The sequence below is a fragment of the Mesorhizobium sp. LHD-90 genome, assembly GCF_030929505.1.
Classification (GTDB): domain Bacteria; phylum Pseudomonadota; class Alphaproteobacteria; order Rhizobiales; family Rhizobiaceae; genus Kumtagia.
In genome coordinates this window covers 56279-171621 of the sequence record NZ_JAVFVV010000003.1, presented here as the reverse complement: position 1 = coordinate 171621, position 115343 = coordinate 56279, and the positions used below count along the sequence as shown (strand labels likewise).

Annotated in this window: 104 protein-coding genes and 1 pseudogene (2 of these 105 running past the window's edge); 51 read left to right on the top strand and 54 right to left on the bottom strand. The window is 64.9% G+C overall.

Annotated elements, in window-relative coordinates:
* Positions 1-471: the beginning of an ABC transporter substrate-binding protein gene (locus RB623_RS04865; protein WP_308055638.1), read on the bottom strand. It extends 1182 nt beyond the left edge of the window; 471 of the gene's 1653 nt are visible here — the first part of the coding sequence; the start codon lies at positions 469-471; the stop codon falls past the left edge of the window.
* Positions 472-855: 384 nt separating this feature from the next.
* Between RB623_RS04865 and RB623_RS04860 the strand changes: the two genes are divergently transcribed.
* Positions 856-1344: a hypothetical protein gene (locus RB623_RS04860; RefSeq protein ID WP_308055637.1), complete on the top strand. Its 489-nt coding sequence runs from the start codon at positions 856-858 to the stop codon at positions 1342-1344.
* 78 nt (positions 1345-1422) lie between these two features.
* Here RB623_RS04860 and RB623_RS04855 read toward each other — a convergent pair whose 3' ends face one another.
* The 3 genes from RB623_RS04855 to RB623_RS04845 form a co-directional block, all read right to left on the bottom strand.
* Positions 1423-2382: a hypothetical protein gene (locus tag RB623_RS04855; protein WP_308055636.1), complete on the bottom strand. Its 960-nt coding sequence runs from the start codon at positions 2380-2382 to the stop codon at positions 1423-1425.
* A gap of 133 nt (positions 2383-2515) precedes the next feature.
* Positions 2516-8287: a translocation/assembly module TamB domain-containing protein gene (locus RB623_RS04850; protein ID WP_308055635.1), complete on the bottom strand. Its 5772-nt coding sequence runs from the start codon at positions 8285-8287 to the stop codon at positions 2516-2518.
* Between the two features lie 9 nt (positions 8288-8296).
* Positions 8297-10222 (bottom strand): autotransporter assembly complex family protein, encoded by a 1926-nt coding sequence (locus RB623_RS04845; RefSeq protein ID WP_308055634.1) that lies wholly within the window; start codon positions 10220-10222, stop codon positions 8297-8299.
* Positions 10223-10474: 252 nt separating this feature from the next.
* Here RB623_RS04845 and RB623_RS04840 point away from each other — a divergent pair, with 252 nt between their 5' ends.
* Positions 10475-15940 carry an alpha-2-macroglobulin family protein gene (locus RB623_RS04840; protein ID WP_374121638.1) on the top strand — a complete coding sequence of 1822 codons (5466 nt, stop codon included), beginning with the start codon at positions 10475-10477 and terminating at the stop codon, positions 15938-15940.
* Between the two features lie 173 nt (positions 15941-16113).
* On the opposite strand, the gene RB623_RS04835 is transcribed toward RB623_RS04840, so the two are convergent.
* Together RB623_RS04835 and RB623_RS04830 are read right to left on the bottom strand one after the other, a co-directional pair.
* Positions 16114-16500 carry a helix-turn-helix transcriptional regulator gene (locus RB623_RS04835; protein ID WP_308055632.1) on the bottom strand — a complete coding sequence of 129 codons (387 nt, stop codon included), beginning with the start codon at positions 16498-16500 and terminating at the stop codon, positions 16114-16116.
* A gap of 12 nt (positions 16501-16512) precedes the next feature.
* Positions 16513-16764, bottom strand: a complete 252-nt coding sequence (locus RB623_RS04830; protein WP_308055631.1) for a plasmid stabilization protein — start codon at positions 16762-16764, stop codon at positions 16513-16515.
* A 119-nt stretch (positions 16765-16883) separates the two neighbouring features.
* Between RB623_RS04830 and pbpC the strand changes: the two genes are divergently transcribed.
* Positions 16884-18998, top strand: coding sequence for a penicillin-binding protein 1C (gene pbpC, locus RB623_RS04825; protein WP_308055630.1), 2115 nt, complete (start codon positions 16884-16886; stop codon positions 18996-18998).
* 423 nt (positions 18999-19421) lie between these two features.
* Here the strand turns inward: pbpC and RB623_RS04820 are convergent, their stop codons facing one another.
* Complete coding sequence (locus tag RB623_RS04820; RefSeq protein WP_308055629.1) at positions 19422-20453, bottom strand: histone deacetylase family protein; 1032 nt, start codon at positions 20451-20453, stop codon at positions 19422-19424.
* A gap of 146 nt (positions 20454-20599) precedes the next feature.
* On the opposite strand from RB623_RS04820, the gene RB623_RS04815 reads away from it, so the two are divergent.
* The 7 genes from RB623_RS04815 to RB623_RS04785 all read left to right on the top strand — a co-directional run bounded on the left by RB623_RS04815 (position 20600) and on the right by RB623_RS04785 (position 28773).
* Positions 20600-22264 (top strand): amidohydrolase, encoded by a 1665-nt coding sequence (locus RB623_RS04815; protein ID WP_308055628.1) that lies wholly within the window; start codon positions 20600-20602, stop codon positions 22262-22264.
* Between the two features lie 154 nt (positions 22265-22418).
* Complete coding sequence (locus tag RB623_RS04810; RefSeq protein WP_308055627.1) at positions 22419-23516, top strand: ABC transporter ATP-binding protein; 1098 nt, start codon at positions 22419-22421, stop codon at positions 23514-23516.
* 1 nt (position 23517) lies between these two features.
* Positions 23518-24441, top strand: coding sequence for an ABC transporter permease (locus tag RB623_RS04805; RefSeq protein WP_308055626.1), 924 nt, complete (start codon positions 23518-23520; stop codon positions 24439-24441).
* Entirely contained in the window at positions 24434-25240 is an 807-nt protein-coding gene (locus tag RB623_RS04800) for an ABC transporter permease (RefSeq protein WP_308055625.1), read from the top strand. Before RB623_RS04805 ends, RB623_RS04800 begins: the two co-directional genes overlap by 8 nt.
* A 31-nt stretch (positions 25241-25271) precedes the next feature.
* A complete protein-coding gene (locus RB623_RS04795) occupies positions 25272-26306 on the top strand; it encodes an extracellular solute-binding protein (RefSeq protein ID WP_308055624.1) in 1035 nt (344 codons plus the stop codon).
* A gap of 51 nt (positions 26307-26357) precedes the next feature.
* The gene (locus RB623_RS04790) at positions 26358-27560 is read left to right on the top strand and encodes a serine hydrolase (protein WP_308055623.1); all 1203 of its coding nucleotides are present in this window, start codon (positions 26358-26360) and stop codon (positions 27558-27560) included.
* Positions 27561-27585: 25 nt separating this feature from the next.
* Positions 27586-28773, top strand: coding sequence for a serine hydrolase (locus RB623_RS04785; RefSeq protein WP_308055622.1), 1188 nt, complete (start codon positions 27586-27588; stop codon positions 28771-28773).
* A 7-nt stretch (positions 28774-28780) separates the two neighbouring features.
* On the opposite strand, the gene RB623_RS04780 is transcribed toward RB623_RS04785, so the two are convergent.
* Both RB623_RS04780 and RB623_RS04775 read right to left on the bottom strand, forming a co-directional pair.
* Positions 28781-29998, bottom strand: a complete 1218-nt coding sequence (locus RB623_RS04780; RefSeq protein WP_308055621.1) for an MFS transporter — start codon at positions 29996-29998, stop codon at positions 28781-28783.
* A gap of 152 nt (positions 29999-30150) precedes the next feature.
* Positions 30151-30462: a hypothetical protein gene (locus RB623_RS04775; RefSeq protein WP_308055620.1), complete on the bottom strand. Its 312-nt coding sequence runs from the start codon at positions 30460-30462 to the stop codon at positions 30151-30153.
* Positions 30463-30632: 170 nt separating this feature from the next.
* Here RB623_RS04775 and RB623_RS04770 point away from each other — a divergent pair, with 170 nt between their 5' ends.
* Positions 30633-31127: a MarR family transcriptional regulator gene (locus RB623_RS04770; protein ID WP_308055619.1), complete on the top strand. Its 495-nt coding sequence runs from the start codon at positions 30633-30635 to the stop codon at positions 31125-31127.
* Positions 31124-31813, top strand: coding sequence for a GNAT family N-acetyltransferase (locus RB623_RS04765; protein ID WP_308055618.1), 690 nt, complete (start codon positions 31124-31126; stop codon positions 31811-31813). Before RB623_RS04770 ends, RB623_RS04765 begins: the two co-directional genes overlap by 4 nt.
* Before the next feature lie 3 nt (positions 31814-31816).
* On the opposite strand, the gene RB623_RS04760 is transcribed toward RB623_RS04765, so the two are convergent.
* Positions 31817-33637: a hypothetical protein gene (locus RB623_RS04760; RefSeq protein WP_308055617.1), complete on the bottom strand. Its 1821-nt coding sequence runs from the start codon at positions 33635-33637 to the stop codon at positions 31817-31819.
* A 221-nt stretch (positions 33638-33858) separates the two neighbouring features.
* Between RB623_RS04760 and RB623_RS04755 the strand changes: the two genes are divergently transcribed.
* Complete coding sequence (locus RB623_RS04755) at positions 33859-35700, top strand: hypothetical protein (RefSeq protein ID WP_308055616.1); 1842 nt, start codon at positions 33859-33861, stop codon at positions 35698-35700.
* A gap of 158 nt (positions 35701-35858) precedes the next feature.
* On the opposite strand, the gene ilvD is transcribed toward RB623_RS04755, so the two are convergent.
* The 10 genes from ilvD to RB623_RS04705 all read right to left on the bottom strand — a co-directional run bounded on the left by ilvD (position 35859) and on the right by RB623_RS04705 (position 51021).
* The gene (gene ilvD, locus RB623_RS04750) at positions 35859-37697 is read right to left on the bottom strand and encodes a dihydroxy-acid dehydratase (RefSeq protein WP_308055615.1); all 1839 of its coding nucleotides are present in this window, start codon (positions 37695-37697) and stop codon (positions 35859-35861) included.
* Between the two features lie 293 nt (positions 37698-37990).
* Entirely contained in the window at positions 37991-38890 is a 900-nt protein-coding gene (locus RB623_RS04745; RefSeq protein WP_308055614.1) for a transglutaminase family protein, read from the bottom strand.
* 332 nt (positions 38891-39222) lie between these two features.
* Positions 39223-41622: a circularly permuted type 2 ATP-grasp protein gene (locus RB623_RS04740; protein WP_308055613.1), complete on the bottom strand. Its 2400-nt coding sequence runs from the start codon at positions 41620-41622 to the stop codon at positions 39223-39225.
* 254 nt (positions 41623-41876) lie between these two features.
* A complete protein-coding gene (locus tag RB623_RS04735; RefSeq protein ID WP_308055612.1) occupies positions 41877-45233 on the bottom strand; it encodes a transglutaminase family protein in 3357 nt (1118 codons plus the stop codon).
* A gap of 212 nt (positions 45234-45445) precedes the next feature.
* Positions 45446-45994: a glutathione peroxidase gene (locus tag RB623_RS04730; protein ID WP_308055611.1), complete on the bottom strand. Its 549-nt coding sequence runs from the start codon at positions 45992-45994 to the stop codon at positions 45446-45448.
* Between the two features lie 118 nt (positions 45995-46112).
* Complete coding sequence (locus RB623_RS04725; RefSeq protein WP_308055610.1) at positions 46113-46454, bottom strand: winged helix-turn-helix domain-containing protein; 342 nt, start codon at positions 46452-46454, stop codon at positions 46113-46115.
* A gap of 9 nt (positions 46455-46463) precedes the next feature.
* On the bottom strand, positions 46464-47237 hold the full coding sequence (locus RB623_RS04720; protein ID WP_374121637.1) for an SDR family oxidoreductase: 774 nt from the start codon (positions 47235-47237) through the stop codon (positions 46464-46466).
* A gap of 94 nt (positions 47238-47331) precedes the next feature.
* Positions 47332-48357, bottom strand: a complete 1026-nt coding sequence (locus tag RB623_RS04715) for a Gfo/Idh/MocA family oxidoreductase (RefSeq protein ID WP_308055609.1) — start codon at positions 48355-48357, stop codon at positions 47332-47334.
* On the bottom strand, positions 48354-49547 hold the full coding sequence (gene uxuA / locus RB623_RS04710; protein ID WP_308055608.1) for a mannonate dehydratase: 1194 nt from the start codon (positions 49545-49547) through the stop codon (positions 48354-48356). The genes RB623_RS04715 and uxuA overlap by 4 nt, the downstream gene beginning before the upstream one ends.
* Position 49548: 1 nt before the next feature.
* Complete coding sequence (locus RB623_RS04705; RefSeq protein WP_308055607.1) at positions 49549-51021, bottom strand: mannitol dehydrogenase family protein; 1473 nt, start codon at positions 51019-51021, stop codon at positions 49549-49551.
* Between the two features lie 217 nt (positions 51022-51238).
* On the opposite strand from RB623_RS04705, the gene uxaC reads away from it, so the two are divergent.
* The 8 genes from uxaC (at position 51239) to RB623_RS04665 (ending at position 58469) form a co-directional block, all read left to right on the top strand.
* The gene (gene uxaC / locus RB623_RS04700) at positions 51239-52648 is read left to right on the top strand and encodes a glucuronate isomerase (RefSeq protein WP_308055606.1); all 1410 of its coding nucleotides are present in this window, start codon (positions 51239-51241) and stop codon (positions 52646-52648) included.
* A gap of 31 nt (positions 52649-52679) precedes the next feature.
* Positions 52680-53657: a TRAP transporter substrate-binding protein gene (locus tag RB623_RS04695; RefSeq protein ID WP_308055605.1), complete on the top strand. Its 978-nt coding sequence runs from the start codon at positions 52680-52682 to the stop codon at positions 53655-53657.
* A gap of 159 nt (positions 53658-53816) precedes the next feature.
* Complete coding sequence (locus tag RB623_RS04690; protein ID WP_308055604.1) at positions 53817-54407, top strand: TRAP transporter small permease; 591 nt, start codon at positions 53817-53819, stop codon at positions 54405-54407.
* A 2-nt stretch (positions 54408-54409) separates the two neighbouring features.
* Entirely contained in the window at positions 54410-55690 is a 1281-nt protein-coding gene (locus tag RB623_RS04685) for a TRAP transporter large permease (RefSeq protein ID WP_308055603.1), read from the top strand.
* 9 nt (positions 55691-55699) lie between these two features.
* Positions 55700-56467: a FadR/GntR family transcriptional regulator gene (locus tag RB623_RS04680; RefSeq protein WP_308055602.1), complete on the top strand. Its 768-nt coding sequence runs from the start codon at positions 55700-55702 to the stop codon at positions 56465-56467.
* A 35-nt stretch (positions 56468-56502) separates the two neighbouring features.
* Positions 56503-57345, top strand: coding sequence for a 5-dehydro-4-deoxy-D-glucuronate isomerase (kduI, locus tag RB623_RS04675; RefSeq protein ID WP_308055601.1), 843 nt, complete (start codon positions 56503-56505; stop codon positions 57343-57345).
* The gene (gene kduD, locus RB623_RS04670; protein ID WP_308055600.1) at positions 57342-58106 is read left to right on the top strand and encodes a 2-dehydro-3-deoxy-D-gluconate 5-dehydrogenase KduD; all 765 of its coding nucleotides are present in this window, start codon (positions 57342-57344) and stop codon (positions 58104-58106) included. The genes kduI and kduD overlap by 4 nt, the downstream gene beginning before the upstream one ends.
* A 24-nt stretch (positions 58107-58130) precedes the next feature.
* Positions 58131-58469, top strand: coding sequence for a cupin domain-containing protein (locus RB623_RS04665; RefSeq protein WP_308055599.1), 339 nt, complete (start codon positions 58131-58133; stop codon positions 58467-58469).
* A gap of 242 nt (positions 58470-58711) precedes the next feature.
* Here RB623_RS04665 and RB623_RS04660 read toward each other — a convergent pair whose 3' ends face one another.
* Positions 58712-59029 (bottom strand): hypothetical protein, encoded by a 318-nt coding sequence (locus RB623_RS04660; protein WP_308055598.1) that lies wholly within the window; start codon positions 59027-59029, stop codon positions 58712-58714.
* A gap of 136 nt (positions 59030-59165) precedes the next feature.
* Here RB623_RS04660 and RB623_RS04655 point away from each other — a divergent pair.
* From RB623_RS04655 to RB623_RS04645, 3 genes and pseudogenes are all read left to right on the top strand, one after another.
* Positions 59166-59306 (top strand): annotated as a pseudogene (locus RB623_RS04655) (rubrerythrin family protein); the annotation flags it as partial.
* A gap of 113 nt (positions 59307-59419) precedes the next feature.
* Entirely contained in the window at positions 59420-60100 is a 681-nt protein-coding gene (locus RB623_RS04650) for a winged helix-turn-helix domain-containing protein (protein WP_308055597.1), read from the top strand.
* A 383-nt stretch (positions 60101-60483) separates the two neighbouring features.
* Positions 60484-60642, top strand: coding sequence for a hypothetical protein (locus RB623_RS04645; protein WP_308055596.1), 159 nt, complete (start codon positions 60484-60486; stop codon positions 60640-60642).
* 74 nt (positions 60643-60716) lie between these two features.
* Here RB623_RS04645 and RB623_RS04640 read toward each other — a convergent pair whose 3' ends face one another.
* A complete protein-coding gene (locus tag RB623_RS04640) occupies positions 60717-61118 on the bottom strand; it encodes a DUF1801 domain-containing protein (protein ID WP_308055595.1) in 402 nt (133 codons plus the stop codon).
* Positions 61119-61260: 142 nt separating this feature from the next.
* Between RB623_RS04640 and RB623_RS04635 the strand changes: the two genes are divergently transcribed.
* A complete protein-coding gene (locus RB623_RS04635; protein ID WP_308055594.1) occupies positions 61261-61719 on the top strand; it encodes a DCC1-like thiol-disulfide oxidoreductase family protein in 459 nt (152 codons plus the stop codon).
* A gap of 77 nt (positions 61720-61796) precedes the next feature.
* Here RB623_RS04635 and RB623_RS04630 read toward each other — a convergent pair whose 3' ends face one another.
* From RB623_RS04630 to RB623_RS04620, 3 genes are all read right to left on the bottom strand, one after another.
* Positions 61797-62174 carry a DUF1850 domain-containing protein gene (locus RB623_RS04630; RefSeq protein WP_308055835.1) on the bottom strand — a complete coding sequence of 126 codons (378 nt, stop codon included), beginning with the start codon at positions 62172-62174 and terminating at the stop codon, positions 61797-61799.
* 53 nt (positions 62175-62227) lie between these two features.
* A complete protein-coding gene (locus RB623_RS04625; protein WP_308055593.1) occupies positions 62228-64312 on the bottom strand; it encodes a TRAP transporter permease in 2085 nt (694 codons plus the stop codon).
* A 308-nt stretch (positions 64313-64620) separates the two neighbouring features.
* Positions 64621-65580, bottom strand: a complete 960-nt coding sequence (locus RB623_RS04620) for a TAXI family TRAP transporter solute-binding subunit (protein ID WP_308055592.1) — start codon at positions 65578-65580, stop codon at positions 64621-64623.
* A gap of 246 nt (positions 65581-65826) precedes the next feature.
* Between RB623_RS04620 and RB623_RS04615 the strand changes: the two genes are divergently transcribed.
* Positions 65827-66183, top strand: coding sequence for a YciI family protein (locus RB623_RS04615; protein WP_308055591.1), 357 nt, complete (start codon positions 65827-65829; stop codon positions 66181-66183).
* On the top strand, positions 66180-67448 hold the full coding sequence (locus RB623_RS04610) for a DUF6596 domain-containing protein (protein ID WP_308055590.1): 1269 nt from the start codon (positions 66180-66182) through the stop codon (positions 67446-67448). The genes RB623_RS04615 and RB623_RS04610 overlap by 4 nt, the downstream gene beginning before the upstream one ends.
* Before the next feature lie 5 nt (positions 67449-67453).
* Here the strand turns inward: RB623_RS04610 and RB623_RS04605 are convergent, their stop codons facing one another.
* The 3 genes from RB623_RS04605 to cysK form a co-directional block, all read right to left on the bottom strand.
* Entirely contained in the window at positions 67454-68275 is an 822-nt protein-coding gene (locus RB623_RS04605; RefSeq protein WP_308055589.1) for a hydratase, read from the bottom strand.
* A gap of 78 nt (positions 68276-68353) precedes the next feature.
* Positions 68354-68971 carry a glutathione S-transferase family protein gene (locus tag RB623_RS04600; RefSeq protein ID WP_308055588.1) on the bottom strand — a complete coding sequence of 206 codons (618 nt, stop codon included), beginning with the start codon at positions 68969-68971 and terminating at the stop codon, positions 68354-68356.
* Positions 68972-69097: 126 nt separating this feature from the next.
* Positions 69098-70078 carry a cysteine synthase A gene (cysK, locus tag RB623_RS04595; protein WP_308055587.1) on the bottom strand — a complete coding sequence of 327 codons (981 nt, stop codon included), beginning with the start codon at positions 70076-70078 and terminating at the stop codon, positions 69098-69100.
* Positions 70079-70217: 139 nt separating this feature from the next.
* Here cysK and RB623_RS04590 point away from each other — a divergent pair, with 139 nt between their 5' ends.
* A complete protein-coding gene (locus RB623_RS04590) occupies positions 70218-70514 on the top strand; it encodes a DUF3303 family protein (protein ID WP_308055586.1) in 297 nt (98 codons plus the stop codon).
* 6 nt (positions 70515-70520) lie between these two features.
* On the opposite strand, the gene RB623_RS04585 is transcribed toward RB623_RS04590, so the two are convergent.
* Positions 70521-71138, bottom strand: coding sequence for a LysE family translocator (locus tag RB623_RS04585; protein ID WP_308055585.1), 618 nt, complete (start codon positions 71136-71138; stop codon positions 70521-70523).
* A gap of 247 nt (positions 71139-71385) precedes the next feature.
* On the opposite strand from RB623_RS04585, the gene RB623_RS04580 reads away from it, so the two are divergent.
* Positions 71386-71988 (top strand): cytochrome b, encoded by a 603-nt coding sequence (locus RB623_RS04580; protein ID WP_308055584.1) that lies wholly within the window; start codon positions 71386-71388, stop codon positions 71986-71988.
* On the top strand, positions 71981-72583 hold the full coding sequence (locus RB623_RS04575; protein WP_308055583.1) for a YceI family protein: 603 nt from the start codon (positions 71981-71983) through the stop codon (positions 72581-72583). The genes RB623_RS04580 and RB623_RS04575 overlap by 8 nt, the downstream gene beginning before the upstream one ends.
* Positions 72584-72622: 39 nt before the next feature.
* Here the strand turns inward: RB623_RS04575 and RB623_RS04570 are convergent, their stop codons facing one another.
* On the bottom strand, positions 72623-72808 hold the full coding sequence (locus RB623_RS04570) for a hypothetical protein (RefSeq protein WP_308055582.1): 186 nt from the start codon (positions 72806-72808) through the stop codon (positions 72623-72625).
* Positions 72809-72897: 89 nt separating this feature from the next.
* Entirely contained in the window at positions 72898-73968 is a 1071-nt protein-coding gene (gene hrcA, locus RB623_RS04565; protein ID WP_308055581.1) for a heat-inducible transcriptional repressor HrcA, read from the bottom strand.
* A gap of 140 nt (positions 73969-74108) precedes the next feature.
* Between hrcA and rph the strand changes: the two genes are divergently transcribed.
* The 7 genes from rph to RB623_RS04530 all read left to right on the top strand — a co-directional run bounded on the left by rph (position 74109) and on the right by RB623_RS04530 (position 78672).
* The gene (rph, locus tag RB623_RS04560; RefSeq protein ID WP_308055580.1) at positions 74109-74825 is read left to right on the top strand and encodes a ribonuclease PH; all 717 of its coding nucleotides are present in this window, start codon (positions 74109-74111) and stop codon (positions 74823-74825) included.
* Positions 74826-75071: 246 nt separating this feature from the next.
* Positions 75072-75482: a VOC family protein gene (locus RB623_RS04555; protein ID WP_308055579.1), complete on the top strand. Its 411-nt coding sequence runs from the start codon at positions 75072-75074 to the stop codon at positions 75480-75482.
* Entirely contained in the window at positions 75482-76129 is a 648-nt protein-coding gene (rdgB, locus tag RB623_RS04550; RefSeq protein ID WP_308055578.1) for an RdgB/HAM1 family non-canonical purine NTP pyrophosphatase, read from the top strand. Before RB623_RS04555 ends, rdgB begins: the two co-directional genes overlap by 1 nt.
* A gap of 4 nt (positions 76130-76133) precedes the next feature.
* The gene (hemW, locus tag RB623_RS04545) at positions 76134-77291 is read left to right on the top strand and encodes a radical SAM family heme chaperone HemW (RefSeq protein ID WP_308055577.1); all 1158 of its coding nucleotides are present in this window, start codon (positions 76134-76136) and stop codon (positions 77289-77291) included.
* Positions 77292-77358: 67 nt separating this feature from the next.
* Entirely contained in the window at positions 77359-77778 is a 420-nt protein-coding gene (locus RB623_RS04540; protein WP_308055576.1) for a hypothetical protein, read from the top strand.
* Positions 77757-78224, top strand: coding sequence for a hypothetical protein (locus tag RB623_RS04535; RefSeq protein ID WP_308055575.1), 468 nt, complete (start codon positions 77757-77759; stop codon positions 78222-78224). Before RB623_RS04540 ends, RB623_RS04535 begins: the two co-directional genes overlap by 22 nt.
* Positions 78225-78243: 19 nt before the next feature.
* Positions 78244-78672, top strand: coding sequence for an EamA family transporter (locus RB623_RS04530; protein ID WP_308055834.1), 429 nt, complete (start codon positions 78244-78246; stop codon positions 78670-78672).
* A 59-nt stretch (positions 78673-78731) separates the two neighbouring features.
* On the opposite strand, the gene RB623_RS04525 is transcribed toward RB623_RS04530, so the two are convergent.
* Complete coding sequence (locus RB623_RS04525) at positions 78732-78926, bottom strand: hypothetical protein (RefSeq protein ID WP_308055574.1); 195 nt, start codon at positions 78924-78926, stop codon at positions 78732-78734.
* Between the two features lie 141 nt (positions 78927-79067).
* Here RB623_RS04525 and rsmI point away from each other — a divergent pair, with 141 nt between their 5' ends.
* Both rsmI and RB623_RS04515 read left to right on the top strand, forming a co-directional pair.
* Positions 79068-79970, top strand: coding sequence for a 16S rRNA (cytidine(1402)-2'-O)-methyltransferase (rsmI, locus tag RB623_RS04520; protein ID WP_308055573.1), 903 nt, complete (start codon positions 79068-79070; stop codon positions 79968-79970).
* Positions 79957-80334, top strand: coding sequence for a YraN family protein (locus tag RB623_RS04515; RefSeq protein WP_308055572.1), 378 nt, complete (start codon positions 79957-79959; stop codon positions 80332-80334). Before rsmI ends, RB623_RS04515 begins: the two co-directional genes overlap by 14 nt.
* Positions 80335-80341: 7 nt before the next feature.
* Here the strand turns inward: RB623_RS04515 and RB623_RS04510 are convergent, their stop codons facing one another.
* The 4 genes from RB623_RS04510 to RB623_RS04495 all read right to left on the bottom strand — a co-directional run bounded on the left by RB623_RS04510 (position 80342) and on the right by RB623_RS04495 (position 83187).
* Positions 80342-81109: an RES family NAD+ phosphorylase gene (locus RB623_RS04510; RefSeq protein ID WP_308055571.1), complete on the bottom strand. Its 768-nt coding sequence runs from the start codon at positions 81107-81109 to the stop codon at positions 80342-80344.
* Positions 81069-81443, bottom strand: coding sequence for an MbcA/ParS/Xre antitoxin family protein (locus RB623_RS04505; RefSeq protein WP_308055570.1), 375 nt, complete (start codon positions 81441-81443; stop codon positions 81069-81071). Before RB623_RS04505 ends, RB623_RS04510 begins: the two co-directional genes overlap by 41 nt.
* Before the next feature lie 58 nt (positions 81444-81501).
* Positions 81502-82872, bottom strand: coding sequence for a cytochrome P450 (locus RB623_RS04500; RefSeq protein ID WP_308055569.1), 1371 nt, complete (start codon positions 82870-82872; stop codon positions 81502-81504).
* Positions 82873-82980: 108 nt separating this feature from the next.
* Positions 82981-83187 (bottom strand): hypothetical protein, encoded by a 207-nt coding sequence (locus RB623_RS04495; RefSeq protein ID WP_308055568.1) that lies wholly within the window; start codon positions 83185-83187, stop codon positions 82981-82983.
* 641 nt (positions 83188-83828) lie between these two features.
* On the opposite strand from RB623_RS04495, the gene gyrB reads away from it, so the two are divergent.
* Positions 83829-86303 carry a DNA topoisomerase (ATP-hydrolyzing) subunit B gene (gene gyrB / locus RB623_RS04490; protein WP_308055567.1) on the top strand — a complete coding sequence of 825 codons (2475 nt, stop codon included), beginning with the start codon at positions 83829-83831 and terminating at the stop codon, positions 86301-86303.
* Between the two features lie 277 nt (positions 86304-86580).
* The gene (locus RB623_RS04485; protein WP_308055566.1) at positions 86581-87582 is read left to right on the top strand and encodes a hypothetical protein; all 1002 of its coding nucleotides are present in this window, start codon (positions 86581-86583) and stop codon (positions 87580-87582) included.
* Positions 87583-87607: 25 nt separating this feature from the next.
* Here the strand turns inward: RB623_RS04485 and RB623_RS04480 are convergent, their stop codons facing one another.
* The gene (locus tag RB623_RS04480) at positions 87608-88678 is read right to left on the bottom strand and encodes an ornithine cyclodeaminase (RefSeq protein WP_308055832.1); all 1071 of its coding nucleotides are present in this window, start codon (positions 88676-88678) and stop codon (positions 87608-87610) included.
* Positions 88678-89598 (bottom strand): arginase, encoded by a 921-nt coding sequence (gene rocF / locus RB623_RS04475; RefSeq protein WP_308055565.1) that lies wholly within the window; start codon positions 89596-89598, stop codon positions 88678-88680. The genes RB623_RS04480 and rocF overlap by 1 nt, the downstream gene beginning before the upstream one ends.
* Before the next feature lie 136 nt (positions 89599-89734).
* On the opposite strand from rocF, the gene RB623_RS04470 reads away from it, so the two are divergent.
* The 4 genes from RB623_RS04470 (at position 89735) to RB623_RS04455 (ending at position 92132) form a co-directional block, all read left to right on the top strand.
* Positions 89735-90172: an Lrp/AsnC family transcriptional regulator gene (locus RB623_RS04470; protein ID WP_308055831.1), complete on the top strand. Its 438-nt coding sequence runs from the start codon at positions 89735-89737 to the stop codon at positions 90170-90172.
* 106 nt (positions 90173-90278) lie between these two features.
* Positions 90279-90665: a hypothetical protein gene (locus RB623_RS04465; RefSeq protein ID WP_308055564.1), complete on the top strand. Its 387-nt coding sequence runs from the start codon at positions 90279-90281 to the stop codon at positions 90663-90665.
* A gap of 98 nt (positions 90666-90763) precedes the next feature.
* A complete protein-coding gene (locus RB623_RS04460) occupies positions 90764-91318 on the top strand; it encodes a copper chaperone PCu(A)C (protein ID WP_308055563.1) in 555 nt (184 codons plus the stop codon).
* A gap of 79 nt (positions 91319-91397) precedes the next feature.
* On the top strand, positions 91398-92132 hold the full coding sequence (locus RB623_RS04455) for an MBL fold metallo-hydrolase (RefSeq protein ID WP_308055562.1): 735 nt from the start codon (positions 91398-91400) through the stop codon (positions 92130-92132).
* Positions 92133-92306: 174 nt separating this feature from the next.
* On the opposite strand, the gene RB623_RS04450 is transcribed toward RB623_RS04455, so the two are convergent.
* A complete protein-coding gene (locus RB623_RS04450; RefSeq protein ID WP_308055561.1) occupies positions 92307-93080 on the bottom strand; it encodes an IclR family transcriptional regulator C-terminal domain-containing protein in 774 nt (257 codons plus the stop codon).
* A gap of 125 nt (positions 93081-93205) precedes the next feature.
* On the opposite strand from RB623_RS04450, the gene RB623_RS04445 reads away from it, so the two are divergent.
* From RB623_RS04445 to pcaF, 3 genes are all read left to right on the top strand, one after another.
* Entirely contained in the window at positions 93206-94063 is an 858-nt protein-coding gene (locus RB623_RS04445) for a CoA-transferase (protein ID WP_308055560.1), read from the top strand.
* Complete coding sequence (locus RB623_RS04440) at positions 94060-94845, top strand: CoA-transferase subunit beta (RefSeq protein WP_308055559.1); 786 nt, start codon at positions 94060-94062, stop codon at positions 94843-94845. The genes RB623_RS04445 and RB623_RS04440 overlap by 4 nt, the downstream gene beginning before the upstream one ends.
* A 174-nt stretch (positions 94846-95019) precedes the next feature.
* Positions 95020-96225 (top strand): 3-oxoadipyl-CoA thiolase, encoded by a 1206-nt coding sequence (pcaF, locus tag RB623_RS04435; protein WP_308055558.1) that lies wholly within the window; start codon positions 95020-95022, stop codon positions 96223-96225.
* 303 nt (positions 96226-96528) lie between these two features.
* Here pcaF and RB623_RS04430 read toward each other — a convergent pair whose 3' ends face one another.
* The 12 genes from RB623_RS04430 to RB623_RS04375 all read right to left on the bottom strand — a co-directional run bounded on the left by RB623_RS04430 (position 96529) and on the right by RB623_RS04375 (position 108936).
* Positions 96529-96879 (bottom strand): VOC family protein, encoded by a 351-nt coding sequence (locus RB623_RS04430; RefSeq protein WP_308055557.1) that lies wholly within the window; start codon positions 96877-96879, stop codon positions 96529-96531.
* Between the two features lie 356 nt (positions 96880-97235).
* A complete protein-coding gene (locus RB623_RS04425) occupies positions 97236-98123 on the bottom strand; it encodes an intradiol ring-cleavage dioxygenase (RefSeq protein WP_308055556.1) in 888 nt (295 codons plus the stop codon).
* Positions 98124-98132: 9 nt separating this feature from the next.
* A complete protein-coding gene (locus RB623_RS04420) occupies positions 98133-99887 on the bottom strand; it encodes an FAD-dependent monooxygenase (protein WP_308055555.1) in 1755 nt (584 codons plus the stop codon).
* Complete coding sequence (locus tag RB623_RS04415) at positions 99880-100965, bottom strand: branched-chain amino acid ABC transporter permease (protein WP_308055554.1); 1086 nt, start codon at positions 100963-100965, stop codon at positions 99880-99882. Before RB623_RS04415 ends, RB623_RS04420 begins: the two co-directional genes overlap by 8 nt.
* A 257-nt stretch (positions 100966-101222) precedes the next feature.
* Positions 101223-102086, bottom strand: coding sequence for a branched-chain amino acid ABC transporter permease (locus tag RB623_RS04410; RefSeq protein WP_308055553.1), 864 nt, complete (start codon positions 102084-102086; stop codon positions 101223-101225).
* A 187-nt stretch (positions 102087-102273) separates the two neighbouring features.
* Positions 102274-102981 (bottom strand): ABC transporter ATP-binding protein, encoded by a 708-nt coding sequence (locus RB623_RS04405; RefSeq protein ID WP_308055552.1) that lies wholly within the window; start codon positions 102979-102981, stop codon positions 102274-102276.
* Entirely contained in the window at positions 102981-103700 is a 720-nt protein-coding gene (locus RB623_RS04400; RefSeq protein WP_308055551.1) for an ABC transporter ATP-binding protein, read from the bottom strand. Before RB623_RS04400 ends, RB623_RS04405 begins: the two co-directional genes overlap by 1 nt.
* Before the next feature lie 185 nt (positions 103701-103885).
* Positions 103886-105181: an ABC transporter substrate-binding protein gene (locus tag RB623_RS04395; protein WP_308055550.1), complete on the bottom strand. Its 1296-nt coding sequence runs from the start codon at positions 105179-105181 to the stop codon at positions 103886-103888.
* A 25-nt stretch (positions 105182-105206) separates the two neighbouring features.
* On the bottom strand, positions 105207-106274 hold the full coding sequence (locus tag RB623_RS04390; protein WP_308055549.1) for a maleylacetate reductase: 1068 nt from the start codon (positions 106272-106274) through the stop codon (positions 105207-105209).
* On the bottom strand, positions 106271-106969 hold the full coding sequence (locus RB623_RS04385; protein WP_308055548.1) for a dienelactone hydrolase family protein: 699 nt from the start codon (positions 106967-106969) through the stop codon (positions 106271-106273). The genes RB623_RS04390 and RB623_RS04385 overlap by 4 nt, the downstream gene beginning before the upstream one ends.
* Complete coding sequence (locus RB623_RS04380; protein ID WP_308055547.1) at positions 106963-107910, bottom strand: VOC family protein; 948 nt, start codon at positions 107908-107910, stop codon at positions 106963-106965. The genes RB623_RS04385 and RB623_RS04380 overlap by 7 nt, the downstream gene beginning before the upstream one ends.
* A gap of 144 nt (positions 107911-108054) precedes the next feature.
* Positions 108055-108936: a dioxygenase gene (locus tag RB623_RS04375; protein WP_308055546.1), complete on the bottom strand. Its 882-nt coding sequence runs from the start codon at positions 108934-108936 to the stop codon at positions 108055-108057.
* Between the two features lie 94 nt (positions 108937-109030).
* Between RB623_RS04375 and RB623_RS04370 the strand changes: the two genes are divergently transcribed.
* Positions 109031-109981, top strand: a complete 951-nt coding sequence (locus RB623_RS04370) for a LysR family transcriptional regulator (RefSeq protein ID WP_308055545.1) — start codon at positions 109031-109033, stop codon at positions 109979-109981.
* A 14-nt stretch (positions 109982-109995) separates the two neighbouring features.
* On the opposite strand, the gene modC is transcribed toward RB623_RS04370, so the two are convergent.
* From modC to modA, 3 genes are all read right to left on the bottom strand, one after another.
* Complete coding sequence (modC, locus tag RB623_RS04365; protein ID WP_308055544.1) at positions 109996-111105, bottom strand: molybdenum ABC transporter ATP-binding protein; 1110 nt, start codon at positions 111103-111105, stop codon at positions 109996-109998.
* Positions 111102-111803 carry a molybdate ABC transporter permease subunit gene (gene modB, locus RB623_RS04360; RefSeq protein WP_308055543.1) on the bottom strand — a complete coding sequence of 234 codons (702 nt, stop codon included), beginning with the start codon at positions 111801-111803 and terminating at the stop codon, positions 111102-111104. Before modB ends, modC begins: the two co-directional genes overlap by 4 nt.
* Positions 111804-111965: 162 nt before the next feature.
* Positions 111966-112757, bottom strand: a complete 792-nt coding sequence (gene modA / locus RB623_RS04355; protein WP_308055542.1) for a molybdate ABC transporter substrate-binding protein — start codon at positions 112755-112757, stop codon at positions 111966-111968.
* Positions 112758-113704: 947 nt separating this feature from the next.
* Here modA and ugpB point away from each other — a divergent pair.
* Both ugpB and ugpA read left to right on the top strand, forming a co-directional pair.
* A complete protein-coding gene (gene ugpB, locus RB623_RS04350) occupies positions 113705-114997 on the top strand; it encodes a sn-glycerol-3-phosphate ABC transporter substrate-binding protein UgpB (protein ID WP_308055541.1) in 1293 nt (430 codons plus the stop codon).
* A 157-nt stretch (positions 114998-115154) separates the two neighbouring features.
* Positions 115155-115343 carry the 5' end (the start) of a sn-glycerol-3-phosphate ABC transporter permease UgpA gene (ugpA, locus tag RB623_RS04345; RefSeq protein ID WP_308055540.1) on the top strand. The gene runs 696 nt beyond the window's last position, so the window shows 189 of its 885 coding nt (coding positions 1-189); its start codon is at positions 115155-115157; its stop codon lies off the right edge, out of view.

The window sequence follows — 115343 nt, the reverse complement described above, 5'->3', positions numbered from 1 at the left end:
CTTGTCGGCCCAGCGGGTGAAGTTGAAGATGACGTCTTCCGCCGTGAAGGTGTCGCCATTGTTCCAGGTCACACCCGGGCGCAGCTTCAGCGTGTATTCGGTGGCATCGTCGTTGATGTCCCAGCCTTCCAGCAGATAGGGTTCAAACGTGTAGTCCCTTGTGTACTTCACGAGCGGCTCGAGCGCCTGGCGCTCCGCGTTGGAAATCTCCGACCAGTCGGCGAGGCGCGGATCCTTGGGGTCCTTGACCCACATGGCCACCTTCAGCACGCCGCCCTTCTTGGGCTCCTGCGCCATCGCCGGGGTCGGCGCGGCCAGTCCGATCATGCCGTAGGCCATCGCGGTCGAGGCGCCGAAAACGCTGGCCATCGCCAGGAACTCGCGGCGATCCACCTTCCCTGCCTTCACGCTCTCGGCCATCTTTTCGATGTGCCCGGGAACGCGATCCCCATTGCTTTTGTAGAATGTCATTGCAAACTCCCGCTCTTTTTTGGCTTTTCGCCGTTAGCATTCCGCATCCGGTCCGCAATGTCAAAGCGAACGGGCGGCTGTTCCCCGAGGGAATGTGCAACTTTGCGGGAGGAGCGGTACGCGCGAATACGACACGAATGACGCAAATTCGCAAATTTGCGACTGTGCGATCCGATTCTTGATTTTCCGAAATGATATGAGACATCGCCCAACGGGATAAGGACCACAACCAGCAGCCGGTCGTGCCAACGGCTCCCGCAGAGCCGCCTGCCGTAACCGATTCGTCGGCTCAGCGGCATCGTACGGATACGCCGCCGCGAGAGCGTGTGCGGGGGCTTGGGACCAAGGCTGCCGCAGACGCGGCGGCTCCTTACGAGGCTCGACATGGTAACCGCAGCACCCGCATGCAGAAAGGCGTTGTCGGATGCGACGCTTCGCTGGCCGAAACGCAACCGCGCCAGCGACGGCATCATTGGCGACGCCGCGCATCAGGCCCGCAAGAGCGACCACAATGACGGCAACGCCTTCGACCTGACGCATGACCCGGCCAATGGCGTCGACTGCGAGCAACTGGCGAAGGAAGTCATCTGGGACAACCGCGTCACCTATGTGATCTGGAATCGGCAGATCTGCTCGACGGATCAGGTCCATCGCCGGCAGGCGGACGAGAGTTGCACCTATCCGCGCTACCAGGGCCCGGAGAAGCACAGGCGGTGGGAACCCTATGTCGGAACCAATCCCCACACGAGCCATATGCACGTTTCGATCAGGGTCGATGCCCGCGACGATCTTTCGCCCTGGTACTGGTCCCCCGACGAGAAGCCGCCGTCCGACAACCGCATGGGCGGGCCGAGAGTTTCGCTCGGCGCGTAGTGACTATGGCGGTTCCGGGAAACCGCCGGAAATCGCTCGGGGCGCAGCGAAGTCGCGGTTTGAGTCGAAGCGGCCGCCCTAGAATCCGTCACCGAGATACTGCCGGCGCAGGTCGGCAAGCGGCCGGCCGGCCCAGGCCCAGAAATCCCAGTCCGGCCCGAAGATGTCGATCTTCATCGCTTCGCCCCGCGCCCAGGCGCGCCAGAATTCCGAGGGGTCCATCGCACCCTCGGCTGATTTCGCGACGTCGTTGATCTTGATGCCGAGATGCCAGGAGAAGATCACCGGCAGCACATGGCCGGAGATCGGATGCACGGGATGCATCGCGGCGGTGAAGGTCGAAACCAGCAGTTCGCCGCGCGGGCTCGTATCGTAGCCGGCAAAGACATGACTGGAATCGTGTGGCAGCGAAAACACCAGGTTGAGCGCGTCCGGTTCGCCAGGCAGCGCGTAGCCGTTCCTGTCGAAATGATCGAGGAAAGCGCGTCCGAAGCTTCCGTCGGGCAAGGCGGAAAGGGCTCGAAAACGCGCGGCCAGGGCCGCATCGGCCTTGCCGTCACGGTAGGGCAGCAGGAAAGCCAGCGCCTCCGCATCGAGATTCGGACCGTCCGCCCAGGGCTTGCCGGTGATCGATTCCAGATTGTCGCGCACCATGTGCCCGAGCGCCCAGTGGAGATTGCCTTTCGCGGCCTCGGTGATCTCGTCGATGTAGTCGCCTTCGACGCCGACGGCCGGCGCATAGGCAAGCACGCGCCCGATCCTGGCCGGATCGAGGCTGCCGTCGACGAAGGCCGAGACGGCGATGAAGCGGATCGCCTCCTCCCTCAGCGCGGGCGTCGTTACCGTCGCGGCCAGCGCGGCCGGATCGCTTTGGGGGAGCCGCTCCGGGTCGATCGGATCTGCAATCCCGAATATCCAATGACCGGCCGCGACCAGGCTGGCCCGGTCCGCCTCGGTGAGCGCGCGGCCCATCCCGGAAACGTCCAGCATGGCGGCAAGTATGGCGAGCGCTTCTTGCCTGTTGGTTTCGATCTTCAAGCAGAGCCTCCAATGCACGCGGCAACGGCGATGATAGGCCCGGCTTTGCCGATTGCAATCGTGCCGCGACCATCTGACGGAGCAATGGTTCGGAAGAGACTCCGCCGCGACAAGCAAGCTGTCGCTAGCGCCGTCAGTACTCCCGCTCGAAGAAGATGCCGCCCTTGGCCTCGCCGTCGTCGCGGGCTTCGCCGCGCAGCTTGACGCCGCGCCCGACGTCGAGGTCGATCGCCGCCCTGCCCGATCCGGCCTTGTCGCCCTGCTCGATGGTCACATAGGTCCGTTCGTTCAGATGTTTGCCGACCGAGACCGCGGTGCTGCCGTCCTCGTTGGTCTTGACGTCGAGATCGTCGACGCCGAGTTTTTCGCGCAGCGAACTCAACAGTCCTGTGGTGCCGCCGGCCCCCGCCAGTTCCGCCGCCGCCTCCGCCAGCCGCGCGATCTGCAGCGGCGACAGGTTCCCCATCGCCTGTCCGAAGATCAGCCGCGCCAGCACCTCGTCCTCAGGCAGTGCCGGCACCGAGGTGAAGCTGAATTTCGGGTTGTTGGCCGGGCCGCTGACCGCGACGGTGATGGTCGCGTCCCTGGTGCTGGTCTCGGCTGCCATGTCGAGCGTCGGCACCAGCGAGCCGGTGAAGCCCAGCGTGCCGCGCGTGAACGTCAGCCGCCGGCCGAGTAGCATCAGCCGGCCGCGGCGCATGGTGAACTCGCCGTTTGCCCGCGGCGCCGCCGCCGGGCCAACCAGCTTCAGCGAGCCGCCGAGTTCGGCATCGAGCCCCCGGCCTTGCACGAAGATGCGCTGCGGCGCGTTGACGGTAAGGTCGAGCACCAGCCCGCCCGACGATTGTCCGCCGCTCGGCTGCGCCGGCCTCATCGCCTGGTCCTGCCTCTTGACCGCCGCGGTCGCGTTCTTGTGCCTGACGTCGAGCGCCGTCAGCGAGCTGGGCAGCCGCGCCGGAATGGCGATCACCGTGCGCGACAGGTTGACCGTGCCGCCGATCTTCGGCGCCGAGGCCAGCGGCCCGGTGACAGTGAGGTCGCCAGACATGGTCGTCGTCACGATCTCGCCGTCGGTGTAGCGCGCATCCGTGAGCTTCACCTTGATGTCGCCCGGAAAGCCGCTCGCCGGGTCGATGCCGACCGAACCCGACGCCGACACCGAACCGCCGGTCGACAGGTTGGCGCTGGCGCGCGAGATCGTGGCGCGGCCGCCGCCCAGTGCGATGTCGGCGGCGATGTCGTTGAGCGCGATGCCGGTGCCGGCATCGACCAGCCGCGCGCCGGAGGTGCGTATGTTGCCGCCGATCACCGGCGCGGTCGCCGCGCCCGTCACCGTGACATTGACGTTGGCCGAGCCGGTCAGCGCCAGCCCCTGCGCCGCCAGTTGCCGCCGCACCAGCGCGAACGGCACGCCGCCGTCGAATTTCAGGTCGAGCCGCGGCGGCCCGCCGAGCGTCACCGTGCCGCCGCCCCGCAGCGCAAGGCCCGAGCCTTCGCTCATATTGGCCTGGAAGGTGAGCCTGTTCGACGCGAAATCGCCGGTCGAGCGGATCGCCAGCGCGCCGACGCCGGCGCCGCGCGTCTGCGAGGTCTGCGCGCCGCTCCACTCCATCGTGTAGGCGATAGCCGGGTTGGCCGCCGCGCCCGTCGCCTTGACCGTGCCGGAGATGGTTCCGCCGGCATCCAGTCCCGGCGCAAAGGCGTTGACCACCGAGGCCGGTATCCGCGCCAGCGTTGCGTTCACATTGAGGGACGATCCCGCCGTGCCCGACACCGTCACCGAGCCGCCGCCGACATTCAGCGCCACATTGTCCAGCCTCGTCTGGCCGCCGGCGATGCTCACCGTCGAGGCCCGCGCCAGTGCCGCCTTGATGCCGCGCATGGTCGCTTCGGCGCTAGCCAGCTCGACGGTCGTGGTGCCGTTCTCGACTTTTACCCGCCCCGCCGCCTTCAGTGGGATGTCGTTGACCGACGCGCCGCCGGAAAACCGCGTCCAGACGTCCTCGCGCGAAAGCTTCAAGTCGATGCCGCGCACCGCCGTCGTGCCGGCCCGCACCTCCTGCGCCTTCACCGTTCCGGCGACACCCGGCGAGACCATGTAGTTGCTGATCTGCGCGTCGACCGCCACCGACCGCACCACGATGTCGCCGCGCGTGATCGAGTCGGACTGCAGCGACACCGTCGCCTGCGCCGCCTGCCCCTGCCGCGAAAAGCTTGCCTTGCCCCTGACGCTGCCTTCCACCGTCTCCAGTGCAAGCGCGGCCAGCGGGCCGATATCCGGCAGGTCGAAATCGATCGAGCCCTCCGGCACGAAATCCTGGTCGAGCGTCAGCGCGCCGACGATACGGTTCTTGCCGAGCGACAGGTTGAGGTCGCCGACCTCGCTGCGCCCATCTGTCGACTTCAACACCGCCCTGCCGTCCAGCGTCTCGCCGGCAACCCGTCCTGTGAGCGTCACATTGGCCTGCGGATTGGCCAGGTCGGCTTTCGCCGAAGCGTTCAGCGCAAGGTTCTCGATGTCGCGATCCGCCACCGTCATCCTATCGCTGGTCACCGCCAGCGTCACGTCGGGCGTTGCCAGCGCGCCCTTGGCCGTCGCCGCAAAGGCGATGGCGCCGCTCGCCTGCTGCGCCAGCGGCGAGATGTCGGCCAGCGCGCCCTTCACATCGGCATCGATCTGCCCGCCGGAGAGCCGGATGACGCCGCTGCCGGTCAAGCCGCCCGACTGCAGCGCCAGCGAATTGGCCGACACATTGCCTTCGGTATCGCGCTCCAGATCGGTCGACAGTGTCAGTTTCGGTCCGAGCACCGGCCGGACAGGCGCCGGCAGCGCCGCCGACACGACATCGGCTTTCAGCTTCAGCGTGATCGATCCGTCCTTGAGTGACACCTTTCCGCCGAATGCTCCATCGATCGCGTCGCTGCGCAATATGCCGTTGGTCACGGTCAGTGCGTCGGTTTCCAGCAGCCCGTCGAGCTGCGCCCGCACCTCACCGGCCACCAGCGGCGCCACGGTCGGGTTGTCGATCACCAGCCGTTCCGCCGTCGCCGAACCGGTCACCGCCCCCAACCGCGAGGCAATGTTGAACTTGTCGGAGCGCAGCGTGATTCCGAGGTCGATCAACTGCACGTCGTTGGTCGCGACTTTCGAAAGGTTCGCGCCGATGTCGAGCTTCGGCTCCGCGATCGGTCCGGAGATGCGCGCCGTGCCCGAACCCACCGTGATGTCGATCGGCGCCTCGTCGGTGCCGAAGGACAGCGGCAGGCCACTCTGGCCGGCGCCGAGCTGCACGGAGATGTCGACCGCGCCCGCCGGGTCGTAGCTGCCGGAAGCCTTGGCCGTCAGCGCGCCGTTGGAAACCTCGGCGCGCTCGATCGTGATCGGCCCGCCCTTCGCCAGCAGTGCCGCGACGTCGTAATTTGTCTTGCCGCCAAGGATTTTCCGGGCCGCTTCCGGAATGAAGCGCGCGAAGTCGCCGTCGCCCCTGGCCTCCACTTGGCTGCCCGCGTCGGTCATCCGGTGCGCAACAGTGAAATTGGTTACCGCCTCGCCGCCCATCGACAGCGTTCCCTGACCGCTGATGGCTGCAATCGTACCGTCGACCGAAAGCCGCAGGTCGGCTGGCGGCTGGTCCGGCGCCAAGCCGGCCAGCGTCGCGCCGACCGTGCCGGCGATCGCCGGCGTCTTCAGATAGTCGCTAACCGTCGCGTCGACGGCGATATTGCTGACGGTCAGTGCCTCGCGCGTGATCGAGTTCGACGTGAGCGCGATCTTCACCTGCGGCACGCCGCCCGCCTCGGCGAAGGTGGCGCTGCCCTTGGCCGCCCCCTCCACCGTCTGCCCGGCAAGCGCGGCCAAGCGCGACAACTCCGGCAGGTCGAAGGTCACCGTGCCGGCCGGCGTGAACTTATCGTCGAGCGAAAGCTGGCCGGAGATGCGGTTAGGGCCAAGCGAGAAGTCGAGGTCGCGGAGTTCGCGCTTGCCATCGGTTGTGGCGACCACCGCCTTGCCGCCTATCGCTTCGCCCTGGAACGAACCCTTCAGCGTCACCGACGCCTGCGGCGCGGCGAGGTCCACCGTTCCCGAGGCGCGAAGATCGAGATCGTCGATGGCGCGATCGCCGAACCCCAGCCTTTCGCTGGTGACGTTGGCCTCGATTTCGGGCGCCGCCAGCGGGCCTTTTGCCGTCGCGGAAACAGCGACGGCGCCGGAGGCCTGCGGCGCCAACGGCGAAATATCGGCCAAAGTGCCCTTTAGGTCGGCGTCGATTGTTCCCTCGCTCAGCTTCGCCGAGCCGCTCGCGGTCAGTCCCCCCGATTCCACCGAAAGCGCGTTGGCCGAGACGTTGCCGGAATGGTCGCGCTCCAAGTCGGCCGATAGCGCAAGCCTGTCGCCGAGCAGAGGCCTTGCGCCGGGCGGCAGCGCCGCCGACACCACCTCGGCGCCGAGCTTGAGTGTGATTGACCCGTCGGCCAGCGAAACGTCGCCGGAGAAAGTCCCGTCCACCGCATCGCTGCGTAGCGTGCCCTTGGTGATCTTCAGCGCGTCGGTAGCGAGCGTACCTTCCAATCCCGCTCTTATCTCGCCGGCGACAAGTGGCGCCACGGTCGGATTGTCGATTGCAAGGCTGGAGGCAGTCGCCGCGCCGGTCACCGGCCCCGAGCGCGCCGCCACGTCGAACTCGTCGGAATGCAGCGTGATCCCGAGATCGGAGAGTTTTACATCCCTGGTTGAGACCGACGGCAGTTTTGCGGAAATGTCGAGCCCGGGGTGCCGTCCGTCGCCGAGCGCACGCACGCTGGCCGAACCGATGACGATGTCGATCGGGCTCTCGTCGGTCCCGAACGACAGCGGCACGCCGTTGTTCTTGGCCGCGAGTTCCAGCGCGATGTCGGTCAGCCCCTGCGGATCGTAGGAGCCGGTGCCGGTCACGCCCAGCGCGCCGCTGTCGATTTTTGCGCGGGCGATCTCGATGCCGCCGGCCTTGGTCAGCGTGCCCGCCAGGTCGAAATCCGCCTTGCCCGCCAGCAGCGGCCGAAACCGCTCCGGCAGGAAGCGGTCGAACACCCCATCGCCCTTGGCTTCGACCACATTGCCGGCGTCGGTCTGCCGGTGCGTCGCCGAAACGCTGGTGACGAGATTGCCGTCCACCGCGAATGTGCCGTTGCCCGTCCAGTTGGCCAGCGGCCCGGAGCCGGTGACAATGATGTCGACCGCCGGTTTTCCGGGCAGGCCGAGCAGGTTGGCGAGAATGCCGCCGGATGGCTCGGAGGCCTTGAGGTCGATGTCGAGCTTATTGTCTTGTGGCGCGAAATCGATTGCCGCCAGCACCTCGCCCGCCGTGCCGTCGGTGCGCGATACCGTCAGGTCCGCGTTGACCGTCAGTGGCGAGGCCTGCGCCATCGCCTTGCCCTTCGCCGCGATGCTGGCGACTTGCCCGCCGGTCACGGACTGGCCGAGCGCGATGTCGGGAAAATCCAGCGCGCCGATCGACACGTCGACAGGCAACGAGCCGGAGCCGCTTTTGGTCGGCGCCGGCTCGGCCGAGGGTTTCGGCAGCCGCGCGAACTCGACGCGCTCGGCGGCGATGCGGTCGGCGTCGAACCTGAGCCACAACAGCGAGGTTGGCGACCAGTCTACCTCTACACCGCGCACCGCCAGCCAGGGGCCTTCCGAATCCTCCAGCACGAGCTGGTCGAGCGAGAAATTGCCAGACCAGATGCCGTTGATGCCCGAGATCCGCACCTGCCGGTCGGGCGTGGACGCGAAATCCGAGATCAGGCCGGCGAGATTCTCGCGACCCTTGGGAGTCAGCGTCAGCACCGCCAGCGCGCCGACCGCGAAGGCCAGCGCGATCAGCACCGTGTATTTGAGAATCCTGAAAAACCTGCGGAGCCAGATCATGCCGCCGCCTCAGAAACTCTGGCCGATGCCGGCGTAGATGCCGAAGCTCGGATCGTGGGAATCCGGGTTCAGCGGCACGGCGGCGTCGACGCGCAGCGGCCCGAACGGCGTCATGTAGCGTATGCCGATGCCGGCGCCGACCTTCACGTCGGAAAAGTCCGGAGTGGAGTCCAATGATACCGTGCCGGCATCGACGAAAGGCACGATGCCGAACGTGTCGTTGATCGCGTAGCGCAATTCCACCGAACCTTCGGCCACGGAGAGGCCGCCCGTCGGCTCATCGTCCTTCCTCGGGCCAATGCCCTGATAGGCGTAGCCGCGCACCGAGCCGCCGCCGCCCGCATAGAAGCGGCGGTTGGCCGGCACTTCCTCGACGCTGGCCCCGACGATCGAACCGAAGAGTGCCCTGCCCGCAATCACCACCTTGCCGCTGGAATCGAGCGCCATATAGGCCGAGCCCTCGCCTTTCAGCTTCACGAAGGCGACGCTGTTCAGCATGTCGTAGGCCGGCTCGACATAACCCACCGCGCGAAATCCCTTGGTCGGGTTCAGCTTGTTGTCGCGGTTGTCGAAAGCGTATTGCAGCGGCGTCGAGACGATCAGATAGTCGTGGTCCTCGACGAAGGCGTCGGTGATGCGCGCGAACTCGACGTCGAGTTCCGCCGACACGCTTTGCGTCTTGCTGAGCTGATAGGCCAGGCCTGCGCTGCCTTCGACCGACAGTCGGTCGTAGGCATCCGGGTGCTCGAAAACGGTTTTCAGGCTGGTGAAGAACTTCGAGGCCGGACCGATCACGCCCGGCTTCTCGAACATGATGCCGGCATTGTAGTTCAACGCCGTGAACTCGTTGCTGCCGATGCCGCTGATCGAGCCCTCGACGCGCAGCTTCTCGGCATGGCCGAACAGATTGCGGTGACCCCAGTAGCCCTCCAGCCCGATACCCTCGGTGTTGGAATAGGTGGCGCCGACGCCGTAATAACGCAGCTTGCGCTCCGTCACCGTGACGTTGATCGGGATGTTGCCGTTGCCGTCGAGCGCGTCGGCTTCCATCACCGCAACGCTGTTGAACACGCCGAGTCCGGTCAGCCGCTCGCGCGCCTCGTCCATCTCCGCCGGCGAATACTGTCTTCCCGGCTCCAGCCCCGCCATGTAGCCGGTGAAGCTGCTGTCCATCGATTCCGTGCCCGACACATTGGTAGGGCCGTAGCCGGCGACCGGCCCGGCCGCCACGGCAACAGAGACGTCGACCGTTCCGGTCCTGTGGTCGGCGATCACTTCGCGGCCGGTGACCTTGGCAAGCGGCCGGCCCTCGGCCTTCAGCCTTCTCACCACCTCCGATTCGGCCCTGAGTATCCGGGTGGAACCGGCGTCGCCGCCGGGTGTCAGGCCGAACTCCGCCGGCGACAGGCCGGCGGCGTCGCCCTTCAGTTGCACGTCGCCAAGGACAAAAGTCTGGCCCGGCTCGACACTGATCGTCACCGGCACCGGCCCGGCGCCGAATTCGGCGTCCGGCGGCAGCGTGTCGATCGACTTGCCGGCGATCAATATGTCGACCACACCGTCATAGCGCGCCGCCTCGTAGAGCGCCGCCACCAGCCTTTTGCGGTCGCCGCGCGCCTTGGTGAGCAGCCCGAGCGACCCGGAGACCGGACGGTCCTCGTCGGCGACCAGGGCGGAGGCGTCGCTGATCTTGTCGTTGAGATCGCTGTCGCCCCCCGCCACCTCGACCGTCACCTTGTAGTGCAGCGGGTCGGCGATGTCGGCGTCTTCCTCGTTCTCCCTCTCGAAGAACTTGAAGCCGAACAGCTCGAAGGCGGCGGCCCGCTGTGGCAGCGCGACGAGAGCGGTCGTGCACAGCAGTCCGGAAAGGGCGACGCGCGCGATCCTGACGGTCGCGGTCTCGCCCCTCCAACGCTGCGGTCGCCGCTTCATCATTAACGCGAACTTACTCCGGCTCGTAATTTTGAACGGTCGAAATGAACCGTTCGTAAAGGGGCCACAATCGCGCTGTCAGAAATCATTGGGCAATTCATGACGATACGTGTTCAACTGCCCCCTTCGGGTGCCGTAACACGTATGAGGACGACGGCCAACCGTTGTGGTCAAATGGCCGCCGTGGAATTGGTGAGGATGTGCCTTGGGGTGGCATAAATGCCTCTCGGCGATGATTTATCAGGGGGAGTTGCTATGCGAGTCATTCGCATTCTGTCGGCCATGATCCTGCTCATGACCGCCTGGTCGCTGCCGGCCTTGGCCGCCGAGGCCCGGGCGATCGTCACGACCGACAATGGCGACTATTTCGGCTTCGACCTGCGCTCCGAGCAGAACGTCTCGCTCGACCAGTGCAAGACCACCTGCCTCGGCGACACGCAATGCCGCGCCTTCACCTACAACACCAAGGCGAAATGGTGCTTCCTCAAGTCGGATTTCGCGACGCTGAAGATCTTCAACGGCGCGGTCGCCGGCAAGGTCGTCACCATCGACGGCGAGCCCGACATCGGCGCGCCGCCGCAGATGTCGTTTTTCCCGTCCTGGATGGCCGACGAGGCCTGGCAATACCGCGCCACCCTGACCGCCACGCCGCCCGCCGCCGACACGGGCCTTGTCGGCCTCGTCGAAGGCGCCGAGCAGGCGCTGCTCACCGGCGACGCGCGCGGCGCGATGAACAAGTACATCTCGGCGATCCGCGTCGCTCCCGACGACGGAAAACTCTGGCTCGGCCTGACCCGTGCCCTGCTCACCACCCAGGGCGCAAACAGCTCGGAAACCGCGACGCTCAACCGCGACGCCACCTCCGCCGCCTGGAACGCCTACCAACTCCTGCGCACCGCGCCGGCCCGCGCCGGCGTGCTGGCCGCAATCGCCGCCGGCCTCGACCGCCGCGACATGTTCCGCCCTTCGCTGCAGGCCTATGAGGCCAGCCTCGCGCTGGCCAATTCGGCCTCCATCCGCGCCGAATACGAGGATCTCAAGGCCCGAAAGGGTTTTCGCGTCGTCGAACACACGATCGACGCCGACACGCCGTCGCCGCGCCTCTGCGTCCAGTTCTCGGAAGAACTGGTCAAGACCGGCGTCGACTACGCCCCCTTCGTCACCGTCGACGGGGCCGCTCCCAAGGCCGTCGAAGCCAAGGACAAGCAACTCTGCGTCGAGGGCCTTGAGCACGGCAGGCAGTACAACGTCACCATCCGCTCCGGCCTGCCCGCCGCCCTCGGCGAGGTCACCGCCGTCCCGGTCACGCTGTCGATCTACATTCAGGACCGCGGCGCCTCCGTGCGCTTCACCGGCGACAGTTTCGTGCTGCCCGCCACCGCGCGGCGCGGCATCCCGGTCGTCAGCGTCAACATGGCCGCCGCCGACATGAAACTCTTCCGCATCGGCGACCGCTCGCTGGCCCAGCTCCTGTCGGGCTACCAGTTCCTGAAACAGCTCGATTCCTACGACATCGGCAATATCGCCGACCAGATGGGCGCGCCCGTCTGGGAGGGCAAGCTCGATATCGCCAACGAGATCAACAAGGAGATCACCACCTCCTTCCCGGTCGACGAGGCCCTGCCCGAGCGCAAGCCCGGCGTCTATGTGCTCACCGCCCAGCCGGAGAACGACAACAGCGATTCCTGGTCGTCACGCGCCACGCAGTGGTTCGTCGTCTCCGACATCGGCCTGTCGACCTATACCGGCCAGGACGGTCTCAGCGTCTTCGCCCGCTCGCTCGGCTCGGCAAAACCGATGGCCAATGTCGAGCTGACCCTGCTCGCCCGCAACAACGAGGTCCTCGGCACGGCCAAGACCGATGCCGAAGGCCGCGCCACCTTCAATCCCGGCCTGGTGCGCGGCGCCGGCGGCATGGTTCCCGCCGTCCTGACCGCCGATGCCGGCGGCAGGGATTTTGTCTTTCTCGACATGACCCGCGCCGGCTTCGACCTCTCAGACCGCGGCGTCACCGGCCGCGCAGCGCCCGGCGCGCTCGATGTCTATGCCTGGACCGAGCGCGGCATCTACCGCGTCGGCGAGACCGTGCACGTCGCCGCACTCGCCCGCGACGACGCAGCGCGCGCCGTGGAAAAACTGCCGCTCACCTTCGTCTTCTCGCGCCCCGACGGCGTCGAGGACCGGCGCATCGTCAGCGACGGCGCGTCCGCCGGCGGCCATGCCGTCGACCTCGCGCTGTCGCCCAACGCCATGCGCGGCACCTGGTCGCTGTCGATCTACACCGATCCCAAGCAGACCGCCGTCGCCAGCCAGAATTTCCTGGTCGAGGATTTCGTGCCCGACCGCATCGAATTCGCCATGACCAGCGACAGGAAGGAGATCGCCGTCGGCGAATCCGCCAACGTCACCGTCGACGGCCGCTTCCTCTATGGCGCGCCGGCCGCCGGCCTGGCGCTGGAAGGCGAAACGATCGTCGGCGCCACCCGCGAATGGGAAGCCTTCCCCAACTTCCAGTTCGGCCTCGCCGACGAGCAGGAAGGCGACGCCACCCGCATCCCGCTGACGGACCTGCCGCTGGTCGGCGACGACGGCAAGGCGACCTTCCCGGTCCAGGTCGACGCCCTGCCCTCCACCACCCGCCTGCTGACGGCGGACGTCACCGTGCGCATGCGCGAGAGCGGCGGCCGCGCCGTGGAAGAAACGCTCGGCCTCGGCATCAAGAGCCAGGCCGAAATCATCGGCATCCGTCCGGATTTTTCGGGCGGCGCAGTGCCTGAAGGCGGCACGGCGAAATTCACCGTCATCGCCGTCGATCCTGACGGCAAGCACAAGCCGATGCCGGGCGCGTTGTGGTCGCTGGTCAAGGTCGAGCGTGACTACCAGTGGTACAGCAGTGGCAGTTCCTGGAACTACGAACCCGTCACCCAGACGCGCGCCGTCTCCAACGGCACGCTCGACATCGCCGCCGACGGCACGGCCTCGATCTCCATGCCGGTCGACTGGGGCCGCTACCGCCTCGAGATCGAGACGCCAGACCCCGAAGGCCCGGCCACCAGCGTCGAGTTCGACGCCGGCTGGTACGTCGCTTCCACCTCGACCGAGACGCCCGACGGGCTGGAGATCGCACTCGACAAGGAGCACTACGCCCCGGGCGAGGTCGCGAAGCTGAAGATTTCGCCGCGCTTCGCCGGCGAGCTTCTCGTCGCCGTCGGCTCCGACCGGCTGCTCTCCACCCAAACGGCGACGGTTCCGGCCGGCGGCACAACCGTCGACATCCCGGTCTCCGCCGATTGGGGCGCCGGCGCCTATGTGACGGCGACGCTGTTCCGTCCCGGCGACGGCCAGGAATCGCGCATGCCCGGCCGCGCCATCGGCCTGAAGTGGCTGGCCGTCGATCCCGGCGCGCGAAAACTCGCCGTGTCGCTGTCGCCGGTCCAGAAAACCGAGCCGCGCCAGCCGCTGACCATCCCCGTCCAGGTCACTGGCCTGCCGGCCGCCACCGACGCCTATGTCACCATCGCCGCCGTCGACGTCGGCATCCTCAATTTGACCGACTACAAGGCGCCCGATCCGGTGACCTGGTATTACGGCCAGCGCCGTCTCGGCCTCGAACTGCGCGACCTCTATGGCCGCCTGATCGACGGGTCGCTCGGCGCCACCGGCAAGCTGCGCACCGGTGGTGACGGCGCGGCACTGACAGCCCAGGGCAACCCGCCCAAAGAGAAGCTCGTCGCCTTCTTCTCCGGCGTGGTGAAGCTGGACGCCGACGGCAAGGCGACGGTCGACTTCGACATCCCGCAGTTCAACGGCACCGTCCGCGTCATGGCAGTCGCCTGGACGAAGGATGCCGTCGGCCACGCCCAGACCGACGTCATCGTGCGCGACCCGGTGGTCATCACCGCCGGCCTGCCGCGCTTCATGGCGCCGGGCGATGCCGCCGTCATGCGGCTGGACATCGCCAATACCGACGGGCCGGACGGCGACTACCGCTTCGCCGTCGAAACCACCGGTGATCTCTCCACCGGCAGCGCCGCGCTGCCGGAAAAGGTCACGCTGACATCAGGCAAGCGCCAGTCGATCACCGTGCCGCTAATCGCGGGAGACGCCGGCGACGCCAGCCTCACCATCCACCTCGCCCACGAGAACGGCCCTGCGGTCGAGCAGACGCTGTACATTCCGGTCCGCCCCGCCGTCCTGCCGGTCACAAACCGTCTGGTCGTCGACCTCGGCCCGAACGGCAAGAGTGTTCGGGTCGACCGCGAGTTGCTGGCCGACAGCTTGCTGCCCGGCGCCTATGTCAGCGTCGGCGTCTCGCCGTCCGCCGCCTTCGACGTGCCGTCGCTGCTCTTGGCGCTCGACCGCTACCCCTATGGCTGCGCCGAGCAGACCACCAGTCGGGCGCTCCCGCTGCTTTATGTCAGCGAGCTGTCGGCCGGCGCAGGCATGCAGGACGAGCCGGAACTGCGCGGCCGCGTCCAGGACGCGATCTACCGCGTGCTCAACAACCAGTCCTCGTCCGGCAGCTTTGGCCTGTGGGGTCCCGGCTCCGGCGACCTGTGGCTGGATGCCTATGTTTCCGACTTCCTGACCCGGGCCCGCGAGCTCAACTACGAGGTGCCGCGCCAGGCCATGCTGCAGGCCCTCAACAACCTGCAGAATTCGCTCTCCTACGACCTCGACATCGAGGATCGCGGCAGCGAGATCGCCTATGCGCTCTATGTTCTCTCCCGCAACAAGAAGGCCTCCGTCGGCGACCTGCGCTATTACGCCGACACCAAGCTGGAAGCCTTTTCCAGCCCGATGGCGGTCGCGCAACTGGCCGCCAGCCTGGCGCTCTATGGCGACGCCCAGCGCTCGCAAGCCACCTTCCAGGCCGCGCTGCAGCTCGCCAAGCTGAACCCCGAGCACAACTGGTATCGCTCGGACTATGGCTCGCGCCTGCGCGACGGCGCCGCGATGCTGGCGCTCGCCGCGGAAAGCAAGCCGATGCCGTCGGTCGTTCCGGAACTGATCAAGCTGGTCGGCGCCGAACGCCGCGCCGCCCGCTGGACCAGCACGCAGGACGACGCCTGGATGCTGCTCGCCGCCCGCGCGCTGCGCTCCAATGCCGCCGACATGAAGCTGATGGTGAACGGCGCCCAGCACACCGGGCTCTATTCCCAACGCTTCGACGGCAGCGCTCTTGTCGACAGCCCGGTAACGATCGCCAACGCGGGCTCCAGCACCGTGCAGGCGGTGGTCACCGCGGTCGCTGCCCCGTCGCAGCCGCTGCCGGCAGGCGGCGACGGCTTTGCCATCGAGCGCACCTATTACACGCTCGACGGCAACGAGGCCAACGTCACCGAGGTCACCCAGAACCAGCGTTTTGTTGTGGTGCTCAAGGTCACCGAGCAGAACTCCTGGCCGTCGCGCGTGCTGGTCAGCGACCTGTTGCCGGCCGGTTTCGAGATCGACAATCCCGGCCTCGTCAACAGCGCCAGCCTGTCCAGCTTCCCCTGGCTGGAGCAGACGCAGGCCGCGCATCTCGAATTCCGCAACGACCGCTTTGTCGCCGCCTTCGACCGCAACGGCGATAGCGGACGGCAGGTCACGCTGGCCTATGTCGTACGCGCCGTCACCCCCGGCGTCTACGCCCACCCTGCGGCAAGCGTCGAGGACATGTACCGTCCGCAATTCTCGGCCCGCACGGCGACGGGGATGATGGAGGTCAAGGCGCCGTGAAGAAGGCTGCGCCCTTTCCCTCCCCCTTGAGGGGAGGGTGCCGCCGAAGGCGGCGGGAGGGGTCGTCGCGGCAGCACTCCATCCTGACGCAACCCTACTCCGCCTCGTCGGCTTCGCTTAGCTACGCTGTCTCTTCAACCCTCTCCTTAAGCGGGAAGATAAGCCGGCGCTTTTCACGCTACCCATTCAACCGGCACGTCCAACGCCTGCGCCAGTGCGCCGATGGTTTCGGCGGAGCCGGATTTTCGGCCATGTTCAAGATCGGAGAGATAACCCTGCGCGATGCCTGCGTCGGCGGCCAGCTTGATTTGCGCGATGCCTCGCCATTTGCGCAAAGCCTGCAGCCTACTATGACCGCGCAGAAGCATGGCACTCACCTCCGGAGGCAAGATCGAGTTCGGATCGTTGGCAAGTTCGGCTTTGCGGGCGTCGTACATGGCGATATCGGCCGCGTCTTCGTCGATATCGGCGGCGGCTGCGACAAGGGCCTCGTATTCGGCGCGAGGCAGCACGACGAGTTCGTCGCCGCTCGGGCTGTGGATGATCTGGATGTCGGCCATCGGTCGTTTCCTTCACCGTTTACGGTAGGTTGTCGTTTCTCGCCTGCCGATATAGATGGCAAGCACGGTGGTTCGATCCTCATCGAACAGAACGCGATAGTCGCCTACGCGCATCCTAAGGCCGTCCCGTCCTTGCAGGCGCTTCACGTCCCCTTCGCCGGACACCGCGTAGCGAATAAGGGCAGTCTCAACCGCCGCGCGCGGCCGCGACGGCAGCCCATCAAGATCCCTTGCTGCGGCATGGGTGAAAATGATCGTTTTCACGGCGATAATATCTCTCAATATCGCCCCTCACGTCAAGAGATCACGGCGATAACTTCGCTTCAGTTACGCACGAATCCTGTAGCTGAATCAGTCAAGGCCGGGACTTGAGGGAGACGGCGATGTCGATCCTCAAGAGTGTTCCCGGACGAAAACTCCTCCGCCGAGCGGCCATCGCCCTCGCCGGCTGCGCGGCCCTCGCCGCACTCTCCATCGCAGCGCTCTTCTCATTGGACCGCGCCTTCCCGCCGCCCCTGCCGGAAAAGATCGTCACCTCGAAGGAAGTGGTCGACCGCGACGGCGCGCTGTTGCGCGCCTACGCCACATCAGACGGTTTTTGGCGGTTCGAGACGGGCCTCGACGAGGTCGACCCCGAATTCATAAAAATGCTGGTCGCCTATGAGGACAAGCGTTTCTGGGAGCATTCCGGCGTCGATCCGTTCGCCCTCATGCGCGCCGCCGGCCAGCTTGCCGGCCATGGCCGCATCATCTCCGGCGGCTCGACGCTGTCCATGCAGCTTGCCCGCCTGATCGAGCCGCGCGAAAGCCGCAGCATCGCCTCCAAACTCACCCAGATCTTCCGCGCCTGGCAGATCGAGCGCCGCCTTTCCAAGCGCGACATTCTTGAGCGTTACCTGACGCTCGCCCCCTATGGCGGCAATCTCGAAGGCGTGCGCGCCGCCACCCTCGCATATTTCGGCAAGGAGCCGAAGCGCCTGACCGTCTCGGAAGCCGCCCTGCTGGTCGCCCTGCCGCAACTGCCCGAGCGCCGCCGGCCCGACCGTTTTCGCGATAATGCCCAGACCGCGCGCGATCGCGTGCTGGCGCGCATGGTCGAGGCAAAGGTGCTCGCCGAGCGGGAAGCGGCCCGCGCCGCCATCGACGAGGTTTTCGCGGCGCGTTTCCCGATGCCTTCGCTCGCCGCCCATCTCGCCGACGATGCGCTGCGCGCCGCGCCAACGCAGACCCGCCTCGAACTGACAATCCAGAAATCCGTGCAGGCCGGACTGGAAGCCGTCGCAAAAGAAGCCGCCCGCCGGCTGGGCGAGCGCGTGTCAGTGGCGATGGTTCTGGCCGATGCCCGCACCGGCGACATTCTGGGCTCTGTCGGCTCCGCCGATTATTTCGACCCCCGCCGCTTCGGCTGGATCGACATGACCAGCGCCAGCCGCTCCCCCGGCTCGACCTTAAAACCGTTCATCTACGGGCTCGCCTTCGAGCAGGGTTTTGTCGCCCAGGAAACGCTGATCGAGGACCGGCCGGCCGACTTCGCCGGCTACCGTCCGAAAAATTTCGACATGAGCTACCAGGGCGACGTCAGCGTCCGCCAGGCCCTGCAACTGTCGCTCAACGTGCCGGCGATCCGCCTGCTCGACGCCGTCGGCCCCGCCCGCCTCACCGCGCGTTTCCGCAAGGCGGGCGTCACCCCGACTCTGCCGCCCGGCGAGGCGCCGGGTCTTGCCATCGGTCTCGGCGGCGTCGGCGTCACGCTGCGCGACCTCGTCCAGCTCTACACCGGCCTTGCCAATGGCGGCCGCGCCAAAAAACTGCGCGACGGCACCGAGGCGGATTTCCAGCCGCTGGCCGACGGCATGATCCTGGAGCCCGCCGCCAACTGGCAGGTCACCGACATCCTTTCCGGCATCCGCGCGCCCGAGGGCGCCACGCAACGCGGCATCGCCTACAAGACCGGCACTTCCTACGGCTACCGCGACGCCTGGTCGGTTGGCTATGATGGTCGTTATGTCCTTGGCGCATGGGTCGGCCGGGCCGATTCCGGTTCCGTGCCCGGCCTTGCCGGCTACGTCTCCGCCGCGCCCATCCTGTTCGAGGGTTTTGCAAGATCAGGCCTTCCCGCCGTGCAGCAGCAGCGGCCGCCCGCCGGCGCCTTCCATGCCGCGCCGCAAGACCTCCCGGTCACCCAGCGCCGTTTCGAGTCCGGCCAGGACACCCTGCCCGCCACGGCCGGTTCCGCCTCGGTCGTCGAGCCGGCGCCAAGGATCGTCTTTCCGCCGGACGGCGCCCATGTCGAACTCACGGCCTCGACGGCCAGCCCGCTGGTCCTGAAACTCCAGGGCGGCCGCGCACCGTTCCGTTGGCTCGCCAACGGAAAACCGCTCACTGAAATCGTGCGCCGCCGCACCGCCACCTGGCAGCCGGACGGCGCCGGCTATTCGACGCTGACCGTCATCGACGCCGCCGGCCGCGCGGCAAGCGTGAAAGTGTTTGTGGAGTAGCGGCGCGCCCGCGGCCGTCGTCTCTCTCCCCGTCCTTCACGGGGAGAGAGACGACGGCCGGACAGTGAGGGGCAGCGCCGACGGTCAAAAAATAACCCAGGTATAAGGGGCATCTCGGCTGTTCCGGCGATTGCGTCCACGTCGTCACCACAGAACAACGTGAAACGCCCTTTCGCGAAGCCAAATACCCGATCCGCGAAGGGAATCGGCCCCAAAACGAGGGTGGAATCAAGCGAGTTGCAACGGTTTCCCTGTGCTGTCCGGACAAACCCTTGATATCCCTCGATCTTCCGGACTTCACGCGAGTCCCGTGAGTAACGGCTTCGACGGCGGACGCACCCCTCCTCATCCCGAGATACGCGCCCGCAAGGCATTGAAATCATATCCAAAACCGTCACCGGCGAACATCGAGGGACGAGAATCTCACCCCAGCTCGAACCCGGTCAGCACGCCGACCGCGTTGACGCCGATTTCCTCGACGGCATAGCCGCCTTCCATGACGAAAAGTGTCGGCAGGCCGAGTTTTGCGATGCGTTTTCCGATCTTCGGATAGTCCTCGGTCTTCAGCTTGAACTGGCTGATCGGGTCCTTCTCGAACGTGTCGACGCCGAGCGAAACCACAACGATATCAGGACGATAGGCTGCCAATTTGGCGCAGGCGTCCTCCAGCGAGGCGCTCCATTCGGCCCAGGCGGTGCCGAACGGCATCGGATAGTTTAAATTGAACCCTTCGCCCTCGCCAATTCCCTTCTCATCGGCATGACCTAGGAAAAATGGATACTCCGTCATCGGATCGCCATGCAGATTGAGCACCTGAACATCGGAACGCGAATAAAAAATCTCCTGTGTACCGTTGCCGTGGTGGTAATCTACATCGAGTATCGAAACTTTTTTTGCACCATTATCCAGGAAATACTGCGCAGCGACCGCCGCATTGTTGATGAAACAATATCCGCCCATGAATGCCGCGCCCGCATGGTGCCCCGGCGGGCGGCAGAGCGCGAACGCCGCGCGCTCGCCGCCTTTCACCAGTCCCGCCGCGGTCAGCGCCACATCATGGGAAGACTTGATCGCCTCCCATGTTCCTTTCACGAAACTCGCCCCCGCATCGAAAGAATAGAAACCGAGCAATGCGTCTATGGTCTTCGGCCGCACGTCGCCGCGCAGCCCGCGGGTCGGCCAGGTGAAGCCCATCGCCGAGCCGGAGCGGCCAGATTTTTCCCATTCCGGCCAGACGGTTGGCAGGAAATCGATATAATCCGGATCATGCACCCGCTTAGCCGCAGCAAGGTCGAAAATATCCGGCGGCAGGATCGGTCCGAGCTTCTCGGATTCGACCCGCGCGCGGATGAATTCGGCCCGCGACGGCTTTTCGAAACCCGGCACGATCGCCCCCGCGATCAGTTCCATCTGCCCGGAATGGCCGGCATGCAACGGCGAAAAAATCGTCTTCATGAACCCCTCTTGAAATGACCGCCGCACCCTAGCCGCAGCCGCCCGCTCCCGACAAGCGCCCTGCTGTAGGCCAGCCGCACGCCCTTTGATCTGGCCTCCGAGGCGTCGAAGGTGCTAGAGCTAAAGCGTTCAACCGGAAAGATTTTATGAGCCGCAACGCCGAGCTGATCATCGTCAATGGCCGCATCAGGACCATGGACGAGGACCAGCCACGGGCGGAAGCGCTGGCGGTCAGCGGCGGCGAGATCGTCGCCGTCGGCGACCGCACGGCGATCGAAGCGTTGCGCGGCGCGGCCACGCGGGTGATCGACGCCGGCATGAATTCGGTCGTGCCGGGCTTCATCGAAGGCCACATGCATCTGTTTTCCGGCGCGGCCGAACTGGCGCATCTGCAGCTTTCCGGCGTTCATGGCGCCATCGCCCTGCATGCCGCCATCCAGGATTACGCCCGTTCGCGCCCCGACGCGCCGATGTTGCTCGGCCAAGGCGTCGACTACCTCGTGCTCGGCGAGCGCCCGGTGACCCGCCACGACCTCGACCGCATCATTTCCGACCGCCCTTTCGCCATGGCCGCCCCGGACCATCATACGGTCTGGGCGAACACGAAAGCGCTGGAAATGGCCGGCGTGCTCACCGGAAAAAAGCTGCGGCCCGGCAACGAGATCGTCATGGGCGAGGACGGCTTTGCCACCGGCGAGTTGCGCGAGAACGAGGCGTTCAATCCGGTAATCGCGCTGGCCGGCGAGGAGCGCGCCCGGCTCGGCCTTTCCACGGGCGGCGAGCCCGACCCGGTTCCCTCGCAGAAGGAACGCGAGGTCGACCGCGACACCATGCAGCGTGGGCTCGACTGGTGCGCCCGCCACGGCATCACGTCGATCCACAACATGGACGGCAATTTTTATCAGCTCGAACTGCTGTCGGAGATCGAGGACCTCGCGGGCCTGCATTGCCGGGTGAAAATCCCGTTCCATTTCAAGAACTTCATGAAGATCGAGATGTTGGAGAAGGCAAGCCTGATGGCCGAGCGTTACCGTTCGGAATGGATATCCTCCGGCCTGGTGAAAATCTTCTACGACGGCGTCATCGAATCCTGGACCGGTGTGCTGGTCGATCCCTATTCCGACCGGCCGGAGTGGCGCGGCGAGCCACTGTTCACTCCGGAACGCTTCGCCGAAATCGCCACCGAGGCCGACCGCCGCGGCTTGCAGATCGCCGTACATTCGATCGGCGACGGCGCGGTGCGCGCCGTGCTCGACGGCTACGAAAAGGCGCGGCGCACCAACGGCGTTCGCGACAGCCGCCACCGCGTCGAGCATATCGAGTTGATTTCGCAGGCGGAAATTCCGCGCTTCGCCGAACTGGGCGCCATAGCCTCGATGCAGCCGATCCATGCACCGGGCGTGCATGGCGTGCCGCTGGAGCCGACCGTCTCGCGTATCGGCCGCGGTCGCTGGCCCTATGCTTTTCCCGTCCGCAGCCTGCTTTCCGCCGGCGCACCGCTGGTCTTCGCCTCCGACTGGCCGGTGGCGCCGATCGACCCCATCCTCGGCATGCAGGCGGCGATGCTGCGCAAACCCTGGGGCGACGGCGATCCGGACCAGAGTCTTACGCTCGACGAGGCGCTTGCCGCCTATACGATTGGCGGCGCCTACGTCGAATTCATGGAGCACCGCAAAGGTCGCCTCAAGCCGGGCTATCTGGCCGACATCGTCGTGCTCTCGGGCGATCTCGACGCCAGGCCCGCGGAGGACCTGACCAAAATCCGTCCAGTAACCACCATCTGCGGCGGACGCGTCACCTTTCGCGATTGAGCCAGCCCATGCTGGCGCGTTGGCTGTTCCCGTGCACCGCACAATCACTGCTGAATCCCCGTTCAAGCCGGTTGCCAAGTGCAGCCGCATATGCTGACAATCGGCACAAGGGGAACCAATGGCCCGGCGAAGCCGGCTAGAACTGGGGCGCTGAGTGCCGGAAAAGCCGGATAGGAACGCGATCGAAGTTCGCAACGTCAGCAAAATCTTCGGCAGCGGCGACGCCCGATTCGCGGCGCTCGACCGTGTTTCGGTGAACATTCGCGAGAACGAGTTCTTCACCCTGCTCGGCCCGTCCGGATGCGGCAAGACGACGTTGCTGCGCCTCATCGCCGGTTTCGATTTCCCCAGCGAGGGCGAGATTTTTCTCTACGGCGACGACATCGCGCCGCTGCCGCCGTTCAGGCGGCCGGTAAACACCGTGTTCCAGAGCTACGCGCTGTTCCCGCACATGACCGTCGCCCAGAACATCGGCTTCGGGCTGGAAATGCTCGGCAAGCCGAAGGCCGAGGTCGAGGCGCGCGTCACCCAGATGTTGAAACTGGTGCGCATGGAGCAACTGGCCGGTCGCCGCACCAGCCAGATTTCAGGCGGCCAGCAGCAGCGCGTCGCGCTGGCCAGGGCGCTGGCGCCGCAGCCAAAAGTGCTGCTGCTCGACGAACCACTGTCCGCGCTCGACTACAAGCTGCGTAAGGACATGCAGATCGAGTTGAAGACACTCCAGCACGAGACCGGAATTACCTTCATCTTCGTCACCCACGACCAGGAAGAAGCGCTCACCATGTCGGACCGCATCGCGGTGATGTCGGCCGGCAAGATTTTGCAGGTCGGCAGCCCGCGCGACATCTACGACCGGCCGGCCGAGCGTTTCGTCGCCGACTTCATCGGCGAGAGCAATTTCCTGCCGGCGGCAATCGTCTCGACAGCCGGCAATCTCGCCACCGTGCGGCTGGCCTCCGGCGCCGAGATCCCCGCCTCGCTGCCGGACGGTTTTGCGCCGAAGGGCGACGTCTCGATCGTCGTCCGTCCCGAGCATGCGCAGCTTGCGAAACCGGAAGGCGCGGCGTTGGCCGGTACGGTGGAGACGGTGGTCTATCTCGGCACCGACACGCATTTCCACCTGAAGCTGGATTCCGGCGAGCCCTTCATCGTGCGCCGGCAGAACGCGCGCGGCCATACCGACCGTTTCGTCGCGGGCAACCGGGTGGGGCTGCTCATTCCGGCCGATTCCGCCCAGGTGCTGAAGGACTGACATGGCAAGCGCCGCCGAGACCGCCAGACAGGCCGAGCGCGCCGATGTCCGTTCGCGCTGGCTGCTTTCGACGCCGGCGCTGCTGATCATCCTCGTCGCGGCGATCGGGCCGCTCTTCGTCATGCTCGCCTACTCCTTCATGGTGAAGGGCGACTACGGCGACGTGAAGTTCGGGCAATTCTCGCTCGACGGCTGGTTCTCGGTGTTCTTCTCGCGCGACATCTTCGACGACACCGTCGGCCTTGCCGATGCGCACCTTTCGATTTTCTGGCGGTCAGTGAAACTGTCGCTCATCACCACCCTGCTGACACTGGGGCTGGGGTTCCCCACGGCCTACTTCATCGCCACGCGCCCGGCCAGTACCCGTGAAGTCTGGGTGTTCCTCATTACCATACCGTTCTGGACGAACCTGCTCATCCGCACCTTCGCCATGCAGGAAGTGATCCGCAACGAGGGGATTCTGAACACCCTGATGATGTGGCTGGGGCTGATCGACCGGCCAGTGCAGCTAATGTACACGGACGTCGCGATCCTGTTCGGCATGGTCTACGTCTACCTGCCGCTAATGGTCCTGCCGCTCTACGCCAGCATGGAAAAGCTGGATTTCCGCCTCGTCGAGGCCGGCTACGACCTTTACGCCACGCGTCTGCGGGTGCTCTGGCGCATCATCATTCCGCTGGTGCGCCCGGGCATCGTCGCCGGCTCCATCCTGGTCTTCATCCCGTCGCTCGGCGCCTACGTCACGCCGCGCGTGCTGGGCGGCGGCAAGAACATGATGCTCGGCAACCTGATCGAGTTGCAGTTCGGCGCCGGCCGCAACTGGCCGTTGGGAGCGGCGCTGTCGATCACGCTGATGGCCATCGTGATGCTGGCGCTGCTCGTCTATGTGCGCAATGCCGCGCGCTCGGGAGCGCAGCATGTCTAGGCCGCGAACCTTCGATCTGCGCGCGCAGCCGGGTTTCGCGTTCATCGCGCTGTTCACCTTTTTCATGCTCTACCTGCCGATCGCGGCGCTCGTCGTCTACGCCTTCAACGCCGGCGATTCGATGGCGATTTGGGAGGGCGTGTCGCTGCGCTGGTTCCAGGCGGCGGCCAGCAACGAACGCGTCCAGGAGGCGGCACTGCGGTCCGCCATCATTGCCATATGCGCGGCCTCGATCGCTACTACCGCGGCGACCATGGCGGCCATCGCCACCACGCGCACGAAACCCTACCGGGGCCTCACCTTCAAATACGCCTTCATCAACCAGCCGCTGATGGTCCCGGAAATCGTCACGGCCGTGGCTCTCCTGATCGTCTTCTCGCGCATCAAAGTGTGGACCGGCTATTCCGGCCTGGGCTATCTCGTCGCCGCGCACGCGGCTTTCTGCATCCCCTTCGCCTATCTGCCGATCCGGGCCCGCCTCGAAAGCATGGACCTGACGCTCGAGCGCGCGGCGGCGGATCTTTATGCCACCCCATGGAAAACCTTCCGCTATGTGACGCTGCCGCTGCTGAGGCCAGGCATCATAGCCGGTTTCATGCTGGCCTTCGTCATCTCGCTGGACGACGTGGTAATCACCGAATTCGTGAAATCGGGGGGCCAGGACACCTTGCCGACCTATATGCTCGGCCAGCTTCGGCGCGAGACGACACCGGAGGTCAATGCGATCGCAACGGTCTTCCTGCTCGTGTCGCTTATTCTCGTTACCGCCTTCTTTTTCATCAACCGCCGCAAGGCATGACGCGGCCAAACAGACCAGAGGAGAAGACCAAATGAGAGGAATATTGCTGACCGGGACAGCGGCCATCGCGCTGCTCGGCTTTGCCGGCCTGGCGCACGCGGAGGGGGAGCTCAACATCTACAATTGGGGCGACTACACCAGCGCCGACATGATCAAGAAGTTCGAGCAGGCCCACAACGTCAAGGTGACCATCACCGACTACGATTCCAACGACACGGCGCTGGCCAAGGTGCGCGCCGGCGGCCACGGCTTCGACATTGTCGTGCCGTCGGCCAACTACGTGCCGATCTGGGTCAAGGAAGGGCTGCTGCTCGAGGCGCGCCCCGACCAGATGGAGAATTTCAAGAACGTCGATCCGCGCTGGGTGGACGTGCCGTGGGATCCGGGCCGCCACTATAGCGTGCCGTGGCAGTGGGGCGTCACCGGCATCGGCGTCAACAGCAAGGTCTACGGCGGTGACATCAACACCGCCGCGATCTTCCTCGATCCGCCCGCCGAACTCGTGGGCAAGATCAACGTGGCGCCTGAAATGAACGACGTGCTCTTCGCCACGATCAAATATTTCGGCGGCAACTGGTGCACCGACGACAAGGAACTGCTCAAGAAGGTGCGCGACAAGCTGGTCGAGGCGAAGGCCAAATGGCTGGCGATGGACTACAGCGTCACCGAGAAGCTGCCGGCGGGAGACTATTCCGCGGTATATTACTGGAACGGCGCGATCATGCGCTCGCGGCTGACCAACGCGGACATCAAGTTCGGCTATCCCAAGGAAGGGTATCCGATCTTCATGGACAGCGTCGCCATCCTCAAGGACGCCAAGAACGTCGAAAATGCAAAACTGTTCATGAACTTCATCATGGATCCGGAAAACGCCGCGATGATCTCGGCCTTCGCCAAATATGCGAACGGCATCAAGGGATCGGAGCAGTTCATGCCGGAGGAGATGAAGACCGCGCCGGAACTGGTCGTGCCGGCGGAATACGAAAAGGCTGGCCAGTTCCTGGAGTCCTGTTCGCCCGAGATCGTCGACCTCTACTCGCGCATTTGGACGGATGTGCAGAAGTAAGCCCGCAACGCCTTCTCCCCGCCCGCGGGGAGAAGGCCCCGGTTCGAAGGCATGACGTCCTACAAGAACAGCGATCCGCGCCCGCCGATCATGCAGGGCTCGCCGCCGGCATTGATCGTGCCGCGGCAGGACTGGGACCGGCCGCCGTGGAACCGCTGGTCGTTCCAGCATATCCGTGAACTGCTGGCCACCGCCGAGGTGTGGCGCGGCAATGGTCATCGCAAAAGATTTCCGCGCGCCGAGGCCGATCTCGATGCGCTCGAATTCGACACCGAGCGCGGCCGCACGACGCTCGAAAAACATCTCGACGACACTTACACCGACGGCTTTCTCGTCCTGAAGGACGGCGCGGTCGCCTTCGAGCGCTATTTCAACGGAATGGACGAACGCACGCTGCACCTGTCGCAGTCCGTGGCCAAATCGGTGACCGGCATGGTGTTCGGCATCGTCGCGAGTCGGGGCCTCGTCGATCCCGCGGCGCTCGTGACCGACTATCTGCCGGAGCTTGCCGCCACCGGCTGGCGCGGCGCCACGCTTCGGCAGGTGCTCGACATGACCACCGGCGTGCGCTTCGACGAGACCTACGACAACCCCTATTCCAACATCGGCCAGGTCGACGTCGCGGGTGGCTGGAAACCGCCGCCGCCCGGCAGCGATCCGGATTTTTCCTGGCCGGCGCATATGTGGGAACTGATCCTGCGCCTGACCGAGACGGTGCGGCCGCACGGGGCGATGTTCGAGTACCGCTCGATCGAGACCGATGTGCTGGCCTTCGTGCTGGAGCGCGTCACCGGCAAGCGCCTGCCGCAACTGGTCTCGGACGAACTGTGGCAGAAGATGGGCGCGGAGGAGAGCGCATGCTACACCGTCGACAGCGCCGGCTATGCGATCGCCGACGGCGGCTTCAACGCGACGCTGCGCGACTACGGCCGCTTCGGCCAGTTGATCCTCGACGGCGGCGGCGGCGTCATTCCGCCCGACTGGATCGAGGCGACGCGCAGCGGCTTCCACGGTCCGGCTTTCAACGACGCCTTTCCGGAGGGATCCTACAAAAACCAGTTCTGGATCGAGGATCCGCGCTCGCGCACGCTGATGTGCCGCGGCGTGTTCGGCCAGTTGATCTGGATCAGTTTCGACCACCGCATGGTGGCGGTGAAACTCTCGACCTATCCGGACTTCAGCAATACGGCCTTCGCCAGGGCAACGCTGGCGGCCCTGCATGCCATCGTCACCGCGCTCGCCAGCCGGACTTAATTCATCTTCCAATCGAGTTTCCGATTTGAGCCTTCCTGTTTCCGCTTTCGCCCAAAAATTCGGCTTCGCGCGCACCGATGTCAGCCTCGGCAACTGGCGCACCCGGCCCTATTCGGCCTGGTCGTTCCAGAACGTGGCGGAGATGACACCGACGGCTGAGATCTCGACCAGCGCGACGATCGAGGATGAGACGCTGGAGCCGCTCGGCGCATTGCTCCAGCGCACGGTCGATGTCGGAGGCGGCAGCGAGACCCTGCAAACCTTCCTGGCCCGCTCGAACACCGATACGCTGGTGGTGATGAAGGGCGGCGTCTTCGTTGGCGAGTTCTGCGCGCCGGCCGCCGATCCGTCGGCGCCGCATCTGGTGTTTTCCATCAGCAAGTCGCTGACCGCCGTTCTAGCCGGTGCGCTGCAGGACGAGGGCCTGCTCGACCCGTCGCAACCGGTGTCGCGCTACATGCCGGAGGCGGTGGGCACGGTCTACGGTGACGCAACGGTGCAGCAGGTGTTGGACATGCGCGTCGGCCTAGGCTTTGAGGAAGCCTATCTTGACCCGGAGAGCGACTTCGCCCGCTACCGCCGCGCCATGCTGTGGAACCCGATGCGGCCGGGCGACCGAGTGGAGACCTTGCGCCAGGTGATCCTGTCGCTGCCGCGCGGCGGGCCACATGGCGGGCCGTTACGCTATTATTCGCCGCTTTCGGACCTGCTCGGGCTGATCGTCGAACGCTCTTCGGGCCAGCGCTACGCCGGCCTTTTTCGCGAAAAACTGTGGCGGCCGCTGCGGGCGCGAGGCAGATGCAACGTTACGGTCGACTCCGAAGGTACAGCGCGGGCTGCTGGCGGCGTGTCGATGACGGCACGCGACCTTGCCCGTGTCGGCGAGATGATGCGTTGCGGCGGCATGGCCGGCAGCCGCGCCGTCGTCTCGGAGCGCTGGGTGCGCGACACAATCTCGGCCGGCGACAAGGCTGCCTGGGAGGCCGGCGACTTCGCGCATCTGCTCAGGGACGGCAGCTACCGCAACAAATGGTACCAGTCCGGCTACGCCAACGGCGCCTTCCTCGCCGCCGGCATCCACGGCCAGTGGCTCTATGTCGACCCGGTCAGCGAGGTGGTGATCGCGCGGCTGTCGTCGCAGCACGAGCCTGTCGACGACGCGCTCGATCAGCAGACGCTGCGTTTCTTCCAGGCGGTCTCGGAGTTCGTGTAACGAGCGGCTACGCCGCCTTGGCCCGCAACACCCTCTCGGACGGAAGGAAGATCGTTAGCAGGCCGAGCAGCGGCATGAACGAGCACACCCAATAGACATATTCGATGCCCTTGGCGTCGGCGAGCACACCGAGCACCGCGGCGGCGATGCCGCCCATGCCGAAGGCGAAGCCGAAGAAGATGCCGGCGACCATGCCGACACGGCCCGGCAGCAGTTCCTGCGCGAACACGACGATGGCCGGGAAGGCGGAGGCCAGGATCAGGCCTATGACGCCGGACAGCACGATCGTCCAGGTGAGGTCCACATAGGGCAGCGCCAGCGTGAAGGGCAATACACCGAGGATCGAGAACCAGATTACGAATTTCGCGCCGAACCGGTCGCCGATCGGCCCGCCGAGCACGGTGCCCAGCGCGGTGGCGCCGAGGAAGACGAACAGCAGGTACTGCGACATCTGCACGTCCACGCCGAACCGCTCGATGACGTAGAAAGTGTAGTAGCTGGAGATGCTTGCCGTATAAATGTTCTTGCTGAAGGTGAGCAGCGCCAGCACCACCAGCGCCAGCACGACCGTCTTGCGCGGCAAGTTCACCGACACCGGTCCCGCCGACCGTTTTGACGTTGCGCGCAGATGGCTGCCATACCAGTTGCCAACCCGCCAGAGGATGACCATGCCGAGCATGGCAGCGACCGAGAAATAGCCGACGCTGCCCTGCCCCATCGGCACGACGATGAAGGCGGCGAGCAGCGGACCGAGCGCCTGGCCGAAATTGCCGCCCACCTGGAACAGCGACTGCGCCAGGCCGAAACGGCCGCCGGAGGCGAGCCGCGCCACGCGTGAGGATTCGGGATGGAAGATCGACGAACCGACGCCGATGAAGCAGGCGCCGACCACCAGCATCCAGTAGGTGTGCGCGGTGGCGAGTAGGAACAGGCCGATCATCGACGAGCCCATGCCCAGCGTCAGCGAATAGGGCATCGGCCGCTTGTCGGTGTAGATGCCGACCAGCGGCTGCAGCAGCGACGCGGTCACCTGGAAGGCGAGCGTCAGCAAACCGATCTGCCAGAAAGACAGGCCGAAGTCGCTTTTCAGCATCGGATAGATGGCCGCAAGCAACGACTGCATGATGTCGTTGAGCATGTGGCAGAAAGATACCGCCAAAATGATCGCGAAGACCGTGTTGCTCTGGGCCGAGACCTTTCCGGCCGGCGCGGTAACGTCCGTCATCGTCATCGTCCTTACCGGGAAGCCGGTCATGGGTCGCGGGCGCGAAAGACCGCGCACAAGTGCTTGGGAGCAGGCAAGCCCTTAGTCCCAATCGTCCAGTAGGGATTGTGGCAGTGAGCGCCGCCGGTTGGGTCAGACGACGCAGGGTCCGGTCAGATCCCGGACCCGAAAAGCTCCTCCGCATCTTCCCCCTGCCAGGGCGCCGGCATGCCGGACACCTCGCCGCCGGTATTGGCTTTTGGCAGCGGCATCCAGCATTTCAGTTCCGGATCGGCATAACCGACGATGTTGCCGGGGTGAGAGTCGGCGGCCCGCCAGCCTTCCATGCCGAACTGGTCGGCTCGCGCCCAATAGGCCACGTCGACCTCCGCCGCGCCCTGTTCCGACGACCGCACGGTCACCAGGATGCGGCTGCCGTCCTTCGGCGCGTTTTTCATATGGCGCCAGCCAGTGGGTTCGTCCATCGCGTGCCTCCTGCTTTGTGTTTCCAGCATAGTCGGGACGGTGCCCGGCGGGCAATGATTCTCGATACCTTTGACCGACCTCGACCTCCCTCTATCGGTCCGGCGGCAACCCACTGGACAAGTTTTATGCGAAGTTATATAACCTGATATATAATTCAAGGGACACGGCCATGGTGGAAGACATCGTCCGCAGTTTTGGCTTCCTGACGCTCGGCACCCGCATGAAACGCATCGGCGAGCGGCTGCAGGCCGACACGCAGCGTATCATCGACGAGGCCGGCTTGCCGATCCAGGCGGCGCAATACCCGTATCTGGCGGCGATCGACCGGCAAGGGCCGCTGACCATCGGCGAACTGACCATGGCCGTCGGCATCAGTCAGCCGGGCGTGACCCGCACCGTCGCGCAACTCGCCGCGCAAGGACTTCTGGAGGTCCGCCAGGCCCCCGGAGACCAGAGACGCCGGACCGTCGCCCTGACGCCGGACGGCCGACAACTGGTCGAATTTTCGAAACAGCATATCTGGCCGCGCATCGAGGCGGCGGTGAAGGATCTTTGCAAGGACCTGTCGGGTCCGCTGCTCCCCCAGTTGGCGGCGATCGAGCAGGGTCTTGCCGCCACGCCACTCGACCGCCGCGCCACGAAGATCGAGGAGAAGGTAGCGTGAGCGTCCATAGTCTCGACCGGCCCATCTGGGGCGCCCTGACATCCCGGCAATCGGCTTTTTCCGAAGGCGGCGCGCTAGCCCGGCGCTACCAGCGCGGCATCATCCCGTTCGCGGCGACCGGCAGCGACGACCCAGACAGCTTGAGGGCGCTCTCAGCCCTGTTGCTGGACGACGAGAGCCTGATGGTGGCGCAGGCAAGCCAGATCACCCTCCCGCCGGCGACGGTAGCGACGTTGACGGCGCGCGTCGTGCAGATGATCGCGGAAAAACCGCTGCCTGATGCGGGGGGCGACGAAATCGAAAGGCTGAGCAAGACCGATGCACAGGAAATGCTCGATCTCGCGACGCTGACCAAGCCAGGTCCTTTCTCGTTGCGCGCCGGCGAACTCGGCGAGTTCTGGGGCGTGAAGCGCGACGGAAGGCTGGTCGCCATGGCCGGCGAGCGCATGAAACAGGACGGTTTTTCGGAACTCAGCGGCGTCTGCTCGCATCCGGACGTCCGCGGCCAGGGACTGGGACGACGGCTGTCGGTATTCGTCGCACGGCGCATCGCGGCACGCGGCGACGTTCCGTTCCTCCATGCCTGGGAGACCAACCACGCCGCGATCGGCCTCTACGAGTCGATCGGCTTCCGGCTGCGGACGACGCTCAATCTGGCGGTGATCAAGCGGTCATCGCGCACTTGACGCTCATTGCCGCCGAACGCCCTGCATCGGTTCGACAGCCTCGTTCCGGAGGGCGCCGCGAACCAGCATTTCCAGATTGAGGATGTGACGTCCGCGAGACTGGCTGAACAGCCGCACGTCGGGATCGTCGGGGCGCGCGGTCTTGGCGACATCTCGATATATGTATTCAATGTGGCTGCGCGCTACCTTGTCCTTGATACGCGGAACGACAAAGGATTTCTTGACGTCGAGCTTGTCCATGTTGTGCATCAGCAGGGCGTCGCCGTCGTATTTGTTCATCTTGCGCATGTTGAACTGGCGCTGAGTTGGCGTCGCCAATTGATGGTAAGGCATGCCGGCCAGTTTCTCCGCATAAGCATAGACCTCGCCCTTGGGCATTGCGGCATCGGACAACTGCAAGTTCCTTCCGATGAAATAGCTGAGAATCGGCCCGGACATCGCCACCAGGACCGTCTTGCTCCCATCCGGAGTTGCGAAGGTGGCGAGGCGTTTGTTGGAAATCTGCGCATAGGTGTAGTAGCGGATCAGTTTGGCGCCGAGGCTCGGGTCCAGGTCGGGAATGCCGATGAACCGTTCAAAAATGTCGACCTCGGCATCCAGATACGGCACCTGATCCAGCGGGTAGTCCGGCTTGCTCAGGATATTCGGTATCTGGCTTGAGATCATGCCACGGAAGATGCCGCGGCCTCCTGGTTGCGGGTCCGCCACTTCCCCATGCATCCGCGAAAAGAATGCCGAGGTCTGCTTCTGGAACACGGGATCGCTCAGGTAAGCATTCGTGAACTGGAGATTCCCGAGGAAGCTTTCATATTGCCTGAGCTTTTCGTCGTCGGACTTGATCTCCCGCATCTTGGCGCGAGAAAGATACGCCCGATCCAGATTGGCCTGCAGGACGGTCATGTTGACTTTCGATATGGCATCCATGTTTTGGCCGTGAAGGATCAGCGCGCCGTCCAGATTCTTCTCCAGCAGCGCAACGCTCGGGCCTCTGGTGATGACGATGTCCTGCTCCATCTGACTCTCGAGGATGGAGTTGGCTACCGGCGACGAGGAATAGGTGTCCTCTACGTGATCGATCTCGATGCCGAGCTTGTCCGCGACAGCGAAGGCCCGGTCGGGGCCGTTGGCGCGGTTGTGGTCCACCGTAATGAGATGGATATCCTCGGGCCTCATCTTCTCCCGCAGACCGAGGTATATGGCGAGGCTGTCGACGCCGCCCGAAAACATCACCACGGGCTTCTTTCCGTTCGCCTTGAAATGCCGCGCGACCGCCGACGACACCTCCGCCATTGCCGCCGCGAAGGATCTTGGCGGGTTCAGTTCCTTGCCTTTCACGAGATAGCTTTCGTAACGCGTCCGTGTTCCGGCCTCGAACTCGATGACGGCGGCTGGCGGCAGCCTGAACACGCCCTCGAACATGGTGCTGAATGGCATCATGCCATTGGCGCTGTTCGGAGCGTAGCTCAGGTAGAACGAGAGCCCGAACGGGTTCATTTGCATACCGCCACCGATCGCCCGCAGTACCGGCGACAGCGTGGTTGCGGCAAACGCACCCCGATCCGACACGCAACCATAACCGCCGCAATAGCCGGGCGACGTTATGATCCGGCAGGATGTCGGCGTCTCATCGACCAGGATGTAGTTGCCGATTCCATAACGCGCCTCCTCGGCCAGGAATTGATCGAGAGGCATGGCGCCGTAAAGCTTCGAGATTTCACTCGGCTTTCGATGCAACGGATCGCCATATATTCGCACATTCCTTGAAAATTTTCTCGGAGTCCCAGGACATTGCTCAAATAAGAAAGTTTCGATTGGAAATTTCATGATGACCCAGGCCCTAAAACTTAACGAACCGCCGACTCTCGTCCGACGACGGCTATATTAGAGAAATGTTATTTTCATGCTACTTGCCTGCCCCACCCCGTATATGTATGGGGAGTGGTTACCTCAATGCCCTTGAAAAAGGAAGACCCGTGCATACCGACGCCATTTATATTCTAATTATGTGCGCCGCCACAACCGCGGTTCTGGCTTGCTTCTTTTTCGTGATCAAGCGTCAAATCCTGATCGATGCCAGAACGCGGAAGATTTCCGCAAGTCTCAACGACCTGAAGAAGGCGCATGCCGGGGGCATAAAAACGACTGTCGCGGCGACACAGAAATCAACCGAAAAGGTCGCCGCCACGGTGACGAAGCTGTCGGGTGACATCAAAGGCGCAACGACATCGGCGCAAGCTTCACAGAAAGCGGCCAGTTCCGCCAGCAAGTTCGCAAAGATCGTCGCCGAGCGGGCGGGCTGGTTCACTCCCCAGACTGTCGGCGGTTTCACGGCCGACGAGATCAGGGAAGTCGACGCGCGGGCGGTTTCCACGTCGGCGGAACTCCTTGCCAGGCCCGTGGAAGCGGTTGCTCCCTTGGCCTCCGGCGCGAGGGTCGTACTCGGCATCGGCGAATCTTTCATGGCCGGCAGCGGCAATTCGGCCAAGCTGACCATGGTGCCCGACCAACTTCTCGGGGAGGCTGAATATCGCGCCAAGATGATCGGCTTTTCCGAGCGGTCTGCGGCGGACGAAGGCGAATTCGAGCCGTATGGACGTGCCGCCCTCACTCCCCTGACCGAGACGCTGGTGTGGCGCGGCACGGTCTATTCGGAACAGGCGAGGCTGGCGGGCGAGTTTCATCCGGCCGCGCGGGGCGCGACGCCTCTGATGGCCGCCTCGCTCATCTTCGAGCGGCTGGTGGACGACCATCGCAAGACTGCCGGGAACGGCGAAGTCAAACCGGAAGATTTCGACATCGCCGTGAATGTCGCGAAAGCCGCCGCTGACATTTCGCGCGTTTCAAGCTCGCCCTATGTCGACCAGGCAAGGAGCGCGCTCGGAAAGGCTCATGAACTTGAACGCCCCCGTTCGCGCAGAAAGGCTCGCACACATCATGCCGTCACGCTCGAACGGCACGGCCAGAGCGACGAAGCGAACAACACCCAGGATCCCGCCTACCTGGCCGATCACCGGGCCTTCCGTGCCGTCATCGGCGCGGCCGCGAAGGAACTGACTGGAGCCGAACGCCCCGCGCCGTGGATCGCGACGCAGGTTTCAGGCGCCTTCGCCTCGCCGAAGCGACTGACGGCCCAGGCTCAGCTTTCGATGGCGCTCGACGATCCGGACTATTTCATGGCGACTCCGGACTATCCTTTTCCGCATTTCGGCAAGGCCAAGGCTCCACACCCCCGGGCGGGCGACAGCAATCCAACGGCCAATGCGGTTCTCATGTCGGCCGTGTACATGGCCCACGCCCGCTACAATGTTCAGGTTTTGAGGCGCAACTGGTTTCCGACCCATATGAGCGAGGCGTTTTTCCGAGGTCACTACATCCTCGTAAGCTTCAACGCGATGGTGCCGCCCCTGCGCATTTCCAGGGTTTGCGTCTCCACGACACTGACCATGATCGAGGCGCTGGGATTCGATGTCGAGGATAACGGCGTCCCGATCAGGATTGTGGGCATGCCGGAACTCGTCGGCGAACTCACCTTCCGCATCCAGTGCGCCAAGGAACTGACAGACCCGGTCGTGGGCCTTGGCAAAGGTTCGTTCGGCCTGGCCGAGGTTGGCGCCACCGGCAGCGGCGCGACCAACATCGTCGACAGCCAGCGGCTGGAACCCTTCTTCCGGCCAGGCTTCAAGGAAGGCTACACGGATCGGTTCGCGCGCGACATGACCGACGAAGACGCTCTTGAGGATAGCGAGGACTTCTACAAATCCTACGAGTTCGGCAACTGGGCCGCCGCCCAGAGACGCCGCTGCCGGCCTATGCCGATCATCGAAAGAGGCGCTCCGACCTCGAACGCGACTGACAATGCGGAAGAGGATCGAGCGGAACAGAATTAATACAAACGGCCCCGGATATTAAGCCTGTCGCGCTCGACCGGGATCATTCCGCCGACAGTCCGATCCGGCGCGAAAGCAATGCAAGACCGACGACAGGAAAGCCGGCGTCAATGCGTTTCACGCCGGCTTTTTTAGCGGGCGGCGCGTTTCACGGCCGCCTATTCCTCCGGCACTTCCCTGACCGCGCCTCTGTCGGCGCTCAGCGCGAATGCTGCATAGGCACGCAGCGCCGTGGTCACCTTGCGCTTGCGCTTTTCCACCGGCTTCCAGCCAAGCACATCCTGCTCTGCACGGCGCGCCGCAAACTCCTCGTCGGAAATGCGCAAATTGACGGTGCGGTTGGGAATGTCGATCTCGATGATGTCGCCCTGACGCACCAGCCCGATGGCACCGCCTGTGGCCGCCTCCGGCGAGGCGTGGCCGATCGACAGGCCCGACGTCCCGCCGGAAAACCGGCCGTCGGTCAGCAGCGCGCAGGCTTTGCCCAGCCCCTTCGACTTCAGATAGCTGGTCGGATAGAGCATTTCCTGCATGCCCGGGCCGCCTTTCGGGCCTTCATAGCGGATGACGACGACGTCGCCGGCCACAACCTCGTTGCCCAGGATGCCCTTCACGGCGGCGTCCTGGCTCTCGAACACCTTTGCCGGCCCGGTGAACTTCAGGATCGACTCGTCGACGCCGGCGGTCTTTACCACGCAGCCGTTGAGCGCGATGTTGCCCTTCAGCACGGCGAGCCCGCCGTCCTTGGAGAACGGGTTTTCGGGCGAGCGGATGGCGCCCGCCTTGCGGTCGAGATCCAGTTCGGTCCAACGGTTCGACTGCGAAAACGCCTGCGTCGTGCGCACGCCGCCGGGGGCGGCCATGAAGAACTGCCGCACGCTTTCGGAATTGGTGCGGCTGATGTCCCACTGATCGAGCGCGTCGCCAAGCGTGACGGCATGCACCGTCGGTTCGCTGCGGTTGATCAGTCCGGCGCGGTCGAGCTGGCCGAGGATCGCCATGATGCCGCCGGCACGGTGCACGTCTTCCATATGCACGTCGTTCTTGGCCGGCGCGACCTTGCACAGCACGGGCACCCGCCGCGACAGCGCATCAATGTCGTCCATGGTGAAGTCGATGCCGCCTTCATGCGCAGCGGCGAGGATATGCAGCACCGTGTTGGTCGAGCCGCCCATGGCGATGTCCAGCGCCATGGCGTTCTCGAATGCTTTTTTGGTGGCGATGCTGCGCGGCAGCGCGGTCTCGTCGTCCTGCTCGTAATAGCGGCGGGCGAGATCGACGATGAGATGCCCCGCTTCGACGAACAGGCGCTTACGATCGGAGTGCGTGGCCAGCGTCGAGCCGTTGCCCGGCAGCGAGAGGCCGAGCGCCTCGGTCAGGCAGTTCATCGAATTGGCGGTGAACATGCCGGAGCAGGAGCCGCAGGTCGGGCACGCCGCCTCCTCGATCGTCTGCACCTCCTCGTCGGAATATTTGTCGTCGGCCGCCATCACCATGGCGTCCACCAGGTCAAGCGCCTGCAGCTTGCCCTTCACCATCGCCTTGCCGGCTTCCATCGGCCCGCCGGAGACGAACACCGCCGGAATGTTGAGGCGCATCGCGGCATTGAGCATGCCGGGCGTGATCTTGTCGCAGTTGGAGATGCAGACCATGGCGTCGGCGCAATGGCCGTTGACCATGTACTCGACGCTGTCGGCGATGATCTCGCGGGAGGGCAGCGAATAGAGCATGCCGTCATGCCCCATGGCGATGCCGTCGTCGACCGCGATGGTGTTGAATTCCTTGGCGACCCCGCCCGCCCGCTCGATCTCGCGCGCCACAAGCTGGCCGAGGTCCTTCAGATGAACATGGCCCGGCACGAACTGGGTAAACGAGTTGACCACGGCGATGATCGGCTTGCCGAAATCGCCGTCCTTCATGCCGGTGGCGCGCCACAGGCCGCGGGCGCCGGCCATGTTGCGGCCATGGGTGGTGGTGCGGGAGCGATAGGCTGGCATCGATATCCTCGACTTGATGCGGGCTCGCAGCCTGCGCTGCGGCAACAGGGCTATTTAGACCGTTTTCACCGGATCGGCAATGAAAAATGCGTACCGTAACGTACGGTACGCATTACTTTGTCCTAGCACCGGCGATATTCGATACAATGTCGGAAGCGGAAGCGGGTGCTCAGTCGGCGTCTTTGATTGAGCACCGCGGCCAAACCTCCCCGATAGTCGTGACCGAGACCGGAAGTGTCGGACAACCGGGTCATGTGCGGCGTTCCGCGCCTTCCGCCGGTCGAAACCGGCCTTCAGCGGGCACCCTCGACCGATTTTGCATCCACCGGCACGACGTCCACCTTCTGCTCCGCCTCCTGCCCGCCGGTGGTTTTCAGCACGCCAACGATCGGCGCGACGTCGGAATAGTCGCGGCCGTAGCCGACGGTGATGTGGTCGTTGCCGGCCAGCATATCGTTGGTCGGGTCGAACTCGATCCATCCCACCTCGCGCCCGCACCAGACCTTCACCCAAGCATGCATGGCGTCCGCCCCCTCCAGTCGCTCCTTGCCGGGCGGCGGGATGGTGCGCAAAAAACCGCTGACATAGCCTGCCGGAATGCCGAGGCCGCGCAGGCCGGCGATCATGACGTGCGAAAAATCCTGGCAGACGCCGCGCTTCAGGTCGAAGGCGTCGCGGGCGCGGGTCGCCACCGTCGTCGCGTCGCCGTCATAGGTGAAGTCGCAGTTGATGCGGGTGCAGAAATCGCGGGCGATTGCCCGCACCGACACCTCGCCAGAACTCTCGGCGGCATAGGCGGTGATGTCCGGGTCAATGCCGACATGGTCGCTGGCAGCGAGAAAATGCTGAGGGGAATCGGGCGCCAGCGACAGCACGCCGCCGATCTCCTTGCGCAGCCGCGGCAGCGACGGCGACACGTCAAGCCCGATCTCCGGCCGCGCCACCGCCACCCGCGCCGACATTTTCACGTCCAGCGTATCGTGTGCGTCGCGGCAGACGATCGCGGTGACATTGGTGCCGAAGAAGTCGGTGAAGTCGGAGCGCTCGCTGGGCGCCGGCGTGAAGGACAGCGACGCGGCGACGACGCGCTGGATGCCCGGAATCGTCGGCGGCAGCACGCGCACCTGATGCCGCCCGCCGCCGGCCCAGGCATCGTAGACATAGGAGAGCGTGAGGCGGATGTCGTAGTGCATCAGGAGGTGGTCCTGAACAGGATGTGGTTGGCATTGGACCCGGGGCGGTCGCACTCCGTCCAGCACCCCTCATCCGACCTCGCTTCGCTCGGCCACCTTCTCCCACAAGGGGAGAAGGGGAAGCGTTGCATCGGCCTCGCTGCCAATCGCCGCCGCTCGAGATTTGCAGAGGCGGTGGCGCGAAACTCCCCCTTCTCCCCTTGTGGGAGAAGGTGGCCGAGCGAAGCGAGGTCGGATGAGGGGTGCTGGACGGAGTGCGGCTGCTCCGAAAGCGCCGGCAGGTCAGAGGGGCGTGTCAACGAACGAATGCTGTCCATCAATTCAAACAGGCCCTACCCGAAATACGCCTGCGAAATCTTCTCGTACAACCCGCCTACATCCCAGGCGATCTGCTCCAGCGCCTCGGGCGAGAGGTCGGCCGCCTCCCTCGTGGCGAGGCCGGTATGCAGGCGCCAGACCTCCTTGGCGGGCTCCGACAGGCCGTGGCCGCCGGCGTTCGGCAGGTGGTCAATTTCATACTTCAGCCGCTCGAGTTGGAACAGAACCGAGCGCGGATTGAGCGGGTCGAGCGCCAAAAGGTCGACCACCGTTCGCCGCCCCGAGCGCACCGTATATTGCCGCCGGTGGGTCATCACGCTGTCGCCGATTTCCAGCATCATATCCAGCGCACCGTCCGGCGCATCGTCTCGCGTCACCCGGCCGAGCGTACGGGCGATCTGCATCGCCCGCTCCAGCCGGCGGCCGATCTCCAGGAAGCGCCAGCCGGTGAAGCGGTACATATTCTCGTTGAGCAGGCCCGAAAAACCGGCGATCTTGCGGAGCAGCACCGTCATCGCCCGCGTCGCGTCGTCGCCCGGCTCCACCGTGCCGGCGAATTTGTGCAGCGTGCGCGACAGGTCGCGCAGCGCCAGCCAGCCGTCGGGCGAAAAACGGTCGCGGATCTGGCCTGCGCTATAGATGGCGCTGTCGATCGTGCCGAGCAGGCCGACGGGAATGGCGGCGTCCATGTCGACGCCGAGCGGCTCCATGAAGTTGCGGACCTCGGCAAGCAGCGGCAGCGCCGGATCGTCGGTCTCGGCCAGCCGCACATGATAGGCGCGCAGCACCCGCACCGTGTCCTCCGCCCGCTCGACATACCGGCCGAGCCAGGTGAGGTTTTCCGCCGCGCGGCTGGGCAGGCTGCCCGGCGTGCGGCGGCGGAAATCATCTCCGGCGCCCGGCAGCAGGGTGTCGCGCGAAACGGCTTCCTTGGACACGACCCAGACGTCCGCCGCATGGCCGCCACGCTGCATCGCGATGGCCGCCCCGTCCTGCGTTTCGCCGACCCGTGCGAAGCCGCCCGGCATGACGATCCAGCCCTGCGGCGTGCGCGCCAGATGGACGCGCAGCACCGCCGGCCGCGGCTCCAGCCAGCCATTGACGTGGACCGGCGTGGTCGACAGCGTCACCGCTTCCTGGCCGACGAATTTTTCACCCTCCCCGTACAGGCGTCGCACCAGCGCCTCGCGCTCGCCCGGCTCCAGCGACGAGCCGAGCACGGTACGGCCCTCGTCCTCGAAGGCGAGCCGCGTCGACAGCGCCGGCCCGACCATCATGCGGTCGAGATTGGCGATGACGTGGTCGCGCTCCTTCTCCTGCCCGCACCACCAGGTGGCGATCGACGGCAGCGCCAGATCCTCGCCGCGCAGCGCCCGGGAGATTCGGGGCAGGAAGGCGAGCAGCGCCCGCGTCTCCAATATGCCGGAGCCCAGCGCATTGACCACTGCCACCGACCCCTGCCGCACAGCCTGCGCCAGGCCCGGCGTGCCGATGCGCGAGGCGGCGTTGAGTTCCAGCGGGTCGGCGAATGCGGCGTCAAGCCGCCGCCACAGCACGCTGACCGGCTTCAGCCCCGCGACGGTGCGCACCATCAGCCGGCCTTCCGACACGGTCAGGTCCTCGCCTTCCAGCAGCATGATGCCGAGGTAGCGGGCGATATAGGCGTGTTCGTAATAAGTCTCGTTGAGCGGGCCGGGCGTCAGAATCGCGACTCGGCCATCCGGGTCGCCGGCCGCCTCCACCAGCGCGTCGCGAAAACGGCGGAAGAAACCGGCCAGCCGATGCACATGCATCTCGCCATAGATGTCCGACAGCGCCCGCGTCGTCGCCACGCGGTTCTCCAGCGCGAAACCGGCGCCGGATGGCGCCTGCATGCGGTCGCCCAGCACCCACCAGCCGCCGTCCGGTCCCCGGCCAAGCTCGAAGGCGCAGAAATGCAGGAAGTGCCCGCCGGCCGGCTTCACCCCGGCGAGCGGCCGCAGATATTCGGGGCTGGAGGCGACGAGGCCGGGCGGCAGCAGGCCCTGCGCCACCAGCCGGTTGTCGCCATAGATGTCGGCGACGATTTGTTCGAACAGATCGGCGCGCTGCGTCAGCCCGGTGCTGATATCAGCCCATTCCGCCTCGTCGATCAGCAGCGGTACGTGCGACAGCGGCCATTCGCGCTCGTTGGCCCCGACCTTGTCGTAGACGCGGTAGTAGACCCCGGCGTCGCGCAGATATTGGTCGGCGCGGGCGAAGCGTTTCGACAGTTCCTCCGGCCCGAGGTCCTCCAGCGCCGCGATGAAATCGCGCCAGATCGGACGCGGATTGCCAGCGGCGTCAACCATCTCGTCCGGCACGCCGGGCAAAGGGTGGTAGCCGTCGAGGAGGAGATGCTTCTTGCGGCTGGGCGAAACCGAAGGCGCTTTCATGACGCCCCTCGGGACAAGATTGGTCGCGGTTGGCGCCCCTTCGCACCCCCCTCTGTCCTGCCGGACATCTCCCCCACAAGGGGGGAGATTGGCCGGCCGCTTGGCTTTCGCCAATTACCAGCGACGCAGAACGAGCGGAGCGGCCGACGCTGCCAATCTCCCCCCTTGCGGGGGAGATGTCCGGCAGGACAGAGGGGGGTGCGAAGGGGCACTACCTCTCGTCCACGAAACGTCGGTGAGCCCTTCATCACGGTTCAAATCCCCGCCGGCCGCCGCAAATCGAGCGTCATCGGGAAATCCGCCGAAGGCTGCTCCTCGAACAGAGTGAAAGCGGCCGGTGTGTGCCCGGTCGCCTCGAAGCGCGCCAGCCGCCGCGCCTCGGCCTCGTTGGCATTGACCGGAAACGTCTCGTAGTTGCGCCCTCCCGGATGCGCGACATGATAGACGCAGCCGCCGACCGAGCGGCCCGACCAGCAGTCGTATATGTCGAACACCAGCGGCGTGTTGACCGGCAGCGCCGGATGCATGCCGGCCGCCGGCTGCCACGCCTTGAAGCGCACACCCGCCACCGCGATCTCGCGATTGTCGGTCACCCGCATCGGCAAGACGCGGCCATTGCACAATATTGCGTGGCGCTGCGGGTTGAGCCCCTCGGTGCGCACCTGCAGGCGCTCGACCGAGGAATCGACGAACCGCACCGTGCCGCCGATCGCGCCTTGCTCGCCCATGACGTGCCACGGCTCCAGCGCCTGGCGGATCTCCAGCCTGATGCCCGCCTGGCTGATCTCGCCGCAGAACGGAAACCGGAATTCGAGCTGCGCGAAAAACCATTCCGGCCGGAAGGCGAAATCGTTCTGACTGAGGTCCTCCAGCACGTCCAAAAAATCCTGCCAGACATAATGGGGCAGCATGAAGCGGTCGTGCAGCGCCGTGCCCCAGCGGGTGAAGCGGCCGTCGAGCGGGTTCTTCCACAATCTTGCGACGATGGCGCGCACCAGAAGCTGCTGCGCCAGGCTCATGCGAGCGTTGGGCGGCATCTCGAAGCCGCGGAACTCGACCAACCCCAGCCGCCCGGTCGGCCCGTCCGGTGAGAACAGCTTGTCGATGCAGATTTCCGAGCGATGCGTGTTGCCGGTCACGTCGACCAGAAGATTGCGGAACAGCCGGTCGACAAGCCACGGCAGCGGCGGAGACCCCTGCCCCGGCAGCGGCACCTGCGCCATGGCGATCTCGAGTTCGTAGAGCGAATCATGGCGCGCCTCGTCGAAGCGCGGCGCCTGGCTGGTCGGGCCAATGAACAGGCCGGAGAACAGGTAGGACAGCGCCGGGTGGCGCTGCCAGTACAGCACCAGGCTCTTCAGCAGGTCTGGCCGGCGCAGGAACGGGCTGTCGTTGGGCGTCGCGCCGCCGACCACGACATGGTTGCCGCCGCCGGTGCCGGTGTGCTTGCCGTCGATCATGAATTTTTCGGCGCCGAGCCGGCTCAGCCGCGCCTCCTCGTAGATGGCGGTGGTCGTCGCCACGCATTCGGCCCAGTTTTTCGCCGGATGGATGTTGACCTCGATAACGCCGGGATCCGGCGCGACGCGGATGACGTTGAGGCGCGGGTCGTGCGGCGGCGCATAGCCCTCGATATGGACCGCCAGCCCGGTCTTCTTCGCCGCCGCCTCCGCCGCGGCAATCAGCTCCAGATAATCTTCCAGCGCCTCGACCGGCGGCATGAACACGGTCAGTCTTCCGTCGCGCAGCTCGACGGAAATCGCGGTGCGCACCGCACCGCCGATCTCGCCAAGCTGCTGCTCGACAATGTCCTGCTGCGGCGTTGCGGCAGTGAATGACGCTTCCGCCTGGCGATGCGCCATCTCGTCGGCGCCGGCTGGCGCCACCGCCGCCGTCGGCTCGCGCACCGGCAGCGGGCCGCGCGGCACGGACGGGTCCACCGGCACGATGAAGGGAAACTGCGACGGCGGAATATGCGGCAACGCGCCCAGCGGCAAGCGGTAGCCGACCGGTGAATCGCCCGGCACCAGGAACAGCCGGCCGCGCCGCGTCTTCCATTTCTCCGATTTCCAGCGCGGCCCATCGGCCTGCGCGTTCCAGCGCTGGACCGGCAGAACGTAGCCGGAAGGCTGGGTCAGCCCGCGCTCGAACACCCGCGCCATGCGGCTGCGCTCCTCGGGGTCGGCCAGCTTCGAATTCGCCGGATCGAGATTGTCTGGCAGCTTCGATTCCTTGAGCACCCATTCGCCCGGATCCTCATAGGCCTCGTCGACCATGCCGGCATCCACGCCGAGTTCGGTTGCGAGAGTTTTCAGCAGGATTTCCGCATCCTTCGGCGTCGGGTTGCCGCCCCCGGTCTCGGCCGCGATCAGGCTCTGGTCGCGCCACACCGGCTCGCCATCCGCCCGCCAGTAGAGCGAAAACGTCCAGCGCGGCAGGCTTTCGCCCGGATACCATTTGCCTTGCCCGTAGTGCAAAAAACCGCCCGGCGCGAATTTCTCGCGCAGTTTTCGGATCAGTACGTCGGCTTTTTCGCGCTTGGTCGGGCCGACGGCGGCGGTGTTCCATTCGGCGGATTCGAAATCGTCGATGGAAACGAAGGTCGGCTCGCCGCCCATGGTGAGCCGCACGTCCTGCTCTTGCAACACTGCATCGACCTCGTGGCCGAGCCGGTCCAGCGCCTCCCAGGATTCGTCGGAAAAGGGCTTTGTGATGCGCGGATGCTCGGCGATGCGGTCGACCCGCATCGCGAAGTCGAAATCGATCTTCGTGTCGGGATCGCCGGCAAAGCCGCCGGAGATCGGCGCGGCGTTGCGGTAATGCGGCGTCGCCGACAGCGGCACATGGCTCTCGCCGGTCAGCAGGCCGGAGGTGGGGTCGAGCCCGATCCAGCCGGCGCCGGGCAGATAGACCTCGCACCAGGCATGCAGGTCGGTGAAGTCGACCGCCGTGCCGGCCGGGCCGTCGAGCGAAACGAGATCCGGCTTGAGCTGGATCAGATACCCCGAGACGAAACGCGCGGCAAAGCCGAGGTTTCGCAGCACCTGCACCAGCAGCCAGCTCGAATCGCGGCACGACCCCTTCGCCAGCGCCAGCGTCTCCTCCGGCGCCTGTACGCCGGGCTCCATGCGCACGATGTAGTTCACCTCGCGCTGGATGCGGGCGTTGAGATCGACGATGAAATCCACCGTGTTCCGTGGGCTGCGGTCGATCGAGGCGACGAATTGTTCCAGCAGCGGGTCGGCGGTCTCCGGCCGGCGATAGATGGACAGATCCTCGGTGAGGTCGTCGGGGTACTCGAACGGAAACGTCTCGGCGGACGGCTCGACGAAGAAGTCGAACGGATTGTAGACCGTCATGTCGGCAACCAGGTCGACCTCGAACTTCAGCTCGGTGACCGGTTCGGGAAAGACGTAGCGCGCGAGGAAATTGCCGTAAGGGTCCTGCTGGACATTGACGAAATGGTTTGCGGGCGAAACCTTCAGCGAATGGCTGAGCACCTTGGTGCGCGAATGCGGGGCGGGTTTCAGCCGGATGATCTGGGGGCCGAGAATGACCGGCCGGTCGTATTTGTAATGCGTCAGATGGTAGACGGCTGCCAGTATTGCCATGTGGGGCGCGAAAACCTTTCGACGGGGCCGGAAGCGGGAAGAGCCCTAGCACCACATTTCCACAAATCGGCGAATTGCGCCAAGCCTTTATTGCAGTGCGGGAAGAAGCGGGCTTTCCGGCTTGGCCAGCCGCGGAGTGGCTGCGGTCAGCGCGCATTGCAGAACAGCATTCTGGCTCCGGCGACGACACAGGTCGCCGCCGGCACGGCCGATCAACTCGGCAGAAGTTTCCGGATCGAACCGACCATCCCCTCGTCCTCGGGCGTCACGTCCGAGCCATAGCGGCCGACGACCGCGCCATCCGCGTCGATAACGAACTTTTCGAAATTCCAGCTCACCTCGCCGGGCGCCGGCGCCCGGCCTGAATCGGTCAGCCGCGCGAGCAGCGTGCTTCCGGGCTTGAACGAGGCCTGCGGCTCTGCCTCGGTGAGCAGCCTGTACAGCGGATGTTTTTCCGGTCCCTTCACCGTGATCTTGGCGAATACCGGAAAGTCGACGCCGTAGGTCAGGCGGCAGAACTCCTGGATCTCGTCATCCGTGCCGGGCTCCTGGCCGGCAAAGTCGTTGGAGGGAAACCCGAGCACAGTGAAGCCGCGATCCCGGTGCGAGCGGTAGAGCGCCTCCAGGCCGTCATACTGCTTGGTGAACCCGCATTTCGAGGCGACGTTGACCACCAGCAGCACCTTTCCGGCATAGTCCGAAAGTGTCGTTGCCGTGCCGTCGGCGCGTGTGACCGGGATGTCGTAGATGGGAGCTGTCATGATTGATCCTATCAAACGGTAAGGCCCTCGGCATGTACCCGGCCTCATGCCGGCAAGGCTTTTTTGCATTCCTTGATATAACAGCCTATGGCCTTTCCGGGGTGCTGGTGACGGTGCATCACGCCGCGTCGATCTCGCGCTGCAACGCCTCCATATGCGGCCCGGCAGCCTCATACGCTGCCCGCTCGATAGCGCGAAAACGCGCCACGACCGCCAATCCCACTGGCGTGAGCTGGGCGCCGCCACCCTTCTTGCCACCGGTCTGCGCCGCCACCACAGGCTTGCCGAACAACTGGTTCAACTCCTCAACCAGGTCCCAGGCGTGTTTATAGGACATGTCCATGCGCCGCGCCGCCGCCGATATCGAGCCGAACGCGGCGATATGTTCCAGAAGCTCGATCTTGCCGGGGCCGATGCGCCCGTCCGGGTCGAGGTTTATGCGCAGGCTGAGCGAGGGCACGGCGCGACCCTAGACGATCTGAAAGCCCGAATCGACCGGCATCGAGATGCCGTTGATCATCGATGCCTGGTCGGACAGCAGGAACAGCACGACCTCCCCCACCTCCTCCGGTTCGAGGAAGCGGCCGAGCGGCATGCGCGACAGCATCGGCGCCGACTTCTGCGGATCGCTCCACGCCTTTCGCGCCATGTCGGTCAGCGTGATGGCCGGGTTCACGCAATTGACGCGGATGCCGTGGCGCCCGAGTTCATTGGCCATGACGCGGCTCATCGCATCCAGCGCGCCCTTCGAGGCGCAGTAGCCGGCATGGTCGGCGAAGCCGGTGAAGGCCGATATGCTGGAAACGTTGACGATCGCCCCGCCCTTGCCGGCCGCGATCCGCGCCCTGGCGTATTCTTGCGAAAAGATCAGCGGGGCGCGGGTGTTGACGGCTATGAGGGCGTCGAAGGATTCGACCGTAACATCAAGGACCGACTCCAGGATCGCCAGGCCGGCGCAGTTCACCAGATAGTCGACAGGCTGCGCGGCTTTCGCGGCGGCGCGCGCCGCATCGGCGTCGCGCAGGTCGGCGGTTAACGTCTTGCATCCGGTTTCCCGGCTAAGCGATTCAAGATCCTCGGCACTTCGGCTCACCGCCACCACCGAGGCGCCGCGCCCTAGGAGCATTTTTGCGATGGCGCGACCGATACCTTTTCCCGCGCCGGTGACCAGCACCGATTTCCCGGAAAAGTCCATACCGGTCGTGCGCGTGCTCGTGTTCGCCGCTGTGTCGCTCGATGTCATCGCTGCCCTCCCCTGGCGCCGCAGCGTCAATCCGTATCGAAATCCGCAAGCGAAGGAAACGGGGCCGCCGGGCAAAACGCCAGAAGGCAACCGCTCAGACCGGCTCGCGCCGGCCGGTTTCGGCGGCGCGCAGCAGCGCATCGATCAGTCGGTGCACCTTCAGCGCCTCGCGGCCGCTGACCTTCGGCTGCCGGGCCGGATCGCCGCTGCCGATCGCATCGAGGAAATCGGCGAGCACGGCGCGATGGTGGTGATGCGGGAAGGCCATCGGGTCGGCCCCCACCCCGCCGCCGACCGCGCCGTCGTCGTGCTGGAGCTCGGCGCCGTCGTGGAAGGCTACGAAAAGTTTCGTGCCTTCGATCCGCGCCGTTCCCTTTGTGCCGATCAGCTCGATGGAATCCGGCAGGCCGGGATAGGCGGTGGTGGTCGCATGGATGGTGCCCAGCGCGCCATTGCCGTAGCGGACGACGCCGACGGCAAGGTCCTCGGTCTCCATACGGTGCACCGGCGTGGTCGCCGCGAAGGCCGAGACCTCGGCGGGCAGGCCGGCGAGCGAGATCAGCAGGTCGAGCGTGTGGATACCTTGCGTCAGCAGCACGCCGCCGCCGTCGCGCGCCTTCGTCCCCCGGCCCGGCTGATCGTAATAACTCTGCGGCCGCCAGTTGGCGAGTTTCGCCGAAGCGCTGACGAGTTGGCCGAGGCGGCCGTCCGCGATCAGTTTGGCAAGCGCCGTCGACACCGGCCGGAAACGGTGCTGCAGCACCACGCCCAGTTTCACGCCGGCATCTTCAGCCGCTGCGACGAGACGCTCGGCGCGATCCATCGAGATGTCGAGCGGCTTTTCCAGCAGCACATGCTTGCCGGCTGCCGCCGCGCGCTCGACCAGTTCCAGATGCGAGTTCGGCGGCGTCAGCACCATCACCGCGTCGATCGACGGATCGGCAAAGACCGCATCGAGGTCGCCGGTGACCGGCAGGCCCCATGCGCTTGAAAAAGCCTCACGGCGTGCCGGTGTCGGGCTGTAGCAGGCCGCCACCTTGACCCGGTCCTTGAGATCGAGCAGGCTTTTTGCATGCGGCCCCGACGCCATGCCGAGGCCGATGAGCGCAATCCGCTTCATCGCGGCCAGTTCTCGACGGGCACGTTTTCCAGCGTGCGCATTATGCCACGCAGTTCCGCCAGCCCTCTCAGCCGGCCGATGCAGGAATAGCCGGGGTTCACCTTCTTGCCGATGTCGTCGACGATGGCATGGCCGTGGTCGGGGCGCATCGGAATCTGCCAGTCGGCGCGGCCCTCCGCCTTGCGGCGGCGCTCTTCCGCCATCAGCGCCGCCACCACCCGCACCATGTCGGTATCGCCCTCCAGATGCTCCGCCTCGTGGAAGGAAAAGTCGCCTTCCTTGGTGACGTTGCGCAGATGCGCGAAATGGATGTCGGGTCCGAACTCCTTCGCCATTGCCACGAGATCGTTGTCCGGATTTGCCCCGTAGGAACCGGTGCACAGCGTGATGCCGTTGGACGGCGACTTGACCGCCGCGATCAGCGCGCGGGCGTCTGCCGCTTTCGAGACGACGCGCGGCAGGCCGAAGATCGGGAAAGGCGGATCGTCGGGATGGATCGCCATCCTGACGCCCATCTCCTCCGCCACCGGCACGATCTCGCGCAGGAACGAAAACAGGTTTTCGCGAAACCCTTCGACGGAAACGTCCTTGTAGATATCGAGCGCCCGGCGGAAACTCTCGCGGTCGAAGATGAACTCGCGGGCCGGCACCCAGCCGATCAGATTCTGCTCGAGTTTTGCAAGCTGGCTCTCGCTCATCCCGGCGAGACGCTTGCGCGCCACTTCGATGCGGGCTGGCGGATGTTCGTCCTCGGCGCCGCGCCGCTTCAGCACCAGCACGTCGTAGGCGCAGAACTCGACCATGTCGAAACGCAGCGCCGTGCCGCCATGCCACATCGGATAGTCGAGGTCGGTGCGGGTCCAGTCGGTGATCGCCATGAAATTGTAGCAGACCACCTTGATGCCGGCCGCGGCGACGGCGCGGATCGACGCCTTGTAGTTCTCGACCAGCTCGCGCCAGCGGCCGGTGCGGGTCTTGATGTCCTCGTGCACGACGATGCTCTCGACGATCGGCCAGTCGAGCCCGGCCGCCTCGATCTCTGCTTTGCGCTTCAAGATCTCGTCCATCGGCCAGGCGCGGCCGTCGTTCAGATGGTGCAGCGCGCTGACGATGCCGGTCGCGCCGGCCTGCCGCACATGCGAAAGTTTCACGGTATCGTCCGGCCCGAACCAGCGCCAGGTCTGCTTCATGTCATGCCCTCTCTTCGGCGGCAGCGGAGATCGCCCCGGCTGCGCCTTTCTCGAAAATGATGGTCAGGTGCTTGCTAGCGGCCGCTTCCATCGCCTCCTTGCCCTCGGCGGAAAAACCCGCCGCCGCGAAGACGGCGCGGACCAGTTCAGCCGGCTCGTCGGTTACCGCGAAAATGTCTGCCAACTTAGCATCCAGCGGATCGGTGAAATGCCCGGCGGGCAGCGAGCGCCCGCGTTCCCGGCAGGCAGCGATCCAAGCCGCGGCGACCAGCATCAGATTGGCGATCGGCCGGTCCTCCTTCAGCCGCAGGCGCGCCGAAGCGATGATGCGCTGCGGCAGTTTCTGGCTGCCGTCCATGGCGATCTGGGCGGTGCGGTGGCGCAGCGCCGGGTTGGAGAAACGCTCGGTCAGGGCGGCCGTATAAGCGTCCGTGTCCAGCCCCGCATCCTTCGGCAGCGTCGGGATGACTTCTCGCCAATAGCGCTCGACGAAACCGCGGATCAGCGGATCGCCGAACGAATCCGCCACGGTCGGGTGGCCAGTGAGCAGGCCGAGATAGGCTATGCCGGAATGAGCGCCGTTGAGCAGGCGGAGTTTCATGTCCTCGAACGGCGCGACGTCCTCCACCATGGTGACGCCGAACTTTTCCCAGCGCGGCCGGCCGGCCGGAAAATTCTCCTCCACCACCCACTGCATGAAAGGCTCGGTCATCACCGGCCAGGCATCCTCGGCTCCTAGCGCCTCGGAAACGCGCGCGCGGTCGGCATCGGTCGTCGCCGGCACGATGCGGTCGACCATGGTCGACGGGAACGCCACCTCCTTTGCGATGAACGCGGCGAGATCGTCCCCGGCCAGCCCGACGAATTGCAGCGTCAGCCGCCGCACCGTCTCGCCATTGGCCGGAAGGTTGTCGCAACAGAGCACGGTGAAAGGCGGGAAACCCGCTGCCCGTCGGCGCGCTAGCGCTCCGGCGAGAAAGCCGAAGACCGTGCGCGGCTTTTCCGAATTGGCGATGTCCCAGACGATATCCGGATGGCCGGCATCCAGCTCGCCGTTCGCGTCGCGCAAATAGGCCTTTTCGGTGACGGTGAGTGTAACAATCCGTACGCGCGGATCGGCCATGCGGGCCAGCACTACTTCGGGATCTTCCGGCGCGACGAGCAGGGATTTCATCGAGCCTATGACGCGCAGCGCGTCGCCCGAACCGTCGCGCACCGCAATCGTGTAGAGCCCGCCCTGGGGCCCAAGCGCGTCACGCGTGTCGGGGCTGCGCAGCGACACCCCGGTGATGCCCCAGCCGTGCTCGCCCGCCCCCAGGCAGTCGTCGACATAGACGGCCTGGTGCGCGCGATGGAAGGCGCCGACGCCGAGATGCACGATGCCTTCCGACACCGCCGAACGGTCGTAGGCCGGCGTCGCCGCACCCCGAACGCGATCCAATATGGCGTCACCGAGCCTTGCCTGCTGTCCCATACCTTTCCTCCACACAGTCGGTCAGCGAATGCAGGTAGCGTCCCAACGGCCACTCCAGACTTAGATGGTCCGGAGCATGTCCTCCGCCGGCTTATGGCATGGCCCATCCCCAGTTCGCAACACAAGTCATCATACAACCCTATGATTTTTGTATGTTGACATTATCTGTTCATCGCCCTAGCCATGACGGGGCCGAAGGAGGAGCGGCCCGATCCCAATGAGCGCTCTGATCGATTCCGATCTGCTGTTTCCGCCCGAGCCCGGCATTCGGTCGATCGCGCGCGGCCTCTACGCGACGGTCAAGCACCTGCCGATCGTCAGCCCGCACGGCCATACCGATCCGCGCTGGTATGCGCTGAACGAGCCGTTTCCGGATCCCGCACAACTCCTCATCGTCCCCGACCACTACATCTTCCGCATGCTGTTCAGCCAGGGCATTTCGCTGGAAAGCCTCGGCGTGACGCGCCTCGACGGCGCGCCGGTCGAAATCGATGGCCGAAAGATCTGGCGCCTCTTCGCTGAAAACTTTTACCTGTTCCGCGGCACGCCGACTCGGCTGTGGATGGACTATGTGCTGTCCCACCTGTTCGGCGTCGAGGAACCGCTGACCGCAACCACGGCCGACGCAACTTACGACGCCATCGCCGAAAAACTGGCCACGGAAGAATATCGCCCCCGCGCTTTGTTCGAGCGTTTCAACATCGAGGCGATCGCCACCACAGAGGGCGCGCTGGACGACCTGCGTTGGCACCAGGTCATCCGCGACAGCGGCTGGACCGGCCGCGTCGTCACCGCCTACCGGCCGGATTCGGTCATCGACCCGGATTTCGAGGGCTTTTCCGACAATGTCGACCGGCTTGCGGACCTGACCGGCACCGACACCGGCGCCTGGAAGGGTTATCTCGACGCCCATCGCACGCGCCGCGCCTTCTTCAAGACCTATGGCGCGACGTCGAGTGATCACGGCCACCCCTCCGCCGAGACGGCAAACCTGTCCGACGCGGCGGCGGAAGAGCTGTTCAACCGCATCCGCCGCGGCTCGACCGACGAGCGCGAGAAGCGGCTGTTCCGGGCGCAGATGCTGACCGAGATGGCGAAGATGAGCCTGGACGACGGGCTGGTCATGCAGATTCATCCCGGCTCGACGCGCAACCACTCGGCCGCCATGATGGCGCGCTTCGGCCGCGACAAGGGTTTCGATATCCCGACCCACACGGACTATGTCTCGGCGCTGCGGCCCCTGCTCGACGCAGTCGGGCTTGAGCCGAACCTCACCGTCATCGCCTTCACACTCGACGAGACCAGCTATGCGCGCGAACTCGCCCCGCTGGCGGGCGTCTACCCGGCGCTGCGGCTAGGCCCCGCCTGGTGGTTCCACGACAGCCCCGAAGGCATGCGCCGCTTCCGCGAGATGACGACGGAGACGGCCGGTTTCTACAACACCGTCGGCTTCAACGACGACACCCGCGCCTTCCCGTCCATTCCGGCGCGGCACGACATCGCCCGGCGCGTCGACTGTGCCTTCCTGGCGCGTCTCGTCGCCGAGCACCGGCTGCGCGAGGACGAAGCCTACGAACTGGCAACCGAGCTTGCCCATACGCTGGCGAAGAAGGCGTATCGGCTTTGAAGGGTCTTTGAGACCAACAAGGGAGGAAAACATGCTGCATTTTTCGAAACTTCTTGCCGCCGCGAGCGTCGCCGCGGTGTTCATGGTCGGATCGGCCGGCGCCCAGACGGTGCTGAAATCGTCCGACACCCATCCGGACGGCTATCCGACCGTCGAGGGCGTCAAATATTTCGGCGATCTGGTGAAGGGACGCACCGGCGGCCGCTACGCGGTCGAGGTCTATCACTCCGCGCAGCTCGGCCAGGAGAAGGACACGATCGAGCAGGTCCGATCCGGGGTGATCGAGCTGAACCGCATCTCGATGGCGCCGTTCAACGGCACAGTGAAGGAGACCATCGTTCCCGCCCTGCCCTACATCTTCCGCTCGGAAGACCACATGCACAAGGTGATGGACGGTGCGATCGGCGACCAGATCAAGGCGGCTTTCGAGCCGGCCGGCCTGGTGGTGCTCGCCTTCTACGACGCCGGGGCGCGCTCCTTCTACAACAAGACCAAGCCGATCAATTCGGTGGCCGACATGAACGGCCTGAAGTTCCGCGTCATCCAGTCCGACATCTTCGTCGACATGGTCGCGGCCCTCGGCGCCAACGCCACCCCGATGCCTTACGGCGAGGTCTATTCTTCGATCGAGACCGGCGTCATCGACGGTGCGGAGAACAACTTCCCGAGCTACGACACGGCAAAACACTTCGAGGTGGCCAAGAACTACTCGCTCGACGAGCACACCATCCTCCCGGAAGTGTTCGTAATGAACAAGGCCGCCTTCGACGCCTTGACTCCGGAAGACCAGGAAATCTTCAAGCAGGCCGCCAAGGACAGCGTCGCCAAGCAGCGTGAACTGTGGGCCGCCAAGGTCGCGGAATCGCGCAAGATCGTCGAGGCCGCCGGCGCCCAGATCACCACGCCGGAGAAGCAGGGTTTTATCGACGCGATGAAGCCCGTCTATGAGAAGCACGTCACCGACGACGTCCTGAAGAAGATGGTCACCGACGTGCAGGCGGTGCAGTAGCCTGGGTTACCCTCCCCCTTGTGGGGAGGGTCGATCCGCAAAGCGGATCGGGGTGGAGGTGACCACCAAGTTGCCCCACCCCGGCTTTCTACTTTCGCGTTGCTCCAATCGCTCGCCGATCCTCCCCGCAAGGGGGTAAGGGCGCCGCAGGAACATCCAATGACCACCGATCTACGAACCGGCGTTCCCATCCTCTCCCGCCTCAACACGGCGGCGCTCTATCTGGCCGGCGTCGGCCTTGTGGTGATGACGTTCACCGTCGCCTACCAGGTCTACTGCCGATACGTGCTCAACGATTCGCCGAGCTGGACCGAGCCCGGCGCCGTCATGCTGATGAGCTGGTTCATCTTCCTTGGCGCCGCCGTCGGCGTGCGCGAGAACAACCACATGGGTTTCGACGTGCTGCTCTACGTGCTGCCGCCGGCAGCGAAGAAGTGGCTGCGCATGATCTCCGACCTCGTCGTGCTCGCCTTCGGCATCGGCATGATCTGGTACGGCGGCAAGCTGGTCGGCCTGACCTGGGATACCGTCATGCCAGCCCTGCATATTTCCGGCGGCTGGGACTACGTGCCGGTGGTGGCCGGCGGCGCGCTGGTCTCGCTGTTCGCGCTGGAGCGCATCGTTCTGCGCCTGCGCGGCGCGCCGATCGACGAAGTGCTTGACGAACTGCCGCCGCCCGAGATCGCCGTCGAGCTGGAAAACGTCGAGGAAGTGCGCCGCGACGCGGCCGAACTCGCCAAGAGGAACTAACGATGGAACTGTGGATCCTCTTCGGCGTCTTCACGCTGCTGATGCTGATCGGCACGCCGATCGCCTTCTGCCTCGGCGTCGCCAGCCTGGCCACCGTGCTCTATATGGGCCTGCCGCCGCTGGTTGTGTTCCAGCAGCTCAATTCCGGCATGAGCGTGTTCTCGCTGCTTGCCATCCCGTTCTTCATCTATTCGGGCGACCTGATGGTGCGCGGCGGCATCGCGCAGCGCATCGTCGCCTTCGCGGCCTCGCTGGTCGGCCATATCCGGGGCGGCCTCGGCCAGGTGAACATCGTCACCGCGACGCTCTTCGGCGGCATCTCCGGCTCGGCAGTCGCGGAAGCCGCGGCGGTCGGCGGCCTGATGATTCCGCAGATGAAGGCGCGCGGCTACGGCGCTGATTATGCTGTCAATGTCACCTCGATGGCGGCGCTCATCGCGCTGCTGCTGCCGCCCTCGCACAACATGATCATCTATTCGATCTCGGCCGGCGGGAAGATCTCGATCGCCGACCTTTTCACGGCAGGCATCATCCCGGGCCTTCTCCTTGCTGCGTCGCTGATGGTCACGGCCTATTTTGTGGCCCGCAGCAGAGGCTATCCGACCGAGCCGTTCCCGGGGTTCGGCGCGATCCTCTATCTCTTCGCCGTCGCCACGCCGGGCCTGCTCCTCATCGCCATCATTTTCGGCGGCGTCCGCTCCGGCATCTTCACTGCGACCGAGAGTTCGTGCGTCGCCGTGCTCTACGCGCTGCTGGTGACCTTGACCGTCTATCGCCAGATGAGCTGGGGCGACTTCGTCCACGCCACGATGGGGGCAGTGCGCACGACGGCGATGGTGCTGCTGATCATCGGCACGGCCGCCGCCTTTTCCTGGTTGATGGCCTTCCTGAAGGTGCCTGCCACGCTGGTGGCCTGGATGCAGACAATCTCGGAAAACCCGATCATCATCCTGCTGCTGCTCAACCTGATCATGCTGCTGCTCGGCACTTTCATGGACATGGGGCCGACCATCATCATCACCACGCCAATCTTCCTGCCGATCGTCTCGGCCTATGGCATCGATCCGGTGCATTTCGGCGTCATCATGATCCTGAACTACGGCATCGGACTGAACACCCCACCCGTCGGGGGCGTCCAGTTCGTCGCCTGCGCCGTGGGCAAGATATCGGTGTGGGAAGCGATGCGCTCGATCTGGCCATTTTACGGCGCCGGCGTCGTCGTGCTGATGCTCGTCACCTACATCCCGGCGCTGTCGCTCTGGCTGCCGAACGCATTCCGGTGAGAGGCGAGGATGGCCGCCGACTTTTCATCCGACATGCGCATAGAACGGAGACCGAAACTCTCCGAGCGGGTGGTCGCGGCGCTGCGCTCGCAGGTCCTGTCGGGCGAATTCCCTGTCGGCCACAAGCTGCCCACCGAGACGCAGATGACGGAGGCCTTCGGCGTCAGCCGCACGGTCATCCGCGAGGCGATCGCCACGCTGGCCGCCGACGGGCTGGTGGAGCCGCGCCAAGGCGCCGGCGTGTTCGTGCGCGAGCGGCCGTCGCAGACTTTCGGGTCGCTCAGCCTGGAGATCGGCAACAAGATCTCGCACGCGCTGAACGTGCTGGAGGTGCGCCTCGGCATCGAGATCGAGAGCGCTGCCCTCGCCGCGATCCGCCGCAACGGCGCGCAGCTTGCGGAAATCCAGGAGGCCTTCTTCGAGTTCGACCGGCTGCTGGCGCAGGGCGAGGCGACGGGCAAATCTGACTTCGCCTTCCACCGCGCCATCGCCGCCGCCACCAACAACCCGTTCTACGTCGATGTGCTGGAGGCGCTCGGCATGCGCGCCATCCCTTGCGACGTCACCTCGCCCTGGGGCACGGATTCGGTGCTGAGCCGCGACTACCAGGAAGGCCTGCAGCAGGAGCATCTCGCCATCCTGCGGGCCATTTCGTCGGGCGATCCCGACGCGGCGCGCACCGCCATGCGCATGCATCTTTCCGCCAGTCAGCAGCGCTACCGCGCCCGGCTGACCGACCAGCAGGCCGACTACAGTTTCGGCAGAACCAAGCCCTGACGGGCGCCAGCGACAGCAACCGATAGAGGGCCGGCATGACCGAAAGCCATATCCGCCACACCATCCGCCATGCCATCGACCCGGCGTCCGCCGCGCGCATGGGTACGCAGGAACTGCGCGAGAACTTTCACATCGGCGGCTTGTTCGAGGCGGGCGGCATCAACCTGACCTACACACACTATGACCGCATGATCGTCGGCGGCGCCATGCCGGCCGACGAGCCGCTCAGCCTGGACGCGATCAGGCCGACCGGCACGAAGAGCTTTCTCGAACGCCGCGAGCTTGTCGCAGTCAACATCGGTGGGCCGGGCAAGGCGACCACGAGCGGCGGAACGTACGATCTCGGCACGCGCGACATGATCTACGTCGGCATGGGCGAACAGGTTTCGTTCTCCTCGGACGATCCGAAAACCCAAGCGAAATTCTACCTGCTCTCAGCCCCCGCCCACAAAACCTATCCGACAAGACTGCTCACCATCGCCAACGCCAAACGCCTCGATCTGGGCAGCCAGGAGACATCGAACGAGCGCTCCATCTTCCAGTTCACGACGACCATCGAGACCTGCCAGATCGTCGTCGGCATGACCCAACTCGCCAAGGGCTCGGTGTGGAACACCATGCCAGCCCACATTCACGACCGGCGCATGGAAGCCTACCTCTATTTCGACCTCGCCCAGACGGCCCGCGTCTTCCACTTCATGGGCGCTCCGACAGAAACCCGGCACATCGTCATGGCCAACGAGGAGGCGGTGCTGTCGCCCGTCTGGTCGATCCATTCCGGCTGCGGTACCGCCAACTACGCCTTCATCTGGGCCATGGCCGGCGACAATGTCGACTACACCGACGTAGACCCGGTGGCGCTGGGGTCAATGCGATGAATGATTTTTCCGCCTTCAGCCTTGCCGGCAAGCGGATAATGGTGACCGGCGCCAATACCGGCATCGGCCAGGGCGTCTGCGTGTCGGTTGTGCGCGCCGGCGGCGCGGTAGTCGGCGTCGGCCGTTCCTCCATGGACGAGACGGCGGCATTTGTGGCGGAAGCCGGCGGCACGTTCCACGCGGTGCACTGCGATCTCGGCGACACCGCCGGCGTGCAAGGGATGTTCGAGAACGTGTGGCGCGAGGCCGGCCCGATCGACGGGTTGGTCAACAATGCCGGCATCATCCGCCGCGCCGACGCGGTCGACTTTTCCGTCGCCGACTGGGACGAGGTGATGGACGTCAATCTGAAGACGACCTTTTTGCTTTGCCAGGCCTTCGGACGCCACGTGCTTGGCGAAAGCCGCAAGGGCAGCATCGTCAATATCGCCTCGGTGCTGTCCTTCCAGGGTGGCATCCGCGTCACATCCTACACGGCCTCGAAACATGGCGCGGTCGGCCTGACAAAACTGCTCGCCTGCGAATGGGCGGCGAAAGGCATCAACGTCAACGCCATCGCACCGGGATACGTGGTCACAAACAACACCGAGGCGCTGCGCAACGACCCCGACCGCACGGCAGCGATCCTCGCCCGCATCCCGGCCGGACGCTGGGCCGAGCCGGGCGACATCGGCGACGCAGCGGTGTTTTTGCTGGCGCCCGCATCGAAATACATGCACGGCGCCGTGATCCCGGTGGATGGCGGCTGGCTGGCGCGGTAGGCTGGCCTTCCGAGGAGACTATCTATGACCGAGCAGAAACTGTTCGCCTACGGTTCGCAGGGCGAGTGGACGGCAACGCCCGACGGCAACCGTCGGCGCGTGGTCCTTCATACGGACGAACTGATGATGGTGGAATTCGCCTTCGAAAAGGACGGCGTCGGCGTGCTCCATTCGCACCCGCATGTGCAGGCGAGCTATGTGGCGGAAGGCCGCTTCGAAGTGACGGTCGGCGGCAAGACTGAGATCCTGTCGGCCGGCGACAGTTTTATCGCGCCGTCCAACGTCACCCACGGCGTGAAGGCGCTGGAAGCCGGCCGGCTCATCGATTCCTTCACGCCGCACAGGGCTGATTTTCTCGTGTAGATCGATCTCCGCACGAGAGTCGTGGTACTCCGTCCAACACCCCTTGCATGTTGGTTTTGCGGCTGATCTGCGAAGATGGCTGTGCTGGAGTTTTGCCGAGACGAAGCGGTCGCGCTCCACCTTCTCCCCTTGTGGGAGAAGGTGGCCGAGCGAAGCGAGGTCGGATGAGGGGTGTTCGGTAGGGCACGACGGCGGGCGATGGCGAAGTATCGTCACCAGGAAGTTCGCCCGTCGGCCGCTCCTCACCCCATCAGCGACATCGTTCGCTTGGAGCCGCCGGCCTCGCGCCACGCCTTGAAGCGGTGCGTGGCGGCGGCGAAGGATATCTTCATGGCGCGGGCAACCGAATAGCGGCTCTGGCCCTCGTCGAACATGCGATAGCAGCATTCTACGCCCGCCACCGTCAGCTTGCCTTCGGCCGTCTTGTTGTGCGGATTGGCCGGATCGAAGGCTTCAAGCGGGACCTCCAGCATCGCCTTGAGGCGCTGCAAATCCGCCTCGATGGAGGCGATCAGTTCGAGCACGGGTTTGGAATCGAAGGAGTTTTTTTGGGTCGGCATGAAAAATCCTCGGAAGGGAACGGAGCCCTGATATAGGCTATAATTTGCCTATAGGAAGGCCTCGTATCGGCGAAAGTTCTTGATCGATAAACGCGCCATTCTTAGTTTTGAATTATTCTAAACTGGAGTGGTTTGCATGCTTTCCCGCGTGTTCGGTTTTGGCCGTCGACCGTTCGCGTCGCTCAGCGAGCAGGAGGTGCTGGCGCTCGCCGTCTCGTCGGAGGAAGACGACGGCCGCATCTGCCGCGCCTTTGCCGACGGGTTCGATACGCTGCCTCATCTCGGCGACTGCAAGCCGAATGCGGGACGTTGTCAGGGTCTGTCCGCATGATCGTGCCTTCGGACTATGCGCCGGTTGCCGAACGATAATACTTCGACTAGGATCGAACCATGCGCGAAGGACCGGACATTGCCCGCATCGCCAGCCTGGTCGGCGACCCGGCGCGAGCCAACATGCTGACGGCACTGATGGGCGGCGCTGCTCTCACCGCCAGCGAACTGGCGCTGGAAGCCGGCGTCGGCCTGCCGACGGCAAGCTCGCATCTGGCAAAGATGGCGGATGGCGGGCTGCTGGCGCAGTCGAGCCAGGGCCGGCACCGCTATTTCCGGCTGGCCGGGCCGCAGGTTGCAGCCATGCTGGAGGCAATCATGGGTGTCGCCGAGACGGCGGGACCGAAACGCGTCCGCCCAGGCCCGCGCGATGCCTCGATGCGCGAGGCCCGCGTCTGCTACGATCACCTCGCCGGCGGCCAGGCGGTGGCGATGCTGGATGGTTTTGTGGCTCGCGCCATCCTTGCCCGCGACGGTGACGAGATCGCGATGGGCGGCGCCGGGCCGGCCTTCTTCGCCGATGCCGGCATCGACCTGTCGACCCTGCCCGGCAAGCGGCGGCCGGTCTGCCGTGCCTGCCTCGACTGGAGCGTGCGGCGCTCGCACCTGGCCGGAGCGTTGGGCGCCGCCATCCTCGACCGCATCCTTGCCGAGAAATGGGCTCGCCGCGATCCCGACAGCCGCGTCGTCCGCTTCACGCCGCCGGGGCGCAGGTCATTCGAAACGACATTCCTTTCATAGGACGGCCGAAGCTTGCGCACCGGCTTTGGCGTCAGGCCGCACCTGGCCAGGCCGGCCGCGCCGGCTGACCCCCGCAACGTGCGGGATAAACGGCGGTTCCTGCCGCACGCCGATTTCTTTGTAACCACTGACCGGCTTTCGTAACGGAAGCGGAAACCTGAGCCTGTGGCGGCGGCATCGTGAGGAAACCGATGTGGTGCGAAAGTCACACTAGGGCAAAAGCGGGCAGAAGCCGTCAAAAGACCGCGTCGAAACCGCCTTTTTGCCACGATGCAACGGGTTTTCGGCACGAGATTAACATGTCGTTCACGGAGGATTCAGAAGTGCCGGCTAAGATGTCTCCCCAATCGGACGGGACATCCGAGGGACAGGGATCTAAGAAGATGACGTTCTGGACAAGTCTTTCGACTTACGCTTTCGCGATCCGCGAATTCATCGCGCCGACCTACCGGCCGGAGCGGCATTACATGCGCGGACCGGGACCGGCCTGCGCGCGCCGCCGCAGCACGCGGCCGCTGGAAGCCCGCGCGTCCTTTCACTGAAGGCGAGCGGAATTGACGGGCGCGCCGAGATCGGTGTGCCCGCAACTGCCTGAACCGGGCCGCCTGAAACCGCCTCATCGCTTCTTCTTCGGCGCAGCCGCCGCCTTGGCCATCGCCTCTTCCTCGACCTCGCTGGCGCGAAACCGCGCAATGTCTTCGATCAGCGCCTCGGGCACGGGCGCCGTCAGCGGAAACCGGATCGTCCCCTTCTCCACCTCATAGTCCGCGAGATCGTCCTTGAAGGCCGCCACCAGCGGCGCGGTTGCCGGATAGAGCGAATAGTGCTTCTTCCAGCCGGAAAAATAGATCGGCCGGCCGGCCTTCGTCTTGTAGGCTGGGATCTGGTACGAAATCACCTCCTCGGCCTCCGGCAGCGCCTTGCGGATGCTCTCGCGCACCTGCCTCAGCACCCCCTGCGCCGCCTCCGGCTGTGCGGCGATGTATTCGTCCACGGATTTGTAGTCGGTCTTGGCCACGCGCTCCTCCCAAACAGATCGGCCCGAACAATCCTCATAACGCGCGCGTCCGCCTCACCCGCACGGGGTTGGGGAAGACAGGCCGCGGCGTCATCCCGCCTTGCAGGCAACAGGATCGTCGCTACTTTAATGACGAAGCATCATGCGCAAGCCCGACACGCCCGCCGACAAGAATCTGAAGGACATCCTGCCGGCCGACCTCGCCGGAAGGCCGCTGGTCGTTTTCGACGGCGTCTGCGTGCTGTGCTCGGGTTTCGCCCGCTTGGTGACAAGGCTCGACCGCCGCGACCGCTTTCGCTTCGCCACCGCGCAGTCGCCGTTGGGCGCTGCACTGTTCCGGCATTTCGGACTACCGACCGATGTCTACGATACCAACCTCGTGCTCATCGACGGCGTCGGTCACACCCGCATGGAGAGTTTCCTCGCCGTCATGCGCGAACTCGGCTGGCCGTGGCGCACCGCATCGATGCTGCTGATCCTGCCGCCGGCCGTTCGGAGTTGGCTCTACGATCGGATCGCCAAGAACCGCTACGCGTTGTTCGGCAAGCGAGACACCTGCGACATTCCCTCGCCCGCGCTGCGGAGCCGACTGGTGGGCTAAAATTATGATGCCCGGGGCAACGGCACGCGACGCGGGAATATCCTTGAAAAACAAATGGCTGCAACGGGTTCCGGATTCTATTTCGAACTACCGGACGAACCGTCGCAGGCGGAAATTTCGATGGCGTCGCCCGCCGAAGCACCAAGTTCCCGGCAGTCGGCCGCGGTGCAGAGTGTCCAGCCCGAAGGCGTCGCGCCGGAAGCCGCGAGCATGATCCGGTCGCGCGCCGGCAGCTTCGGCGCATAGACCCACCAGCCGCCCTTGAGCACCGCGTCGGCGGGCGGCTCCATGCCGGCGCCCGACCCTTTTACGCGCGCCTCGACGAGTTCCAGGCCGGCGGGCGTCACCCGCCAGTCCTCCTCCCAGCGGGTCTTTTCCACCGAATGCGTCCACGACAGGGTGAAGGCGGAGGCGGCCAGCACGGTCGTCTTGCCGGCCGCGAGGAGGCAGAGCATCGCGGTCAAGCTCGACGATCCGCGAAATGGGCAACGTAGGGAGTAGTCATGGTTCAGCCGGCAACTGTCTCGCGTCCCCGCCACCAGTGCTGCGCCACCAGAACCGCCGCCAGCGCGAAACCGGCCTCGTCGGTGAGCGGCAGGGCCAACACCAGCAGCAGCCCGGCGCCGAAGGCCAGCACCCGCTCCCAGAGCGTCAGCCGCCCGAACAGGAAGCCCACGACGGCCGCGCCCCACAGGCCGATGCCGATGCAAGCCTTGAAAACGATGTAGGCGACCTCGACCGGATAACCGAAGGCGGCCGCCATCGGTCCGGGATCCTGGAGCATCAGCGCCGGCGTGTAGACCGCCATGAACGGCACGACATAGCCCGCCATCGCCAGTTTTGTCGCCTCCCAGCCGATCTTCTGGCCCGACACCTTTGCCATCGGCGCCGCCGCGAAAGCCGCCAGCGCCACCGGCGGCGTCAGATCCGCCATGATGCCGAAATAGAACACGAACATGTGGCTGACGATGAGCGGTACGCCCAGTTCGAGCAGCGCAGGCCCGGCCAGCGACGAAGTGATGATGTAGTTGGGAATGGTCGGGATGCCCATGCCGAGGATCAGGCAGGTCACCATGGTCAGCACCAGCGACAGGAACAGATTGTTCTCGCCGATGGCGATGATGGCGCCGATCAGCGTCGAGGCGATGCCGGTGAGCGTCAGCGTGCCGATGACGATGCCGACGATGGCGCAGGCGATGCCGACCGGCAGCGCGTTCTTGGCGCCCTGGGCGAGCGAATCGCGGCAGATCGCCAGCGTTTCCCGCCCGCCCCTAAAGGCAAGACAGGCGGCGACCAGCGCGCCGATGACCAGCGCCAGCACATTGACGCCGAAGCGCATGAAGGCCGCCGCCGCGAGCCCGAGCGCGATCCAGAACACGACGCGAAAGGCGAACGGCCCGATCAGCGCCGCGAGCGGCGTGCCGAGGATGAGAACGACGGTGAGCGCCAGCCCCATCGTGCCGGCGAAGATAGGCGTGTAGCCGGCGAACAGCAGGTAAACCAGCGCCGCAAGCGGCAGCACCAGCGGCCAATGTTGCTTCACCGCCGTCCACGGGTTCGGCAGTTCGGCCTTGTTCATGCCGCGCAGGCCGGCCTTGCCGGCTTCGAGATAGACCTGCCAGAAGCAGGCGCCGAAATAGAGGATCGCCGGAATGATCGCCGCCTTGACCACCTCCGCATAGGGAATGTTGAGGGTCTCGGCCATGATGAAGGCGACGGCGCCCATGACTGGCGGCATGATCTGGCCGCCCATCGACGATGTCGCCTCGACCCCGCCAGCAAAGGCGGCGCGGAAGCCGAAGCGTTTCATCAGCGGGATGGTGAACTGGCCGCTTGCCACCACATTGGCGACGCCGGAACCGGAGATCGTGCCCATCAGCGCCGAGGAAAGCACGCAGACCTGCGCCGGCCCGCCGCGCCATGCGCCGACAAGGCCGAGCGCCACGTCGTTGAACAGCGCGATCATGCCCGCCCGCTCGAGGAAGGCGGCGAACACCACGAAGATGAAGATGTAGGCGGCCGAAACATAGACCGGCGTGCCGAAAATGCCCTCGGTGCCGAAGGCGAAGTAGTCGACGATCTGAACGAAATCGTAGCCGCGATGGACAAGCGGACCCGGCAGGTACTGGCCGAAAAAACAGTAGGCGAGAAACAGGCCGCACATGATGGTGAGCGGCAGGCCCATCAATTGCCGCGACGCCTCGAACACCAGCACGATCAGCAGCGTGCCTACGACGATGTCCGGCACGGTGAGAAAGCCGCTGCGGTGCAGCAGCGGCACATATTCGATCCAGTTGTAGAGGCCGGTGGCGAAGCCGAGGATGCCGAGCAGCCAGAACCAGCTCTTCGCCGCCGGGCTTTTCGCCCGCAGGTTGGCGATCAGCCCGAAGCCGAGCAGCAGCAGGAAGCCGACATGCATCGCCCTTATGACCTGGCTGGGCAGGACGCCATAGGCGGCAGTGAAGAGCTGGAATGCAGAGAAAGCGATCGCGATGCCGAAGGCAATGCGTGCGGAAAACCCTTCACCCCAGCCTTCGGGAAGGCCCTCTATTGGTTCTTCGGCGGTGGTGGGTGAAGGCGTCGTCGCGCTCATTGAAAATTCCACACGGGATGGCGAGAAAGGCGCGAGGCACCCCCCTCTGTCCTGCCGGACATCTCCCCCACAAGGGGGGAGATTGGCAGCTTTGACCTTGCCGCCCATTCTGCAACGTTGGTGATTGGCGAAAAGAAAGCGGCCAGCCAATCTCCCCCCTTGAGGGGGGTGAGGAGCGGTCCGCGCAGCGGACGAAAAGCCAACGATTTGGCTTTTCGAGCGACGAACGCCCGGAGCGAAAGCGAAGGGCGTCCGGCAGGACAGAGGGGGGTGCGAAGGAGCACAACCCTAGCCGTTTTAACGCTGGCTTACTTCAACAACCCCGCTTCCTTGTAATAGCGCTCTGCGCCTGGGTGCAGCGGGACCGGCATGCCGTCCAGCGCCTTCTTCGGGTCGATCGCCTTGGCAGCGGCGTGGGCGGCGACCAGTTGCGGAAGGCTTTCGAACAGGAGCTTTGTCATCTGGTAGGCGGTCTCATCGGAGACGTCCGAATGGGTGATCAGGAAATTGCCGACCGCCGCGGTGTTCACATCCTCGGCCTGGCCTTCATACGTGCCGGCAGGGATCGTCACCGAGAGATAGGGCGAGCCGATCTTGGCGACGGCGTCCGCCGGCACGGCGACGACATTGATCGGCAGCGAGGTGGCGAGGTCGCGGATCGAAGCGACGCCAAGCCCGGCCGACTGCAAGGTGGCGTCGAGCTGGCGGTTCTTGATCAGTTCGACCGATTCGGCGAAGGGCAGGTATTCGACCTTGCCAAGGTCCTCGTATTTCATGCCGGCGGCGGCGAAGATGGCGCGGGCGTTCAACTCGGTGCCGGAGGCGGGCGCGCCGACCGACAGGCTTTTTCCCTTGAGGTCGGCCAGCGACTTGATGCCGGACTCCTGGCTGGCGACGATCTGGATGTAATTCGGATAGATGGCGGCGATGCCGCGCAGCTTGTCGAGCTTGCCCGGATAGCCGGCCTCGGTGTTGCCTTCCCAGGCCAACGCCACCGAATCGCCCAGCGCGAACGCGATCTCACCCTTGCCCTGCTGGAGGAGGTTCAAGTTCTCGACCGAGGCCTTTGTCGCCTGCACCTGCGTGCGCGAACCCTCGATGCCCTTGCCGTAGATCTCCGACAGAGCGACGCCGAGCGGATAATAGACGCCGGATGTGCCGCCGGTGAGCACGTTGATGAATTCCTGCGCCTTGGCGGGCACGGCGGCAAAGCCGACCGCCATCGCCACCGCGCCGGCGGTCATGATTTTCCTGCCGAATTCGAGCATGCCTTTCCTCCCTGAATGCCGGCCCGACATTTGCCGCGGCCACTTGGCGCGGGAGTTTAGCGGCCGACATCGAAATGCCAACCACCAAATGGCAATCGAGACGAATGGCTTAGGCCTGTCCGCAAAGGGCGCATGGAAAATTATCGGACGTAAAGAAATTTTCCAACGGCCCGTCGAAATTACGGCTCCCGGCGCGACATAGGATCGGCACGCAACAAAAGCGGCCTTCGAACAAGGAGAATTCCCATGCAATATCTGCTGATGATCTACATCAATGAGGCCGAGGCAGCGAAAATCCCGCCGGAGCGGATGCAGACCATGCTGCCTGCCTATGCCACCTACACGGATGACATGAAAAAGGCCGGGGTGTGGATCGCCGGCGACCGGCTGCGGCCCACCAGCGCTGCAACGACCGTGCGCATGCGCGACGACAAGACCCAGGTCCTCGACGGGCCGTATGCCGACACCAAGGAAGCATTCGGCGGCTACTACAAGATCGAGGCGCCGGACCTCGACGCGGCGATCTCCTGGGCCGCCCGCTGCCCGGCCGCAAATCACGGCGTTGTTGAAGTGCGGCCGATCTGGGAGATGCAGACGGCATGACCGCCGTGACGAAACCGAAGTATGCCCGGGCGGCAGCCGAGACCGCCGCCCGGGAGAGCTACGGCCGGCTGCTTGCCGTTCTGGCCTCGCGTTCGCGGGATGTGGCGGCGGCCGAGGATGCGCTGGCCGATGCCTTCGCCACGGCGCTCCAGCAGTGGCCGCTGAACGGCGTGCCGGAAAAGCCTGAGGCGTGGCTGCTGACCGTCGCGCGCCGCCGCGCCATCGACCGTCAGCGGCGGCTCAAGGCGGGCATCGACGCGCAGGACCATCTGTTGCTGATCGGCGAGGAGAGCAAGGCCATGGAACGCGAAGCAAGCGGCGAGGATGTGCCCGACAAGCGCCTGGCACTGATGTTCGCCTGCGCGCATCCGGCGATCAATCCCGAGATCCGCGCTCCCCTGATCCTGCAGACGGTGCTCGGCTTCGACGCCACCACGATCGCTGCCGCTTTCCTGGTCGCTCCCGCGACCATGGGCCAGCGGCTGGTGCGCGCAAAGGCGCGTATCCGACAGACCGGCATTCCGTTCCGGCTGCCCGAGCGCGCTGACCTGCCGGAGCGGCTGGATGCCGTGCTGGAGGCAATCTACGCCGCCTTCAGCGAAGGCTGGTCGGATCCCGCCGGCGACAGTCAGCGCCATGACCTCGCCGGCGAGGCGATCTGGCTCGGACGCCTGGTCGTATCCCTGATGCCCCGCGAGCCGGAGGCGCTCGGCCTGCTGGCGCTCATGCTCTACGCGGAGGCGCGTCGCGAGGCGCGGCGAACAGCGGGCGGCGACTACGTGCCCCTCGCCGAGCAGGACGTTGCGCTTTGGGACGACGCGATGATCGACGACGCGGAACAGTTGCTGGCGCACGCCATGCGCCTCGCGCAGCCCGGCCGCTACCAGATCGAAGCGGCGCTGCAGTCAGCCCATTGCGCGCGGCGGCAAACCGGCCGCACCGATTGGCCGGCTATCTCCGAACTCTACCGGATGCTCGGGCGCCTGTCCTATTCGCCGGTCGTCGAGGTCAACCGCGCCGTGGCGCTTGCCGAAGCCGGCCATACCAAGGCCGGCTTCGCGATCCTCGAACGGCTTTCGGCGGACCGCCGCCTGTCAGACTACCAGCCCTACTGGGCGGCGCGCGGCTTGGTGCTGGCGAGGCTAGACCGCAACGACAGCGCTCGCGAGGCCTACCGCCGGGCAATTGCGCTTGAGCGCGACCCGGCGGTGCAGCGGTTCCTGCAAGCCAGGATGGACGCGCTGCCGGCGTCGCTGTCGAATTGAGAATCTCAATCGGACAAAGTAAGTCGAAGCCCCGCCAGATCGGTGTTGGCGAGAATAGTTGACCACTGTTCGCCGGGTCTAACAGACATGGCTTGGGTCAATGTGCCAGTCGTCACCAACTCACCCGCACCAACCGGCTCGCATTTGGGAAAACGAGCGAGTTCGCTTACCAGAAACTGCAGTGCTTTCACCGGTCCGCCGAGCACATTGCTACCTTGGCCATGAACCCGTATTCCGTGGCCACCAATGAGATCGACGGCCAGATCGGAAAGCACTCGCAAACGATGCTCGGGGTGGCCGTCAATCCGATGCCTATCTCCCAGCAACAAAGCGGCATGCACGCCAAATGCGGCAGCGGCATCAGCGGCGGAAAAGTTCCAGCCCGGAAAAATCGAGAACACGATCTCGAATGCGTGCGCCACCCAGTCTACACATTCGACCAACTCTTCTTCGCTCATCCCGGATTCAGGCTTGCTTGCCAGATGAAGAACGATTTCAGGCTCAATCCTCGGCTCAGGAAGCCCATTTAACGAAAAAGTCCATCCGACCTGCGCAAGTTCGTGGACAGTGGTGTCGAACATATAGGCCCAAATCGGGCCAGAAATACCGTATCCTTGCCAAACGGCGCGGTTGGTAAATCCTATCTTTCGCCCGACCGTGGTCTCTCCCCGAGCCCGGCGCAGATCTGCGATCAGAGCAGCCACTTCATAAGCTTCAGGTAAGTCAAAGCCCGGCCAGCTGCTCGATATCGGTTCGGTCTGATTGCCTGTTGCAAAGAAGGCAAACGTTTCCCTGGCAACCGTTTCGATGCTGGATGGGTTTGCCAAGCTTACCACCTCACAGGAGATCAAATCCGCCGGGCCAATTGTCGACCGGGGGGCGTTCGTGGTCAATCCATACGCCGTTCACCAGAACCGGTGCACCTCGTTGAGCTTCGCCACCAGCGGGTCACGTTTCAGCACCTCGCAGACGCGTACGATGTTGGTCCATTCGTCGCGGGGCCTGTCGGCGACCGGATGCCAGTGCGCCAGCATCGCGAGATAGACGTCGGCGATGGACTTTTGCCCGCCGGCCAGCCAGTCGCGCCCTGAAAGCGCCTCGTCGACGACCTGAAAACCCCTGTCGGCCTCGACGATTGCCGCCTGCTTCACGGCCTCCAGCCCGCGCGCATCGGTGGTCGAGCGCTCGCAGAAAAAGAAGCGCATCAGCGTCGGGTAGAGCATGGACGACAGGAAAAACATCCAGCGAAGGAACTCCGGCCGGTCCTGCGTGCCCGCTGCCGGTCCGATGCCGACCTGAGGATACGTCTCCTGCAGCAGCAGGCAGATGGCGGCGGATTCGGTGATGGTTCGCCCGTCCGGCAGCGTCAGCGCCGGCACCTGCCTGAGCGGGCTCAGCTTTTCGTATCCCGCGGGCGGCGAGGCCTTCTCGACCCGGACGATTTCATAGGGCGCGCCGGCCATCGTCAGCGCGACCTCGACGACAAAGCCGCCGGAGCCCGGCCGGCTGTAGAGCGTGTACATGAAATCCCCTCCCGCCTGTTTGTCCGAGAAAACAGCGGGAGGAGGTTTTCGTCAACGCCGGGGCCGCCGAACACTTTGGACCAGACTTCGAGCCAGGTCGACCGGTCCGCGGCCGAGGCGGCGCGGCTAGCCGCCCAGCCCCTCAAACAGGACGGTCGAGAGATAGCGCTCGGCAAACGACGGGATGACCACCACCAGGTTCTTTCCGGCATTCTCCAGCCGCGAGCCGACGACAACCGCCGCTTGCAAGGCCGCGCCCGACGAGATACCGACCGGCACGCCCTCAAGCCGCGCCACCAGCCGCGCATTGGCGATCGAATCCTCGTTGGAGACTTTGACGATCTCGTCATAGATCGTGGTGTCGAGGATTTTTGGCGCAAAGCCCGCGCCGATGCCCTGGATCTTGTGCGGACCCGGCTGGCCGCCCGACAGCACCGGCGAGGCCTCAGGCTCCACCGCCACCACATGCAGCGACGGTTTTCGCTTCTTGATCACCTGGCCGACGCCGGTGATCGTGCCGCCCGTGCCGATGCCGGAGACGAAGATGTCGACGCCGCCCTGAGTGTCGTTCCAGATCTCTTCCGCCGTCGTCTGCCGGTGGATCTCCGGATTGGCCGGGTTCTCGAACTGCTGCGGGATCACCGCGTCGGGCAGCGAGGCGGCAAGCTCGTCCGCCTTGGCGATCGCGCCCTTCATGCCCTTGGCGCCCTCGGTCAGCACCAGTTCGGCGCCGAGCAGCGCCAGCATCTTGCGCCGCTCCAGCGACATCGTCTCCGGCATGGTGAGGATCAGCTTGTAGCCCTTCGCGGCGGCCGCGAAGGCCAGCGCGATGCCGGTATTGCCGGAAGTCGGCTCGATCAGCGTCGTCTTTCCAGGCGTGATCCGGCCGTCAGCCTCCAGCGCCTCGATCATGGCCACACCGATGCGGTCCTTGACGCTGGCGATCGGGTTGAAGAATTCGAGCTTTGCCAAAAGGTTGGCAACGATCCCTTTCTCCTTGGCGAACTTGTCGAGCCGGACCAGCGGCGTGTCGCCGATCGTCTCGGTGATCGAATTGTAGACGCGCCCGCGTCCGGGGACGTGCGTCGTGGTGACCGGCTTGTTCATCGTTTCGCTCCTCGATTGATTTTGGCGGGCAAGATAGCCGAGATTGGCGCGGGTGCCGAGAGCCGGAACCGGAACATTAGACCCGCTTCGCCGGCTTCCGAGCAAAGCCATTTGGCAACAGGCGCGAAAGCAGGAACGAATGCTTTTCATGGTCATCGAGCGGTTTGAAAACAACGACATGGTTCCGGTCTACGACCGCTTCCGCAAAAGTGGCCGCAGCCTTCCCGAAGGTCTGGAGTTCGTCGAAAGCTGGGTCGAGGCCAATTTCGGCCGCTGCTTCCAACTGATGCGATGCTCCGACGCAAAAGCGTTCCAGGAATGGATTCTCCACTGGCGCGGCACGGGCGTGACGATGGAAATCGTGCCGGTTGTGCCCAGCGCCGAGACACGGGCGCTGGTGACGTCGCATCTTGACGCGACGTCGAAACCTGCCTGACGTCGATTACTGACGCGCGGCGATCGCCAGCGCGGCGCCCGCCATGAAGGCAGCCGCCGTCCGGTTGAGGGCCTTCAGCGCGCGCGGCGTCTTCAGGAACCAGCGCGCCTTCGCCGCCAGCGCCAGATAAGGCACCAGCACAATCAGCAGCACGACGACGGTGATCGCCGCCAGCACGCCATAGTCGGACAAGGTGATGGTCCTGAGATCGACCAGCGTCGGCACGAGCGCCAGATAGAAGATCATCGTCTTCGGGTTGCCGAGGGTGACCGTCAAGCCGGCGGCGAAGCTGGAGACCAGACCGCCCCTGCCCTTGCGGGTCTCGACGCTTTCGGGCGTGATGCCGCTCTTCCAGAAGGTCCAGGCGAGCCATGCGAGATAGGCGACGCCGAACCATTTGACCACCAGGAACACCATGCCAAATGTCTGCGCCACCAGCGCCAGGCCGAGCACGACCGCCGTCAGATAGGTGAGGTCGCCGACGATGAGCCCGAGCGACATGAACAGCGAAGAGCGGAAACCCGAGCCGAGCGCACGCGCCACCAGCGCCGTCACGCCCGGGCCGGGAATGGCGGCGGCCAGCGCCAGCGCGCCGCTATAGGCAATGAAACCGGCAAGCGTCATGGCTGACCTCGAAAAATCGGAGGCTGCTCATGCCACAAAACCGCGCCGGCGTGAATGGCGCAGCCTTCCGTCACGCGCCGGGCCACAGGCCGATCTTTGCCAGGTTCGGTTCGAGGCAATCGCCGGAAAGCCTCTCCGTTTACCGTTCCCGATCTCGTGAGCGGCAGGCGGCGATCCGCCGGAAGACGCGCGGCGCACGGCGCGTTAGTCTCGGGTGAACCCGAACGGAACCGGCGCCCGACAAAACATGCCGCGCTATCACGAAAACACCTACGGCATCGTCGCGATCGCCCTGCACTGGACGATCGCGCTGCTGTTTCTCGGGCAGATCGTTTTCGGCTTCTCGATGGAGCAGGTCAAAAGCCTGGCGCTGCAATTCGAACTCATCCAGTGGCACAAATCCTTCGGCTTCCTGATCCTCATTCTGGCGTTTCTGCGCCTGCTCTGGCGGCTTGCCGCCGGCCGGCCGCAACCGCCGGCCACCTTGTCCCGGGTGGAGCGCGTCGCCGCGGAGACGGTTCAGTGGACACTGCTCATTGCAACGCTCGCCGTGCCGTTGGCCGGCTGGGCGCTGGCGTCGACCTCGACGCTCGGCATACCGAGCTTCGCCTTCAACCTCGTGGTCGTGCCGCATCTGCCGCTGACGCCTTCCGATGAAGCGGAAGCTTTCTGGCGCGAAACGCACAAACTTCTGGCCTACGGCGCCGGCATGCTCGCCATCGGCCACGCGGCGGCGGCGCTGGCGCATCATTTTGTCCTGCGCGACGACGTGCTTGTCCGCATGCTGCCCGGCCGGGCGGCACGGCCGGCGACGCATCGCGTCACCCTGGAGACCAACGACGATGTCTGACCATGTCCCCACGCCGGCCAGCGCCGGCAAGCTCGCAGGATGGGTTCTTGCCGCGAGCCTGCTCCTGCCGTCGGCGCCCGCCTCCGCCGACGCGCTGTCGGAAGCGGCGGGCAACTACCGCATCGATTCCTCCTCGAAAATCAACTTCAAGGTCGACCAGGTCGGCGGCGGCGGCATCAAGGGCAGCTTCGGCTCCTACAGCGGTTCCTTCCGCATCGACGGCAGCAACGTCTCGAAATCGAAGGTGACCATCACGCTCTTCCCGAAAAGCGTGAAGGCCAACCAGGCGCGCATGGAGGATTTTCTGCGCTCCGACGCGGTGTTCGACGTGGCCAACCATCCGGAGATCACCTTCCGCTCGACCTCGGTGACCAGGACCGGCGACGACGGGGCGCGCATCGACGGCGTGCTCACGGCACGCGGCAAGTCACGAAAGGCGCAGTTCGAGGCGACGGTCGGCAAGCGCAATGGCAAGGCCATCTCCTTCCGCGTCACCGGCTCGATCTACCGCTCGCCCTACGGCATGGATGTCGGCACGCCGATCTACTCGAACGTCGTGCAGTTCGACATGACGCTCAACGGAACGCGCAAATAGCCGCGGACCTGGCCCCGTCGAAACACGGCAGCGGCGGGTTCAGTACCCGGCTTCGTCGAGCATTTGCTCCAGTTCGACCAGATCCTGCGGCAACGGCATGCCCAGCGCGCGAAGTTCGATCAGCTTCTCGCGCACCCGCTCATGCACCTCGTGCGCGTCCTCGGGCTGGTTGACCATCTCTTCCAGCAACAGCGCGATCTGCGCCTTGATCTGTTCCAGAGCCATCACAGCCTCCCGCCTCGCCCGTTCGTATCGAGCAGCCTATACCGGATCGGATGCCTGGGTCACGTCTCGATTACGTGCGTCAAAGAAGCTTACCGCAACATCTTGCTGATCAACTGCGCCGTATAATCGACCATCGGCACGATGCGGGCGTAGTTCAGCCGCGTCGGGCCGATGACGCCGAGCGCGCCGACGACGCGCGCATCCTTGTCGCGATAGGGCGCGACGACCAGCGACGAGCCGGAGAGCGAGAACAGCTTGTTCTCCGAACCGATGAAGATGCGCACGCCCGACCCCGCCTCGGCGAGGTCGAGAAGTTGGATCATGCCGTCCTGCGTTTCCATGTCCTCGAACAGGTGCCGCAGCAGGTCGAGGTCGGCCTGGGCCGTCACATTCTCCAGCAGATTGGCGCGTCCGCGCACGATCAGCCGGGCCGGCAGTCCGCTTTCGGCGCCTGCCCAAACAGCCAGCCCCTTTTCCACCAATTGCTGCGACAGCGTGTCCAGCGCCGCCTTGATCTCCTCCTTGACCCGCGCGATATCGCTCCGCGCCTCGGCCAGCGTGCGGCCGCGGATGTGGGCGTTGAGGAAGTTCGAGGCTTCCTGGATCTGCGACGTGGTCACACCCGCCGGCAGTTCCAGCACGCGGTTCTCGACATCCCCGTTCTGCGAGACAAGCACCGCCAGCGCCCGCTGCGGCTCAAGCTGGATGAATTCGATGTGCTTCAGCGGCACCTCGCTTTTCGCCGCCAGCACCAGGCCGGCGCCGCGCGAGACGCCCGACAGCATCTGGCTGGCCTCCGTCAGCATCTGCTCGACGGACACCCCCTGCCCCGACGCCTTGAGCTGGGTGTCGATCGAGCGGCGTTCTTCTTCCGTCAGGTCGCCGAGTTCGAGGAAGGCATCGACGAAGAAGCGAAGCCCCCTCTGCGTCGGCAGGCGTCCGGCCGAGATATGCGGCGCATAGATCAGCCCGAGCTGTTCGAGGTCGCTCATGACGTTGCGCACCGTCGCCGGCGACAGCGTGGCGGGCAGCATCCGCGACAGGCTGCGCGAACCCACCGGCTCGCCGTCCAGAAGATAGGAATCGACGATGCGGCGGAAGATGTCGCGCGAGCGGGCGTCGAGCGTCTGAAGTGTGGGATCGGCCAGCGGTTTGTTCATGGCGGTGCGGAACTCCGAACCGGATCATATCGTTGCGGAGGCCATCAGCACAACCGCCGTGGCATGCGGGGGGAAATCCTTTGCGCTGTCGCAGGCGTGGGTCTACAAGCCGCCGAAGAATCCGATCCCTAGGAAGCCTGATGCGTCCCTCCAAACGACAGTTCGACGAAATGCGCGCCATCTCCTTCGAGCGCAACGTCTCAAAACATGCCGAAGGCTCCTGCCTGGTGAAATTCGGCGACACCCATGTGCTGTGCACGGCCAGCCTGGAAGAGAAGGTGCCGGGCTGGATGCGCAACACCGGGCGCGGCTGGGTCACCGCCGAATACGGCATGCTGCCGCGCGCCACCGGCGAGCGCATGCGCCGCGAGGCATCGACCGGCAAGCAGGGCGGACGCACGCTGGAGATCCAGCGGCTGATCGGCCGTTCGCTGCGCGCCGTGGTCGATCTGCAGGCGCTGGGCGAGATGCAGATCACCGTCGACTGCGACGTCATCCAGGCCGATGGGGGCACACGCACCGCCGCGATCACCGGCGGCTGGGTGGCGCTGCACGACTGCCTGCGCTGGATGGAGACGCGCCAGATGACAACGGTGTCGAAGGTGCTGAAGGATCACGTCGCCGCGATCTCCTGCGGCATCCATGACGGCCAGCCGGTGCTCGACCTCGACTATGTCGAGGATTCCGCCGCCGGCACCGACGCCAATTTCGTCATGACCGGCAAGGGCGGCATCGTCGAGATCCAGGGCACGGCGGAAGGCGCGCCGTTCAGCGAGGAAGAATTCGCCAACCTGATGGCGCTCGCCCGCAAGGGCATCTCGCGGCTGGTGAATTTGCAGCAGATGGCGGTGGCGTAGTTCGGAGACGTTTGTGCTCGGCCAACACCCCTCATCCGACCTCGCTTCGCTCGGCCACCTTCTCCCACAAGGGGAGAAGAGGGAGCGCTGCTTTTCCGTCTCCGCAAATCTCCAACGCCGTCAATTGGCGGCAAGGTCGGGGCGAAACTCCACCTTCTCCCCTTGTGGGAGAAGGTGGCCGAGCGAAGCGAGGTCGGATGAGGGGTGTTGGCCGAATGCGGCTCAATCAGGAAGGGTCGCAAAAAAATGACCCCCTCCGCCATCCTCGAATCCGCGCTCTATGTAACTGATCTCGATGCGGCAGAGGCTTTTTACCGCGACGTGCTCGGCCTGTCGCTGATCGCCCGCGTCAATGGACGGCACGTCTTCTTCCGTTGCGGCCAAGGCGTGCTTCTGCTCTTCAATGCCGAGGCGACAAAAATCCCTCCCCCGCCGGCTGCAAAACTGCCCGTGCCGCCGCATGGCGCCGCCGGTCAGGGTCATCTTTGCTTCTCCGCCAGCGCGGAAGAAATTGAGCGGTGGAAAACCCGGCTCGAAGGTCAGGGAATCGCCATCGAGGCGGATTTCGAATGGCCGAATGGCGGCCGTTCGATCTATTTTCGCGATCCGTCCGGCAACTCGATCGAATTCGCCGAGCCGAGGATCTGGGGTCTTTGATGCGCCCATTGGCCGAGAAAAAACTGGTCGTCGCCAGCCACAATGGCGGCAAGCTGCGCGAGTTCGCCGACCTGATGGCGCCCTTCGGCATAGAGGCGCGCTCGGCCAAGGATTTTGGCCTGCCCGAGCCCGACGAGACCGGCACGACCTTCGAGGAAAACGCTTACATCAAGGCGTTGGCGGCGGCCAAGGCGACCGGCCTGCCGGCACTGTCCGACGATTCCGGCCTGTGCATCGATGCGCTCGGCGGCCAGCCCGGCGTCTACACCGCCAACTGGGCCGAAACGCCTGACGGCGGCCGTGATTTCCGCCTTGCCATGCAACGGGCCGAGGTCGCCATGCAGGAGGTCGGCGCGACAGAACCGGCACAACGCACCGGCCGTTTCGTCGCCGTCATCTGCCTCGCCTGGCCGGACGGCGAGGCCGAATATTTTCGAGGCGAGGCGGAAGGCCATCTCGTCTGGCCGCCGCGCGGCGACAAGGGTTTCGGCTATGATCCGGTCTTCGTCCCGAACGGCCACGAGCGCACCTTCGGCGAGATGACTGCGGAGGAGAAGCACGGCTGGAAACCCGGCCAGGCCGACGCGCTTTCGCACCGCGCCCGCGCCTTCCAGAAATTCGCAAGGGCGAAACTTGGCTCGGCGTGATCCGATGATCGGCGCGGACGATCCGGGTTTCGGCGTCTACATCCACTGGCCGTTCTGCGCGGCCAAATGCCCGTACTGCGACTTCAACAGCCATGTTCGCCATCAGCCGGTCGACCAGCCGCGTTTCGCCGCGGCCTTCGAGCGCGAGATGGCGGCAATGCGCGAGCGCACCGGTCCGCGCAGCGTCAGCAGCATCTTTCTCGGCGGCGGCACGCCGTCTCTGATGCTGCCGCAGACGGTGGACGCCATTCTCGACGCGATAGCGCGACACTGGAACGTGCCGGAAAACATCGAGATCACGCTGGAGGCCAATCCCTCCTCCGTCGAGGCCGAGCGGTTCCGCGGCTACCGAGCCGCCGGTGTCAACCGCGTCTCGCTCGGCGTGCAGGCGCTGAACGATGCCGACCTGCGTTTCCTCGGCCGCCTGCACAATGTCGAGGAAGCGCTGAAGGCGATCGGCCTTGCCCGCGACATCTTCCCCCGCCTCTCCTTCGACCTGATCTACGCCCGTCCGGGACAGACGCTGGACGCATGGGAGGCGGAACTCGACGAAGCGATCGGCTATGCCGCCGACCATCTGTCGCTCTACCAGCTCACCATCGAGGAAGGCACCCGCTTCCACGCCCTGCATGCTGCCGGCAAGATTGCGATGCCCGACATGGACCTTGCAGCCGACCTTTATGACCTGACGCAAGCTGTGACCGCGGCGCGCGGTCTGCCCGCCTACGAAATCTCCAACCATGCCCGGCCTGGCGCGGAAAGCCGGCACAATCTGATCTACTGGCGCTACGGCGAATATACCGGCATCGGTCCCGGCGCCCATGGCCGCTTCGTCGAGAACGGCCGCCGCGTCGTGACGGTGACGGAAAAGACCCCGGAAACTTGGCTGAACCTGGTCGAAGCCAACGGTCACGGCGTCGTCGACGGCGAAATCCTCAACCGCTCGGAAGAGGCCGACGAATATTTGCTGATGGGCCTGCGGCTGGCCGAAGGCATCGACCTCGACCGGTATGCGCGGCTCTCCGGCCGGGAACTCTCCTCCGAGCGGCTGGCCATCCTGCAGGACGAGGGCCTGGTCGCCTCGATCGGCAATTCGCGCCTGCGTGCCACCCCGGCCGGCATGGTCGTGCTCAACGCGGTCGTGGCGGATCTGGCGCGGTAACGGCCAAATCTCACGCTGGAGTTGCTTCTTCAACGGCCCAGGTTAATCTCCCTGCTGAGGGCGGGCGATGACCAGAGAGGAATGGAAGGCACGATCGCGGGCGTTCGAACGGAGCGCGGCCACGCTTCTGGCGAACGCACACTATGACATGGCCTACCATCTCGCCGGCATAGCCGTTGAATGCGCCTTGAAAGCCAGGATAGCCGCGCTGTTCCGAAGTAACGACCTTCCGGACAAGAACCTGGTGGACGACATCTATCGCAACGGCCATAATTTGGCTGCGTTGGCCAAGCTCGCCGGTCTTGGAATCGATCTCGCGGCGCAAGAGGCTGTGTCCATTGCATTTCGCGAGAATTGGGCGACTGTCAGAGCTTGGAGCATCAATTCACGATACGTGGCTTCAACTCAACAGGAGGCCACGAACATGATGAATGCCGTCGCCCGGCGCGGAACAGGAGTGCTCCCATGGATAAGACACCGCTGGTAGGGCCTGACTTCGACGGCGGGCGCGATCTGCTTGAGGCGCTGGAGCGGGCCGGGTTGCCGATCGCGGTCGCCGCTTGGCTCAATTTACGCGAAGCCTTCGACTGGCAGCTTTATCTAGCGTCACCGGATGTTCAAACATATGGACCGACAACAGTCATCAGATTTGTGGACAAGATCCTCATTGCGACACAATCACCCATTCCACTCAGGGTGATTACCATTGTGAATACCTCCAATAACTTCGTCAATAAAATTCCAGAATACTATGATCCATCAAAAAATATAAATCTCGTAAATAATACAACGAGGGTTATTGGCATGCCTTTTGATGACGGATATATCGTAGAGGGATTTATTTACAAGATCGACAAAGGCGTGAAACCCTCGAAGGTAACACCAAAGCCCGATGCGTCGGCGCTCAAGCGTGCAAAGTCGCTGGCTGCATGAACTCCAAGGTCAGGCACTAGTGGCCGGCTCCTGGCAATTTTGGGCGATCCTGTCCGCCGCCTTCGCCGCGCTCACCGCCATCTTTGCCAAGGTCGGCGTCAGCAGCATAAATCCCGACTTCGCCACGCTGATCCGCACCTTGGTGATCTTGGCGGTGATAGCCTCGATCGTCGCCGCCACCGGCCAGTGGCAGGCCCCGGGCGAGATCGGCGCAAAAACCTGGCTGTTCCTGGTGCTTTCGGGGCTGGCGACCGGCGCGTCCTGGCTCTGCTATTTTCGCGCGCTCAAGCTCGGCAACGCCGCGCAGGTCGCGCCGCTAGACAAGCTGAGCGTGGTCCTCGTCGCCGTCTTCGCCGCGCTGTTTCTCGGCGAAAGGCTGACCCTTCTCAACTGGCTTGGTGTCGTGCTTGTCGCGGGTGGGGCGGTGCTGATCGCCCAGCGGACCTGAGGCGGCGCATGGGGCGCCGGCGATCCGGCCGACGAAGGCGTCGAACCGCGCCGGCATGATTACTGGCGGTCCGCCTTCGCCGCGGCGATGGCGCGCGCCAGCCGGTCGCGGCAGGCCTCGAGCCGCGCCCTGGTCTCGAAAACCTGGGCTGTCCTTGCGTCCGTGTCGAGGAGGCGTTTTGCGGTCTTTTCGGTTTTTGCGGGGCGAGCGGCATAATAGGGCGCGAACGCGTCCTGGATCTGAAGCGATTCCATAAAAATTCTCCCAAGAGCCGGGATAAACGGGCAAGCGGCCTTATCGTTCCGAAACAACGGTAAAATTGCGGCGCGAAAACAATCTTCTTTGCTTCCGACGGGCGGCGCATGGCACATAGCGCAGATGCGAGTTTCAGCCCCGTGAAAGACACCGTTAAAATCCGCGCCTTCGTCGTCGGACAGGCCGAAATTCCAGCCCGCCCGCTGGAGCCGGCGCTCTATCTGGTCGCCACGCCGATCGGCAATCTCGGCGACGTCACCTTGCGCGCGCTGGAGACGCTGGCCGCCGCCGATGTGCTCGCCTGCGAGGACACGCGGGTCACCCGCGTGCTGCTCGACCGCTACGGCATCCGCCAGCGCCCGACCCCCTATCACGAGCACAATGCGGCGGAGGCCGGGCCAAAACTCATCGAGGCCCTGAGCGAGGGAAAGCGCGTCGCGCTGGTGTCGGATGCCGGCACGCCGCTGGTCTCCGATCCCGGCTTCCGGCTGGTCGAGCAGGCTCTGGCCGCCGGCGTTCGCGTCATCCCGATCCCCGGCCCATCCGCCGTGCTCGCGGCCCTCACCGCCTCCGGCCTGCCTTCCGACACGTTTCTGTTCGCCGGTTTTTTGCCGGTGAAGGACGGGCAGCGCCGCACGCGGCTGGAGGAACTGAAGACCGTTCCCGCAACGCTGGTCTTCTTCGAATCGCCGCGCCGGCTGTCCGACACGCTCGTCGCCATGGCCGACATCTACGGTGCACGCAAGGCGGCGGTCGGCCGCGAACTCACCAAGACTTTTGAAGAGATGCGCACCGGCACGCTGCCGGACCTGGCCGCACAATACGCCGCCGCCGACACACCGAAGGGCGAGATCGTCGTCTGCATCGGCCCGCCCGCCGCCGAAGCCCCGCTCGACGCCGGTGATGTCGATCGCCTGCTGCTGTCGCTCGCCGCCGAGATGCCGGCCTCAAAGGCGGCCGCCGAGGCCGCGCGCATGACCGGCGGCCGCAAGCCGGAGCTTTACCGCCGCCTCATGGATCTGAAGGCGGATGCGTCCGGATGACGTCATCTTCCGCCGAAAAGCCTATCGCCGCGGCCACCGCGGCGAATGGCTGGCCGCGCTCGCCCTCATGGCCAAGGGTTTCCGCATCGTTGCCCGCCGCTACCGCACGCCGCTCGGCGAGATCGACCTGATTGCCCGGCGCGGCGACCTCGTGCTGATCGTCGAGGTCAAGGCGCGAAAAACGCTGATGGCGGCGATGGAGGCGATCTCCTACCCGTCCGAGCGCCGCATCGAGGGTGCGGCCGACCTCTGGCTGACCCGCCAGCGCGACCACGCCCGCCTCTCCATGCGCTTCGACCTCGTCGCCGTGCTGCCCTGGCGCTGGCCGGTGCATGTCGAGAACATTTTTTACGGGCGGAACTGATGCAGCACTATCCGCTACGCCGGCGCAGGCCCTCCAGCCTCGGATCGGCCGAAAAATCCTCGACCGAAAAAGCAAGGCGCAGCTCCGGCCAGTCGCAGATCGCATAGGCCTGGCGCGCCGAAAGCGAGACGCGCCAGGTGGCGTAGGCCGAGGGTTTTGGCTCGATGAAGGCCAGGCAGGTCAGCAGCGCCAGATTGGCGCGGCCCGACGGATCGCGGACCGACCGGTAGCGGATGATGCCGATACCCGCCTCGCGCGCGGCGTCGGCCAGCGCCAGGCAGGCCGAATAGTCGGCAAGATCGGTCCAGCGCGCCGCGTCGCGCGAAAGCGGCGCAACCGTGAGGTCGATTGCTGCTTCGACGGCATAACGCGTTTCAAAGCCTGTAAATTCCAGCGGGTTGCGCGGCCACGGCGTATCGGGGCTCTCGGCAAAGAACAGCAGGCGGTAGAACACGGTCTCGGCCACCGCCGTCTCCACCGTCTCCGCCGCGTAGTAGACGCCGGGCGAAAACCCCTCGCGCCGGAAGCGTGAATTGCCGGGATAGCGGCCGTAGCGGAACGGCGTCGACATCAGATAGTGCAGGTGGCGGCACTCCGCCGGGCCCGGCGGCTTTGTGCGCTCCAGTTCCTCTTCCAGAAGCTGCTGCTCGTCCAGCGTGTCGACCAGCTTCATCGTCGAAACGCGGTGCTGCGCCTCGACCAGCCGCCAGCACGAGCCTTGGGCGGGCTTCGCCTCAGACCGGAGCGCGCCGGGCGTCCAGATAGGCAAGGACATTGGCGAGCCCGTCTATGGTCGTGATCCTGGAGATCGGCCTGCCGCCGAGGGCGGTGTTTTCGGCGCGCATCCAGCGCCGCGACGCCTCGTCGTCGCCGCCCATGATGGCGTCGAGCGAGCGGTAGAGCCGGATGAACAGCAGGGCGAGTTCATAGGGCTTGCCGGCTAGCCGCACGGCGGCGTCGCCTTTCTTCAGCCGCGAGAGGCTCGCTTCCGAAAGACCGATCACTGCGGACAGCTCCCTTGCCGACAGTCCGAGCAACTCGGCAGCCCGCATCAGCGCCTTGGACGCCACTGCGCCGGCGGAGGGTCGTGGGGAATGCAAGCTTTCCATGTCGTTTCTCCTGAAAACATAGATACTCATTCTTGCAGGAGAAATCAACTGAGCGACTCTATCGCCGCGTTACCCGCATCGGCAGGCCGCCCTGCGGCTGCGTGGTCAGCTTCTGCACCGGCCAGGGTTTGGTCTCGGCCACCGTGTCGAAGCGGAAGCGCGACAACAGCACCGCCAGGGCGATCACCGCCTCCTGCATAGCGAAACTCGCGCCGATGCAGATGCGCGGCCCCGCCCCGAACGGCAGATACTGGAAACGGTTTATTTTCTCCCTGTTGCCGGGGTGGAAGCGCGACGGCAGGAAGGCGTTCGGGTCGTCCCACAGTTTTCTGTGCCGGTGCACCACCCAGGGCATCACCAGCACCTGCGCGCCGCGCGGGATTTTTAGCGTCTCATAGGTTTCCGGCACGATCGGCTCGCGGTTGATCGACGGCGCCGGCGGATAGAGCCGCATCGCCTCCTCGAAGGCCGCGCGCGTCAGAGGCATCAGGTCCAGCCACTTCACCGGGTCGGGCTCGGCCTTCGTCACCCGGTCGATCTCGTCTTCGATCGGCGCGCGCTCCCACGGCGCCTCGGCCAGGCAATAGAGCGTCCAGCCCAGCGCGCGGGCCGTCGTCTCGTGGCCGGCGCCGATGAAGGTGATGATGTTGTCCTCCACCTCCTGGCGAGTCAGCCCGTCCTCTCCCTCGGCATTGAGCAGCAGGGTCAGGAAATCCTCAGGCACGTCGTCGGGCGTGCGTTCCATGCGCTCGATGCGCATCGCCACCGTGTCGCTGACGATCATTCGAAAAAACCTCATCGTCCGGCGGCCGCGAATGTGGGTGATGCGTGGCAGCCAGTCCGGCGCGCGAAGAATGTCGAGCGGATCGACGCGACCCATCGTCTCGAACAGCCGCTCGATCTCGCCGCCGAACGAGCCGGGCGAGCCGGCGATCTCGTTGGAGAACAGCGTCTCGGCCATGATGTCGAAGGTCAGCAGCGTCATGTCGTGGGCGACATCCACGGTGCCGGCGACGTTTTCATAGCGCTCGGCGAAAGCCTGCGTCCGCTCCAGCATCGGTTTGGCGAAGCCGAAGATGTGGCGCGGCGTGAACACCGGCGCCATCGCTTTGCGCGAGCGTTTCCACACCTGCCCTTCCGCCGTCAGCAGCCCGTCGCGCAGGATCGGCCGCAGCACTTTCTGGCGCACGGTGGCGAGCTTGTAGTTTTTTGCGTTGTCGACCAGCACGTGGCGGATCAGGCCGGGATCGTTGGCGATCACCAACGGCCCGCCGACGCCGTTCACAACAATCCAGGGCTGGTTGTAGGAGGGCTCGCCCCACAGTTCGAGCGGGTTGCGGTAGATGATGCGGATCATCTCCAGCATGGAGGGCGGCCGCGTGCGAGGCACGGGCGCCGGAGGGCGAAACGGGGCTGGCGATGTGTCCATGGCGGGTCGATCCGGACTGACTTTTGCACAAGATAGGCGCCCGCGACATGCGACACCATGGAACAGCGAGGAATCGGTCCCGCTTCCCGCCTGGAATCCGGGGACAGTCTACTCAATTCCGGTCCCCGCACTGCCGCCGCGGCAGCGCTTGAACCTGGAATTGAGTAAACTGTCCCCGGGATTTCCTGCGCAAAACGGGGAAAGAATTTGTCGCAAAAGGCGATATTTTTTTGCGGCAGCCCAGCCAAGCCCTTGTGTTTGCTTGACCCGCTTTCCTGCCCGAAGTGAAAAAATGCCGTCGAGGAAAATTTTCATCCCCCTCCCCAAAACCACGCGCATACTCGTCGGCAGTTTCTCCCGCGGGGACGCCGATCATGACGGTGGTTTGCGGGGAGGAACCGGCGTCCCGGAGATAGCGGCTAACGTGGCCGCGAAGGCCGGGGGCTGTCCCAAGAGTTCCCACATACACAACCTGGAGTATGTCTGCCAGTACGCAACTTGATCGCAGGTGAAAGCCGTAAGGCGATGGTTGATCGTAGCGGAACGGGACGGCAAAAGCACGCGCCGGACGGGCGGCCGCAAGGTCGCAGATTATTTACTAGATGAGCGATCGAACGGCCGCCCGTCTTCCCGAACTTCTCAATGGCCAGGGCGGATTTCCGCAGCGTGGTGAGGGGGAAGTGTGCCGACTTCCCCTCCCCCTTGAGGGGAGGGTCCGGCCGAAGGCCGGGGGAGGGGTCATAGCGGCCGCGCTCCGACGCAAAGCAACGTTGGCGTTTGGCCGCAGCGACCCCACCCGCCTCGCTTCGCTCGGCACCCTCCCCCCAAGGGGGAGGGAAAACCGCCGCGCCGATTGGAAAAACGGCGGGAAAGCGCCTATATTCGCAATGTCAAAAAAGAGGCGCGAATCGGCGGCATTCGACGCCCATAAAAATCAGTTCCAGCGAAAGCCTTTCATGAACGACGAGCTAGACAACGGCAACGGCGGCAGCGCTGAATATGGCGCGGATTCCATCAAGGTCCTGAAGGGCCTGGACGCGGTCCGCAAGCGGCCGGGCATGTATATCGGCGACACCGACGACGGCTCCGGCCTGCACCACATGGTCTACGAGGTCGTCGACAACGCCATCGACGAGGCGCTGGCCGGCCATGCCGACCTGGTGACCGTCGCGCTCAATCCCGACGGCTCCTGCACCGTCATCGACAACGGCCGCGGCATCCCGACCGACCTGCACCCCTCCGAAGGCGTTTCGGCGGCGGAGGTCATCATGACCCAGCTCCATGCCGGCGGAAAGTTCGACCAGAACTCCTACAAGGTCTCCGGCGGCCTCCACGGCGTCGGCGTCTCGGTCGTCAACGCCCTGTCGGTGTCGCTGAAGCTGAAGATACGCCGTGACGGCAAGATCCATGAAATGAGCTTCACCCACGGCAATGCCGACGCGCCGCTCGCCGTCACCGGCACCTACGAGCAGCACAAGCAGCCTGGGACCTACGAGGGCCGCAGCGGCTCGGAGATCACCTTCACGCCGTCCGCCGAAACCTTCACCATGGTCGAATTCGACTTCGGCACGCTGGAGCATCGGCTGCGCGAACTGGCCTTCCTGAATTCCGGGGTGCGCATCGTGCTGATCGACCGCCGGCACGCCGACGTGAAGCAGGTCGAGCTGAAATATGACGGCGGGCTGGAAGAGTTCGTCAAATATCTCGACCGCGCCAAGAAAGCGCTGATCCCGGCGCCAATCGCCATCCGCGCCGAGCGCGACGGCATCGCCGTCGAGGTGGCGATGTGGTGGAACGACAGCTACCACGAGAACGTGCTCGCCTTCACCAACAACATCCCCCAGCGCGACGGCGGCACGCATCTGGCCGGGTTCCGCGGCGCGCTGACGCGCCAGGTCACCGGCTATGCCGAAACCTCCGGCCTCACCAAGAAGGAAAAGGTGGCGCTGACCGGCGACGACTGTCGCGAGGGCCTGACGGCGGTGCTGTCGGTGAAGGTGCCCGACCCGAAATTCTCCTCGCAGACCAAGGACAAGCTGGTTTCGTCGGAAGTCCGCCCGGTGGTCGAAAGCTTGGTCAACGAGGCGCTCGGCACCTGGCTGGAGGAGCATCCGTCGGAAGCCAAGGTGCTGATCGGCAAGGTGGTCGAGGCCGCCGCGGCGCGCGAAGCCGCCCGCAAGGCGCGCGAGCTCACCCGCCGCAAGGGCGTGCTCGACATCGCCTCGCTGCCCGGCAAGCTGGCGGACTGCCAGGAGCGCGATCCGGCGAAATCAGAAATCTTCATCGTCGAGGGCGACTCGGCCGGCGGCTCGGCCAAGAGCGGCCGGTCGCGCCAGAACCAGGCCATCCTGCCGCTGCGCGGCAAGATCCTGAATGTCGAGCGCGCCCGCTTCGACCGCATGCTGTCGTCGGACATGATCGGCACGCTGATCACCGCGCTCGGCACATCGATCGGCAAGGACGAATTCAATGCCGACAAGCTGCGTTACCACAAGATCATCATCATGTCGGACGCCGACGTCGACGGCGCCCACATCCGCACCCTGCTGCTCACCTTCTTCTTCCGGCAGATGCCGGAGCTGATCGAACGCGGCCACCTCTACATCGCCCAGCCGCCGCTCTACAAAGTCTCGCGCGGCAAGAGTTCGCAATACATCAAGAACGAAAGCGCCTTCGAGGAATTCCTGATCGATTCCGGCATCGAGGACGCCTCGCTGACGCTCGGTTCCGGAGAGGTGCGCACCGGCCGGGACCTGCGCGCGGCGATCGAGGAGGCGCTCAGCGTGCGCGCGCTGATCAACGGCCTGCACACCCGCTACGATCGCAGCGTTGTCGAGCAGGCGGCAATCACGGGCGCACTGAAGCCGGAGATTTTCAACGATCTCGGCAGTGCCAATGCGATGGCGGCCGCGGTCGCGGAGCGACTCGACACCATTGCCGAGGACATCGAGCGCGGCTGGACCGGAAGCACGTCCGTCTCCAACGACGGCTCGGGCGGCTATGTGTTCGAGCGCATGCTGCGCGGCGTCAAGGACGTCGTCGGCCTCGACATGGCGCTGATCAACTCGGCCGACGCCCGGGCTCTCGACCGCCACGCCGCCCGGCTGGGGGAAGTCTACGGCACGCCGCCGGTGCTGCGCCGCAAGGATACGTCCGAGACGATTTCCGGACCGCTGGCTTTGCTGGCCGCGGTCTTCGCCGCCGGGCGAAAGGGCCTGACCATGCAGCGCTACAAGGGCCTCGGCGAGATGAATGCCGAGCAGCTATGGGAGACCACGCTCGACCCCAACGTGCGCACGCTGCTGCGTGTGCAGGTCAACGACGCCACCGACGCCGACTCGCTGTTCTCCCGCCTGATGGGCGACGAGGTCGAGCCGCGCCGCGACTTCATCCAGGAGAACGCGCTTTCCGTCGCCAATCTGGACGTGTGATACCGGCAAAACTCTAAGGAACACCGGCGGGCGGGAGCGCGTCGCCGCCGCCCGGTTGACGTCACGCCCATATTGTTTGATGTTGGAAACACCACACTTGTTTGTGCGACATCAAACTGTGCTACTTCCCATGCGAAGTCGGATCGAGGCATCGGCCTTCGACATCAACCGAGCATGCGCGATGCGGTCATGACCAATCCTAGGTTTCCCAGCAGCCCCGGCAGGCCGCCGCGGTCACTGTGTCTTCCGTCCCTCGTCGTTTCAAATGGGGCAAACCATGGGTGAGCTTTACGATCGCGTCGCGGCTCTCAACAAGCCGATCGCCGACAGGTGGAAGACCCGGACCAAGGAAGACACGAGCCGCCGCCTTACGGCGAGTGACATCGACTTCATCGCCGGTCCCGTCTTCAGTCCCGCGCACCGCATCACCGAAGACGAGGGCAAGGCGCTCGTCGCCCTGTTCGAGGAGAGCCTGTTCGCCGAGGGAGCGGGCCAACGCCTCAGGTTTTATGTGGAACGGGGACGCAAGGCCGAAAACCTCAACATGGTCCCGCTGACCACCGACGAGGAACTCAAGCACGTCCACGCCGCGCTCGGCAACGACGTCGTCGGCAAGATCCTGTTCAAGAGCCCGGGCACCAAGATCACCTATGCCCCGTTCGACTATCTCGGCGTGCGCGACCTCATCGGCAGGAAGCACATCACCGTGCGTCTAAGCAAGGCCGGCGGGCTTTCGCGCGCCGCAAGCACCCGCGGCATGTACGCCGCGAAGGGAAACACCCTTGATCTCTTCGACGAGGGCGTGGACCCGATTACACGCATGCTGACCGTCGTACACGAAACGACCCACGTCATTCAGGATTGGAAGGACATGCGTGCGACCATCCGCGCGCGGGAGGCCGACGCCTTCATCGCCGAGGCGGTCGCACAACACGCCCTGCGCGGCGAGTTGCATCTGATCGATCTCGACGAGGTGGATTCCGTCATCGCCACCGCGGCGCATTTCGTGCGCAAGCGCAACACTGACGAGACCAACAAGGCCTGGCTCGACGCGTACTGGGCAGTCGCCAAGATCATGGACAAGCACTATGCCTTCAGCACCCTGACGGCCAGTTGGGGTGCGGGAGAGAGCAACCCTGAAAGCCGTATCTTCGAGGAAATCCTGAGTTCGGTCCGAACCTCCGAGATGCTGCGCGAGTCGGTGCAGCGTTCGATCAAGGAGAACGCTGGTTACATGAAGCAGATCAGAGCCATCGACCTCACCAAATACGCGCGCTGAGCGGCCGAAGGGACGTGAACGTTCCCTATCCGGCGGCCGCCGTCGCCGCTCCGGCCGCCTGGGCGCGCAGCAGCATGCCGAACAGGTCGCGCGGCTCGTCCGGATCGGCGAGCAGGTCGAGTTCTTCGAAGAGGCCGGTGTCGCGCAGCTTGTCGCGCACGTAGCGCAGCGCCGAAAAATCCTCGATGGCGAAGCCGACCGAATCGAACAGCGTGATCTGCCGGGCAGTTTTGCGGCCCTCCGCCTTGCCGGCGATCACCTGCCACAGTTCGGTGACCGGGTGATCGGCGGCAAGCTGCTGGATCTCGCCCTCGATGCGCGTCTGCGGCGGGAATTCGACAAAAATGTCGGAGCGCAGCAGGATGTCGCGGTGCAACTCGGTCTTGCCGGGGCAATCGCCGCCGACAGCGTTGATGTGCACGCCCGGCCCCACCATGTTGTCGGTGAGGATCGTCGCATACTGCTTGTCGGCGGTGACGGTGGTGATGATCTCGGCGCCCTCCACCGCCTCCTGGCCGGTCGCGCAGACGGTGATGTCGAAACCCATTCCCGCAAGGTTTTTCGCGCACTTGCGCGACGCGCTTGAATCGATGTCGTAGAGCCGCAGCCGGTCGACGCCAGTCAGCGCCGTGAAGGCGATGGCCTGGAATTCCGACTGCGCTCCGTTGCCGATGATCGCCATGGTGCGAGCGCCCTTCGGCGCCAGGTGTTTGGCGGCCACCGCCGACATCGCCGCGGTGCGCAGCGCCGTCAGGATGGTCATTTCCGTGAGCAGCATGGGATAACCGCTGCCGACGTCGGCCAGCACGCCGAAGGCGGTGACGGTCTGCAGGCCCTCATGCGTGTTCTTCGGATGGCCGTTGACGTATTTGAATCCATAGAGCTTTCCGTCGCTGGTTGGCATCAGCTCGATGACCCCGTCATGGCTGTGGGAGGCCACACGCGGGGTCTTGTCGAACAACTCCCAGCGACGGAAGTCGTCCTCGATGTAGCCAGCCAGCTCGGTCAGGAACGTCTCGACGCCGACGGCGAGCACCAGCTTCATCATGTGGTCGACGCTGACGAACGGCACGATGTTGAGTTTCTGCTGCATGATCAAAAGCTCCTTGTCGGGCGGTCCATGATGCGCTTGCCCATCAGGCTGGCGGTGAGGTCGACCATCAGCGTCGCGGTGCGGCCGCGCTCGTCGAGGAAAGGATTGAGTTCGACCAGGTCGAGGCTGGTGACCAGTCCGCTGTCGGAGAGCATTTCCATGACGAGGTGCGCTTCGCGAAAAGTCGCGCCGCCGGGAACCGTGGTGCCGACGGCCGGCGCGATCGACGGGTCGAGGAAATCGACGTCGAGACTGACATGCAGCAGGCCGTTCTCCGCCTCGACCCGCGCCAGGAAGGCGCGGAGCAGCGCGGGTATGCCGTGCTCGTCGACGGCGCGCATGTCGTGCACGGTGACGCCGGCTGCCATCAGCGCCCGCCGCTCGGCCGGATCGACGCTGCGCAGGCCGAGCGTGCAGATGCGCGACGGATCGATCCGCGCCGCGAGATCGGGAAAATAGCCGGAAAAGCCGGGCTGGCCGCTGGCATAGGCGAGCGGCACGCCATGCAGATTGCCGCTGGTGGTGGTGTCGAGTGTGTGGAAATCCGGATGGGCGTCCAGCCACAGCACGAACAGCGGACGCCCCTGCTCGGCGGCGCGACGCGCCACGCCGGCGAGCGTGCCGGCCGAGATCGAATGGTCGCCGCCGAGGAAGATCGGCATGGCGTTTGCGCTGGCGGCATAGGCGCGTTCGGCGATCGCAGAGGTCCAGGCGGAGATTTCGGGCAGCGCCTTCAGCGCCAAATTGCCGTGCACGACCCGCGACGCAACGGCCGCCTGCACCGCGCCCAGATCCTCGACCTCATGGCCGAGGTCGCGCAGCGCCGAAACCAGCCCGGCGGTCCGCAGCGCACTCGGCCCCATCTCGCAGCCCATGCGCCCGGCGCCGTCCTGCACCGGCGCGCCGACGATTCTGCACAGCATCGGAAGCTCCCTCAAAAATGGAATTGTCAATCGCCGGCATTGGAGCAGACGCGCCTGACGAAACGAACAGATAAAATTGGCAAATCTTTCCAGATGGCTTATCGTTTCGATCATTCCGTGTATCGAATTGGCAATGATGGACACGCTTGACGAAAAACTGGTCACCCTGCTGCGGCACGACGCACGCCGCAGCATCTCCGACATCGCCATCGATCTCGGCGTGTCGCGCGCAACAGTGCGCAGCCGCATGGAAAGGCTGGAAAAGTCCGGCGACATCATCGGCTACACGGTGATCCTGCGCGCCGACGCGGTCGACCAGCGGGTGCGCGGCATCATGATGATCGAGATCGAGGGCCACGCGGCCGATCGGGTGATCCGCGCACTGGGCGGCTTTCCGGAGGTTTCGGCCATTCACACGACCAACGGCCGCTGGGACCTTGTGGTCGAGATCGGCACGACGTCGCTGACGGAACTGGACGCCGTGCTGCGGCGCATCCGTCTCATTGCGGGCATCACCGGATCGGAAACCAGCCTGCTGCTCGCAACACCGAGGACCACGCGGGCAAGGCTTTAGAATGCGGCATTCCGTGTCGCTGATCCGGAAGGCACGTTGCCGCAGCGGCACAATCCGGTTGGGGACCGGCCGCCTCCGTGCTAATCAAAATCCGGTTCGGGAGAAAATGCCCGTGAGGTTGTTGCGCGAGGATTGGAACAGGAGGCTGGCGCTGGTCGCCGCCGTGCTGTTCCTCGTCCAGGCGCTGGCGGGCGCCTCGGCGCTCGCGGCCGGGCGGACACAGGTCCCGCTGGACGCCTTCGGCAACCCGATCTGCATGACCGGCACGGACCATGGCGTTCCCGACGGTGGCGGCGATCACGGCAAGATGCCGGGATGCTGCATGCTGGGCTGCGGCGTTGCGTCCAGCCTTGCATCGCCGCCCGAAACGACTTCCTTCGCTATCGGTTTTGCGAGCGAATTCAAGCCGTTCATGCCGAAGGCGTACGTCGTTTTCGCGCCGGACGACGAGCACGATCCCAACAGTCCGCGGGCGCCACCTGCCCTGACCTGATCCTGCACGATCAATGTTCCGCCAACCGCGGACGCAGTCATCCTATCAATCCGATTCCGCAGCCTTTTCGAGCGCGGACCAACCATTGGACAATCGAAATGCGATTCTTTTCACGCGCCTCCGCGCACGCAATCGCCCGTTCCCGCTTCCGCAGCATCGAGGAGCGGATCGGCATCCTCGCTTTTTCGCTGATGCTGATCTTCGCGCTTTCCCGGCCGCTCTGGGCGCACGAGTTCAAGCTGGGCGACCTCGAGATCGGCCATCCCTGGTCACGCGAGATACCGGCCGGCGCAAAAGTCGCCGCCGGCTACATGGTCATCAACAATCACGGAGCCGCAGCGGACCGCCTCGTCTCCATTACCTCGCCGATCGCCGGAAAGGCGGAAGTCCATGAAATGTCGGTGAATTCCGAAGGTGTCATGACCATGCGACCGGTCACCGCCGGCGTCGAAATTCCCGCCGGCGGCGAGGTCGCCCTGAAGCCGGGCGCCTTTCACATCATGTTCATGGACTTGAAGGAAATCCCGAAGGCCGGCGTCAAATTCCCGAGCACCTTGACCTTCGAGAAGGCCGGCAAGGTCGACGTCGAATTCGCCGTCGAGGCAAAGAGCAACGAACCGGACCATTCGCAGCACCAAACCACCGGGGGCTGAAAAAACACGGCCTTTCTGATATTGCAGGCGGACTGCACGCCCGCCTGCTTTCGGCTTAAACCGTTGGAATGCAGCCATAATGCCGTCTTCCTGGTTCGAATCCCGGTCCGTTTCGCCCGGCGTGACGCTGATCACCGAGCCGTTCGTGCATTCGTTTTTCCGGGCCAACCTCTACCGCATCGAGGGCCGAGACTTCGACATCCAGCTCGACTTCGGTGTCGGAATATCCAGCCTTTCCAAGGCGGTGCCGGCAAAAGGCAAACCGGTCCTGGCGATCGCCACCCACGCCCATGTCGACCATGTCGGCAGTTTTCACGAGTTCGAACGGCGGGCCGGGCATGAAGCGGAGGCGGAGATTTTCCGGACGATGAAGGACGAGGGCACGCTGGCGTCGTGGTTCACGGGGCAGGACGAACCGATCGCGCGGCCGCCCTACGACGGCTATTCTTTAAACGATTACAGGCTATTACCGGCGCCGCTGAGCGAACTGCTCGGCGACGGCGACACCGTAGACACCGGCAGCCGGCGGTTCACGGTGCTGCACCTGCCCGGCCACTCGCCCGGATCGATCGCGTTGCTGGACGAAAACAACGGCGAATTCTTTTCGGGCGACGCCATTTACGACGATGAGCTGGTCGACGACATTCCCGGAGCAGACATCCCCGTCTATCTCAACACCATGAAAAGATTGGAAAAACTTGACATCCGCATCGGTCATGGCGGGCACGGGCCGAGCTTCGGCAAGGCACGGATGCAGGCGATCTCCCGGGGTTATATCGAAGACAGGACACGCTCCGGTTCGGCATTCCTGTAAGCACGTGAAGTTCGGAATATCGATAAATTACAATGGGTTGGACTTCCAATGACGGCAAAAGAGCCTGAAGCGCTTTAATCAGCCCCTGTTTTTGGCGGGTCGACGTTGAAAAATCCAGCCTTTGCGCTTCGCCGCACAGCTTTTCCGTTCGCGCGCCGACTCGATTTGTGCGCCTCACTGCAGGGCGAAAAAATCCTCGATCCGCTCGGCTGCCTGCTTCAACGGCGGCAACACGGTCCGCTTCATCTCGGCGACGGAAAACCGGGCCGATTGGGTCGAGACGTTGATTGCGGCGACGATCGTGCCCTGCCGGTCGCGGATGGGGACGGCGATGGAGCGCAGGCCGATCTCCAGTTCCTCATCGACAACGGCAAAACCCTGTTCGGCGGCCTGCCGCACCCTTCTGGCGATTTCCGACCCATCGATGACCGTCTTCGGCGTATGGGCGATGAGTTCCACGCTGCCGAGGAAGTCTGCGAGTTGCTCCTGGGTCATGCCGGACATCAGCACCCGGCCCATCGAAGTACAGTAGGCAGGCAGCCGCGTGCCGACCTGCAACGCCACCCGCATGATCCGCGCGCCGGGAATGCGGGCGACATAGACCACGTCATGACCGGAAAGCACGGCGGCCGAGCAGGACTCGTTCATAGCGGCCGCGACCTCGCGCATGAACGGTTCGGCAAAAGACCATAGAGACGTGCCCTCCAGCCAGGCGCGCGACAGCGACAGCAGCTTTGGCGACAGCGCGAAGACGCGCCCGTCCTGGCCGGCATAACCGGCGGCGACCAGGGTCAGCAGCAGGCGGCGCGCCCCGGCGCGGGTCAGGCCGGCGCGCTCGGCGGTGTCCGTCAGCGTCAGCCCGGCCGGATGCGCGGCGAGGATCTCGATCACGCCAAGACCTTTTTCCAGAGATCCGACGAGATCGCGCGAGGAAGACGCTTCCGGCATTGAACACAGCGTCCTTGCTTCGTGAAGGGTCGGGCGGTTGACATTTTCGAGCCTTCGCGAAATAGTATCGCATAAGAAACAAATGTTCGCAATACGAACTTTCTTCGTATGTTGGAGGTGACGCCGTGGCGAAATTCCTGCCGCTGAAGGAGGCGGTCGCGCAAAACCTGAAGGACGGCGACACCGCCGCCTTCGAGGGTTTCACCCACCTGATCCCGACCGCCGCCGCCCATGAGGCGATCCGCCAGGGTTTCAGGGACCTGACGCTGGTGCGCATGACGCCGGACCTGGTCTACGACCAGATGATCGGCATGGGGCTCGCGAGGAAGGCGGTGTTTTCCTATGCCGGCAATCCCGGCGTCGGCCTGCTGCGCCGGCTGCGCGACGCGGTGGAAAACGGCTTTCCGCACCCGCTGGAGATCGAGGAACATAGCCACGCCGCCATGGCCAACGCCTACGAGGCGGGCGCGGCCGGCCTGCCTTGCGCGATCTTCCGCGGCTATCGCGGCGCCGGACTGGCCGAGGTCAATCCGAACATCAGGTCGGTCACCTGCCCGTTCACCGGCGAGAAACTCGCCGCGGTGCCGGCGGTGCGCCCGGACGTGACCTTCATCCATGCCCAGAAAGCCGACCGCAAGGGCAATGTGCTGGTGGAAGGCATCGTCGGCATCCAGAAGGAAGCGGTGCTGGCGGCGAAACGCGCCGTGGTGACGGTCGAGGAAGTCGTCGACGATTTCGACGACCTGCACCCGAACCTCTGCGTGCTGCCCGCCTGGACGGTCCATACGATTTCGGTCGTGCCTGGCGGCTCGCATCCCTCCTATACGCATGGCTACTACGCCCGCGACAACGCGGCCTATCTGGAATGGGACGAGATCGCCGCCGACCGCGAGCGGTTCCGGGAATGGATGCAGAAGAACGTGATGGAAAAGACTGCCGAGGATTTCGCCGGCCGCGTCGAGCATCTGAGGAAAGCGGCATGAGCACCTTCACCCCCAACGAGATGATGACGATCGCGGCCTCGCGCGCCCTGACCAATGACGACGTCTGTTTCGTCGGCATCGGCGCGCCTTCGGCTGCCTGCAACGTGGCGCGGCTGACGCATGCGCCGGACATCACGCTGATCTACGAGAGCGGCACGATCGGCACCGCGCCGGAGGTGCTGCCGCTCTCCATCGGCGACGGCGAGCTCTGCGAGACGGCGGTGACCACCGTGCCGGTGCCGGAAATGTTCCGCTACTGGCTGCAGGGCGGCCGCATCACCATCGGTTTTTTGGGCGCCGCACAGCTCGACAGGTTCGGCAACATCAACACCACTGTCATCGGCGACTATTTCCATCCGAAGACCCGCCTACCTGGCGGCGGCGGCGCGCCGGAGATCGCCACCTCCTCGCACCAGGTCTACATCACCATGGCGCAGTCAAAACGCGGCATGGTGGAAAAAATCGATTTCTTCACCTCATTCGGGCACGGCGAGGGCGGCGACCACCGCAAAAGGCTGGGCATCGACACGGCTGGCCCCACACTGCTTATTACCGACCTTGCCATCTGGAAGCCGGACGCCGTGACCAAGGAGTTCACGGTGGTATCGCTGCATCCCGGCATGACGCGGGAAAAGGTGCAGGAGACCTGCGGCTGGACGGTGAAATTCGCCGAACGGCTGGAGGAAACGCCGGCGCCGACCGAACTCGAGTTGACAACGCTGCGCGACTTGCAGGCGCGGACGAAAGCGTCGCATGAGGGGACGGTGAAGAGGGCGGCTTAGCAACTCGTTACGCCCCCTCCACCATGCTTCGCATGGTCCCCCTCCCCGTAAATGGGGGAGGATCCAGGGCGAGCCGGCGGCCCCATGGGTTCCTCCCCTGCGAAGCGTGGTGGAGGAGGCGGACGTCGTAGCAACGAATCGTCAATCTGCTCCAGACATCAGGAACACCGACAAATGACCGAAGCTTTCATCTGCGACTACATCCGCACCCCGATCGGCCGCTTCGGCGGGCAGCTTTCGTCGGTACGCACCGACGATCTCGGCGCCGTCCCGCTGAAGGCGCTGGTCGAGCGTAACCTGGCGGTCGACTGGAGCGCGGTGGACGACACGATCTTCGGCTGCGCCAACCAGGCGGGCGAGGACAACCGCAACGTGGCGCGGATGGCGCTGCTGCTTGCCGGCCTGCCCAAGGAAATCTCCGGCACGACGATCAACCGGCTGTGCGGCTCGGGCATGGACGCCGTCATATCAGCCGCCCGCGCCATCAAGGCGGGCGAGGCCGAACTGATGATCGCCGGCGGGGTCGAATCGATGTCGCGCGCGCCGTTTGTCATGCCCAAGGCGGAAACCGCCTTTTCGCGCAACGCCGAGATTTTTGACACGACCATCGGCTGGCGTTTCGTCAACCCGCTGATGAAAAAACAGTACGGCATCGATTCCATGCCGGAGACCGGTGAGAACGTGGCGGAGGATTTTGCCGTATCGCGTGCCGACCAGGATGCCTTTGCCGCGCGCAGCCAGGACAAGGCGGTGGCGGCTCAGCAAAACGGCCGGCTGGCCAAGGAAATCGCGCCGGTGACGATCCCGCAGCGCAAGGGCGATCCGGTGGTGGTTTCGAAAGACGAGCATCCGCGCGCCGGCACGACCGTCGAGACGCTGGCGAAACTGCCGACGCCGTTCCGCCAGGGCGGCACAGTGACGGCCGGCAATGCGTCGGGCGTCAATGACGGCGCGGCGGCACTGATCATTGCGTCGGAAGCGGCGGCGAAAAAATACGGGCTGACGCCGATCGCAAGAATCCTCGGCGGGGCGACGGCGGGCGTGGCGCCGCGCATCATGGGCATGGGCCCGGCGCCGGCGACCAAAAAACTGTGCGCGCGGCTGGGTCTGTCGCCGAAGGATTTCGGCGTGGTCGAGCTGAACGAAGCCTTCGCCTCGCAGGGTATCGCCGTGCTGCGTGAACTCGGGATCGCGGAGGATGCGCCTCACGTCAATCCGAATGGCGGGGCAATCGCGCTCGGCCATCCGCTCGGCATGTCGGGTGCACGGATCACCGGCACGGCGGCATTGGAACTGCGCGAGCGCGGCGCGAAGCTGGCGCTGGCGACCATGTGCATCGGGGTCGGACAAGGCATCGCGGTGGCGCTGGAGCGGGTGTAGGCGGATACCGCCGGGGAGAGGGAATCCACTGCGCTCCGTCTCGCCTAGCTGGAACACCCCTCATCCGACCTCGCTTCGCTCGGCCACCTTTTCCCACAAGGGGGAGAAGGTGGAGCCTGGCACCGCCGCCTCTGCCAATCGCCAACGGTGGAGACTCGCCGAGACAAAGCGTCAACGCTCCCCCTTCTCCCCTTGTGGGAAAAGGTGGCCGAGCGAAGCGAGGTCGGATGAGGGGTGTTCCAGCTAGGCGGGACAGCAGACCAAAAGACATTGGGATCGGACGCGGCCTGCCACAAACAGCCTTCACATGTGCATGAGAATGTTCACCAGCCGTCCGAAGGGATCGCGCACGTAGAAGCGGCGCACGTTCCACGGCTCTTCCGCCGGGCCGTATTCGATGGCAATGCCGGCCTTGTGAACGCGCTCGAGCGCTTCGTCTAGGTCGTCGACCTCGATGGAGATGTCGGGCACCGGCGTTCCCGACCCGCCCTGCGACATCACGCTGAGCTGGACGCTCATCGTCGTGTCCGAGCCGTAGGTGGCGATCCAGCCCATATCCATCAGCAAATCGAGGCCGAGGATGTCGCCGTAGAAGCGTCTTGCGGCAGCGACGTCCGGCGTGGCGATGTTGGCGACGATGCGTTTGACCTGCATGGGTGGCTCCAGGAGATGTTGCAATAGCAGTGCGTCCTTCGAGGCTCGCCCCTTCCAACGATTTCACTCCAATCACCAACGCGTTGCGGGCTCGCACCTCAGGATGAGGACCGTTGTGCCTGCAACGCCAATCGCCAAGGTTGGATGCTTAGCTCTGTGATCATCCGGCGCCAATTCGCGCTGGAAACCAGCGCTTCAACATCCATGCCAGATCGACGAGGAAGGTTAGCATTGCAAGCATAACGGTCCTCATCCTGAGGTGCGAGCCTGCAACACGTTGGAAACACAAGTAAAAAGCCTCAACGGGCGAGCCTCGAAGGACGCACCAGAATGAATACCAGCGCCGGCTCCGCCTGTCAGCTATCCCCCTTCCCTGCCAGCACGAAATCGTACTCGACATCCCAGAACCAGCCATCGAAGCCGAGTTCCTTCGATCTTGCCGGATCGTCTACCCGCTTGAACTCCGCGAGCAGGCTCTCCTTCACGCCGAACACGGCATCTGAATTGATGTAGGGGTCGTCCGGGTCGAATATGTGGGTGACCAGCGGGTCGAAATTTTCGGCCTTGATGATGAAATGCAGATGCGCGGGGCGGTAGGGATGGCGGCCGAGCGCCCCGAGCAGTTGCCCGACCGGACCGTCGTCGGGGATCGGATAGAATTTCGGCTTGACCGCGCGGAACCAGTAGCGGCCGTCGGCGCCGGTGCGGAACATGCCGCGCAGGTTGAAGTCGGGCTGGATGCCCTTCTGCTGCACGTCGTAAAAACCTTCGTCATTAGCCTGCCAGACGTCCAGCACCGCGCCGGCAATAGGCTTTCCCGCCGTATCGAGGATGCGGCCGGAGATCGCCATGTCCTCGCCTTTTTGGTCGAGGCAGATGTTGGCGCCCATCGGCAGTTCCGGTGCGTCGGCGACATGGAACGGGCCGAGCACGGTGGATTCGGAGGCGCCGGACGGCCTGCGGTTGTTGATGGCGTCGACCAGCATGGAGACGCCGGTCACGTCGGACAGCAGGATGAATTCCTGCCGCCAGTCGTTGCACATGTGGCCGGTGCGGGTGAGGAAGAGGATGGACTGCATCCACTCGTCCTGAGTCGGCTCGATCTCCTTCACCGCCTCGTGCAGCTTTCGGGTGAGGACCTCCATCACCTGTTTCAGCCGCACGTCCTTGGCGCTGGCGTTGCGGCCGGTGACGACTTCCACCGAGTTCTCCTCGGTGAAGAATCCTTTTTCGTGCGCTTCCATGATCGTTCCTCACAGAGCCAGGATTGATTTCAGCACGCGGCGCAGTTCCGCCACAGGATCGTCGGCGATGATTTCGCGGCGCCAGCAGACATGCTGGTCCGGCCGCACCAGCACGATGCCGCTGTCGCGCACCTCGCGTGCCCGCGCCCAGTCGCCGGTAAAATCCTGCCAATGCTGGCGCGGGCCGATGATGTGGGCGGCAATGTCGAGGCCAAGTTCCCTGCCGACGATTTTTCCCGCCTCGACCCAGCCCTGACCGCCGATGCCGGTGAGCACGGAAAAACGGCCCTTTCCGGCAAGGTCGAGCGTCGAAACCTTGCCGCCGTGGTTGTCGAAGACCCAGACATGGGGCAGGCGTGCGCCGGGCCAGGTCGTCGGCTGGTAGTGCAGTTCCGCGTCCTTCTCGAAGGCCGGCTCCGGCTGCCCGTCGGTGAGAACCGCGTCCGAATGATAGCGCTGGTTCATCTCCACGCCATGCGCATCGAACTCGTAGACCTTGAAGGCGACGGTCTCGCGGATCTTCCTGCGCTGCTCCTCGGCCTCCGGCGTGTCGTCGCAGCGCGCGTCCATGTTCTGCTGCATCTTCACCGGATCGATGGAATCGAGCAGGCCGAGCGCCTTGAAGATCGGCCCGAACTCCTCGATCGACTGGTTGGCGCGGGTCACGATCTGTTTTGCGATCGGCGCGCGCTCGGTGTTGAAGCTCTCGAGCAGTTTCGGGCCGGCCTTGCCTTTCAGCACGTGCGCCAGCTTCCAGGCGAGATTGAACGCGTCCTGGATCGAGGTGTTGGAGCCCAGCCCGTTGGACGGCGGATGGCGGTGGGTCGCGTCGCCCATGCAGTAGACGCGGCCGGCCGACATTTTGGTCGCGTACATGTTGTTGACGGTCCAGGTGGAGACCGACTGGATGTCGACCTCCAGGTCCGGATCGCCGACCAGGTCGCGCGCCACCTTGGTGGCGAAGGCGGTGTCGACCTTCGGCTCGGGACCGTTGATGTCATAGCCCCAGACGATCAGCCACTCGTTCCACGGGCGGATCATGCGCACCAGGCCCATGCCGATGCCGCCGACGTCGGCGCCGGGCTGCACCACCCAATAGAGCACGGACGGACGGTGCGCGACGTAGCGTGACAGGTCGGCTTTGAACAAAATATTCATCGAGCCGCCGACGCCCATCTTGCCCTCGAAGGTCAGCCCGGCATGTTCGGCGACCTTCGAATTGCCGCCGTCGCAGCCGACCAGATATTTCGAGCGGATGGTGATGTCCTTGCCGGTCAGGCGGTCGTGGCAGGTCGTTGTGACACCGTCGGCATCCTGCAAGTGGGACACGTATTCCGTCGACATGCGCGCCTGCGCGCCGCGCGAACAGGCGGTCTTGAAAAGCAGAGGTTCCATAAAGGTTTGCGGCAGGTCGTTCATGTGGCTGGGCGAGGAAAGGTAATGCTCGGCGCGCGACAGCGGGTGCTTGCCCCAACTCCGCATGCGGCCGATCTCCTCACCCGCCAGCGAGGTGCAGAAGATGTTCTCGCCCATCAGATCCTGCTCGGTAGCGAACATATAGGCCTCGTCCTCGACCTCGCGGCCGAGGTCGCGCAGCACTTCCATGGTGCGCTGGTTGGTGATGTGGGCGCGCGGGGTGTTCGCCAGCCAGCGGTAGCGGTTGATCACCATGTTCTCGACGCCGTAGGTGGCAAGCAGCGCGGCGGTGGCCGACCCGGCCGGGCCGGTGCCGATGATGAGGACGTCGGTGGAAATGTCAGCCATGCGGCGCTCCCTTGGTGGCGATGCGGGTCGGCCCACCGCGAAGCGCGCGGCGGACCGGGAAGAACTGGATTCCAGTGCGCTCGGTGAACAGGCCCCACAGGCCGCGCGGCGCGAACAGCATGATGGCGATGCCGATCAGGCCGAGCACCAGCAGGTACCAGGAGCCGTAGTCGGCGAGCATGTTTTGGAGCAGCAGGAAGACGATGACGCCGACGATCGGCCCTTCAATGGTACCGATGCCGCCGATGACGACGATGAAGATGACGTAGGCGGTCCAGTCGATGACGGAGAAGGCGGCGTCGGGCGAGATGCGCGCCTTCTGCACGTAGATCAGCGCACCGGTGAGCCCGGTGATGAAGGCGGTGGCGAGATAGACGTAGGTTTTTACGCGGCGCGCGTCGACGCCGACGGAGCGCGCCGCCTCCTGGTTGTCGCGCACGGCGGCCAGCGCCAGTCCCTGGCGCGAGCGCAGCAGCCGGTAGACGAAGCCGATGGTGGCGACGGCGAGCGCCAGCGCCAGCCAGTAGCAGACGACGTCGGCGGCTTGGGCGGCGCGCATGCCGAACAGGTCGCCGACCGCCTTCACCCCGAACATGTCGCGCGTCGTGCCCGAGGGCAGCGACGTGCCGGTGCCGCCGCCCAGCGCCTTCCATTGCGCCAGAAGCAGCCGCACCACCTCGGCGATGACCCAGGTGCCGATGGCGAAATACGCGCCCTGCAGACGGAAGGCGAAGAAGCCCGTCGGGATGGCAAGCAACGCAGCAGCGATGCCTGCGATCAGGATCGACACCAGCGGGTCGAGGCCTAGCAGGATGACGCAGGCGAACATCGCATAGGCGCCGAAGCCCACAAAAGCCTGCTGGCCGACGGAGACCAGGCCGGCATAACCGGCGAGCAGGTTCCAGCTCTGGGCGAGCGTCAGCATGGTGAGGATGAAGAACAGGTCCCGCAGCAGGCCGCGCGAGATGAACAGCGGGGCGACGAGGCCGAGGACGACGACAATCGCCGCCGCCATGGCGAAGGCGCGCGAGGCATTGGTGCGGGTTTCGACACGCCAGGGGGTGTGGGATGCGTCCATCAGACTCCACCCATGCTTGCGCTGGCGATGGAACGAATGCGCTCCTTCGCACTTGGACGGCTGCGTTCCTTCCCACCCCCCTCTGTCCTGTCGGACATCTCCCCCTCAAGGGGGGAGATTAGCAGCTTCAGCGAAGCCGCCTCTTCTGCAACATCGGGGATTGGCGAAAGCCGCGGCGACAGCCAATCTCCCCCCTTGCGGGGGAGATGTCCGACAGGACAGAGGGGGGTGCGAAGGGATAAAAACATTGCCATCCCTCAATCCACCGCCCTTGGAAACAGCCCGCGCGGACGGACCAGCAGCACAAGCAGGAACGCAATATGTCCCGCCAGAATCTGCCACTCGGGATTGATTGACGCACCAAGCGTCTGCGCCACGCCGATGATCACGCCGCCCGCCAGCGTGCCCCACAATGAGCCCAGCCCGCCGATAATCACCGCCTCGAAGGCGTAGATCAGCCGCGCCGGGCCGACGGTCGGATCGAAATTGGCGCGCGTGCCGAGATAGAGCGCGGCAATGGTGACCACCACCATGGCGATGCCGGTGGCGGTGGCGAAGATGCGGTGAGGCTTGATGCCCATCAGCCCGGCGATGACCGCGTCGTCGGATGTCGCGCGGAAGGCGCGGCCGAGCGCGGTGCGGTAGAAGAGCTGGTTCAGCCCGATGATGACGAGAACCGCCGACAGGAAGGTCAGGAGCGGCATCACCCCGACATTGACCGGCCCGAGCGCCAGCGACGCGGTTTCAAGTGCCCCGGCGGAAATGCGGCGGCTGTCGGCGGAAAAGCCTTCGAGTAGGGCGTTCTGGATGACGATCGACAGGCCGAAGGTGACCAGCAGCGGCGGCAGGATATCCGGGCCGAGCGTGCGATTGAAAAGCTGCGACTGCAAGAGCCAGCCGATGCCGAACATGACGGGCATGGCGACCAGCGCCGCGACGAACGGGTTGAGGCCGAGCGCGCTGACGAGCACCAGAATCAGGAAGGCGGCGAGCACGATCAAGTCGCCATGCGCAAGATTGACGAGGCGCATGATGCCAAAGACGAGCGACAGGCCCGCCGCGAACAGTGCGTAGAGCCCGCCGAGCAGGAGGCCCTGGACGATGGTGTCGAGCCAGTTCATGGACGGGCTCCACCTTCTCCCCGTTCACGGGGAGAAGGTGCCCCGAAGGGGCGGATGAGGGGCAGCGCTAGATTCTGAAAAGTAGCCTCCCGCCCCTCATCCCCCTGCCGGGACCTTCTCCCCGTAAACGGGGAGAAGGGGGCTAGCCGCGACGATCGCCGCCAAGAGGAAGCATGGAACATCGCCATCATCCCCGCACCCCGAAATACGCCGCATGGATGTCCTCGCGCGTCAGCGCAGCCGGTGTGCCGGTGAGCGTCACGCGCCCCTCCATCATGCAGTAGACGCGATCCGCGACTTTTAGCGCCTGCGAAACATCCTGCTCCACGATGACGACCGAGGCTCCCGCCGCACGGATCGCCGGGAAGGCGGCGTAGATGTCGCGGATGACGACCGGCGCCAGGCCGAGGCTGATCTCGTCGCAGAGCAGCACGCGCGGGTTAGACATCAGCGCCCGGCCGATCGCCACCATCTGCTGCTGGCCGCCGGACAGCGCCGGGGCCGGGCTGTTGCGCCGCTCCTTCAAAATCGGGAAGAGCCCGTAGATGGTTTCCAGCGACCATGGCCCGTCCACCGCTCGGCCATACTTGCCGATGAGCAAATTCTCCTCAACCGACAGCGACGGGAACAGTTTTCGTCCCTCCGGCACCATGGCGATGCCCCGCGCCATCACGTCGGGCGCCGAAAGCGCGCCGATCGGCTCGCCGCCAAACATGATCTGCTCAGCGGCGTTTTTCAGCACGCCGGAGATCGAGCGCATCAGCGTCGTCTTGCCGGCGCCGTTGGCGCCGATGATGGCGACGATCTCGCCGGCCTCCAGCGCGATATCGACGCCGAACAGCGCCTGGAAATCGCCGTAGCGCGCCGTCAGGCCGCGTGTCTCCAGCAGCGTCATCAGACTTCGATCCCGAGATAGATTTCGCACACCTCGCGCGAGGCCATGATCTCGTCGGGTTCTCCGACACCGATCACCTTGCCGAAATTCAACACCAGCAGCCGGCCGACCACGGCGTTCAGCGCGTGCAGGACATGCTCGATCCAGACGATCGAGGTGCCGCGTTGATGCACGGCGCGGATGGTTGCGACCAGCGCCTCGCATTCGCCTTCGGTCAGCCCGCCGGCGATCTCGTCAAGCAGCAGCACCTTTGGATCGGTCGCCAGCGCCCGGGCGAGTTCCAACCGCTTGCGCTGCAAAAGGCCGAGGCTGCCGGCGGGCTGGTTGGCGCGGTCGAGAAGCCCGGTCTCGACCAGGATACCGGCGCAGCGGTCGGTGACGTCCGCCTCGCGCTTCCGCGACCCGAAGGCGGCGGCCACCAGCAAATTCTCGAACACCGTCAGTTTTTCGAAGGGCTGCGGGATCTGGAAAGTGCGGCCGATGCCGGCGAGGCAGCGCGCCATCGGCGGGGTGCGCGTGACATCCGTGCCCGCGAAATGGACGGCGCCGGCATCGGCGGCAATGTTGCCGGTGATCAGGTTGAACAGCGTCGATTTGCCGGCGCCGTTCGGCCCGATGATGCCCAGCGCCTCGCCTTGCGAAAGGTCGAACGAAACCGCATCGGCGACCTTCAGGGCGCCGAAGGATTTCGAAACGGATTGGAGGGCGAGGATGGGCATGGGACTCCTGATGGTTGCGGCCTTCCCTCCCCCTTGAGGGGAGGGTGGTCCGCGTAGCGGACCGGGTGGGGTACAAGCGGCCGGCTGCGACGTTCTTTCCGGCACCGGATCGAGGTCGCGTCCAGCGGAGGCGACCCCACCCGGCCCTTCGGGCCACCCTCCCCTCAAGGGGGAGGGAAACCGAGCTAGACAATCGGCTCCATCTTGCCCCCCGTCGGTATTTCCGGCGCCGTCTTGTTGTCGGTGATGACGAGGTCGTAGCCGCCGCCGTCCTTCAGCCGCCACTGGCCGCCGACCAGCGGCGTCTTGCAGATATTCTTCGCCGCGAAAGGCGGTACGTTGGCGCCGTTCCACTCGATGTGGCCGACGATGGTGTCGAGTTTGGTCGCGGCGATCGCGGCGGTCACCGCATCGGCGTCGGTCGGGTCGTCGGTGCGCTTGACCACGTCGATCGCCACCTCGAACAGCGCATGGATGAAGCCGATCGGCTGCGTCCACGGCCGCTTGGTGAATTGGGTGAAGCCATCGGCCAATTCCTTCGCCGAAGCACCGGTGAGCGACGACTTGAACGGGTGGTTCGGCGACCACCAGACTTCCGACGACAAATTGTTGCCCTGGTTGCCGAGCGCCTCGACGGCCTGCGGGAACAGGATCGCCTTGCCGATCGACGCCACTTTCGGCGTGAAGCCCTGCTGCTTGGCCTGGTTCCAGAAGGTGGTGAAGTCCGGCGGGATCATCACGCCGGTAACGATCTCGACGCCGCCCGACTTGAAGGCATTGATCTGCGCCGAAAAATCGTCGGTGAGGTTCTGGTAGCGCCCGGGGTCGTTGAGCGTAAAACCCTTTTCGGCGAGCACCGGCGGGAAACCGACCGTCTTGTCGCCCCAGGCATTGCCGTCGCCGTCGTTCGGGAACAGGCCGCCCACCTTCTTGTTGGTCTCGACCTGAGCCCACATGTTGGTGAAGACGGCGATCACATCCTCCAGGCCCCAGAAGAAGTGGTAGGCGTAGTTGAAAGGCTTCCAGGTGGAGGGATCGCCGGGGTTGCCTTGCTGGCCGATGAACCAGGGCTGCCACGGCGCCTTGGTGGAGATGCACGGCATGCCCTCCGCCTCGCAGGTGGTCGCCACCGGATTGGTCGTCTCCGGCGTCGAGGCGACGAGCATGATGTTGATCTCGTCGTCGACGATGAGTTGCTTAGCGACCTCGGCCGCGCGGTTCGGGTTGGACTGGCTGTCCTTGACGATCACCTGAACGTCGAGGCCGAGCGACTGGGTGACGGATTTGAGGCCATCCAGCACGAAGGCGTCGGCTTCAGCGAAGGCGGCAAGCGGCCCGGTCTGCGGGCTGACATAGCCGAGTTTCACCGCCTTGTTCTGGGCGATGGCCGGCATCGGCAGACCGCCGGCGACCAGGCCGGTCGCGGCGGCGCTTTTGAGCAGGGTGCGTCTGGTCAGTCTCTGCGTAACAAGCTTTGTCATGGTCTTCCTCCCAAGCTGCTTTCGTTCATTGCGGCGGTCGCCGGCCCTCCCACGCATCCTGCAGCAGCGCGCGGATGCTTTCGCGATCGAAGGGCCGCGGATTCCAGTAAGGATTTTTCGCCGCGATCTCCGCCGCCCGGTCGAGATCGCCTTCGGAAAGCCCGAAATCTTTCAGCTTCGCCGGAGCGTCGAGCGAAGCGGCGAAATCGAACAGGGCGACACCCGGCGTGCCGCCCAGCGTTTTGGTGACCGGGACGAGCAAGTCCGGCACCGCGGCCGCGTTGAACCCGATCGTGTGCGGCAGCAGGATCGCATGTGTCTCGGCATGCGGCGTGTTGAAGGACCCGCCGAGCGTGTGGCAGAGCTTGTGATGCAGCGCCATCGACGCACCGCCGAGCGCCGCCCCGCACAGCCAGGCGCCGTAGAGCGCCCCTGCCCTCGCCTCGCGGTCGCCGGCGTTCTTGGCCAGAACCGGCAGCGCGCCGGACAGCGACCGCAGCGCGTCGGTCGCCATCAGCGTGATGATCGGATTGCGGTCGCGCGCGTAGAGCGCCTCGGCGGCATGCGCCATGGCGTTCAGGCCCGAGGTAACGGTGAGCGACGGCGGGAGCGTTAGCGTCAGATCGACGTCGTAGATCACCGTCTCGGGCAGGATCGACGGATCGCGCCGCGTCACCTTCTCGCCGCCGGCGGTCTCGCCGAGGATGTCGGTCATCTCCGAGCCGGCATAGGTGGTGGGGATGACCACCTGGTCGGCGCCGGTGCGGGTGGCGATCGCCTTGCCGAGGCCGATGGTCGAGCCGCCGCCGAGCGCGACGACGCAGTCAAAGCCATCGCGCGGCAGACTGGCTAGCAGCCCTTCAGTCACCTCGAGGGGAGTGTGCATAGTTGCGCCGCTGTAGAACCCGGCGCTGAGATCGCCGAGCTGATCGGCCAACCTCTCCGCGTCGGCCACCTGATTGGGAGTGGACAGTACGAGCGCCCGCTTGCGCCCCAGCCTTTCGATCTCGGCGCCGGTCTGCGCGATCGTGCCGTGGCCGAAGACGACCCGCGAGCGAAGGCCCGGAAAGACGAAGGGGTTTATCGTGGTCATGCCACCGCTCCCCTTCTCGCGCCGGGAGCCGCGCGGCCGGCCACGACCTGCACCAGAATGGCATCCAGCGCAGCGATCTCAGCGTCCAGCACCTCATGCACCCGGCCGGGAAAGATCTCGACGCGCAGCGCGGCACCGGCCTCCGCCAGATCCTGCGCCGCCTCGAAGAAAGGACCGAGCGGAATCCAGGGATCGGCATCGCCGCAGGACAGATAGGCGGGCAATCCGTCGAGGAACGTCGCCGCCTGCGCCCGCAACGCGCCGCCGACGCGGCAACCGGTGAACGCCACCAGCCCGCGCAGCCGCCTTGGTCGACGCAAGGCATATTCAAGCGACAGGCAGGCGCCTTGCGAAAAGCCGGCGAGCACGACCCGGTCGCCCGGTGCCCCTTCGGATATCGCCAGCGCCACCGCCGCGTCGATGGCGTCCAGCCCCGCCTGCAGTTGCGCCATCGTCTGTTCCGTCAGCGGATCGACGGCGCGCGCGTCGTACCATACGGAATCTTGCGCACGCGGCAGCACGACATGCGCGCTTCCGTTGCGGAGACGGGCGATCACATGCTCGCCCATCTCCTCCGGCGACTGGCCGCGGCCATGCACGAAAACGCAGAGCGCGTCGGCATGGGCGGGCATGGCCCCCAGCCTCAGCACGGCGTCCTCTGTCCCGGCAGCGGCCACGTTGGAAACACCTACCATTCAAACTTTTCGAGGCCGGCGACCATCTCGGCCTTGCGGTCCTCGAACCAGGGCGGGAACACCAGCGTCTGGCCAGTCTTGCCGACGGGCTCGTCGACCGCCCAGCCCTTTTCCACCGACCAGGCGATCTCGAACAGCGCGCCGCCGGGCGAGCGCACGTAGCAGGACTTGAAGTAGTTGCGGTCCTTCTGGTCCGACACGTCGGTGAAGCCGAGCCCTTCCAGATGCGCCTTCAGCTTGAGCTGGTTCTCCTCGTTGCCGGTGTTGAGGGCGAGGTGGTGGATGGTGCCGCCGGCCAGCGTCCAGGTGCCTTGCGGCTTGTCAGGCTCGTGCAGAATTTCGACCGAGCCCATCGGACCCGAGCCGGGCAGCTTGAATTTCAGCGCCGAAGCCTCCTCGCCGAGTCTTTCGATGCCCAAGCCGATGGTCAAAAAATCGTCCATCGAGCTCTTGTCGAACACCGCGATGCCGACGCCGTAGATGCCCTTGATGCCGTGCGCGGCGCTGATGCCGTCGGCGGCGATCGGCTCGCGCCTGTCATTGTCGGCGGCCGCCAGCTCGATCGGGATGCCGCAGGGATGCTCCAAGGCGACGCGCCCGATGCCGAAGCGCTCGATCCGGCTGGCCTTGCGGCCGGCCGCGTTCAGCCGGTCCTCCCAGAAATCCAGGCTTTTGGGCGGCACGGCAAGTTGGATGACCTTGGTCTGGTTGGTGCCCCTTTTGCCGAAGATGCCGGGCTTGCGGAACGGGAAGGTGGTGACGATGGTGGACGGATCGCCCGCGGCGTTGCCGTAATAGAGGTGGTAGACCGGGGTCGTGCCGTCGAACAGGACGGTCTTCTTCACCGACTTCATGCCGAGCGTCTTGGTGAAGAAGTCGAAGTCTTCCTGGGCACCGTCGACGCTCATGGTCAGATGGTGATAACCCTCGATGAAAGCCATTTTCTCCTCCTGAAATCTAGGCCCTGGGGGCAGTTATGGACTGCGCGTCGCGCGAGCCGGATCTGGTGCCCGGCGAGACTAAAAGACCGCCGTGGTGGCGATCACCACAAGGGCTTTTCAACGAAACCGGGCCGCGCGAAACCTTCATGCGGCGCGCCTCCCCGGCTTCGCCCGCACCATCACGAAGGTGAAATCGAGCGCCCAGACGGTCGTGCCGCCCTTGCAGGTCTCGTGTCTTATGTCGCCGAGGAGTTCCGGCCGCACGCCGAACAGCGGGTCCTCATGCAGTTGCGCTTCCGTGCGCTCGAATACATGCGTCGTGACCGTCTCGAAGCCGGCGGCACTGATCATGAAATGCAGATGCGCCGGCCGCCGCAGTGGACCGCCGACGGCGCGCAGCAACTGGCCCGCCGGCCCGTCGTCCGGCACGGTGTAGCCGGCGGGCTTCACCGTGACATAGTCGAAAGCGCCGTCGGCGCCGGAGGTGAAGACCCCGCGCAAATTGAACTCCGGCTGCAGGTCCGGCTGCTGGTTCTCGTAAAAACCCTTGTCGTTGGCCTGCCAGGTCTCGACCGTCGCGCCCACCACCGGGCGGCCGTCGAGGTCCAGCACCTTTCCGCGCACATTGAGCCGCTCGCCTGCGCCGTCCAGCGAAATGCTGGCGCCGTTCGGCAATCTCGGCGCGTCGGGGCGATAGAAGGGGCCGCGCGCCGTGTTCGGGGTCGCGCCTGCCGGGCGTCTCGAATTGAGTTCCTCGACCAGCGCGGTGACGCCGAGCAGGTCGGAGAGCAACACCCATTCCTGGCGCTTGTCGTCGCTGGCGTGGCCAACCTCGGTAAGAAAGGCGACGACCTTCTTCCATTCCGCTGGCGTCGGCCTGACCTCACGCACGAGCTGATGCAGATGTGCCACCGTCAAGACCAGGGCCTTCGACAACCGGCTCGCCTGGGCCTTGTCGAGCCGGCCGGCAAAAATGTCGAAAGACGTCTCCTCGCCGAAAGCCGGCGCGGTGCGCAGCGATGGCATGTTTCCTCCCAAGGTCTTCGCCTTGTGGCAAGAAGCTAGCACCGCGACGGCGATTGTCTGATGATTTTACGCGCAGTTTATATACCATATCGTTATGAAGCTCGACGAACGCCATCTCGTGCAGCTCGCAGCCGTCGTGCAGACCGGTAGCGTCACCGAAGGCGCCGCGCTGCTGGGACTGGCCCAGCCGGCCGTCTCCAGGACGCTCGCCATGCTGGAGAAACGCCTGGGCGAGCCGCTGTTCCACAAGGGCCGCCGGCCGCTGGAGCCGACGGCTTTGGGCCGGGCTCTGGCGGATCATGGCCAGATCATGCTTTCGGCGTCCCGCAAGGCATCGGAACTGGTCGACGATTTCCGCCACGGGCAGGCCGGCGTGGTACGGCTTGGCGGCGTGCCGTTCTTCATGGACGCGCTGATCGCCGGCATGGTCGCCGAGTTCCAGCAGGCGCATCCCGGCGTGCGCGTCGACCAGAGCTACGGCTACCTTCCGGATCTAAGCGCGGCGCTTCTGGCCGACCGCATCGACATCGGCGTCTGCCCGATCGACATTCTCGACGAGGGTTCGGGGCTGACATTCCAGGAGATATTGCGCGCCCACAATGTCATCGCCTGCGGCGTCAGCCATCCGCTGCTGCTGAAACGCAGGATCATTGCCGCCGACCTGATCGCCTACCCCTGGATCGCGCCGCCACCCGGCAGTCCGCTGCTCAGTGACCTGCACCGAATCCTGCTCTGGCTCGGCGTCGGCGAGATCCGCGTCCGCTATTCGGGCGGCTCGCCGCTCAGCGTCGTCAACTACATGAAGGCGACCGACGCGCTCACCGTGCTGCCGCACAGCGTCGTTTTCGCGCTGCGCAAGGACAAGGCGATTACTGCGCTGCCGTTCGACTTCCCGCAGCCGGAGCGCAAGCTCGGCTTGCTACGGCTGGCGGAAGCGCCGCGCGCGCCCGCTGTCGAGGCCTTCGCCGCGCATGTCGGCAAAAGCTTCGAGAATTTGAAGCACCTGATCAAGCGACACGAGGAGGCGGTGGTGTGGGGCGCTTGAAGCGTCTCGCGCCATCACCCTTTCAGGTCGTGCTGCAGATTGCCGATGGTGCCGCGATCAAACGTCACCGCCTTCACCACCGCGAACACCTGCACGCCCACGGCGAGGCCGAGCGTTTCGACCGAACGGCGGGTGACGCGGGCGGCAAGGCGGTCGCCGCCGCAGTCGAGCGAAACCAGCGCCTCCGATCCTGCGTCCGCCGAGATCGCCGCGATCTTTCCCGGCAGGACGTTAAGCGCGCTGATGCCGGCGGGGCGCTCCAATGACAGCATCACGTCGCGCGCCCGCACGCGGACGCGGATTTTTGCGCCCACCGGCGCGTCGATCCGCGGCAGCCGCCACTCGCCGCTCGCCGAGCGCAGCACGGTGAGCCCGAACTCCTCTTCCTGGCCAGCGACGGTCAGGTCGACCATGGCGCCCGCCTCGGCGCGCTGCTCTTCCGGCAACAGGTCGAAGCGCGCAAGAATGCCGGCGGCAGGGCCGCTGGCGACCACCTTGCCGGCCGAGAGCACCACGACGTCGGTGGCAAGGCGCGCCACCTCGCCGACCGAATGGCTGACATAGACGATCGGGATTTTTGTCTCGTCGCGCAGGCGTTCGATGTAGGGCATGATCTCGGCCTTGCGCGCGTCGTCGAGCGACGCGAGCGGCTCATCCATCAGGATCAGTTTCGGGCTAGCGATCAGTGCCCGGCCGATTGCCACGCGCTGCTTCTCGCCGCCCGACAGCGAGGCGGGTTTTCGCGAAAGCAAATGACCAATTCCGAGCAGGTCCACCACGCCCGAAAAGTCGGCGTAGCGCTCGGCCGCAGGCGTGAAGAAGCGGCCATAGCCGAGATTCTGCGCGACCGTCATGTGCGGGAACAGCCGCGCATCCTGGAACACATAGCCGATGCGGCGGCGATGTTTCGGCACGAAGATGCGGGCGTCTGTATCGACCAGCAGCCGACCGCCGGCCTCGATGCGGCCGTTCTCGGGACGAACCAGCCCGCCGACCATGTTGATTAGCGAGGTCTTTCCCGAACCGGACGGCCCGAACAGCGCCGTCAGCCTGCCGCTGCTCTCGAAGGCGGCGTCGAGCAGGAAGGCGCCCTGGCGGTGGCGGATGCGGACCGACAGGCTCATTCGATATCCAGCCGCCGGCTGATGCGGCGCGCCAGCACCTCGGAGGCGATCAGCGCAACCATGGCAATCACGATCGACACCAGCGTCAGCCGCAACGCGCCGAGATCGCCGCCCGGCACCTGGGTAAAAGTGTAGATGGCAGACGGCAGGGTCTGGGTCTCGCCCGGAATGTTGGAGACAAAGGTGATGGTCGCACCGAACTCGCCCATCGCCTTGGCGAACGAAAGAACCATGCCGGCGATGATGCCGGGAAAGATCAGCGGCAGGGTGATCGTCGCGAACACCCACAGGGGATTGGCGCCGAGCGTGCCGGCGGCGGCCTCGAGTTTCTTGTCGACCGCTTCGATGGAGAGGCGGATCGCCCGCACCATCAGCGGAAAGGCCATCACCCCGCACGCAAGCGCGGCGCCCGTCCAGCGAAAGGAAAAGACGATGCCGAAATATTGGTCGAGCAGCGATCCGACGGGGCCGCGCCGGCCAAAGGTGATGAGCAGCAGGTAGCCCGTCACCACCGGCGGCAGGATCAGCGGCAGGTGCACGATGCCGTTCACCAGCGACTTGCCCCAGAACTCCCGCCGGGCCAGCGCATAGGCGATGGCGATGCCGAACGGCAGCGCCACCACCGTCGCCCAGGTCGAGACTTTTATGGAGAGCCGGACCGCGTTCCACTCATCCGGACTGAGGTGCAGCCACTCCATTCACGATCCGATCCAGGGTCTGTTGAGATTCAGGCATTGAGGAGCCGAAAATGGTGTTCTTCGAGAACCGAAGCGCAGTGTACGTGAAGGTACATGAGCATCGGAAGCGCAGAAGAACGCCATTTGCAGGCCCTCAAGGCGTGAATATCAGCAGACCCTGAATTAGTTGGAGACCGGCGGCACTAATACGGCAAAACCCTGCTCCTCGAAAAGCGCCCTGGCCTTGGCCGATTGCAGGCATTTCAGGAAGGCCGGCGTCTCGGCATCCTTGGATTCGGCGGTTTGCGCCACCGGATAGACGATCGGCGGGTGTGAATCCTCCGGAAACGTGCCGACGATCTTCACCTTTTTGTCGGCCGCCGCGTCGGTCTGGTAGACGATGCCGAGCGGCGCCTCGCCGGTGGAGACCAGCGCAAGTGCCGCACGAACGTTCTCGGCCTGCGCCACCTTGCCCTCTACCGAACCCCAGATACCGAGCTTTTCCAGCGCGGCCTTACCGTATTTGCCGGCAGGCACCGAATCGACGTTGGCCATTGCGAGCCTTCCATCGCCGACCAGTTTCGCCAGGTCGAAATCTTGCGCGATCTCGGCGCTCGCCTGCGAATCGGCAGGCGCGACCAGCACGATGCGGTTGCCGAGCAGTTTTACCTCGGTGTCCGGCTTGGTGAGTTTCTTGTCGGACAGGTATTTCATCCAGTCGAGGTCGGCCGAGATGAACACGTCGGCCGGCGCGCCTTCCTCGATCTGCTTGGCCAGCGCCGAACTCGCGGCATAGGAGATCGTCGCCTTCTCGCCGACATCCGCCTCGCAGGCGGCGTTGACGTTGTCGAGCGCGTTCTTGAGGCTGGCGGCGGCAAACACCGTCAGGTTCTCAGCCGCGAAAACCGGCGCCGCCGCCAGAACCATCGCCGCAACCCCGGCGGCCGCCACAAGCTGCATGCTTATCCGTGCCATGAAACAAACTCCCTATGTTGACGCCCCCGCTTTCCGGCGATCGGCCCGCGCAGTCGATATATTCAGTCAAACATAACTGGACGCTGGAACGCAACTGGAGATGAGCGTTTGTGCCGTCATTTCGATGGAGGAAACATGTGTTCTGACGACTGGCAAACGCTTCAAGGCGATACAACGCTGTCCAGGGGCAGTTTACCCAGTTCGGTTCCCGCTGCGGCGGCGCTTGATCCCGGAATTGAATGAACTGTCCCGAGTTTTCCCATCGCTTGCGAAACGCTCTGGCGGCGCCGAAAGGGCAACACTGCAGTCCAAAAGAGGGGACGGAAAAATGCGCCGCCGCGAAAAAATTCTTGCCTACACCGTTTTCGCCTTCGCCAACCCATTGAAATTGCTCGCACACAGTACTTCAGTGCCGACGTCCCTCCGAAAAAAGCGGCGTGGGTAATCCCCTCCCCTTCGGGCTCCCGCATAATCCTCGGCATCGCCCTCGCGGGAACACGGGTCATGAACCGGATGAGCGTGGAGGGGACGGCGCCGGGGTGGCCGCGTAACGGTGCGCGGCTTGGCAAGAGCCTAAAGACCCGGGCCCCAGACCGCGACGACACGCTCCGGAACGAGTGAGCGGTATCAGCGGTCGGGCAAGAACGCCGGCGGGGCGCAGGGTTCGCGCCACGTTTTATAACTTTGAGAGGCTCGGCCTTGCGCCCCGCTTCCCACCTCCCGCAAGGGAGATTTTTCACTCAATGGCCAGGGCGGACTTCCGCAGCGTGGCGACGATGAAGTGCGCCAGGTTTCCAGCCACGGGTTCTTTCCAAAGTCCAGCCCGGCGCGCCTAAACAATTAGTCGGCAAAGATAACGCGAAAAAATCGTTGTCCGGCTGTCACAATCGGTCGATACTCCGGCTCGCGAAGCTCAACCCTTCGCCAACGAAAAACGGGAGTGAACGATGAAAATTTACGGCATGGCGGCCAGCCTGGCTGCGACCCTGCTCTCCACCTCCGCCTCATGGGCCGTCACGGAAATCTCCTGGTGGCACGCCATGACCGGCGCCAACAACGAGGTTGTGGAAACGCTTTCCAAGGAATTCAACGAGAGCCAGAGCGACTACAAGATCACGCCGGTTTTCAAGGGCACCTATCCCGAGACGCTGAACGCCGGCATCGCCGCCTACCGCGCCGGCCAGGCCCCGAACATCATCCAGGTCTTCGATGCCGGCACCGGCACCATGATGGCCGCCGAGGACGCGATGAAGCCGGTTGCCGACGTGCTGTCGATGGGCGGAAAGCCGTTCGACAAGAGCCAGTACCTGTCGGGCATCGTCGCCTATTATTCGAAGCCGGACGGCACCATGCTGTCCTTCCCCTACAATTCCTCCTCGCCGATCCTCTATTACAACAAAGACATCTTCCAGAAGGCCGGGCTGGACGTCGACAACCCGCCAAAAACCTGGAACGAGGTTTTCGAGGCCGCAAAGAAGATCAAGTCGAGCGGCGCGGCCCCCTGCGGCTTCACCTCGACCTGGCTGACCTGGATCCACACGGAGAATTTTGCCGCCTGGAACAATTACCAGTGGGGCACCAACGAGAACGGCATCGCCTCGCTCGACGTGGAACTGAAGATCAACGCCGAGCCTTTCGTGAAACATTTCCAGGCGCTGGCCGATCTCGCCAAGGACGGAACCTTCAAATATGGCGGCCGCACCTCCGAGGCGAAGCAGATCTTCCTCGCCGGCGAATGCGGGCTGTTCACCGAATCGTCGGGCGGCCTGGGCGACATCGTCAAGTCGGGCATGAACTACGGCACCGGCATGCTGCCCTACGACACCGAATCGCAGAACACGATCCCCGGCGGTGCCTCGCTATGGGTGTTCGGCGGCAAGTCGGACGAGGAGTACAAGGGCGTCGCGGCGTTCTTCAACTTCCTGTCGCAGACCGACATCCAGGCCCGCCTGCACCAGGTTTCCGGCTACCTGCCAGTGACCATGGCCGCCTATGAGAAGACCAAGGCCGACGGTTTCTACGAAAAGAACCCGGCGCGCGAGATCCCGATCAAGCAGATGCTGGGCAAGGCCCCGACCGAAAACTCCAAGGGCGTTCGCCTCGCCAACCTGCCGCAGGTCCGCGACATCATGAACGAGGAATACGAGAAGATGCTGGCCGGCGAGCAGACCGCCCAGCAGGCGCTCGACAATGCCGTGTCGCGCGGCAATGCGGCGATCAAGGAAGCGCTGGGGAATTGATGAGCTCGATCTTACCCTCCCCCTTGTGGGGAGGGTCGGCGCGAAGCGCCGGGGTGGGGGTGACGGCGTCGAGCAGCGCACCCCCACCCCGCCTCACAATCTCCACTGCGTTCCGATTGTTCGTCGACCCTCCCCACCAGGGGGAGGGTAAGGTGCCATGACCCCACGCGTCGTCTTCCCCAACAAGATCCTGCCTTACCTGCTGGTGGCGCCGCAGCTCGCCATCACGCTGGTGTTCTTCTACTGGCCGGCCGGCCAGGCGATGCGCCAGTCGATGCTGCGCGAGGACCCGTTCGGCCTGCGCTCGAAATTCGTCTGGTTCGCCAATTTCGAAAAGGTGCTTGCC

Bases quoted from the DNA above. Each gene is read 5' to 3' on its own strand.
- RB623_RS04860 (WP_308055637.1), top strand. From the start codon at position 856: ATGGTAACCGCAGCACCCGCATGCAGAAAGGCGTTGTCGGATGCGACG.
- RB623_RS04850 (WP_308055635.1), bottom strand. From the start codon at position 8,287: ATGATCTGGCTCCGCAGGTTTTTCAGGATTCTCAAATACACGGTGCTG.
- RB623_RS04845 (WP_308055634.1), bottom strand. From the start codon at position 10,222: ATGATGAAGCGGCGACCGCAGCGTTGGAGGGGCGAGACCGCGACCGTC.
- RB623_RS04840 (WP_374121638.1), top strand. From the start codon at position 10,475: ATGCGAGTCATTCGCATTCTGTCGGCCATGATCCTGCTCATGACCGCC.
- RB623_RS04835 (WP_308055632.1), bottom strand. From the start codon at position 16,500: ATGGCCGACATCCAGATCATCCACAGCCCGAGCGGCGACGAACTCGTC.
- pbpC (WP_308055630.1), top strand. From the start codon at position 16,884: ATGTCGATCCTCAAGAGTGTTCCCGGACGAAAACTCCTCCGCCGAGCG.
- RB623_RS04820 (WP_308055629.1), bottom strand. From the start codon at position 20,453: ATGAAGACGATTTTTTCGCCGTTGCATGCCGGCCATTCCGGGCAGATG.
- RB623_RS04815 (WP_308055628.1), top strand. From the start codon at position 20,600: ATGAGCCGCAACGCCGAGCTGATCATCGTCAATGGCCGCATCAGGACC.
- RB623_RS04805 (WP_308055626.1), top strand. From the start codon at position 23,518: ATGGCAAGCGCCGCCGAGACCGCCAGACAGGCCGAGCGCGCCGATGTC.
- RB623_RS04800 (WP_308055625.1), top strand. From the start codon at position 24,434: ATGTCTAGGCCGCGAACCTTCGATCTGCGCGCGCAGCCGGGTTTCGCG.
- RB623_RS04795 (WP_308055624.1), top strand. From the start codon at position 25,272: ATGAGAGGAATATTGCTGACCGGGACAGCGGCCATCGCGCTGCTCGGC.
- RB623_RS04790 (WP_308055623.1), top strand. From the start codon at position 26,358: ATGACGTCCTACAAGAACAGCGATCCGCGCCCGCCGATCATGCAGGGC.
- RB623_RS04780 (WP_308055621.1), bottom strand. From the start codon at position 29,998: ATGACGGACGTTACCGCGCCGGCCGGAAAGGTCTCGGCCCAGAGCAAC.
- RB623_RS04775 (WP_308055620.1), bottom strand. From the start codon at position 30,462: ATGGACGAACCCACTGGCTGGCGCCATATGAAAAACGCGCCGAAGGAC.
- RB623_RS04770 (WP_308055619.1), top strand. From the start codon at position 30,633: ATGGTGGAAGACATCGTCCGCAGTTTTGGCTTCCTGACGCTCGGCACC.
- RB623_RS04760 (WP_308055617.1), bottom strand. From the start codon at position 33,637: ATGAAATTTCCAATCGAAACTTTCTTATTTGAGCAATGTCCTGGGACT.
- ilvD (WP_308055615.1), bottom strand. From the start codon at position 37,697: ATGCCAGCCTATCGCTCCCGCACCACCACCCATGGCCGCAACATGGCC.
- RB623_RS04745 (WP_308055614.1), bottom strand. From the start codon at position 38,890: ATGCACTACGACATCCGCCTCACGCTCTCCTATGTCTACGATGCCTGG.
- RB623_RS04740 (WP_308055613.1), bottom strand. From the start codon at position 41,622: ATGAAAGCGCCTTCGGTTTCGCCCAGCCGCAAGAAGCATCTCCTCCTC.
- RB623_RS04735 (WP_308055612.1), bottom strand. From the start codon at position 45,233: ATGGCAATACTGGCAGCCGTCTACCATCTGACGCATTACAAATACGAC.
- RB623_RS04730 (WP_308055611.1), bottom strand. From the start codon at position 45,994: ATGACAGCTCCCATCTACGACATCCCGGTCACACGCGCCGACGGCACG.
- RB623_RS04720 (WP_374121637.1), bottom strand. From the start codon at position 47,237: ATGACATCGAGCGACACAGCGGCGAACACGAGCACGCGCACGACCGGT.
- RB623_RS04715 (WP_308055609.1), bottom strand. From the start codon at position 48,357: ATGAAGCGGATTGCGCTCATCGGCCTCGGCATGGCGTCGGGGCCGCAT.
- uxuA (WP_308055608.1), bottom strand. From the start codon at position 49,547: ATGAAGCAGACCTGGCGCTGGTTCGGGCCGGACGATACCGTGAAACTT.
- RB623_RS04705 (WP_308055607.1), bottom strand. From the start codon at position 51,021: ATGGGACAGCAGGCAAGGCTCGGTGACGCCATATTGGATCGCGTTCGG.
- uxaC (WP_308055606.1), top strand. From the start codon at position 51,239: ATGAGCGCTCTGATCGATTCCGATCTGCTGTTTCCGCCCGAGCCCGGC.
- RB623_RS04695 (WP_308055605.1), top strand. From the start codon at position 52,680: ATGCTGCATTTTTCGAAACTTCTTGCCGCCGCGAGCGTCGCCGCGGTG.
- RB623_RS04690 (WP_308055604.1), top strand. From the start codon at position 53,817: ATGACCACCGATCTACGAACCGGCGTTCCCATCCTCTCCCGCCTCAAC.
- RB623_RS04685 (WP_308055603.1), top strand. From the start codon at position 54,410: ATGGAACTGTGGATCCTCTTCGGCGTCTTCACGCTGCTGATGCTGATC.
- RB623_RS04680 (WP_308055602.1), top strand. From the start codon at position 55,700: ATGGCCGCCGACTTTTCATCCGACATGCGCATAGAACGGAGACCGAAA.
- kduI (WP_308055601.1), top strand. From the start codon at position 56,503: ATGACCGAAAGCCATATCCGCCACACCATCCGCCATGCCATCGACCCG.
- kduD (WP_308055600.1), top strand. From the start codon at position 57,342: ATGAATGATTTTTCCGCCTTCAGCCTTGCCGGCAAGCGGATAATGGTG.
- RB623_RS04665 (WP_308055599.1), top strand. From the start codon at position 58,131: ATGACCGAGCAGAAACTGTTCGCCTACGGTTCGCAGGGCGAGTGGACG.
- RB623_RS04660 (WP_308055598.1), bottom strand. From the start codon at position 59,029: ATGCCGACCCAAAAAAACTCCTTCGATTCCAAACCCGTGCTCGAACTG.
- RB623_RS04650 (WP_308055597.1), top strand. From the start codon at position 59,420: ATGCGCGAAGGACCGGACATTGCCCGCATCGCCAGCCTGGTCGGCGAC.
- RB623_RS04645 (WP_308055596.1), top strand. From the start codon at position 60,484: ATGACGTTCTGGACAAGTCTTTCGACTTACGCTTTCGCGATCCGCGAA.
- RB623_RS04635 (WP_308055594.1), top strand. From the start codon at position 61,261: ATGCGCAAGCCCGACACGCCCGCCGACAAGAATCTGAAGGACATCCTG.
- RB623_RS04630 (WP_308055835.1), bottom strand. From the start codon at position 62,174: ATGCTCTGCCTCCTCGCGGCCGGCAAGACGACCGTGCTGGCCGCCTCC.
- RB623_RS04625 (WP_308055593.1), bottom strand. From the start codon at position 64,312: ATGAGCGCGACGACGCCTTCACCCACCACCGCCGAAGAACCAATAGAG.
- RB623_RS04620 (WP_308055592.1), bottom strand. From the start codon at position 65,580: ATGCTCGAATTCGGCAGGAAAATCATGACCGCCGGCGCGGTGGCGATG.
- RB623_RS04615 (WP_308055591.1), top strand. From the start codon at position 65,827: ATGCAATATCTGCTGATGATCTACATCAATGAGGCCGAGGCAGCGAAA.
- RB623_RS04610 (WP_308055590.1), top strand. From the start codon at position 66,180: ATGACCGCCGTGACGAAACCGAAGTATGCCCGGGCGGCAGCCGAGACC.
- RB623_RS04600 (WP_308055588.1), bottom strand. From the start codon at position 68,971: ATGTACACGCTCTACAGCCGGCCGGGCTCCGGCGGCTTTGTCGTCGAG.
- cysK (WP_308055587.1), bottom strand. From the start codon at position 70,078: ATGAACAAGCCGGTCACCACGACGCACGTCCCCGGACGCGGGCGCGTC.
- RB623_RS04590 (WP_308055586.1), top strand. From the start codon at position 70,218: ATGCTTTTCATGGTCATCGAGCGGTTTGAAAACAACGACATGGTTCCG.
- RB623_RS04585 (WP_308055585.1), bottom strand. From the start codon at position 71,138: ATGACGCTTGCCGGTTTCATTGCCTATAGCGGCGCGCTGGCGCTGGCC.
- RB623_RS04580 (WP_308055584.1), top strand. From the start codon at position 71,386: ATGCCGCGCTATCACGAAAACACCTACGGCATCGTCGCGATCGCCCTG.
- RB623_RS04575 (WP_308055583.1), top strand. From the start codon at position 71,981: ATGTCTGACCATGTCCCCACGCCGGCCAGCGCCGGCAAGCTCGCAGGA.
- RB623_RS04570 (WP_308055582.1), bottom strand. From the start codon at position 72,808: ATGGCTCTGGAACAGATCAAGGCGCAGATCGCGCTGTTGCTGGAAGAG.
- hrcA (WP_308055581.1), bottom strand. From the start codon at position 73,968: ATGAACAAACCGCTGGCCGATCCCACACTTCAGACGCTCGACGCCCGC.
- rph (WP_308055580.1), top strand. From the start codon at position 74,109: ATGCGTCCCTCCAAACGACAGTTCGACGAAATGCGCGCCATCTCCTTC.
- RB623_RS04555 (WP_308055579.1), top strand. From the start codon at position 75,072: ATGACCCCCTCCGCCATCCTCGAATCCGCGCTCTATGTAACTGATCTC.
- rdgB (WP_308055578.1), top strand. From the start codon at position 75,482: ATGCGCCCATTGGCCGAGAAAAAACTGGTCGTCGCCAGCCACAATGGC.
- hemW (WP_308055577.1), top strand. From the start codon at position 76,134: ATGATCGGCGCGGACGATCCGGGTTTCGGCGTCTACATCCACTGGCCG.
- RB623_RS04540 (WP_308055576.1), top strand. From the start codon at position 77,359: ATGACCAGAGAGGAATGGAAGGCACGATCGCGGGCGTTCGAACGGAGC.
- RB623_RS04535 (WP_308055575.1), top strand. From the start codon at position 77,757: ATGGATAAGACACCGCTGGTAGGGCCTGACTTCGACGGCGGGCGCGAT.
- RB623_RS04525 (WP_308055574.1), bottom strand. From the start codon at position 78,926: ATGGAATCGCTTCAGATCCAGGACGCGTTCGCGCCCTATTATGCCGCT.
- RB623_RS04515 (WP_308055572.1), top strand. From the start codon at position 79,957: ATGCGTCCGGATGACGTCATCTTCCGCCGAAAAGCCTATCGCCGCGGC.
- RB623_RS04510 (WP_308055571.1), bottom strand. From the start codon at position 81,109: ATGTCCTTGCCTATCTGGACGCCCGGCGCGCTCCGGTCTGAGGCGAAG.
- RB623_RS04505 (WP_308055570.1), bottom strand. From the start codon at position 81,443: ATGGAAAGCTTGCATTCCCCACGACCCTCCGCCGGCGCAGTGGCGTCC.
- RB623_RS04500 (WP_308055569.1), bottom strand. From the start codon at position 82,872: ATGGACACATCGCCAGCCCCGTTTCGCCCTCCGGCGCCCGTGCCTCGC.
- RB623_RS04495 (WP_308055568.1), bottom strand. From the start codon at position 83,187: ATGAAAATTTTCCTCGACGGCATTTTTTCACTTCGGGCAGGAAAGCGG.
- gyrB (WP_308055567.1), top strand. From the start codon at position 83,829: ATGAACGACGAGCTAGACAACGGCAACGGCGGCAGCGCTGAATATGGC.
- RB623_RS04485 (WP_308055566.1), top strand. From the start codon at position 86,581: ATGGGTGAGCTTTACGATCGCGTCGCGGCTCTCAACAAGCCGATCGCC.
- rocF (WP_308055565.1), bottom strand. From the start codon at position 89,598: ATGCTGTGCAGAATCGTCGGCGCGCCGGTGCAGGACGGCGCCGGGCGC.
- RB623_RS04470 (WP_308055831.1), top strand. From the start codon at position 89,735: ATGGACACGCTTGACGAAAAACTGGTCACCCTGCTGCGGCACGACGCA.
- RB623_RS04465 (WP_308055564.1), top strand. From the start codon at position 90,279: ATGCCCGTGAGGTTGTTGCGCGAGGATTGGAACAGGAGGCTGGCGCTG.
- RB623_RS04460 (WP_308055563.1), top strand. From the start codon at position 90,764: ATGCGATTCTTTTCACGCGCCTCCGCGCACGCAATCGCCCGTTCCCGC.
- RB623_RS04455 (WP_308055562.1), top strand. From the start codon at position 91,398: ATGCCGTCTTCCTGGTTCGAATCCCGGTCCGTTTCGCCCGGCGTGACG.
- RB623_RS04450 (WP_308055561.1), bottom strand. From the start codon at position 93,080: ATGCCGGAAGCGTCTTCCTCGCGCGATCTCGTCGGATCTCTGGAAAAA.
- RB623_RS04440 (WP_308055559.1), top strand. From the start codon at position 94,060: ATGAGCACCTTCACCCCCAACGAGATGATGACGATCGCGGCCTCGCGC.
- pcaF (WP_308055558.1), top strand. From the start codon at position 95,020: ATGACCGAAGCTTTCATCTGCGACTACATCCGCACCCCGATCGGCCGC.
- RB623_RS04430 (WP_308055557.1), bottom strand. From the start codon at position 96,879: ATGCAGGTCAAACGCATCGTCGCCAACATCGCCACGCCGGACGTCGCT.
- RB623_RS04425 (WP_308055556.1), bottom strand. From the start codon at position 98,123: ATGGAAGCGCACGAAAAAGGATTCTTCACCGAGGAGAACTCGGTGGAA.
- RB623_RS04420 (WP_308055555.1), bottom strand. From the start codon at position 99,887: ATGGCTGACATTTCCACCGACGTCCTCATCATCGGCACCGGCCCGGCC.
- RB623_RS04415 (WP_308055554.1), bottom strand. From the start codon at position 100,965: ATGGACGCATCCCACACCCCCTGGCGTGTCGAAACCCGCACCAATGCC.
- RB623_RS04410 (WP_308055553.1), bottom strand. From the start codon at position 102,086: ATGAACTGGCTCGACACCATCGTCCAGGGCCTCCTGCTCGGCGGGCTC.
- RB623_RS04405 (WP_308055552.1), bottom strand. From the start codon at position 102,981: ATGACGCTGCTGGAGACACGCGGCCTGACGGCGCGCTACGGCGATTTC.
- RB623_RS04400 (WP_308055551.1), bottom strand. From the start codon at position 103,700: ATGCCCATCCTCGCCCTCCAATCCGTTTCGAAATCCTTCGGCGCCCTG.
- RB623_RS04395 (WP_308055550.1), bottom strand. From the start codon at position 105,181: ATGACAAAGCTTGTTACGCAGAGACTGACCAGACGCACCCTGCTCAAA.
- RB623_RS04390 (WP_308055549.1), bottom strand. From the start codon at position 106,274: ATGACCACGATAAACCCCTTCGTCTTTCCGGGCCTTCGCTCGCGGGTC.
- RB623_RS04385 (WP_308055548.1), bottom strand. From the start codon at position 106,969: ATGGTAGGTGTTTCCAACGTGGCCGCTGCCGGGACAGAGGACGCCGTG.
- RB623_RS04380 (WP_308055547.1), bottom strand. From the start codon at position 107,910: ATGGCTTTCATCGAGGGTTATCACCATCTGACCATGAGCGTCGACGGT.
- RB623_RS04375 (WP_308055546.1), bottom strand. From the start codon at position 108,936: ATGCCATCGCTGCGCACCGCGCCGGCTTTCGGCGAGGAGACGTCTTTC.
- RB623_RS04370 (WP_308055545.1), top strand. From the start codon at position 109,031: ATGAAGCTCGACGAACGCCATCTCGTGCAGCTCGCAGCCGTCGTGCAG.
- modC (WP_308055544.1), bottom strand. From the start codon at position 111,105: ATGAGCCTGTCGGTCCGCATCCGCCACCGCCAGGGCGCCTTCCTGCTC.
- modB (WP_308055543.1), bottom strand. From the start codon at position 111,803: ATGGAGTGGCTGCACCTCAGTCCGGATGAGTGGAACGCGGTCCGGCTC.
- modA (WP_308055542.1), bottom strand. From the start codon at position 112,757: ATGGCACGGATAAGCATGCAGCTTGTGGCGGCCGCCGGGGTTGCGGCG.
- ugpB (WP_308055541.1), top strand. From the start codon at position 113,705: ATGAAAATTTACGGCATGGCGGCCAGCCTGGCTGCGACCCTGCTCTCC.